We start from the raw sequence: 113,686 nt of genomic DNA, 5'->3' as shown, positions 1-113,686 counted from the left end.
AAGGCCAAGACCCCCGCCCAGGGCGGCGACGAGACCGCCTACCTCAAGGCCTTCCTGGACGCCCGCAAGGTCGTCATGAAGCAGGAGGACGCGCACTCCGACACCAGCCGCGTCGACACCGCGCAGCTGGTCTTCCTCAACGCCAAGAACTTCGACCTCAACCCCCCGCTGAAGTGGAAGGTCTACGGCGACAGCTACAGCATCAACAGCTGACGTCCGGCCGCCGGGCCGGCCGAGCCGCGGGGACCGGGTCCGCCCGGGCCCCGCGGCCGGTCGGGAATTCGGATGACGGTCGAACGGGTGCGCTGATAGCGTCCGGGACGTGGCCAAGCTGAACCAGATCATCGCCGTCGAAAAGGGCGTCAAGTCCAAGTCCTTCCAAGAGCTGACGCAGTCCCACCAGGACCTGCAGAAGCCCGCGCTGCTGGCCGGAATCTCCCGGACGTACCAGCCCAAGGACGAGGAGGGCGAGCAACTGCCCCCCGAGTCCACCCGCGTCCAGGTGAAGGCCGAGGACGTCCTGCGGGCGACCGCCGCGACCCTGACCCGGCTGTTCGACGTCACCGCGACCAAGGACTGGGCCAACACCACCGCCCGCGCCGACGTCGTGGTCGACGGGCGGACGCTGGTCGCCGACGCCCCGGTCACCTACCTGCTCTTCCTGGAGAAGCAGCTCACCGACCTGCGGACCTTCGTCCGCAAGCTGCCGGTGCTGGACGCCTCCGAGGCCTGGAACCACGACGCCTCCACGGACTCCTGGAAGACCGAGTCGGTACGCACCATCCGGACCAAGAAGGTCCCGCGCAACCACGTCAAGGCCGAGGCGACGGAGAAGCACCCGGCGCAGGTCGAGGTGTACTACGAGGACATCGCCATCGGCTACTGGACGACCGTGAAGTTCTCCGGCGCCCTCCCGGCCCGGCGGGTGAACGAACTCCTGGAGCGCGTCGAGAAGCTCCAGCAGGCGGTTCAGTTCGCCCGCGAGGAGGCCAACGGCGCCGAGGTCGCGGACCACCGGGTCGGTGATGCGGTGTTCGGCTACCTGTTCGGGTAGCCCCATGATCGCCCCCGTATGAGAGCGGGGGTGGCGCGAAGAGCGCAAGCTGACACTGATGGTGAAGCTGACATCAGGGGAACGGTGGAGGTTCGAGTCCTCCCCCCGGCACCACGCGCCGGGGTGGCCCAACTCGGCAGAGGCAACCCCTGTCAAACTCAGACTCTCGCTCAAGTCTCAGCATTCGCCGCCGAGCGCCGGATCGACCGGGTGTGTGCTGTAAGCGTCGGATGCGGGTTCGACTCCCGCCTGCGCCTCTTCCTGGCGCGGTAGCTTCAATGGCAAAGCGCGACGCTGTGAAAATGACCCACACCCTTAAACGTGCCGGTGCAGAGCAATTGGGTGGCACCTCAGGGGCCCGGGAGCTGGATACCGCTCCCGGGCCCCGTCACGTGCCCGTCACTTCCGCGTGCTCCGCAGGTCAGGCGGTGGCGGTGTAGTCGTAGAAGCCGCGACCGGACTTGCGGCCGAGCAGACCGGCGTCGACCATCCGGGAGAGCAGCGGGGGAGCGGCGTACAGCGGCTCCTTGTACTCGTCGTACATCGACTCGGCGATCAGGACGATGGTGTCCAGGCCGATCAGGTCGCACAGCCGCAGCGGGCCCATCGGGTGGGCGCAGCCGGCCTCCATGCCCTTGTCGATGTCGGAGGCGGTGGCCACGCCCGACTCGAACATCCGGACGGCGGAGAGCAGGTACGGCACCAGCAGGGCGTTGACGACGAAGCCGGCCCGGTCGCGGGCGCGGATCGGCTCCTTGCCGAGCACCTCGGTGGCGAAGGTCTCGACCCGCTCGGTGGTGGCCGCGGAGGTGGTCAGGGTGGGGATCACCTCGACCAGCTTCTGCACCGGCGCCGGGTTGAAGAAGTGCAGGCCGATCACCTGCTCCGGGCGGGAGGTGGCGGCGGCCAGCTTCACGATCGGGATCGAGGAGGTGTTGGAGGCGAGGATCGCGTCACGGCGCTCCACCACCTGGTCGAGGGTCTGGAAGATCTTGACCTTGACGTCCTCGCGCTCGGCCACCGCCTCGACCACCAGGTCGCGGTCGGCGAAGTCCGCCAGGTCCACGGTGAAGGCGAGACGGCCCAGCGCCTCGTCCCGCTCCTCGGGGGTGAGCTTGCCCCGCTTGACGGCGGTGTCCAGCGAGTTGGTCAGACGGGTGCGGCCGAACTCCAGGGCCTCCCCGGTGGCCTCCGCGACCAGCACGCTCAGCCCCGCCCGGGCGAACACCTCCGCGATGCCCGACCCCATCAGGCCGCAGCCGATCACTCCGACACGCGCGATGTCACTCACTCAGTTGCCCTTCGGTGGTGCTGGGGGTCGCCCAGCGACAGGTGGTACCGCAAGCTGTTGTCCAGCGGGGCGGGTGCACGGTAGGTGTGCACCGGTGCACCGCCCCGACGACGTTACTACTCCCTACCGGCCAGTAGGTCATCCCCTCCCTCCGGGTCGAACCGGCCGTCCCGTGCCCCCGGGGCCTTCCGCGGGCCTCCTTCCGGCTCCGTCCGCCCGCCTCCCGACATGACCCTCCGGCAAACTTCCGACCACGTTCCGGCGATCTCGTCACGACCTCCCGGCGATCTCCCGGCGACGCCCCCGCGATCCTCCGGCGTCCTCCCGGCGCTTCCTCCAGGCGTCCGCGCCCGCCCCGGTCCGGCGGCTGCGCCGGACGGGTGGGCGCGTTCGCGTCGCACGTGCGCCCCGGCTCCGCGCCGCCCCGCGCCGGACAGAATGCGGGACGGTCCGCACACAGGCGAAGGGAGTACGGGGATGCCGACGGGGTCGCTCACGGGACAGGTCGCCCTGATCACCGGCGCCGGCCGGGGAATCGGCCGGGAGCTCGCGATCGGCCTCGCAGCCGAGGGCATGGCCGTCGGGCTGGTGGGGCGGACCCACGAGACCCTCACCGAGACCCTCAAGGAGTGCGTCCGGCACGGTGCACGCGGAGTCGCCGTCACCGCCGACGTCACCAGGCCAGGTTCGGTCCGGGAGGCCGTCCGCCTGGTCGAACGCGACCTCGGCCCGGTCGACCTGCTGATCAACAACGCCGGCCAGATCGACCGCGCCGAGGTGCCGCTCTGGGAGACCGACGCCAACCAGTGGTGGCAGGTCGTCGAGGTCAACCTGCGCGGACCCTACAACCTGCTGCGCTGCGTCCTGCCCGGCATGGTCCGCCGCGGCAGCGGGCGCGTGATCAACCTCAACTCCGGCTTCGCGCTGCGCCCCGACGGCCACTACACCGCGTACGCCACCTCCAAGGGCGCGTTGCTCCAGCTCTCCGACAACCTCGCCGACTCGCTCGCCGAGCACCACGTGGTCGTCCTCGACATCAGCCCCGGCGCGGTCGCCACCGACATGACGGCCGGGATGCCGATGTTCCGGTCCACCAAGGAGTGGGGCTCCATCCCGTACATGGTCGCCGTCACCGTGGACGCCGCCCGAGGCCGCTTCGACGGGCTGCACGGGCGGTTCATCCACGCGGGGCGGGACGACCTGGAGGTTCTGGTCAACCGGGCCGGGGAGATCCGGGAGGCGGACGCGCGCACGCTCCGGCTCCGCCCGTACGGGCCGGACGACCCGATGGGCTGACCGCCCGGTCCGGGGGACGGCGGGCGGGCGCGTCCGCGGAACCCCGGCCGGCCCGGACCCGGTCCGGACCGGCCCGGCCCGGCTCAGAGTGCGGTGAGTGCCGCCAGTTCCTCCGCGGTGAGCGAGCCCGGTGCCCGCCCGGTCCGGGCGAACGCCCCGGCCAGCCGCTGGAGCGCCTCGTTGAGCGGCGCCGCCACCCCGTGCAGCCGGGCCAGCAGCACGATCTCACCGTTCAGGTGGTCGGCCTCGATCGAGCCGGTGCCGCGCGCCAGGCTCTGCCAGGACGACGAGCCGGTGCGACCCTCGCCCGCCACCGGTGCGAGCCGCAGCGTCTCCCGGGCCTCGACGAACTGCTCGGCCAGGTCGTGGTGCGGGACGCCGGCGGCGGCCAGCACGGCGGCGCCCTCGGCCGTCACCCGGTCGCGGAGGGCGCCCAGCGGACCGTCCTCGATCCGGCCGGCCACCGCGTCCAGCGCGTTGGCCAGGTTGCCGAGCAGCTTGGTGTACTTCCAGCGCATCACGTCCTCCTCCAGCGGCACGCTGAAGGAGGACCCGGCGAGGTCCGCGGCGATCGCCGCCGCCCGCCCGCCCGTCCCGGCCGGGTAGCCGCCGAGCCGCAGGATCCCGCTGACCGGCGTCCCCGCCGCGCTCACCCGGCCCGGCTCCAGGTGGGTGGACGGCATCCACACGTACACGCCGAGCACCTCACGGAAGAGCCGCAGCGCCAGCCGCTCGTTCTCCACCCCGTTCTGCGCGCAGACCAGCGGCAGCCGCTCGCCGGCGGTGCCGCCGCCGGCCACCGGGCGGGGAGCCCAGGCGGCCAGCAGCGCGGCGGTGTCCTGGGTCTTCACGGCGAGGACGAGCACGTCGTCCGGACGCAGTTCCAGCTCGGCGGGCCCGCCGACGGCCGGGATCCGCAGCGTCCGGGTGCCCTCCGGGGTGCCGAACCGGAGGCCGGTCTCCCGCAGTGCGGCCAGATGGGCGCCGCGCGCCACCAGGACCACCTCGTGCCCGCCCTCGTGCAGCCGGGCACCGATCGTGCCGCCCACCGCACCCGCCCCGATGATGATGTAGCGCATGCGGGAAGCATGGCACGCACGTGCGGGAGGCGGCCGGGCTCTTCCGCGGCACCGCCCGGCGGGCCCGCGCCCCGCAGGCCGGGTGCCCCACGGGCCGGGTGCCCTGCGGGGCGGTGCCGCGGCTACGCGAAGAGGCGGCTGGCGGTGACCGGGGTCAGGCGGGCCCCGGCGAGGCCGTCCAGGATCGCGGGGAGCGCGTCCACCGTGCACTGGTGACCCAGGTGCAGGGCCACCACCGAGCCGGCGCGCACCGAACCGAGCACCCGGCGCTGCAGCTCGGCCGCGCTCGGGTCGCTGTAGTCCCGGGGGTCCACGTCGAACGCCAGCACGTGTTCGTACCCGACGGCCTTCGCCTGCTCGCGCACCATCGCCGTGGCGTACTGGGCGGCCGACGGGCGGAACCAGCGGCCGATCGAGCCGGTCAGCCGCTGCAGCCGCTCCGCGCACTGGGCGATCTCGGCGCGCGCCCGGTCGGGGGGCATGGTGGAGATGTCCTGGTGGTTCTGGGTGTGGTTGCCCAGTTCGTGGCCGCCGTCCAGGATCCGCCGGGCCATCTGCGGCTGCTGGTCCAGCCAGCTTCCGACGGCCAGCACGGTGAGCCCGACGCCGCGCCGTTCGGCGGTCTCCAGCAGGGCGGTGGCGAGCCGCGGGTCGCCGCTGCCGTGGAAGGTCAGCGCGACATTGCGGCGGGTACGCGGCCCGTACGCCACCTCGACCGGGGTGCCGGGCGCCAGGGGCGGGAGCACCGGCGGTGCGGGCGGTGCGGACGGGGTGGTGGCGGCTCCCGGACCTGCCCCCGGACCTGCCCCCGGACCTGCCCCCGGATCGGCTGCCGGGCCCGCCGCCGGTGCTTCGGCCGCCGGGACCGTCGGCGCGGGGGTGCCCGGCGCGCCGGAGGAGCCACCGGCCGCCGACGAGGCGGGACCCTCCGCCTCCGCCCACGCCGGGTCGACGGTGCCCGCCGGGTCGATCGTGCCCGGGCGGACGGCGAGCGCCCCCGGATCGGCCCGGCGGGCGCCGCTGTCGGCGCAGGCGCCGACGAGCCCGCCGACGGCGGTCAGAGCGGCCAGCTTGGCGGTGGTGCGCAGGACGCTGCGCCGATCGACAGTCATCGGCAGCCAGCATAGAGAGGGCGGCACCCTGCGGCGACCGGTGGGAAGAGCCCGAGGGCGCGGCCGCCGACGCGCACGGGGGCCATCGTTCGAATGCTGCGGAAACCTGAACTCCCGCTGTTTCGGGGGTCCGTCGTCGGTTACGATCGCCGCGCACCGGGGCGGAGGGGGCACGGCACACCGGGCCCGCCGACCGCACCCGGTACGGGGGACGCCGCCGGCACCGGCCGGAGGTGAACGCGGTGAACGACAGGGGGCGGCAGATGACCGAGGACACGACGACGGCGAGCACGGGGATCGGAACCGACTGGGAGTGGGCGCGCGCCGACGACTGGCAGCCCCCGACCGAGCTCGACACCGGCGTCCCGCACACCGCCCGGATGTACGACTACTACCTCGGCGGCAAGGACAACTTCGAGGCCGACCGGAAGGCCGCCGAGGCCGCCATCGCCGCCTACCCGGCGCTGCCGCTGCTGGCTCGCACCAACCGTGAATTCCTCGGCCGCGCCGTCGAGTTCGCCGCCGGCCGGGGCATCCGGCAGTTCCTCGACATCGGCACCGGCATCCCGACCGTCGGCTCCACCAACGAGATCGCCCAGCGGGTCGCCCCGGACGCCCGGGTCGTCTACGTCGACAACGACCCGATCGTGGCCGCCCACGCCCGCGCCCTGCTGGCCGGCCACCCGGCGGGCCACACCTCCGTCATCGAGGGCGACCTGCGCGAGCCCGAGGCGATCCTCGACCACCCCGGCCTGCGCACCGCCATCGACCTCGGCGAGCCGGTCGCCCTGATGCTCGTCGCCGTCCTGCACTTCATCCGGGACGAGGACGGCGCCGAACGGATCGTCCGCACCCTGCGCGACGTGCTCGCCCCCGGCAGCGCGCTGATCCTCTCCCACGGCAGCCCCGACTTCGCCTCCCGGGAGAGCGCCGCCGAGGGCACCCGGATCTACCGCAGCGCGAGCGCACCCCTGGTGCTGCGCCCGCGCGCCGCCGTCGAGCCGTTCTTCGGCGACTTCGAGTTCGTCGGCCCCGGCCTGGTCCAACTTCCGCTCTGGCGGCCGGAGTCCGGCCACATCCGGACCACCGACCTGCCGGACGGCTGGCAGGACGTCTCCGCCTACGCCGGCGTCGCCTTCAAGCGCTGAGCCGTCGGCCGTCCCTGACGCGCCGTCGGATCAAGGGGGCGGCGTGCGGGTGGGCCGGGGGGCGGTGCTGTTCGGCGCCGCCACCCGCGGCCCCGGCGAGGCCGCCCACCGCGAGAAATACCCCCGGCCCCGCTGCGCGGGCGGGCCTGATCGCCGCAGGGCCGGCGCCCGGGCGGACGGAAAACCGCACGACGGCGCCGGGCGTCCGGTGTTAGCTTGCGACGTATGCGACCCCTGAACGAGACCGACATCCGCGCGTCCTTCGTCAACTGCTCCAAGGGCGAGGCCCGTCGGCTCAACCTGCCCCGAGGCATGGCCGAACTCCCCTGGGAGAACCTGGACTTCCTCGGCTGGCGGGACCAGGGCGCCCCCGACCGCGGCTACCTGGTGGCGGAGCACGGCGGCGAGCTGGTCGGTGTCACGCTGCGGGTGCCGTCGTTCCGGCGCAGCCTGACCAAGACCAACGTCTGTTCGCTCTGCGTCACGGCGCACGCGGGTTCCGGCGTCGCGCTGCTCACCGCCCGGCGTGCCGGTGCGGCGGGGCGGGAGGGGAACACGGTCGGCACGTACATCTGTGCCGACCTGGCCTGCTCGCTCTACCTGCGCGGCCTGAAGAAGTCCGCGCTGGTGACCCGGCCCGACGAGTCGCTCCCGCTGGAGGACCAGATCGCCCGCACGCTGGCGAACCTGGACACCTTCCTCACCCAGGTCCGGACGGACACCCTGGCTTCCTGACCGCCGTCCGGCCCGGTCGGCCGCGGCGGGGTCGGCGGGCCGGGTCCCCGGCCCGCCGTGCTACTGGCCGCGCAGCTGGTTCATGTCCCGGCGGTCCCGCTTGGTGGGCCGCCCGGCACCCCGGTCGCGCAGGCCGGGCACGGCCAGCAGCTCGCGCGGCGGCCTCGGAGGACTGTTGTCCACCAGGCACTCCGCCGCGACGTCGGCGCCGACCCGCTTGCGGATCAGCTTCCGCACCACGACGACCCGCTCGTAGCCCTCCTGGCGCACCCGCACCTCGTCGCCGGGCTTCAGCGACTGGGCCGGCTTGGCCCGCTCGCCGTTGACCCGGACGTGCCCGGCCTTGCAGGCGTCGGCCGCCGCCGACCGCGTCTTCGCGAGCCGCACCGACCAGATCCAGCTGTCCACCCGGACGCTTCCCTCGACATCGACCATCCTCCGAGCCTACCGAGACCGCCCGGGCGGCCCCGACCTCAGCCGGACGGACCCCGCCACCGGACCGGACCGGACCGGACCGACGGCGCTACCGGCGGTCGGGTGCCTCCTGGACGGCCCAGCCGTTGCCGTCCGGGTCGCTGAAGAAGACGAACGAGTTCCACTCCCCGCCGCGCCCGTCCACCCGGGTCCCGTCCTCGAAGTGCTGCACCGGGCTGACCTCCACGCCCCGCGCGACCAGCTCGGCGTGCGCCCGGTCGATGTCCGGCACCACCAGTTGGAGACCCTTCAGCGAGCCGGGCGGCGCCTCCGTCATCCCGGCGCCCACCACGATCGAGCAGCCGGATCCGGGGGGTGTCAGCTGGACGACCCGCACGCCGTCCCGGATCCGGGTGTCGTGGTCGACGGTGAAACCGGCCTGTTCCTCGTAGAAGACCTTGGCCCGGTCCACGTCCGGCACCGGGACCACCACCACTTCGAGCTTCCAGTCCATGGCCTCGCCCCTTCCCTCGGGCCCCTCCAGTATCGGCCGAGGCCCCGATGCGCGCCCGGCGCCCGGCCCCGGGCGGTGAACCGCGCCGACCGGCCCCGTCCGTCGGCCCCGCCCACCCGCCCCGCCCACCCGCCCCGCCCGTACGACCCCGCTACGCGTCCCCGCACCCGTGATCCCGGGCCCGCCGTCGCCGCCCACCGGGCCCGCCCGCCGGTCGGCTAGCCTGGGCCACGATGAACCACCTCTCGACGCCCGCCGCCGCGACCCCCTTCGCCACTCCCTGGGGCAGCCTCGACCTCACCCGCTACCCGGAGGACCCGCGCGAGCTGCTGCGCGCCTGGGACGCCGCCGACGAGTACCTGCTGCGGCACCTGGCCGGCGAGGCCGACTCCGCCCAGGGCGGGGCCACCGACCTCACGGGCCGGGCGGTCACCGTCCTCGGCGACCGCTGGGGCGCCCTGGCCACCGCGCTCGCGCGGTTCGCTCCCGCCCAGATCAGCGACTCGCACCTCGCCCAGCGGGCCACCCGCGCCAACCTCGCGCGGGCCGGCGCCGACCCGGCCGCCGTCCGGCTGCTCACCACCCGGGACGCCCCGCCCGCGCGGATCGACGTCCTGCTGGTGCGCGTCCCCAAGAGCCTCGCGCTGCTGGAGGACCAGTTGCACCGCCTCGCCCCGGCCGTCCACCCGGACACCGTGGTGATCGGCACCGGCATGGTCACCGAGATCCACACCTCCACCCTCCAGCTCTTCGAGCGCATCCTTGGGCCGACCCGGACCTCGCTCGCCGTCCGCAAGGCCCGGCTGATCTTCTGCACGCCGGACCGGACGCTCGACCCTGGCCCCAACCCCTGGCCGCACCGCTACGCGCTGCCCGCCGACATCGGTCCTGCCGCCGGCCGCACCGTGGTCAACCACGCCGGCACCTTCTGCGCGGACCGCCTCGACATCGGTACCCGGTTCCTGCTCGCCCACCTGCCGACCGCGGCGCCGGGTGACCGGATCGTCGACCTCGGCTGCGGGAACGGGGTCGTCGGCACCGCCGCCGCCCTGGCCGCGCCCGGCGCCGAACTGGTCTTCGTCGACGAGTCCCACCAGGCGGTGGCCTCGGCGGAGGAGACCTTCCGCGCCAACCTCGGCCCGGACGCCCCCGCCGAGTTCCTGACCGCCGACGCGATGACGGCCGAGGCGGTGGCCCCCGGGTCGGTGGACCTCGTCCTCAACAATCCGCCGTTCCACTCGCACCAGGCCACCACCGACGCGACCGCGTGGCGGATGTTCACCGGTGCCCGTCGCGCGCTGCGGCCGGGCGGTGAGCTCTGGGTGGTCGGCAACCGGCACCTCGGCTACCACGAGAAGCTCCGCCGTCTCTTCGGCAACTGTCAACTCGTCGCCGGCAACCCGAAGTTCGTCGTCCTGCGGGCCGTCCGCCGGTGAACCGCCGGGTGCCGGGCCGGCGGGGTGCGGTCGGGCCCGTCCCACGCGGGTCGTTTTCCCCTTAAGTAAGGGTAGCCTAAGCTAATCGCCGACGACGGGCGGAAGATCGCCCGCGCGGTCGGAACGCCCTGTCCTCGGGCGTGGGGGTGGGGCGTGCCCGTTGCGGCGCCCCTCGCCCCACTCCTTGCATGAATGTTCCGTACTGCGTATATTCATGCCACGACGAAGGAGGGAATGCCATGGCATTGCGAGTCGCCGTCGCCGGCGCGAGCGGATACGCGGGCGGTGAGGTGCTGCGTCTGCTGCTCGGCCACCCGGAGGTGGAGATCGGGGCGCTGACCGGCGGTTCGAACGCCGGCACCAGACTGGGCCTGCTGCAGCCGCACCTGCTGCCGCTCGCCGACCGGATCCTGGAGCCCACCACCACCGAGGTGCTGGCCGACCACGACGTGGTGTTCCTGGCGCTGCCGCACGGACAGTCCGCCGCCGTCGCCGAGGAACTCGGCGGGAACGTGCTGGTCGTCGACTGCGGGGCCGACTTCCGGCTCAGGGCCGCCGCCGACTGGGAGCAGTTCTACGGCTCCGCACACGCCGGCACCTGGCCGTACGGGCTGCCCGAGCTCCCCGGCCACCGTGCCGCGCTCAAGGGCAGCAACCGCATCGCCGTCCCCGGCTGCTACCCGACCGCCGTCTCGCTCGCCCTCTTCCCCGCGTACGCGGCCGGACTCGCCGAGCCCGAGGCCGTCGTCGTCGCCGCCTCCGGCACCTCCGGCGCCGGCAAGGCGGCCAAGACCCACCTGCTCGGCAGCGAGGTCATGGGCAACGTCAGCGCGTACGGCGTCGGCGGCGTCCACCGGCACACCCCGGAGATGTCCCAGAACCTCACCCCGCTCGCGGGCGAGCCGGTCGAGGTCTCCTTCACCCCCATGCTCGTCCCGATGCCGCGCGGCATCCTCGCCACCTGCTCCGCCAAGGCGAAGCCCGGTGTGACGGCCGAGAGCCTGCGCGCCGCCTACACCGAGGCGTTCGCCGACGAGCCGTTCGTCCGTCTGCTGCCCGAGGGGCAGTGGCCGCAGACCAGCAGCGTCTACGGCTCGAACGCCGCCCTCGTCCAGATCGCCCTGGACGAGGCCACCGGGCGGATCATCGCGATCAGCGCGATCGACAACCTGGTCAAGGGCACCGCCGGTGGCGCGGTGCAGAGCATGAACATCGCCCTGGGCCTGCCCGAGGAGCTGGGCCTTCCCGTGAACGGAGTCGCACCGTGACCGACCACCAGAACCTCGGAGTGACGGCCGCCAGGGGCTTCCGCGCCGCCGGTGTCACCGCCGGTATCAAGGCCTCCGGCACCCCGGACCTCGCCCTGGTCGTCAACGACGGGCCCTCGCTCGCCGCCGCCGGCGTCTTCACCGCCAACCGGGTCAAGGCCGCCCCCGTGCTCTGGTCCGAGCAGGTCCTCAAGGGCGGCTCGGTCTCCGCCGTCGTCCTCAACTCCGGTGGCGCCAACGCCTGCACCGGCCCGCTCGGCTTCCAGGACACCCACGCCACCGCCGAGAAGGTGGCCGAGGAGCTCACGCTCAACGCCGGTGAGGTCGCCGTCGCGTCCACCGGCCTGATCGGCGTCCGCCTCCCGATGGACCTGCTGCTCCCCGGCGTCGCCACCGCCGCCGCCGAGCTGAGCGCCACCGGCGGCGAGGCCGCCGCGATCGCCATCAAGACCACCGACACTGTCCACAAGACGGCCCAGGTCACCAGCCCCGCCGGTTGGACGGTCGGCGGCATGGCCAAGGGCGCCGGCATGCTGGCCCCCTCCCTGGCCACCATGCTCGTCGTCCTCACCACCGACGCCGACCTGGACGCCGCCGCCCTGGACGCCGCACTGCGCGGCGCCACCCGCACCACCTTCGACCGGATCGACTCCGACGGCTGCATGTCCACCAACGACACCGTGCTGCTGCTCGCCTCCGGCGCCTCCGGCACCACCCCGGATACCGCCGACTTCGACGAGGCGGTCCGCACCGTCTGCGCCGACCTCGCCCGCCAGCTCATCGGCGACGCCGAGGGCGCGAGCAAGGACATCCGGATCGACGTCACCGGCGCCGCCACCGAGGACGAGGCCGTCGAGGTGGCCCGGACCATCGGCCGCAACAACCTCCTGAAGTGCGCCATCCACGGCCAGGACCCCAACTGGGGCCGCGTCCTGGCCGCGATCGGCACCACCGCCGCCACCTTCGACCCCGACCGGCTCGACGTCGCCATCAACGGCGTCTGGGTCTGCCGCGACGGCAGCGTGGGAGAGGACCGCGATCTCGTCGACATGACCGGCCGCGAGGTGGTCGTCACCGCCGACCTCAACGCCGGCGAGGCCACCGCCACCCTGTGGACCAACGACCTCACCGCCGACTACGTGCACGAGAACAGCGCCTACTCCTCCTGAGACCTGCTACCTGAGCCGGGGACAGAAAACGTGCAGATCGCACCCAAGGGCGAACAGGCCCGCAACAACACCGCGTTGCCCAAGGCCCTGACGCTCATCGAGGCGCTGCCGTGGCTGGAGCGGTTCCACGGCAAGACCGTCGTCATCAAGTTCGGCGGCAACGCCATGGTGGACGACGAGCTCAAGGCGGCCTTCGCCCAGGACGTCGTCTTCCTCCGCTACGCCGGTCTCCACCCGGTCGTGGTGCACGGCGGCGGCCCGCAGATCAGCGCCCAGCTCGACCGGCTCGGCCTGGAGTCCTCCTTCACCAACGGACTCCGGGTCACCACCCCCGAGACCATGGACGTGGTCCGGATGGTGCTCGCCGGCCAGGTCCAGCGCGAACTGGTCGGGCTGCTCAACGGCCACGGCCCGTTCGCGGTCGGCATGACCGGCGAGGACGCCCACACCATGACGGCCGTCAAGCGGTACGCGGTCGTCGACGGCGAGCAGGTCGACATCGGCCTGGTCGGCGACATCGTCAACATCGAGGCGGGCGCGGTGAAGGCGCTCATCGCCGACGGCCGCATCCCCGTGATCTCCTCGATCGCCCGGGGCGTCGACGGCCACGTCTACAACATCAACGCCGACACCGCCGCCTCCGCCCTCGCGGTCGCGCTCGGCGCGGAGATGCTCGTCGTCCTCACCGACGTCGAGGGTCTCTACAAGGACTGGCCGAACTCCGACGACGTGATCAGCCAGCTCGGCGCGGGCGAGCTGGAGGAGCTGCTGCCCGGCCTGGCCAGCGGGATGCTCCCGAAGATGGAGGGCTGCCTGCGCGCCGTCCGCTCCGGCGTCGGCACCGCCCGCGTGCTGGACGGCCGGGTGGCGCACAGCCTGCTGCTGGAGATCTTCACCGACGAGGGCATCGGCACGATGGTCGTGCCGGACGACGAAACGACCGTGACCGGGGGACTGGCATGACTTCCAACGAGCAGCTCACCGAGCGGTGGCAGCACGCTTTCACCGACAACTACGGCACGCCCCGGATCCCGCTGGTCCGCGGCGAGGGCAGCAAGCTGTGGGACGCGGACGGCAAGGAGTACACCGACCTGCTCGGCGGCATCGCCGTCAACGTGCTCGGCACCGCCCACCCGGCGATCGTCGCGGCCGTCGGCCGGCAGATCGCCACCCTCGGCCACATCTCCAACCTCTTCATGGCCGAGCCGACCATCAGCCTCGCCGAGCGGCTGCTCGCGCTCGACGGCCGCGCGGGCCGGGTCTTCTTCTGCAACTCCGGAGCCGAGGCCAACGAGGCCGCCTTCAAGATCGGCCGCCGGACGGGCCGCACCCGTGTCGTCGCCCTGGAGGGCGGCTTCCACGGACGCACCATGGGCGCCCTCGCGCTCACCGGCCAGCCCGCCAAGCAGGAGCCGTTCCGCCCGCTGCCCGGCGACGTCACCCACGTCCCGTTCGGCGACGTCGAAGCGCTGCGGGCGGCCGTCACCACCGAGACCGCCGCCGTCTTCCTGGAGCCGATCCAGGGCGAGAACGGCGCCGTCCCGCTGCCCGACGGCTACCTCGCCGCGGCCCGGGAGATCACCCGCGCCACCGGCACCCTGCTCGTCCTGGACGAGATCCAGACCGGCATCGGCCGGACCGGCCACTGGTACGCCCACCAGGCGTTCGAGGGGGTCGAGCCGGACGTCGTCACGCTCGCCAAGGGGCTCGGCGGCGGCCTGCCGGTCGGCGCGGTGCTCGCCTTCGGCGAGGCCGCCGACCTGCTGACCCCCGGTCAGCACGGCACCACCTTCGGCGGCAACCCGGTGGTGGCGGCCGCCGCCCTCGCCGTCCTGGACACCATCGAGTCCGAGGGCCTGCTGGAGCACGTTCGCAAGATCGGCGACCGGCTGCGGCACGGCGTCGAGGCGATCGGCGACCCGCTGGTCTCGCACGTGCGCGGCGCCGGCCTGCTGCTCGGCATCGTCCTCACCGAACCGGTCGCGGGCGCGATCCAGGCCGGGCTCCAGGAGGCCGGCTTCCTCGTCAACGCCGCCGTCCCGGACGCGATCCGGCTCGCCCCGCCGCTGGTGCTCACGGAGGAGGAGGCGGACGCCTTCCTCGCCGCCCTGCCGGACGTCCTCCGGGCGGTCCGCGAGGGCGCCCCGGGCGATGCGAACCGAGCGTAGTCCGGGAGAATAATCACATGACCGTTCCCCACTCCGGCCAACCCGCCGCCGGCCCGACGCCGCAGGTCCCCCAGACCCGCACCGCGCGCCACCGGCGGATCGTGGACCTGCTCACCCGCCAGCCCGTGCGCTCGCAGAGCCAGCTCGCCAAGCTGCTCGCCGACGACGGACTGGTGGTCACCCAGGCCACCCTCTCCCGGGACCTGGACGAGCTGGGTGCGGTGAAGATCCGCAACCGGGACGGCGCGCTCATCTACGCCGTCCCGGCCGAGGGCGGCGACCGCACCCCCCGCGCACCGATGGGGGAGTCCGCCACCGAGGGCCGGATGGCCCGGCTGGCCGGCGAGCTCATGGTCTCCGCCACCGCCTCCGGCAACCTCGTCGTACTGCGCACCCCGCCGGGTGCCGCCCAGTTCCTCGCCTCGGCGATCGACCAGGCGGAGGTCTTCGAGATCATCGGCACCATCGCCGGCGACGACACCGTCCTGCTGATCAGCCGGGACCCGGCGGGCGGCCAGGCCCTCGCCGACCACCTGATGCAGCTCGCCCAGGCGAAGGCCCAGTAGCGGCATCCCCTTCTGTGGGCCCGGTTTCCCCGGGCCCGCAGTCGTATCCGCGGCCCCGTCCACGGCCCGACCGACCGGACCGACCGGCCCGCCCGCAGCACGCCCGAAGTCCCGTCCGTCACCCCGCCGGCAGTCCCGTTCGTGGAAGCTCCCGGTCGGCGTTTTGAGTTTCATACGGAGTAGTGCATACTTATGCCTATCGCCGTAAGCCTGTTCGCACTGTTGTGAAGGAGAAAGCCGTGACCGAGCGCGTCGTACTCGCCTACTCGGGCGGTCTGGACACGTCCGTCTGCATCGGCTGGATCGCCGAGGAGACGGGTGCCGAGGTCATCGCCGTCGCCGTCGACGTCGGCCAGGGCGGCGAGGACCTGGACGTCATCCGCCAGCGGGCGCTGGACTGCGGTGCCGTCGAGGCCGAGGTCGCGGACGCCCGCGACGAGTTCGCCGACGAGTACTGCCTCCCGGCCATCAAGGCCAACGCCCTCTACCAGGGCGAGTACCCCCTCGTCTCCGCCCTGTCCCGGCCGGTCATCGTCAAGCACCTGGTCGCCGCCGCGCAGAAGCACGGTGCCACCACCGTCGCCCACGGTTGCACCGGCAAGGGCAACGACCAGGTCCGCTTCGAGGTCGGCATCCAGTCGCTGGCCCCCCAGCTGAAGTGCATCGCCCCGGTCCGCGACTACGCGATGACCCGGGACAAGGCGATCGCCTTCGCCGAGGCCAAGGGCCTGCCGATCGCCACCACCAAGAAGTCCCCGTACTCGATCGACCAGAACGTCTTCGGGCGGGCCGTCGAGACCGGCTTCCTGGAGGACATCTGGAACGCCCCGATCGAGGACGTCTACGAGTACACCCAGAACCCGGCCACCCCGCGCGAGGCCGACGAGGTGGTCATCACCTTCGACGCCGGCGTCCCGGTCGCCGTGGACGGCCGCAAGGTGACCGTCCTCCAGGCCGTCGAGGAGCTCAACAAGCGGGCCGGCGCCCAGGGCATCGGCCGGCTCGACATGGTCGAGGACCGGCTCGTCGGCATCAAGTCGCGGGAGATCTACGAGGCCCCCGGCGCGATCGCCCTGATCACCGCCCACCAGGCGCTGGAGAACGTCACCGTCGAGCGCGAGCTGGCCCGCTACAAGCGGCAGGTCGAGCAGCGCTGGGCCGAGCTGGTCTACGACGGCCTCTGGTTCTCCCCGCTCAAGCGCGCCCTGGACGGCTTCGTCAACGAGGCCAACCAGCACGTCTCCGGCGAGATCCGGCTGGTGCTGCACGGCGGCCGGGCCGTCGTCAACGGCCGGAAGTCCGACCAGTCGCTGTACGACTTCAACCTCGCCACCTACGACACCGGCGACACCTTCGACCAGTCGATGTCCAAGGGCTTCATCGAGATCTTCGGGCTGTCCTCGAAGATCGCCGCCCGCCGCGACCTCGGCTGAGTCCCCGCCCCGACAACCGGCCCGACCTCCGGCCCGAACTCCGTCCGAACCCCCGGGCGGGCCCGGGCCGAACCGCCCCGACCGGGGCCCGAACCACCTCTCCCGGTCCCGGCCGCGCCCACCCCCGCGGCCGGGGCCACCCCTCCCGAACCCTCTCGCGCAAAGGAGCCCGTGCGATGTCCGCCGACCAGACCACCTCCGGTGGCGACGTCCGCCTCTGGGGCGCCCGCTTCGCCGACGGCCCGTCCGAGGCACTGGCGAGGCTCTCCGCCTCGGTGCACTTCGACTGGCGCCTCGCGCCGTACGACATCGCCGGCTCCAAGGCCCACGCCCGCGTCCTGCACAAGGCCGGCCTGCTCTCCGACGAGGAACTCGCCGGCATGCTGGACGGGCTCGCCCGGCTGCTCACCGACGTCGAGGCCGGCACCTTCACCGGCACCGTCGCCGACGAGGACGTCCACACCGCCCTGGAGCGCGGTCTGCTGGAGCGGCTCGGCCCCGACCTGGGCGGCAAGCTGCGGGCCGGGCGCTCGCGCAACGACCAGATCGCCACCCTCTTCCGGATGTACCTGCGGGACCACGCGAAGATCATCGGCGGGCTGGTCCTCGACCTCCAGCACGCCCTGGTCGGCCTGGCCGAGGCCCACCCGGACACCGCCATGCCGGGCCGCACCCACCTCCAGCACGCCCAGCCCGTCCTCTTCGCCCACCACGTCCTCGCACACGTGCAGGCCCTCGGCCGGGACGCCGAGCGGCTGCGCCAGTGGGACACCCGCACCGCCGTCTCCCCGTACGGCTCCGGCGCGCTGGCCGGCTCCTCGCTCGGCCTCGACCCGGAGGCCGTCGCCGCCGACCTCGGCTTCGAGCGGGGCTCGGTCGGCAACTCCATCGACGGCACGGCCTCGCGGGACTTCGTCGCCGAGTTCGCCTTCGTCACCGCGATGATCGGGATCAACCTCTCCCGGATCGCGGAGGAGGTGATCATCTGGAACACCAAGGAGTTCGGCTTCATCACGCTGCACGACGCCTTCTCCACCGGTTCGTCGATCATGCCGCAGAAGAAGAACCCGGACATCGCCGAGCTCGCCCGGGGCAAGTCCGGCCGGCTGATCGGCAACCTCACCGGTCTGCTCGCCACCCTCAAGGCGCTGCCGCTGGCCTACAACCGGGACCTCCAGGAGGACAAGGAGCCGGTCTTCGACTCCTGCGACACGCTGGAGGTGCTGCTGCCCGCCTTCACCGGCATGATGGCCACCCTCACCGTGCACCGGGAGCGGCTGGAGGAGCTGGCCCCGGCCGGGTTCTCGCTCGCCACCGACATCGCCGAGTGGCTGGTCAAGCAGGGTGTGCCGTTCCGGGTCGCGCACGAGGTGGCGGGTGCCTGCGTCAAGGTGTGCGAGGCCGACGGCATCGAACTCGCCGACCTGACGGACGAGCAGTTCGCCGCGATCTCCCCGCACCTGACGCCCGAGGTCCGCTCGGTGCTCAGCGTGCACGGCGCGATCGCCTCGCGCAACGGCCGGGGCGGCACCGCCCCCGACGCCGTGGCGGTCCAGCTCGCCGAGCTCAAGGCGGACCTCGCGGTCCAGCAGGAGTGGGTCAAGGGCTGACGCCCGGTCACCGAACCGGGGGAGGGGCGCGACGGTCCGACCGTCGCGCCCCTTTCGCGTGGACGCGACCGGGCGGGCGTAACCGGCCGGGCCCGTACCCGGTCATCCACGGTATGTGCACCAACCTCCCGTTCGTCCCCTCCGCCGAGGACGAGGTCCTCGCCGAGCTGCGGCGCCGCCTCGTCCGGGAGGCAGTGGCCGCCCTGCCCGGCCGCTGCCCGCAGCTGATGGCCGCCCTCGTCGAGGACCCGCCGCCTACCTACCGCGAACTCTCCGAACGCCTCGGGATGCCGCGCGGGTCCATCGGGCCCACCCGCTCCCGCTGCCTCGCCTGCCTCCGGGCCCGCCTCCACGCCGAGCGCTACGCCTGAACCGTCGCGGGGCGCGGTCCCGCCCCGCGCCCTCCGGCCCCGGTCATCCGCCACGTCGTCGCGCCACCGTCCGACTCCCCGTCCGGCCCCCGACCGGCTCCGAAACCGGGCCCTCGACCGGCCCCGTCGGGCGTGACCCTCGCCACGTCCGGGGGTCGAAAGGTTGAGGGCAGCTGACGCGCGGGTAAGGCGCTGGCGAACGTAGCTCTTGACGGTGGCGCGGTCGCTCGGATACTGACCGTGAGCACGCCATCGGCGGCACGGCCCTCACCAGGGCCGCGCGGCTGGTACGTTCGTGCGCCACCCCCGGTCCGGGAAGACCCCCGGCCGGGACATCTCCGGCAGGGCATCCGGTGCGACACCCTCACGTTCGCGCGCCGGGCACAACGATGGGGAGGCCCCCGCACATGGGCATGACCGTGATCATCTCGACCGCCGAGGCGGAGGACGCGGAGCAGATCCTCAAGCTCCAGTACCTCGGCTACCAGACCGAGGCCGAACTCTACGGCGACTGGGCCATCGAGCCCCTGACACAGTCGTTGGAGAGTCTGCGCGCCGAACTGACCGAACAGCACTTCCTCGTCGCCCGCCTCGGCGGCGAGATCGTCGGCACCGTACGCGGCCGGGTCGGCCCCGACGGCGTCGGCCGGATAGGGCGCCTGGTCGTCCACCCCCGGATGCAGCGGCACGGCCTCGGCGGCCGGCTGCTGGAGGCACTGGAACACCGCCTCTCGGAGGACGGCGCGGTGAGCTCCTACCGGCTGTTCACCGGCCACCGCAGCCTGGGCAACCTGCGTCTCTACGCCCGCCAGGGGTACCGGCAGACCACCGTGGAGCAGGTCAGCGGCCGGCTGAGCCTGGTCCACCTGGAGAAGCCCGCCGAGGTCGAGCTCGCCGCCACGGCCTGACCCTCCGCCGCACCCTCCCGATCCGGCGCCGCCATCATTCGGACCTCCGAAGGCGGCGCCGGTCGGCATTTGCGCAGGTCAGAGCCATGTGCGTCCGCATTGCGGACAGCCGGTCCGAATAGTTGGGACCACATCGACCCATCTGATTTACTGGCTCACATGACTGCGACGACGAAATGGACCCCCACCGGCACCCTGCCGGCAGGTGAGCGTGCCATGTGCCGTCGAATGTGTCACCGCTGAGGGCCACCGTTCCCTCCCCCTCGCCGCCGGCCGGGGGACCACATCTCGCGCCCCGAAGCGAGACCCGGCCGCTCCCGTCCGAGTGAGCGAGCCCAGCCTGCCGTCACCACCCCCTTCACCCCGCCTGCCCGTCCACGGGCGGGTGGCCGTCACCGTTGACACGTAAGGGCCACGCCGTCGCGCGGCCCGGCCGTGGACCGGCGACGATCAAGGGGTGGCAGGTCCGGACCCCCCTGGCGCAACGCCGTCCTCGTCGCCGACCGCAACCCGGTCCGGCGGTTGCACGCCGCCCGCCCCCGACCCACGGAAGCAGCTGTGATCACCACCACGGACCTCACCAAGGTCTACCGCTCAAGCGGCCGCGAGGTGACCGCCCTCGCCGGCGTCGACCTCCACGTCCGCCCCGGCGAGGTCTACGGCGTCGTCGGCACCAGCGGTGCCGGCAAGTCGACCCTCATCCGCTGCGTCAACATGCTGGAGCGCCCCAGCTCCGGGACCGTCACCGTGGACGGCGTCGAGCTCACCGCGCTGTCCGGCGGCGAGAACCGGGCCGGCAGGGAACTGCGCGAGGCCCGCCGCCGCATCGGCATGGTCTTCCAGCACTTCAACCTGCTCTCCTCGCGGACCGTCCAGCAGAACGTCGAGCTCCCCCTGGAGATCATGGGGCTGGACGGGGCCGAGCGCCGCCGCAAGGCCGCCGAGCTGCTCGACCTGGTCGGCCTCGGGGACAAGGCCCGCAGCTACCCCGGTCAGCTCTCCGGCGGTCAGAAGCAGCGCGTCGGCATCGCCCGCGCCCTCGCCGGCGACCCGAAGGTGCTGCTCTCCGACGAGGCCACCTCCGCACTCGACCCGGAGACCACCCGGTCGATCCTCAAGCTGCTGCGCGACCTCAACCAGCAGCTCGGCCTCACCGTCCTGCTGATCACCCACGAGATGGACGTCATCAAGTCCGTCTGCGACTCCGCCGCCCTGATGCGCGGCGGCAGGGTGGTCGAGTCCGGCGAGCTCACCGACCTGCTCGCCAAGCCCGGCTCGGAGCTCGCCCGCGAGCTCTTCCCGCTCAGCGAGTTCGGCACCGGCCACCCCGGCAGCACCGTCCTGGAGATCACCTTCCAGGGCGACAGCTCCGCCCGGCCGTTCGTCTCCCAGCTCGCCCGCACCTACCAGATCGACATCAACATCCTCGGCGCCGCCGTCGAGACCATCGCCGGCCGGATGGTCGGCCGGATGCGGGTCGAGCTGCCCGGCTCCCGCGCGGACAACGTGGTGCCGATCGGTTTCCTGCGCGAGCAGGGCCTTCAGGTGGACGTGCTGGAGACGGCGAACGGGGCGGCGGCATGACCTGGGACCAGATGCAGGAACTGATGTGGCCCGCCACCTGGGAAACCCTCCAGATGGTCGGCGTCGCCACCGCCGGCACCGTACTGCTCGGCCTTCCGCTGGGCGTGCTGCTGGTCCTCACCGACAAGGGCGGCCTGCTGCAGAACCAGCCGGTCAACAAGGTGCTCGGCGCCGCGGTGAACATCGCCCGCTCGGTGCCGTTCATCATCCTGATGATCGCGCTGATCTCCTTCACCCGCTGGTTGGTCGGCACCTCCATCGGGTGGGAGGCCGCCACCGTGCCGCTCACCATCGGCGCGATCCCCTTCTTCGCGCGGCTGGTCGAGACCTCCGTCCGCGAGGTCGACCGCGGCCTGGTCGAGGCCGTCCAGGCCATGGGCGGCTCCACCTGGACCATCGTCCGCAAGACGCTGATCCCCGAGGCGCTGCCCGCCCTCGTGGCCTCCGTCACCACCACGATCATCACGCTGATCAGCTACTCCGCCATGGCCGGCGTGGTCGGCGGCGGCGGCCTCGGCACCCTCGCCATCAACTACGGCTACTTCCGCTTCGAGACCGCCTTCATGTGGATCATCGTCGCGGAACTGGTGATCATCGTGACCGTCGTCCAGCTGATCGGCGACCGGGCCGTCCGTGCCCTCGCCAACCGCGGACGCACCGGCGGCCGGACCCGCCTGCTCGGCCCGCGCGGCCGCACCCCCGAGGCCCCGGCCACCCCCGACGAGGACGTCGTCGCCCGCTGACCTTCCGATGTCCGAACCCGGACCCGGCTCCCCGTATCACGCAGAAAGGCACTTTTCGTGCGCAACGCCCTGAAGTTCACCAGCGTCCTCGCCACCGCCGGCATCGCCCTCTCGCTCGCCGCCTGCGGCAGCAACGGCGACTCGGCGTCCTCCGACCCGAACGCCGCGCTCACCGTCGTCGCCAGCCCCACCCCGCACGGTCAGATCCTCAAGTACGTCAAGGACAACCTGGCGGAGAAGGCCGGCCTCAAGCTCACCATCAAGGAGGTCACCGACTACGTGACCCCCAACACCGCGGTGCAGGACGGCTCGGCCGACGCCAACTACTTCCAGCACGTGCCGTACCTGGAGGACTTCAACAAGAAGCACAACACCCAGATCGTCTCGGTCGAGACGGTCCACCTGGAGCCCCTGGGTGTGTACTCCAAGAAGGTCAAGACCATCGGCGACCTCAAGGACGGCGCCACCGTCGGCCTGCCGAACGACGCCACCAACGAGGGCCGCGCGCTCAAGCTGCTCGCCGACAACAACCTGATCACCCTCAAGGCCGGTGTCGGCACCGCCGCCACCCCCGCCGACGTCACCGCCAACCCGAAGAACCTCAAGTGGAAGGAGCTGGAGGCCGCCCAGCTGCCCCGCTCCATCGACGACCTCGACGCCGCCGTGATCAACGGCAACTACGCGCTGGACGCCGGCCTCAAGCCGGCCACCGACTCACTGCTCCTGGAGAAGGCCGAGGGCAACCCCTACGCCAACATCCTGGCCGTCAAGCAGGGCAAGGAGAACGACCCGCGGGTCAAGAAGCTCGCCGAGCTGCTCCACTCGGCCGAGGTCAAGAAGTACATCGACGACACCTTCAAGGGTTCCGTCATCCCGGCGTTCTGACACCGGCGCGCCGAACCGCGCTCCGACCCGTCCCGCCGGACCCGCACCGGGCCCCCGCCGCACCTCGGCGGGGGCCCGGTCGGGCAGTATGCACCAGTGACGGTCCGACAGACCCGGAACTGACGTACCGTCGTGCGGTCCGTGCACCGCGTGAGACCCGGGCACCGGCGAGGCGTACGGTGTGTCCACGACCCGGCGAGGAGAGACGGCATGGCAGCGAGCTTCCCCGAGACCGCCATCAGCACCGAACGGCTGCTGCTGCGCCCGCTTGCGGAGGACGACGCCGCCGGCCTCGCCACGATGATGGCCGACGAACTCGTCCTGGCCTGGACCGACCTCCCGCACCCCTTCACCGAGTCCTACGCCGCCGAACTGGCCCGCAGTCTCGCCCCCGCCCACCGGGCCGCCGGCCGGGGCATCGTCTTCGCCGTCACCGAGCACCTCACCCAGCGGCTGGTCGGCCTGGTCGAACTGCGCGCCACCGACTGGCGGCTGCGCTCCACCGAGATCGCCTTCGTCACCGCCGCCTGGGCGCGCGGCGAGGGCTACGCGCCGGAGGCCGTCCTCGGCGTCGCCCAGTGGCTCTTCGAGGACCGCGGCTTCCTCCGCCTGGAGATGCGCACCGCCGCCGGCAACACCGCCGCCCAGCAGGTCGCGCAGAAGATCGGCGGCATCAGCGAAGGCGTCCTGCGCAGTGCGTGGATAGTGCGGGGTGAGGCCGGCGAGGTGGTGGAGGAGAGCCGCAGCGACCTCATCCTGTGGAGCCTGCTGCCGGAGGACATGGAGACCCCTGACACCGTCCAGGCCGGGGCCTGGCCCGGCGACCGCCACTACGTCCTGCGCGACTGACCCCCCGAGGCCGCCCGGTGCCCGGCCGCCCCGCCGCCCGTACGTGACGGACATGTGTGCGGGATGTCGCCGACGGGGGGATCGCACCCGGTAGCCTCTCCACCGGCGCCGTACGCGGGCGCAGCATGTCGGCGCACGGATGGCGAGGGGGAACAGCCGCAGATGGCTGACCGGATCACGGTCATCGGGTGGGACGGCACCCCGCTGACCGAGGCCGCCGCAGCGGCCCTCGCCGCAGCGACCCTGGTGGCCGGCGCCCCGTACCAGCTCAGGACCCTCCCGGTGCCGCCCGCCGCCGAGCGCATCATCCTCGGCAGCATCCGGCCGGCCGCCCGCCGGATCGCGGAGCACCGCGGCGCGGCCGTCGTCATCGCCGAGGGGGACCCGGGCTTCTTCGGTGTGGTGCGCACCCTGCGCCGCCCCGAGTACGGCCTCGAACTGGAGGTCCTGCCCGCCGTCTCCTCCGTCGCGGCCGCCTTCGCCCGGGCCGGCATGCCCTGGGAGGACGCCCAGGTGGTCAGCGCCCACGGCGGCCGGCTGCGCCGTGCCGCCAACGTCTGCCGGGCCAACCCGAAGGTCGCCGTGCTCACGGCTCCCGGGGCCGGGCCCGCCGAACTCGCCCTCATGCTCCGTGGCGTGCACCGCACCTTCGTGGTCTGCGAGGCGCTCGGCACGCCCGACGAGGACGTCACCGTGCTCACCTCCGACCGGGTCGCCGACCACGTCTGGCGCGACCCCAGCGTGGTGCTGGTGATCGGCGGCAGCAGCGGCGGCGGCCCCGGCGGGGGACCGCAGGCCGGCACGGCCTCGGAGGCGGCCGGCTGGATCGCCGGCCGTCCGGTCGGGTATCCCGGCGTGGAGCGGGGCTGGGCGCTCCCGTCCGACGCCTACACGGGCGCCGGGCGCGCGGGGGGCGAGCCCGGCGCGTCCGAAACGCTCCCCTCGCACGTGCGCGCCCTGGTGCTGGCCCGCCTGGGGGCCCGCCCGGGCGACCTGGTCTGGTCGGTGGGGGCAGGCAGCGGCGAGCTCGCCGTGGAGGCGGCCCGGTTCGGTGCCGCCGTCGTCGCCGTCGAGTCCGACCGCGCGGCCTGCGCCCGGCTGGCCGTCAACGCCCGCCGCTACGGGGTCGAAGTGGAGATCGTGCAGGGCCGCGGCCCCGAGGTGCTGGGCGGACTCCCGGAGCCCGATGCGGCGGTGGTCGAGTCGGGCGGTGCCGACGTGGTGCGCGCCGTCCTGTCCCGCCGCCCCGAGCGGGTCGTGGCGGTGGCCCGCACCCTCGGCGAGGCGGAGGAGGTCCGCCGGGCGATCGCCGGAGCGGGCTATCGCGCGGACGGCGCACTCCTCCAGTCCGCGCCGCTGCTCGCGCCCGCCGCGGCCCCTGTCGCCGCGTCGGCTTCCGCACCCGCCGCCGCGGCGGACACCGGCTCCGGACTCCGCCTCGGTGTGGGCGATCCGGGCACCTTCCTGCTCTGGGGTGAGCAGATCGTGTGAAGGCGCGGTCGCCGCAGGGTGGTGATCCCGGCCGCGGATCTCCACCGCGGTGGCCCGACGGAAGGCGCGGTGGCAGGCGCGGCCGGTCCGACGGTGATCCAGGTCGCATCCGGACACCGATTCGAGAGGCGGCGCCGCCGGGCCGGTAGTGTGGCGTCCGGGACGGCTGCGACGTCCGACAGCCCGCCCGATCCGGTCGGTTTGTCGCCTTTTTGACGTGGTGCAGGCCGGTACGGCTCGGAGTGTGGGCAATTCGACGGGCCGCCTGCCGGACCTGGAGAATGCCGTAGGGTCCGGTGCGGTCGTGCCGGTTGCCCCGGCTTGTCGTTGTTTCAGATGACGCGCCACCCCTCGCGGGTGGTGCGCGGGCCGGGGTGCCGCAGCGCGCCGGAAGGACTTCGGCCGCAGCGCCTCGGCGCGGCGGCCATGTGTGGTTGAGGGGCGGGCCGGTGCAGGCCCGGCCCGTGCGGATGGGCGCTGCGGTCGGTGATCGCGTCGCCGAGGGCGCGGCAGCGGCCTGGAAGGAGCTTTGACATGACCGATGGCGGCCACGTCCCGAACGAGGGACTGCCGGAGCACCTGCTCGCCGGGCCCGACCCGCTCGGCGGCCCGGAGGGCGTCGCGGCTGTCGCACCCGTGCAGGGCGTCGCGACGGACGGTGCGGTCCCCGGACAGCTGATCCCGAACCCCACGGTTCCGGGTGCGGGCTTCCCGGGCGCGGTGCCCCCCGGCGCGGGTGTCCTTCCGCCGCAGGGTGTCCCCGGCCAGGCCCTGCCGCTCGGCGCGCCCGGCTTCGTCCAGGCCCCGGGCGTTCCCGTCGGCACCGGTGTCCCGGGCGCCGTCGGCGAGGGCTGGGCCGCGGACCCGGGCGCCCCGCGCCCCGCCTTCCACTTCCTCGACCAGCCCGACCAGCCGGACGGGCTCGACGACGAGGACGACGTCCTGCTCATGCCCGGCCCGCAGGGCTCGTGGGGCGAGCCGGCCGCGACCGCCGCCGACCAGCAGGTCGCGCCGGGCACCCCGGTCGAGCCGTCCTGGCCGCCGCTGGACCCGCCGCCGCTCGGCGTCGACCCGGCCGTCCCGCAGGCCCACGGCGTACCGCAGGCGCCGTTCCCGGCGCAGGCCGGTCAGGCCGTTCCCGTCCAGCAGAGCCCGGAGCAGGCCGCGGCCGCCCAGGCGCCGCGCCGTCCGCTGCACGCCGGACCGCCGATCCCGGACCCGTCCCTGATGACCGGCCAGGTCCCGGTCCGCTCGCTCGCCGACCGCGGACCCTCGCAGGGCGGCACGCCCGCGCACGGCATCCCGGTGATCCCGGCCGCCGTCCAGCCGGAGCCGCAGGCCGTCCCGGTCGCGCCGGCCCAGCCGGTGCCGCACGTGCAGCCTTTGCCGCAGGCCCAGGACGTCCGGCCGGTGCCGGACGCCGTGCCCGTGCCGCAGCCCGTGGACGGCGACGTCCAGCAGGCCCCCGCCGTCGAGGTCCCGGTGGCCCCTGAGGCCGTCGCGGCCACCGAGCCCGTCGCCCAGCCTGTCGAGGCGACCGGGACCGTCGAGCCCGCGCAGGCCGAGGCGGTGCAGGCCGAGGCCGCCCCCGTGGCCGTGCCCGCCGTGCCCGCCGTGCCCGCGGGAGAGGCTCCGGGCACCGACGCGCCGAGCTCCGAGCAGCCGTCCGCCGAGCAGCCGGTCGCCGTCGAGGCCCCGGTCGCCGTCGCGCAGCCCGTCGCCCCGGCCGGACAGCCCCGCCGGATCTCCGCCTTCCTCGCCGCCCCGACGCCGCACGGTCTGCCCCAGGTGGAGGCGGTGGACCAGCCGGCGTCGGCCGTCGCCGAGGACGCGGCGCAGCAGTCCGCGCCCATAGCGCTCGCCGGGCAGCCTGCGGCGGAGGCCACCGCCCCGGCGCCCGAGGCCGTCCCGGCAGCCGAGCCGGCCCCGGCCGAGCCGACGGCCGTCGCTGTGTCCGAGACGGTGGACGGCCCCGCCGAGAACGCGGAGGCCGCCGCCGCGACCGCCGTGGGCACCGGCGAGATGCCCTCCGGCCGGTCCGTCGCCGGCCCGGCCGCCGAGCCTGCCCCGGCGGACGCCGCTCCGGCCGACGCGGTCGCGCCCGTCGAGGCCATCGTGTCCGTCGAGGCCATCGTGTCCGTCGAGGCCGCCGCGCCCGTCGAGGCCGCGGACGGCGGTGCCGCCGACGCGGTCCAGCCGGCCGTTCCCGCCGAGCCGGTGGACGCCGCCGGACAGCCCGTCGTGCAGGCCCCGGAGGCCGGGGAGACCGCCGAGGCGGCCCAGGCCGCACCCGAGGCCCCCGTCGTCGAGACCCCTGCCACCGAGGCCCCCGTCGTCGAGACCCCTGCCACCGAGGCTCCCGTCGCCGACCTCCGGGCCGCCGGGGTTCCGGTCGCCGAGGCCCCGGTCACCGAGGTTCCGGCCGCGGCCGAGCCGGCCCCCGCCGAGGAGCCGTCGCCCACCGAAGCCCCCGCCCCGGTCGAGCCCGGGACCGTCCGGCCCGCCGAGCCCGCCACCGACGCCACCGCCCCGGCCGAGGCCACGGTGCCCGCCGAGACCACGGAGGCCGTCGAGCCCGCCGAGACCACGGAGGCCGTCGAGCCGGCCGAGGCCACGGAGCCCGCCGAAGCCGCGGAGGCCACGGTGCCCGCCGAGGTCCTCGCGGAGGCCGCCGAACCCGCCGAGCCGGCCGAACCCGCCGAGCCGCGCGGCCCGGCGGCCCCCGGCTACGACGAGGCCGGTCGCGAGGCCGTCCACCAGGTGATCCGCGAGCGCCGCGACATCCGCAACGGCTTCCGCCCGGACCCGATCCCGCACGAGGTGCTGATCCGGGTCCTGGAGGCAGCCCACACCGCGCCCAGCGTCGGCTACTCGCAGCCCTGGGACTTCGTGGTCATCCGCTCCGCCAAGACCCGTCGCAAGATGCACGGGCTGGCCGAGCGGCAGCGCGAGGCGTACGCCGACTCGCTCCCCAAGGGCCGTGCCAAGCAGTTCAAGGAAATCAAGATCGAGGCGATCCTCGAGACGCCCGTGAACATCGTGGTCACCGCCGACCGCACCCGCGGCGGCCGGCACACCCTGGGCCGGCACACCCAGCCGCAGATGGCCCCCTACTCGGCGGCCCTCGCCGTCGAGAACCTCTGGCTGGCAGCCCGCGCCGAGGGCCTCGGCGTCGGCTGGGTGAGCTTCTTCGACGAGGAGGAGCTGGTCCGCGAGCTCGGTCTGCCGGAGCACCTTGAGGTCGTCGCCTACCTGTGCGTCGGCTTCGTCGACGCCTTCCCGGACGAGCCCGAGCTCCAGCAGCAGGGCTGGGCCAAGAAGCGCCCGCTCTCCTGGGTGGTCCACGAGGAGCAGTACGGCAACCGTGCCCTGCCCGGCGAGGAGCCGCACAGCCTGCTCTCCGAGACCCTGCGCGGCATCCGCCCGCTGGACGCCAAGGCGCTCGGCGAGGCCTGGGACCGGCAGAAGCGGATGACCAAGCCGGCCGGCTCGCTCGGCATGCTGGAGATCATCTCCGCCCAGCTCTCCGGACTCTCCCGCAAGTGCCCGCCGCCGATCCCGGAGCCCGCCTGCGTCGCGGTCTTCGCCGGCGACCACGGCGTGCACGCCCAGGGGGTCAGCCCCTGGCCGCAGGAGGTGACCGCCCAGATGGTCGGCAACTTCCTGGCCGGGGGAGCGGTGGTCAACGCCTTCGCCCGCCAGATCGGCACCGAGGTCTGCGTGGTCGACGTCGGCGTGGCCGCCGAGCTGCCGGACGCGATCCAGCAGGGCCGCACCACCGGTCTGCTGCCGCGCAAGGTCAAGCCCGGCACCGACGACATGACCAAGGGCCCCGCGATGACCCGCGAGGAGGCCCTCAAGGCCATCGAGGTCGGCATCGAGACCGCCCGCGACCTCGTCGCGGCCGGCAACAAGGCCCTGGTCACCGGTGACATGGGGATCGCCAACACGACCGCCTCCGCCGCCCTGATCTCGGTCTTCACCGGCCTGGACCCGGCCGAGGTCACCGGGCGCGGCACCGGCATCGACGACGCGACGCACGCCCGCAAGATCGAGGTCATCCGTACCGCGCTGGCCCTGCACCAGCCGGACCCGGCCGACCCGATCGGGGTCCTCGCCGCCGTCGGCGGTCTGGAGCACGCGGCGATCGCCGGCTTCCTGCTCGGCGCCGCCTCGCTGCGCACCCCGGTGATCCTGGACGGTGTGATCGCCGGTTCGGCCGCGCTCGCCGCCAAGGCGATCGCCCCCGAGGTGCTGGCTGCCTGCATCGCCGGTCACCGCTCGGCCGAGCCCGGCCACCAGGCCGCGCTGACCAAGCTGGGCCTGCGTCCGCTGATCGACCTCGACCTGCGGCTCGGTGAGGGCACCGGTGCCCTGCTGGCCCTGCCGCTGGTGCAGAGTGCGGCCCGGGCGATGCACGATGTAGCCACGTTCGACTCCGCCGGGGTCACCGAGAAGGCCTGACGCCCTCCCGCACCGTTCCGCGTACCGGCCCGAGGGCGCGCCGTGACGCGGAGCGGTGCGGCGGCGTACCCCCACCACCCTCACCCGATCCAGGAGCACCGCCGATGACCGCGCCCACCCCTCACCCCAGCACCGAGGGCCGCACCCCGTACCCGGTCGGCCTGCTGCTCGCCGGCCGCCGCGTGGTGGTCGTCGGCGGCGGTCACGTCGCCCAGCGTCGGCTGCCCGCCCTGCTCGCCACCGGCGCGGACGTGCACCTGATATCCCCGGTCACCACCCCGGCGGTCCAGGCGATGGCCGACGCGGGCGAGCTGACCTGGCACGAGCGGCGCTACCGGGACGGCGATCTGGCCGACACCTGGTACGCGCTGGTCGCCACCGACGACCCGGCGGTGAACACCGCGGTCAGCGCGGAGGCCGAGCGCGAGCGGGTCTTCTGCGCCCGCAGCGACGACGCGGCCGCGGCCACGGCGTGGACGCCGGCCAGCGGGCGTGACGCGGGTGCCACGGTCGCGGTCCTCACCGGGGATCCGCGCCACTCCGCGGCCCTGCGCGACTCGATCGTGGAGGGGCTGCGGGACGGCTCCCTCGCCGCCCGCCAGTACCGTGCGCACGGTGCGGGGGTGGCGCTGGTCGGCGGCGGTCCGGGCGACCCGGACCTGATCACCGTCCGGGGCCGCCGGCTGCTCGCCGACGCCGACGTCGTGGTGGCCGACCGGCTGGCGCCGCGCGAGCTGCTCGCCGAGCTGCCGGAGCACGTCGAGGTGATCGACGCCTCGAAGATCCCGTACGGCCGGTTCATGGCCCAGGAGGCGATCAACCGGACGCTCGTCGAGCACGCCAAGGCCGGGAAGTTCGTCGTCCGCCTGAAGGGCGGCGACCCGTACGTGTTCGGGCGCGGGGGCGAGGAACTGCTCGCCTGCGCGGAGGCCGGACTGCCGGTGACGGTCGTGCCCGGCATCTCCAGCTCGATCAGCGTGCCGGCGGCGGTCGGCGTGCCGGTCACCCATCGGGGGATGACGCACGAGTTCACCGTGGTCTCCGGTCACGTCGGCCCGGACGACGAGCGCTCGCTGACCAACTGGGACGCGCTCGCCGGGATGACCGGGACGCTGGTGCTGCTGATGGCGGTCGACAAGATCGGCGCGATCGCGGCCCGGCTGATCGAGGGCGGGCGCCCGGCGGACACCCCGGTGGCCGTCGTCCAGGAGGGCACGACCGCCGCCCAGCGCCGGGTGGACGCGACCCTGGCCACCGTTGCCGCCACCGTCGAGGCCGAGCAGATCAAGCCCCCCGCGGTCATCGTCGTCGGCGACGTCGTGGACGTCCTGGCCGCCGCGTCCGGCACCGCCCGGTCCTGACCTCCGGCCCCGGGCCCACGGGCCCGGGGCCGGGCGGCGCCCCCGCCGGCCGCTACTCCAGCGGCTGCTCCGTCCAGATCACCTTCCCGGTGGCCGTGTACCGCGTGCCCCACCGGTCGGCGAACTGGGCGACCAGGAAGAGCCCGCGCCCGCCCTCGTCCGTGGTGGCCGCGTACTTCAGGTGCGGCGAGGTGCTGCTGGTGTCCGACACCTCGCAGATCAGCGACCGGTCACGGAGCAGCCGGACCCGGATCGGCCCCGTCCCGTAGCGGATCGCGTTGGTGACCAGCTCGCTCAGGATCAGCTCGGTGACGAACGCCGCCTCCTCCAGCCCCCACTCCTCCAGCCGTTCGGCCACCGCCGCCCGCACGCCGCCCACCGCCGCCGGGTCGGACGGCACCTCCCACTCCGCCACCCGGTCCGGCGACAGCACGTGGGTCCGCGCCACGAGCAGCGCGATGTCGTCCTGCGGCCGCGCCGGCAGCAGCGCCCCCAGCACGTCCGCACAGGTCTGCTCCGGCGTCCTCGGCGGCCCGGCGAGTGCGGCCCGCAGCAGCTCCAGCCCCTCGTCGATGTCCCGCTCGCGGTCCTCCACCAGCCCGTCGGTGTACAGCACCAGCCGGCTGCCCTCGGCGACCTCCAGCTCGACCGTCTCGAAGGGCAGCACCGCCAGCCCCAGCGGCGGCCCGGTCGGCAGCTCCGGGTAGACCACGTGCCCGTCCGGCCCGACGAGCGCAGGCGGCGGGTGCCCGGCACTGGCCAGCGTGCACCGCCGGGACACCGGGTCGTAGATCAGGTACAGGCAGGTGGCACCCGTCACCGCCGCCGGGCCGCCGGTCGCCGACTCCTCCTGGTCGATCCGGTTGACCAGCTCGTCCAGGTGCCCGAGCAGTTCGTCCGGCGGCAGGTCGAGGGTCGAGAAGTTGTGGATCGCCGTCCGCAGCCGGCCCATGGTCGCCGCCGCGTGCAGCCCGTGCCCCACCACGTCGCCGACCACCAGCGCCACCCGCGCGCCGGGCAGCGGGATCACGTCGAACCAGTCCCCGCCCACCCCGGCCTGCGCCGGCAGGTACCGGTGCGCCACGTCCAGCGCGTTCTGGTCCGGCAGGCTCCGCGGCAGCAGGCTGTGCTGCAGGGTCACCGCCATCGCGTGCTCCCGGGTGTAGCGGCGCGCGTTGTCGATGCAGACGGCCGCGTGCGCGACCAGCTCCTCGGCGAGCGCCAGGTCGTCCTCCTCGAAGGCGTCCGTCCGCTCCGAGCGCCAGAACCGGGCCACTCCCAGCAGCACGCCGCGGGCCTTCACCGGGACCCGTACCAGCGAGTGCACCCCGTACGCGAGCACCTGCGCCGCCCGCTCGGGGTCCTGGTCCCGCCAGGCCGACGCCTCCGCCAGCCGCGGCTCGACCGCCGGCAGCCCGCTGTGCAGGGCGCCCGCCAGCGGCGTCGACGGCACCACCTCCAGCACCGTTCCCACCGGGTAGAACGGCGAGTCGTCCCGCACCCCGGCGAACGCCGCCCGGCGCATCCGCCCCAGGTCCGGACCGGGCGGTGGTTCCTCGCCCGCCAGCACCTGTTCGGCGAGGTCGATGGTGACGTAGTCCGCGAACCGCCCCACCGTGACCTGCGCCAGTTCCTCCGCGGTCCGTTCGACGTCCAGCGTGCTGCCCACCGCCACCCCGGCGTCGTACAGCAGCCGCAGCCGTCGTTGCGCGACCTCGGCCCGCCCGGTCAGGGCCATCAGCTCGGTCGAGTCGCGCAGCGTGGCGACCGAGCCGGGCGGCCCGCCGTCCTGGTCGGTCGGCCGGACGTTCACCGCGAGCAGCCGCTCACCGGCGAGCACGACCTCGTCGGTGACCGCCCGCCCGGCGGTCAGCAGTTCCTCGGGCGCGCGGTCGAGTCCCAGTTCGGCGACCGGCCGGCCCTCGGCGTCCGCCGGCAGGTCCAGCAACCGGCGTGCCTCGTCGTTGCAGAGCAGCAGCATCCCGTCACCGCCGATGATCAGCACGCCCTCGCGCACCGCGTGCAGCACCGCCGCGTGGTGCTCGTACATCCGCGTCATCTCGGCCGGCCCGAGCCCGTGCGTCTGCCGCCGCAGCCGGCGGCTGACCAGCGCCGTGCCGCAGGTGGCCAGCCCGAGCGCGATGGCGGCCGCGCCCAGCACCACCGGCAGCTGCCGTTCGCTCGCGCTGCTCACATTGGCGATCGTGATGCCGGCGGACACCATCCCGACCACCTGGCCGTCCGGCGCGTGCACCGGCACGATCGCCTGCACCAGGGGTCCGATGGTGCCGACGACCTGCTCGACCACGACCTGTCCCTGGAGGGCGGGCTGGTAGGTCCCCACGAACTTCTGACCGATCCGGTCCGGGTTGGGGTGGGTGAAGCGGATGCCGTCGGTGTTGAGCACGACGACGAAGTCCACACCCGCGTTGACCGCCACCGACTGTGCCTTGGGCTGGAGGATCGCGGTCGGGTCGGGGGAGCGCAGCGCCTCGACCATGCCGGGCGAGTTGGCGAAGGTCTGGGCGACCGCCACCGACCGGTTGGTGGCCTCCTGCCGGGCGTCGTTGCGGGACTGGACGACCAGTGCGACGACGGCCGCGGCCACCAGCAGCAGGACCACCACGACCTGCAGCGCGAACACCTGTCCCGCCACCGACCGGCTCTTCGCCGGCCCCTGTCGGGCCGCTCGGGGTTGCTGGTGCCGACCGTGTGGGCGCCCACCGGCGGAGCCGGCGGTACCGGTGGATCGGGGCGAGGTGGTGGAACCGGATGCACCAGCGGCCGACGGAGCCCAGGATCGGCCCGGAAAACGGGCCATACGTCATATTTGCACTCCGCCCGGCAGGGGGCCAAGGGCACCACCCCCGACCCTTGGGCCGTTTGGCCTTCCCCGGCCCGGCTTGGCAAGATCGCAGGGTGTCCGAACCCAGCACCATCACCGACCCCGCCGACCCGCGCCTCGCCGACTACACCGGCCTGACCGACGTCGAACTCCGCCGCCGCCGCGAACCCGCCGAGGGCCTCTTCATCGCCGAGGGCGAGAAGGTCATCCGCCGCGCGCTGGCGGCCGGCTACCGGATGCGGTCGATGCTGCTGACCGCCAAGTGGCTGGACGTGATGGCCGACGTCATCGCGGACGCCGACGCCCCCGTCCACGTCGTCGAGCCCGCGCTGGCCGAGGCCGTCACCGGGTACCACGTCCACCGCGGGGCCCTCGCCTCGATGGAACGCCGACCGCTGCCGGACGCTGCCGAGGTGCTGGCCGGAGCCCGCCGGGTGGCCGTCCTCGAAGGCCTGGTCGACCACACCAACCTCGGCGCGATCTTCCGCAGTGCCGCGGCGCTCGGCATGGACGCCGTCCTGCTCTCGCCCGACTGCGCCGACCCGCTCTACCGGCGTGCGGTCAAGGTCTCGATGGGCGCCGTCTTCGCCGTGCCGTACGCCCGCCTGGACCCGTGGCCGGCCGCGCTGGACGCGGTCCGCGCCGCCGGGTTCAGCCTGCTGGCCCTCACCCCTGCCGAGAGCGCCGTCGACCTCGCCGGTCTGGCGCCCCACCGCCTGCCCAAGGCCGCGCTGATGCTCGGTGCGGAGGGCGACGGCCTCACCCGGGCCGCCGTCGGGGCCGCCGACCACGCGGTCCGCATCCCGATGGCGCACGGCATCGACTCGCTCAACGTCGGCGCGGCGGCGGCCGTCGCCTTCTACGCCGTCACCGCGGCCTGACGGATCCGGTGCGCACGGGGCGTCGGCCGGTCCGACGTCCGGTGCGCCGGGCCCGATCCGGGCGGGCCCTCGGCCCGGTGGCCCTCAGCCCGTCGGGGCGGTGGGCGGGGCGGGAGCCGCGGCGGGCGGAGCGGTGACGGCCGGCGTGGTGGAGCCGGAGCCCGGCCAGGACTCCTCCAGGGTGCCGTCCGCGCGCACCGTGTACCGGGTCGAGGTGGCCGAACCCGTCTGGGCGACCCGCTCCTCGCGGACCAGCGCACCGTTCTCCAGCCGCCAGGTCGCCGTGGCCTGCGGATCCGCGGCCGAGGAACGGGAGGCCAGCGCGACCGGCGCGTCCCCGTTGAAGGAGAACAGCTGGACGAGGTCGACCGGCACCGAGCCCTCGGAGCGGCGCAGCACCACCAGGGCCGCCGGAGCCCCCTTGTACCGCGCCGGGAGTACGGCGCTCAGGACGACCTGGGGTCCGGTCCCCGCGGAGCGGCCGTCGCGCAGGGTGACGGCCGCTCCGCTCGCCGGATCGGGGTAGGCGCGGTTCGGCCAGTCCACGGCGGGCCCGGCGCCCTGTGCCGGGCCCAGCGCGCCCTCGCCGGCCACCGCGCTCGCGCGCGCCGCAGCGGTGAGCGGAGAGGCGGACTGGGCGATGCCGTCGGCGGAGAGGCCGGTGCCGGCCGAGCCCGCCGGGCCCTGGGCGGGGGTCGACGGCGGGGCCGCGCCACCCTGCTGCTCGCCCGCACCCGGCGCCGCCGGGGCCGAGGCCGAGGGCCGCATCCCCTGGTTCTCCCGGTTCTCGCACCCCTGCGCCGCGGCGATGGCGAGTGCGACCCCGACCGTCACGGTGACGAAGACCACGAGGCGCTGCCGGAGCAGCCGCTGCCGGGCCGCACCCGGACGGCCGCCCGGTACGGGTGTGTGCTGCCGGTCCTGGGCCCGCCCGCGCGGCCGGGCCGGCCGCTGGTCCCGCTCCCGCGCGCCGCCGGGTGCACCGGGGCGGCCGGGCGGAGGGGTCTGCTGGCGTTCGCGCATCGGCCGGGTGGCCTGGGCCGCGTCGGGCCGGGGGAGCGGTGCGGTGGCCGCCTGCCCGCCCTGGCCGGGGGCACGTCGCGGCGGCCCGCCGGGGGGTCCGGCGGGCCGGCCCACCGCTCCGGCGCGGGCGCGCGAGGCCGCTGCCGGGTCCGCTGCCCGCCCGGGGGCCGGGACACCGCGCGGGGCGGCGGCCGGTGGTCCCGGCGGGACGCTGCCGGCCGGCCGGGCGGCGGCTCCGGGCCGCCCCTCGGTGCCGCGCGCGGTGAGCGGTCGGGTCGCCCCGGGGGCGGCTGCGGCGGCGCCACCCGGGGCCGCCCCGTTCCGCTCCGCCGCGGCGTCGCGTGCCGTACTGCCGTCGGAGGAGCCGCGGTTCCGTCCGAACGTCCCGCCGGAGGCTCCGCCCGCCGCGGTGCCGCGCGCGGCCAGTTCGCTCAGCCGCTCGTGCAGGGCGGCGGCGCCGGGCCGTTCGGCGGGCTCCTTGGCCAGGCAGGCCCGGATCAGCGGTGCCAGCTGGGGCGGTACCGCGGTGAGGTCGGGTTCCTCGTGGACGACCCGGTAGAGCATGACCTCCGAGGAGGCGCCCGAACCGAACGGGGTGTCGCCGGTGAGCGCGTACGCCAGGGTGGCCCCGAAGGCGAAGACGTCGGTCGCGGGCGTGACGGCGGCCCCCCGGACCTGCTCGGGCGCGAGGAAGCCCGGGGAGCCGACCGCCGTGCCGACGTGGGTCAGGGTGCTGGCCCCGCGGGACCAGGCGATACCGAAGTCGATGATGCGCGGGCCGCGTGGCGAGAGCAGGATGTTGGACGGCTTGAGGTCCCGGTGGACGACCCCGGCCTCGTGCACCTTGACCAGCCCGTCGGCGAGCGCGGCTCCGATCCGGGCCGCTTCGGGCCAGCTCAGCGGTCCGTCGTCGCCGACCCGCTTGTACAGCGACGGCCCGGGGACGTACGCGGTGGCCAGCCAGGGGCGGTCGGCCTCGATGTCGGAGCCCATCACGCGGGCGGTGCAGGCGCCCCGGATCTTGGAGGCGGCGGCGATCTCGCGGGCGAAGCGGGTGCGGAACTCGATGTCCTCGGCCAGTTCGGCCCGGATCAGCTTGAGTGCGACGCGCTGCCCCCGGCGGTCCGAGCCGAGATAGACCACCCCCATCCCACCGGCTCCCAGCCGCCGGTGCAGGCGGTACGGCCCGACGATGCGGGGGTCCTCACGCCTCAGCCGCATCATCGCCATCTTCGTTCCCCGTCAGACCGTGGGTGAGGCCCCGTCGGTTGGGGCGTCGTCAGTTCCTGTCTGGCACAGCTTACGGACTGCCTGCTGCGGTGTGCTGATACGCAACACCTCAAGCCACCGTCCGATAGTCCGATCTTGGACTGACCTCGGGACGCGGCTGCTGAAACGTTTCTCGGGGTCGCCCCTCAGGGTTCCCCCGGGGGTGCGACGGAGGACGTCTCCCCCTGCGGTAGTAGTCCCCAGGTCCGAGCGTCATCCTCCGGGAGGCCCGGAGAACAGTACGACGGCATGACGCCCACCGAACCCCTCGGGCCATAGCGTTGTCCTCAGCGGTGGACGGGGAGCTCGTCCCCCGAGGTAAGCCGTCCACCGCGTCCACCTTCACACAGAACTGCTCACGAATCAGGAGTCAGGGCATGGCAGCGCAGCTCACGGGAACGACCTCCCGCCGCCGTCGGCCGGCCTTCACTCAGCCCCAGGCCGCGGAGCCCACCAGGCACCCGGCCGTGGCGGTGGCCATGGCACTGCCCTGCGCGGTGCTGCTGGTCAGCCTGTTCGGGGGCTGGGAGCAGATGGCGACCCAGGCTCAGGCGGTCGCCGATCTGATCGGCCACTGACCCACCGGCCGGGACCGGTCGGCCTCCGGGCCGGCCCACAGAACGGGCACTGGATCCCCTGGGGACGGGGAGCCGGTGCCGCCGGGGAGGCCGCGACCGCGTTGACACGCGGACGGGCGAGAGCGGTGCGCAGAGCACCCCGGCAGGAGGAGATGCCGCGTACGGACGTCGGTGAGGGCGACCGTACGCGGCTCTTCTGTCTTTCGAGGCTGTCGGCCGACCCCCCGAAGCTTCCCCCGCGTCCGCACGGGACCCGCAGCCGGGCACGTGGTTCGGGCGGTCCGGAGCACGCAAAAGGCAGGGGCCGCGACTCTTCGGAGTCGCGGCCCCTGCCGTTACTGTGCGCGATACTGGGATTGAACCAGTGACCCCTACCGTGTCAAGGTAGTGCTCTCCCGCTGAGCTAATCGCGCCTGGTGCGGCGGTCCTGCAGCAGACCCCGGAGGGCCCGACGTGCGCGATACTGGGATTGAACCAGTGACCCCTACCGTGTCAAGGTAGTGCTCTCCCGCTGAGCTAATCGCGCCTGGTGCGGCGGTCCTGCAGCAGACCCCGGAGGATCCGACGTGCGCGATACTGGGATTGAACCAGTGACCCCTACCGTGTCAAGGTAGTGCTCTCCCGCTGAGCTAATCGCGCGGGGAGGTCACCCGGTGGAACCGGGAGTCCTCTTGGAGGTGGAGACGGGATTTGAACCCGTGTAGACGGCTTTGCAGGCCGTTGCCTCGCCTCTCGGCCACTCCACCAGGCAACACTCGAAGAACGATCTTACACTGTTCTCCATCGAGCGGACGACGAGATTCGAACTCGCGACCCTCACCTTGGCAAGGTGATGCTCTACCAACTGAGCCACGTCCGCCTGTCTCCCGGGATCTTCACCGTTTTTCCCGGCTGCGCTCCCTGGCGACGTGTTGAACTCTAGCGGATTCCCGGGCCAGCTAAAAATCCGTTCCCGCAGCGTGCCGCCGGGGTGCCCGCCGGGCGGCCGCGGGCCGGGCCCGCGCCGACCTCGCGGGACGGCCCCGTCGCGAGGCGAACGGCACCCTGAGTGACACCCGCAGGTCATCCGGCGCACGCCCGCGCGATGCCCGACTCTGCTCACGCCCCCCGACCTACACTTCAGGCACCGCAACCGAGCAAGCCCGTGCAGGAGACCCGTGTCCGGCCACCCCGCCCCCCACACCCCCCTCGCCCGCTTCGGCGGCCGCCTCGCGACCGGGCTGCGCGACGTCACCTCGGATCCGGCGGCCCTCGACTCCGCCGGCTACTGGGCCGTCGTCCACGACTTCGAGGGCCGGCTCACCTGTGCCCGCTTCGACGACGTCCGCCCGGCCCCCGCGCCCCCGTCCGGCGCGGGCTGGCGGGGACCGGCCGCCGACCGCTGGCGCAGCTCGCTCGACCACGCCTCCTACACCGCGGGCGTCCGCCGGATCCGGGAGCACATCGCGGCCGGCGAGGTCTACCAGGCGAACCTCTGCCGCGTGCTGTCCGCGCCGCTGCCGGACCCGGACCGCACCGACGTCGACGCCCTCACCGGCCTGCTCGCGCACGGCAACCCCGCGCCCTACGCCGGCACCGTCCGGCTGCCCGGCCACGGCGTGGAGATCGCCACCGCCTCGCCCGAGCTGTACCTGCGCCGTACCGGCCGCACCGTCTCCTCCGGCCCGATCAAGGGCACCGGCCGCACCGAGGACGACCTCCTCGACAAGGACCACGCCGAGAACGTGATGATCGTCGACCTGGTCCGCAACGACCTCGGACGGGTCTGCGCCACCGGCAGCGTCAGCGTCCCGGACCTCTGCGCCGTCGAGAAGCACCCCGGCCTGGTCCACCTGGTCTCCACCGTCGACGGGACCCTGCGCGAGGACGCCGGCTGGCCCGAACTGCTCTCCGCGACCTTCCCGCCCGGCTCGGTGACCGGGGCCCCCAAGTCCAGCGCCCTGCGCATCATCGAGGCGCTGGAGACCGCCCCGCGCGGCCCCTACTGCGGGGCCGTCGGCTGGGTCGACGCCGACCGCGGCGAGGGCGAACTCGCCGTCGGCATCCGCACCTTCTGGATCGACCGGACCGACCCGGCCGCCCCCGAGCTCCGCTTCGGCACCGGTGCCGGCATCACCTGGGGATCCGACCCCGACCGCGAGTGGGCGGAAACCGAACTGAAGGCCGCCCGCCTGGTCGCGATAGCGTCGGGCACCGACACCCCCACCGACTGAGAGCGGGAACGCCCCGGCGCGGTCTCCGGACCCCGGCCGGAACCGACCCGCCCACGCCCCACCCACGAGGAGCAGCCCTCGATGCAGCACCCCACCACCAGCTGGGTCAACGGGTCCCTCGTCGACTCCGCCGACCCCGCCCTGTCCGTCCTCGACCACGGACTCACCACCGGCGACGGAGTCTTCGAGACCCTGAAGGCCGTCGACGGCCGGGCCTTCGCGCTCACCCGCCACCTCGACCGGCTCACCCGCTCGGCCCGCGGCCTCGGCCTGCCCGATCCCGACCACGACCGGGTCCGCGAGGCCTGCGCCCGGGTCCTCGACGCCAACCCCGTGCCGCTCGGCCGGCTGCGCGTCACCTACACCGGCGGCGTCGCCCCGCTCGGCTCCGAACGCGGCGACGACGCCCCCACCCTGGTCGTCTCCCTCGGCACCGCCGCCCGCCGCCCCGACACCACCGCCGTCGCGGTCGTCCCCTGGCGCCGCAACGAGCACAGTGCCGTCGCCGGTCTGAAGACCACCTCGTACGCCGAGAACGTCGTCGCCCTCGCCGCAGCCCACCGCGCCCGCGCCTCCGAGGCGATCCTCGCCAACACCGCCGGCCGGCTCTGCGAGGGCACCGGGTCCAACGTCTTCGTCGTGCTCGACGGAACCCTGCTCACCCCGCAGCTCTCCTCCGGCTGCCTGGCCGGCATCACCCGCCGGCTCGTCATCGACTGGTGCGGCGCCCAGGAGGCCGAACTGCCGCTCGACGCGCTCCAGCGGGCCGAGGAGGTCTTCCTGACCTCCACCCTGCGCGACGTCCAGGCCGTCACCCGCGTGGACGGCCGCGAACTGGCCGGGCCCGGTCCGGTGACGACCAAGGCCATGGCGGTCTTCGCCGAGCGCAGCGCCGACGACCTGGACCCCTGAGCGCCGCCGGGGCTCCCGGCCCCGCCCACCCCGGCGGGTAGAACACCCGGGCGGCGGGAAGGGACCCCGGCATGACCACCACGCTGCGCCCAGAGGGCCCGGAGACACCCACCGCCGCCGGCGGCCGCACCAGACGCTGGCGGATCTGCGCCAACGGCCGGCCGGTCGGCGCCCTGCGCACCAGCCTCGTTCCGCGCGGCGGGCAACTCTGGGGCGAGATAGCCGAGTTGGAGGTGCATGAAGGGCGCGGGCGGGGGCGCGGAACGTTCGGCGCCCTGGCGGCCGAGGAGGTGCTGCGCGGCTGGGGCTGTACCCGGGTGGACGCCGACATCCCCGAGTCCTCGCAGCTCGCGCGCTCGCTCGCGGTCACCCTCGGCTACAGCGAGCGGATGCGGAACATGGCCAAGCGCCTCACCGCGCCGCCCGCGCTGCCGCCCGGCCTCACCGCGCACCCGATCGGGGCGGAGGAGTTCCCGGACTGGCTCGCGGACGCCAAGGAGGGCTATCTGCGCGACCTGGTCTCGTCCGGTCTCGCGGAGGAGCAGGCCCGCGCCAAGTCCGACGCCGACCACCTGAACCTGCTGCCCCTGGGGGCCGGCACCCCCGGTGTCGCGCTGCGCAGGCTGAGGGGTGCCGGGCCGGACCCGCTGGGCTCGCTCTGGCTGGCCCTGCGGGTCCGCGACCTGTCCGACGGCGCGCCGCTGGCCTGGGTGATGGTGGTCGAGGTGGCCGAGGCCCACCGGGGCCACGGCCACGGCCGGGCGCTGATGCTGCTCGCGGAACGTGAGTGCCTGGCCGCCGGGGTCCGCGACCTGGGGCTGAACGTCTTCAGCGGCAACGAGGTCGCGATCCGGCTCTACGAGTCGCTCGGCTACCGGGTGACCAACCGCGTCTACGGCAAGACGCTGATCTGACGCCGGATCCGCCGACGGGACGTCAGGAGCGCTGCGCCGCCTCGATGACGGCGACGATCCGGTCCAGCAGGCCGTCCTGGCTCCGTCCGCCGTCCAGTCGCTGCCCGGCGATCACGTAGGTCGGCGTGCCCTGCACGCCGATCGCCTTCCCCTCGGCCTGGTCGGCGTCGACGATCAGCATGTGCCGCCCGTCCACCAGCGCGGTGTCCACCTCCTCGGCGTCCACCCCGACCTCCCGCGCCACCTCCAGCAGCACCTCGGTGCCGCGCGACTCCAGCTCCTCGACGCGGGCCAGCAGCGCCTCGACGTACGGCCACCCCAAGCCCTGCGCGAACGCCTCCTCGGCGGCCTCCGCCGCGGCGTAGGCGTGCTTGTGCTTCTCCAGCGGGAAGTGGCGCAGCTCGACGGGGAGCGCGTCGCCGTACCGGGCGCGCAGCGTCCGGACGTCGTCCAGGGCGGTGCGGCAGTCCGGACACTGGAGCTCGCACCAGAACTCGAGACGGGGGAGGGAACCTTCGATCATGCCCCCAGTGTTCCACTAGTGGGCTCCGTGCCGTCCCGGTGGCGGTCGGGCCCGGCCAGACCGGAGCGACGGGAGGTCCGACGAGATGACCAGTTCGACTGACAGGCCGACCGGCCGAGCGGCGCGCGGTGCGCGGGCGGCGGCCGACGACGGGACGCGGCCGTGCTGACGGCGGCGGTGAGCTTCGCGCTGACGGCGGCCGGGGTGGCCGTCGCGGGCCTGCGCGCGTACCGCCGGCGCTTCCTCTCCGCTACCCGTTGGTTCGCGTTCGCGCTGGTGCCGGCCGGTCTCTACCTGACCGGCCTCTTCCCGGTGGCCCGGACCGTCGGCAGCGAGCTGGCGGACTGGGCGACGAAGCTGGTCTTCGACCCCCGGGTCTGGACCGGCGTCGTGCTGCTGGGCGTCTCGGCCGCGCTGCTGGCCACCACCCGTTGGGCGGGCCGTCGCGGCGCCGTCGCCGGGGGCGGGGCGCGTCCGGCGGCCGGTCCGGCTCCCGCACGCCCGGCCGTCGGCGCGAATCCCGGCGGTGTCACGGGCACCGCGCCGTTCGATCCGGCGAGGCAGACCGAGCAGCCGAGGCAGGCCGAGCCGCAGAAGCCGGCGAAGCAGCAGAAGCCGGCGAAACAGGCCAGGCGGGACGACGGGCTCGGGGACTTCTCCGACATCGAGGAGATCCTGCGCCGCCGCGGGATCTGAGCGGAAGCGGCCCGCCCGCGCCGGACCGGGACCCGGTCCGGCGGTTTCGGCCTGCCGTCGGGCCCGTCGCCCGAACCACCGCCTGCCCCGTTCGGGGCCGGGGCCGGCGGTCAGGCCGAGGGCACCGACTCGGCGGACCGCTGGCGCGCCCGGTAGGCGGCGACGTGCAGCCGGTTCCCGCAGGTCCGGCTGTCGCAGTAGCGCCGCGAGCGGTTGCGCGAGAGGTCGACGAAGACCCGTGCGCAGTCCGGTGCCTCGCAGCGGCGCAGCCGCTCGCGTTCGCCGGCGGTGAGGATGAAGGCCAGCGCCATGCCCAGCTCGGCGGCCAGGTGGTCACCGAGCGCGGCGTGCGGCGCGAAGTAGTGGATGTGCCACCCGTGGTGGTCGTGGTTGGTGAGCCGGGGTGTCGTGCCGGCGGCGGCGACCAGGGCGTTCACCAGCTCGGCGGCCTCCTCGGTGGACTCCGTCCCGAAGACCTCGCGCAGCTGCGTCCGCAGCTCGTGCACCCGGCGCAGGTCGCCGTCGGTGAGGGAGTCGACCTCGCTGATCTCCTGGCGGATCACGAAGGCGTCGAGCGCGGCCACGTCGGGCAGCAGCTCGGTGCCGCACACCTCGGGTGCGGTGTTGAGCAGCTCGACGAGGATGCTCAGCGCGCACTCGGTGTCATGGGTGATCAGCACGTGGGGGCTCCTCGCGCGGAGGGGGCCGTCGGCGCCCCGCGACTACGGTCACTCCCAGACCTTACCGGGCCGCGCCGCACACGGTGCCGGCTTCCTTCGAAGGTGCGTACGGATCTCGTCAGTGCGGGCGGAGAGGGCGGGCGGGAGGGGGCCGGGAGCGACCGGCGGCCGGCCCGCCCGGAAGACGCCTGCGCCCGGCAGTGAGGCCGGCCACCCCTGCGGGTGGCCGGCCTCACTGCCGGGCGCCTTCGGTGCTCCGGCCCGCCCCTGATGGGGGCGAATCGTTTCACCGGCCCCGAGACCGCGTCGTGCGCGGCTGAGTTTGCTGCCGTGCCCCCGAGTAGGACGGCTGCGGTGACGGCAGGAGGTACGACCCCGCCGACAGCGGGGCGTGACCGCCTCCGGTCGGGGTCAGCTTTCGGCGAGGATGTGGGACAGCTCCCGGTCGAGGTCGAAGTGACGGTGTTCGGTGCCGGGGGGTACGGCGGCGTCCGTCCGCTTGAGGAACGACTCAAGCGCCCGGGCCGGGGCCTCCAGCAGGGCTTCTCCTTCCGGAGAGCTCAGCGCGATGCAGACCACCCCTTGCCCGTGGCTGCGCGACGGCCAGACCCGGACGTCGCCGGTACCCGTGGGTCGGTGCAGCCCCTCCGCAAGGAGATCTCGGGCGAACACCCACTCCACGGTCTCGTCGGCGCCGGTGTGGAACGTGGCGTGCACGGCATAGGGGTCGGCGGTGTCGTAGCGCAGACCCGCGGGGACGGGCAGTGAGGACTCGCTGGACACGATGAGGCGCAGGTGCAGCTCGCAGCTGACCGTGGTGTTCATAAGCGCCATGGCCTTTCGCTCAGTGTGCGCTCGGGGAATCGCACGTCGGCGAACGGACCATCCCACCTCCAAGACCGATGTAAACCCCTCTGTCCCGATTCGGGCGCGAGTCGTACCCCTTACGGCGCATTGCGGAATCGCCACAGAGTGCCCCGCAGGGCATTACCGGCCCGCTTCTCGGTTAGTTTCCTGGCATGACTGTGCGAAGCGACAAGGCACGCGGTGACGCGGGCGGGAACACGGGAACGGGGGATGTGATCGTGCCGGACGACACGGGGGTGCCGACGGGGTCGGGGAACGACGACGAGGACGGCGACGGTGGGGGTACGGGGGCGGACGCGGACGGTGGCCGGCCGCTGGGCTCACGCGCGCCGCACTTCATCCGCCGCTCCCGCCCGCTGCACCTGAGCTGGCAGGTGGCCGTCTTCCTGATCGGCCTCGCGGTGGTGGTGCTCGGCGTGATCATGCTGCCGCTGCCCGGGCCCGGCTGGGTGGTCATCTTCCTGGGCATGGGCATCTGGGCGACCGAGTTCGTCTGGGCCCAGCTGGCGCTGCGCTGGACCCGGCGGAAGGTGGCCGAGGCGGCCCAGAAGGCCCTGGACCCGCGGGTCCGCCGCCGCAACATCACGCTCACGGTGATCGGCCTGACGGTGATCGCCGGGATCGGCGGCTGGTACCTGTGGAAGTACGGGCTGGTCATGCCCTGGAAGATCGACGAGGACTGAGCGGGGGTCCGTCGCGGACCGGGTGCGGACCGTGTGCGGTCCGGCCGGGGAGCGGGGGCCGGCCGGTGCGCCGTCCGGGTGAGGCGGCCGTTCCGGGGGCCGGGGCGAGCGTGTTCGGACCACCCCGTGGGATGCGGTAATGTTTTCCCTGCACCCGGGCGATTAGCTCAGCGGGAGAGCACTTCGTTCACACCGAAGGGGTCACTGGTTCGATCCCAGTATCGCCCACCGGAATGCATTGTGATATGTGAGGCCCAGTCGATTATCGGCTGGGCCTCACATGTATTTCCACAATCCGGTGAACGTCATCCGGGAATGAACTGAGGCGCAGTCATCTTCCGTGCGGAGTGCGAGTTCTGCGGATGTGTCGACCGGCACCCCGGGGAAGCGAGTTGTACCGCACCCCCCGAATGGTGCTACAGTTCTTCTCGTTGCCCGGGCGATTAGCTCAGCGGGAGAGCACTTCGTTCACACCGAAGGGGTCACTGGTTCGATCCCAGTATCGCCCACCGGACAGCATGCAGGCCCCGACCGGAGACCGGTCGGGGCCTGCGGCGTTCGCGCGCACACCGAACGCCGGGCGCCCGGACCGGCCCCGCCGCGCTACGCCGCCATCTCGCACCTGTGGTCCGGGGACAGCCGTCGCCCGCATCCGCACCGGGCCGGCCGCAGCGGCCAGGACAGGTCCACCCGCTCGTCCGCCCCCGACCGGTCGAACCACGCCTGCAACCCCCGGGCCTGTGCCGCGTGCCAGACCGCCTGCCGCAGGTGCAGCTCCGCCACCGTCAGCCCGCCCAGCGCGGCCGGATGGCGCGCACCGATCGTCCGGACCACCGCCAGCGTCGCCGCCGCGTCCGCCGCCGCGTCGTGCGCCCCGGCCAGCCGCACCCCGTAGTGCGCGCACAGGTCGGTCAGCGTCCGGCGGCCCTTGCGGTACCGGTCCACGTGCTTGTCCAGCACCCGGGGATCCAGTATCAGCAGGCCGGCCGGGCCCACCGCGTCCGTCAGCGTGACCCCGCGGTGCCGGCGCAACTCCCGGTCGAGCAGGGTCAGATCGTAGGGCGCGTTCATCACCGCGACCGGGCGGCCGGCCCGGGCCTGCGCCGCCAGTGCGGCGGCGATCTCCGCCACCACCGTCCGCGCCGGGCGGCCGAACGCCCGGACCCGTTCGTCGGTGATGCCGTGCACCGCGCGGGCACCGTCCGGTATCGGCACGCCGGGGTCGGCCAGCCAGGTGGTCGCCTGCGGGGCGGCGCCCGGGGCGAGTTGGACCACCAGGGCGGCCGACACGATGCGGTCGGTCTCGACGTCCACGCCGGTGGTCTCGGTGTCGAAGGAGGCGATCGGGCCGGTGAACCAGTGCTGCTGCATGACTGCCCCTCGGATACAGCGCGTTCCCGCCCTGGTGATACCCGCTCCTGACGTCCCCTCAACCGTTTGGCGCACCACCGGCCGGGCACCCTGCCGACAGGTGCCCTGTTCGAATCGGGACGGGCCCGGGGGGACGGGGGGAGGAACCCGGCGATGGCACTGACCCAGCCGCAGCCCGACGAGGCGGAGGCCGCCCTGCGGGGCAACCTGGCGGTGACCGCCTGCATGGAGACCCTGCAGGTCGGCTACCTGCACGCGGTCGCCGCCGCGGCCGGCTGCTCGCTCTCCCAGCCGTTCCCCGACAACGGCATCGACTGGCAGGTCAGTCACGGCTCCCGGGTCCACGAGATCGACGACGAGGTGACCGTCAAGATCCAGCTGAAGGCCACCCAGCAGATCGCCCCCGATCCGCGCGGCCCGTACTTCAGCTTCACCCTCGACAACGACCACCTGCGCAAGCTCGCCCGCCCCCGGGTCGCGGTGCCCCGCATCCTCGTCGTGATGCTGCTGCCCCGCCGGGTCGACCACTGGCTCGCGGCCCGGCCGGACGCGCTGGAGCTGCGGCACTGCTGCTACTGGGTCAACCTGGCCGGCCACCCGGTCACCGGGCAGCGCCGGACCAACGTCCGGGTACCCACCGCGAAGGTCTTCGACGACCGCGCACTGTGCGACATCATGGCCAGGGTCGGCGCGGGCGGCAGCCCGTGACGGCCCGGCCCCCGGCCGGGAGGAGCCGCACCATGACACTGCCCCACGGGCCACTGCGCCCCGGTCCCGGCGAGCCGCAGGCCCGGGCGCTGCCCGACCCGGCCGCCGTCGACCCCGCGGTGCTCGCCACCCTGCTGGCCCGGCACGGCTGGGTCCGGCGCGGCGGGCCCTCCGCCCGGTACGGCCGCTGGACGCCCCCCGACGGCACCGACCCCGGCACCAGCCTGATCGTCCCCGCCGGTGACGGCTTCGACGACGCCGTCGACCTCCTCGCCGACGCCGTCACCGCGCTCTCCCGCTCCGCCAGCCCCTCCGCCCGCGCGATCCTGCTCGCCCTGGCCGTCCCCGGCGACGAGCTCCAGTGGCGCCGTGACCTCGCCGGCCCGCCGGGCTCCGCTCCCGCGACGGTGCCCTGGGACGACACCGAACGGCTTCAGCGGGCGGCGCGCGCCATGCTCGCGGCCGGCGCCAAGGCCGGCCGCACCCGGGCCGCGTACTTCGGAGCCCGCCTCGACAGCTGGGCCGGGGACTTCCTCGACCGCGTCCTGGTGGTCTCCGGCGGCCCCGGCCTCACCGCCTACACCCCCGCCCCCGAGGGCCGGGCCGCGGTCACCACCCTGGTTCGCGCCCTGGAGGCGCTGCGCGACGCCGTCGACTACCGCCGGGTCAGCGGCGGTGCGGAGGCCTTCGAGAACGCCGTCCAGTCCGGCGTCAGCCGCGAGCTGGTCGAATCCGTCGAGGAGCTGGTGCGCGGCGCCACCGCGAGCCGGCTCACCGTCGCCTGGTCGGCCGCCGCCGGGACCCCCGGCGGTTTCGGCGACCGCCGGATCGCCCTGGAGTTCTCACCCGGCGACCTGCCCGCCCTCGCGGAGGCCGCGGAGCTGCTCGAACGCATCGAGCCCGCCGTCGCCGTCACCGTCGTCGGCGTCGTCGTCCGGCTCAAGCGCGCCGACCCGGCAGGCCCCGGCAGCGTCCGCCTGCGGGTGCTCGGCGGCGCCGAGGTCGACGAGGTCAAGGTCCGCCTGCCCGATCCCGCCTACCGGCTGGCCGCCGAGGCCCACCTGGCCGGCACCCCGGTCAAGATCAGCGGCCGGCTCGAACGGCGCGGCGGCTTCCGCCGGCTCACCCGGCCCACCGGTCTGGAGCCCTGCGGGCTGGAGGAGGCGGAGCGGGAGCGGCTGCTCAAGACCCTGGGCGACGGGTAGGGAGGATACGGAGGTGACGGCGGGGCCACCGGTCTCGGTACCATCGTCACGCGCAGCGAAGTGTTGCGCCCTATGAATCCAGCACGTCAGGAGAGACCGGTGACGGACGTCCGGGTAATCATCAGCCGCGAACCCGATCGGGAAGAGCGCGTGGTGACCACGGGTACTACGGCCGCCGAGCTCTTCGCCGACGACCGTTCGATCATCGCCGCCCGCGTCGGCGGCCAGCTCAAGGACCTCGCGTACGCCGTTCAGGACGGCGACGAGGTCGAGCCGGTCGAGATCGGCAGCAAGGACGGCCTCGACATCCTGCGCCACTCCACCGCGCACGTCATGGCCCAGGCCGTGCAGCAGCTCTTCCCGGAGGCCAAGCTCGGCATCGGCCCGCCGGTCAAGGACGGTTTCTACTACGACTTCGACGTCGAGAAGCCGTTCCACCCCGATGACCTCAAGGCCGTCGAGAAGAAGATGCAGGAGATCATCAAGCGCGGGCAGAAGTTCTCCCGCCGGGTGGTCACCGACGAGGCCGCCCGCGAGGAGCTGGCCGGCGAGCCGTACAAGCTGGAGCTGATCGGCCTCAAGGGCTCCGCCGCCACCGCCGGCGAGGGTGCCGACGTCGAGGTCGGCGCCGGCGAGCTGAGCATCTACGACAACCTGGACCCGAAGTCCGGCGAGCTGTGCTGGGGCGACCTCTGCCGCGGCCCGCACCTGCCGTCGACCCGGATGATCCCGGCGTTCAAGATCATGCGCTCGGCCGCCGCCTACTGGCGCGGCAGCGAGAAGAACCCCATGCTCCAGCGCCTCTACGGCACCGCCTGGCCGACCAAGGACGCGCTCAAGGCGCACCTGGAGTTCCTGGAGGAGGCCGCCAAGCGCGACCACCGCAAGCTCGGCAGCGAGCTCGACCTCTTCTCCATCCCCGAGGAGATCGGCTCCGGCCTCGCCGTCTTCCACCCCAAGGGCGGCATCATCCGCCGCGCCATGGAGGACTACTCGCGCCGCCGGCACGAGGAGGAGGGCTACGAGTTCGTCTACACCCCGCACGCCACCAAGGGGAAGCTCTTCGAGAAGAGCGGCCACCTCGACTGGTACGCGGACGGCATGTACCCGCCCATGCAGCTCGACGAGGGCGTGGACTACTACCTCAAGCCGATGAACTGCCCGATGCACAACCTGATCTTCGACGCGCGTGGCCGCTCGTACCGCGAACTGCCGTTGCGTCTCTTCGAGTTCGGCACGGTGTACCGGTACGAGAAGTCCGGCGTGGTGCACGGCCTGACCCGCGCCCGCGGCTTCACCCAGGACGACGCGCACATCTACTGCACCCGTGAGCAGATGGCCGACGAGCTCGACTCGACGCTCACCTTCGTGCTCAACCTGCTGCGCGACTACGGCCTGAACGACTTCTACCTGGAGCTGTCCACCAAGGACCCGGAGAAGTTCGTCGGCTCGGACGACGCGTGGGAGGAGGCCACCGCCGTCCTCGCCGCCGTGGCCGAGAAGCAGGGCCTGCCGCTGGTGCCGGACCCGGGCGGCGCGGCCTTCTACGGCCCGAAGATCTCGGTGCAGGCGAAGGACGCCATCGGTCGTACCTGGCAGATGAGCACCATCCAGCTGGACTTCAACCTGCCCGACCGCTTCGACCTGGAGTTCACCGCGGCGGACGGCTCGCGCCAGCGGCCGGTCATGATCCACCGGGCGCTGTTCGGCTCGATCGAGCGGTTCTTCGCGGTGCTGCTGGAGCACTACGCCGGTGCCATGCCGCCGTGGCTGGCCCCGGTCACGGTGACCGGCATCCCGATCACCGACGAGCACGTGCCGTACCTGCTGGAGGTCGCGGCCGAGCTGAAGAAGCGCGGCATCCGGGTCGAGGTCGACACCTCGGACGACCGGATGCAGAAGAAGATCCGCAACGCCCAGAAGAGCAAGACCCCGTTCATGCTGATCGCCGGCAACGACGACGTCGAGGCGGGTGCGGTGTCCTTCCGCTACCGCAACGGCGAGCAGAAGAACGGCGTCCCGGTGGCCGACGCGGTCGCCGAGATCGTGGACGCCGTGGAGCGCCGCATCCAGGTGTGACACCACGGTCACGCGTGAGCGCGGGGCGGGCTCCTCGGGAGTCTGCCCCGCGCTGCTTTGCAAGAACGGCCGGGCGAATATGCTGATCAGCATGACGACTGAGCCGGAACTGCAGCGGGGCGTCGGCGAGCCGGACGGCTTCCGCCGCCTGTGGACCCCCCATCGGATGGCCTACATCCAGGGCGAGAACAAGCCCACCGGCCCGGCTCCGGACGACGGTTGCCCGTTCTGCTCGATTCCGTCGCTGAGCGACGAGGACGGGCTGGTCGTCGCACGCGGCGGCTCCGTGTACGCGGTGCTCAACCTCTACCCGTACAACGGCGGTCACCTGATGGTGGTCCCGTACCGGCACGCGGCGGACTACACCGAGCTGGACGAGGCGGAGACGGCCGAGCTGGCGGTGTTCACCAAGAAGGCGATGACGGCGCTGCGCGCGGCCTCGGGCGCGCACGGCTTCAACATCGGGATGAACCAGGGGACGGCGGCAGGTGCCGGGATCGCGGCGCACCTGCACCAGCACGTGGTGCCCCGCTGGGGCGGGGACACCAACTTCATGCCGGTGGTCGGCCACACCAAGGTGCTGCCGCAACTGCTGGCGGACACCCGCAAGATGCTGGCGGAGGCCTGGCCGCAGGACTGAGCCGGGACGGACCGGGGCCCTGCCGACCGTGTGTCGGCAGGGCCCCGTCGTGCCCGGTGCGGCCGTCAGCCGGCGTCGTAGTGGTCGACCTTGAACGGGCGGCTGCCCTGGGCCTCGGCCTTGAGCCCGGCGGCGCGGCCCTTGAAGGCGCGGTCGGTGTCCAGGTCGTGCTCGGCGAGGAACTCCAGGGTGGCGGTGTGGACGGCGCCGAGCACCGGGTGGGCCGAGTTGAGCGCGTTGTCGGCCATGGTGCGGGTGCCCCACGGCAGGCCGGCCCAGATGTGCCGCAGGCCGAAGGGCTCGGGCAGGCCGAGGCCGCCGCCGAGCCAGCCGAGCAGGGCGGGCATCCGGTAGAAGGGCGCGCGGACGGCCTGCCGGACGACCTCGTCGTTGTCGATCAGCGGGAGCTTGACCGTGCGCTCCTCCCAGAACCGCACGGTCTTGGCGACCGACTTCTCCTTGGCCTTGGGCTTGTCGAAGAAGAAGCCGTTGATCGGGCCGAGGGCGTAGCCGGCGACGGTGATGTTGAGGGTGTTGGCGAGCAGCACCACGGTGACGGTGAAGGTCAGGACGAGCTTGCCGTCGTGGGTGATGAACTGGGTGGCGAGGTAGTGGCGGGGGCCGCCGCCGAAGGTCTGCTTGTCGGCGACCGCCTGGACGGCGAAGTCGCGCATGTGGTCGCCGTCCATGTCGGCGCCGCCGGGGCGGCTGATCTCGTCGGCGCTCTCGCCGACCTCGAAGACGACCCACTGCTTGACCCGGACGCCGGGCATCCCGCTGTTGGCGACCTCGCTGATGCCGAGCGACTTGAGGTGTCCGGAGATCTTCCGGACGAGGTCCCAGGGGTGGAACTGGCGGAAGTCGATCTGGCCCTCGGCGGGGCGCAGGGTGTCGATGAGCTTCCACTCGCCCCAGCGGCGGCCGACGCCGAGGATGCCCTTGGGGCCGGCGTAGTGCTGGATGTTGGTCTCCTGCTCGGAGTCCAGCCGGCCGAGCTTGGCCCGCAGGTCGGCGGCCTTCTTGTCGAGGTCGTCGCGCGGGACGGCCATCGGGACGGTCGCGGCGACGGCGTTGCCCTCGACCAGCTGCAGCCAGCGGGCGCGCAGGTCGACGGCGGTGCGTTCGACGATGCGCTTCGCGAGGTACCAGCCGATGACCGGGGCGAGCATGACCAGGCGCAGGTAGATGCCGAGGACGCCGCCGACCGGGGGCTTGATCGCGAGCAGGGCGGCGAGGGCGGCGACGAGGACGAGGACGACGGCCCCGTACACGCCGGCGTTCTTGGGGTTGTCGCGCCGGAGCCAGGCACGGAGCTGGAAGGCGCCCAGCCAGACGAGGGCGCCGGGCAGGCAGAGCACGCCGGTGACGACGGAGATGGTGGACAGCTGCCGGTCGCGGTTGCGGCGGATCTCCTCGGCGGCGAGGCAGTGCTCGACGACCTGGCGGGTCTCGACGCCGAAGGCGGGGACCAGGGGCTTGCGGTCGCCGCCGAGCGCGCGGGAGATGAGCGCCTTGCTGAAGGCCTCGCCGAAGTTGGGGGCGAAGAGGGCGAAGCGGCCCTTCTTCGCGGTGGCTCCGTCGAGCTTGCCGGCGTCGTCGGCGAGCTTGCCGTCGCGGTACGCGGCCGAGGAGAGTGCCTGCGTGCCGGCGGTCTGCGGGCCGACGTCGGTCCGGGGTATCTGCGCACCCGGGGTCATGTCGAGTGTCGTCACGGTGGCGTCCCCTCCTCCCCTTGTCCTGCGGCAGATTACCGTGCCGTGGTGCCGCTGTGTGGATGATCGTCTGAAGTGCCGTCACGATCGGGCCATGGTGGACCTGTGGGGCATGATGCCCAGGTTTCGGGAGCGCGATGCGCCGGGGCGGACCCCGGCTGCCCTGTCCGCCGGCGGCGGCGTCGGATGGTGCACGATGACGGTATGAACAACGTGGTGGTGAGGGATCCGGTGCTGGTCTTCGACGGGGACTGCGCGTTCTGCACGACCTGCAAGAACTGGGCCGAGCGGTACCTGCGGCAGACCCTGGCGTCGGGCGGCTGGGACGCGGTGCCGTTCCAGTTCGCGGACCTCGCCGGCCTGGACGGGGCGGCCGGGGGGCGCGGGGAGGTGTCCTGGGAGCGCGCGGAGCGCGAGCTGCTCTGGGTGACCCCGGCCGGCCGCGTCTACGGCGGGGCGCAGGCGGTGGCGCGGCTGCTGCTGCGCTCGGGCGGGGCGTGGGCCTACCTGGGCGGAGTCCTGGCGTCGGCGCCGGTGCGGCCGGTCGCGGCGCTGGCCTACCGGTGGGTGGCGAGGAACCGGCACCGGATGCCGGGCGGGACGCCGGCCTGTGCACTGCCGCAGCGCCCGGCCGCCGCCGCGCCCGACGGGCGGGGCGACACCGACGCCTGACGGGCCGACGGCCGGCGGACCGGGGCGGCCCGCCCCGGCGCTCGGCCCGCCGACTCGGCCTGCGCGTTTCGGTGGTCAGTCCTTCCCGGTGAAGCGGGCGGCGAGCGCGGCGGGCATCGGTTCGTGGCGCAGGTGGGCGCGGCTGAACCCGGCGGTGCCGTGGGTGAGCGAGCGCAGGTCGACGGGGTAGCGGGCGAGTTCGAGCTCGGGGACCTCGGCGCGGAGCAGGGTGACGCCGGGGCCCGCGGTCTCGGTGCCGAGGACGCGGCCGCGGCGGGCCGAGAGGTCGCCGAGGACGGCGCCGAGGTAGTCGTCGGGGAGCAGGATGCCGACCGCGGCGACGGGTTCGAGCAGCCGGATGACGGCGTGCTCGGCGGCGTCGCGCAGGGCGAGGGCGGCGGCGGTCTGGAAGGCCGAGTCGGAGGAGTCGACGGAGTGCGCCTTGCCGTCGGTGAGGGTGACCCGGATGTCGACGAGCGGGTGTCCGGTGGAGACGCCCTTGGCGAGCTGGGCGCGGACGCCCTTCTCCACGGAGGGGATGAAGTGCCGGGGGACGGCGCCGCCGACGACGTGCTCCTTGAACTCGAAGCCGGAACCGGCCGGCAGGGGTTCGACCTCCAGCTCGCAGATGGCGTACTGGCCGTGGCCGCCGGACTGCTTGACGAGGCGGCCGTGGCCGGCGGCGGCGGTGCCGAAGGTCTCGCGCAGGGCCACCCGGTGTTCCACGGTGTCGACGTGGACGTTGTGCCGGGTGCGGAGGCGGTCGAGGACGACCTCGGCGTGGGCCTCGCCGGTGCACCAGAGGACGAGCTGGTGGGTGTCGGGGTTCTGCTCCAGCCGGAGGGCCTGGTCCTCGGCGGCGAGCCGGGTGAGCGCCTGGGAGAGCTTGTCGTCGTCGGCCTTGCTGTGGGCCTCGACGGCGATCGGGAGCAGCGGTTCGGGGAGGGTCCAGCCGTCGAGCTTCACGGGGTGGCCGGGGTCGTGGGCGGTGTCGCCGGCCCGGGCGGTGGTCAGCTTGGCGGCGCAGACGAGGTCCCCGGCGACGGCGTGCGGGACGGGGCGCTGGAGTTTGCCGAAGGGGCTGGTGAGGGCGGTGACGCGCTCCTCGGTGTCCTGGTCGGCGGGGTGGTCGGGGCCGGCGAGGTGGATCCGGGTGTCGGGGCGCAGGGTGCCGGCGTAGAGCCGGAGGAGGCTGATCCGGCCGACGTAGGCGTCGCCGGTGACGCGGACGACCTGGGCGGCGAGGGGGGCGTCGGGGTCGCACTCGGGGGCGGGGCGGGTGCGTTCGGTGGGGTCCGGGAAGGACGCGGCGATCAGGTCCAGGAGTTCGGTGGCACCGAGGCCGTTCTCGCTGGTGGGGACGGCGGGGTGGAGGGCGCACGCGAGGACTTCGCGGCGCAGGCCCGCTTCGAGGGCGTCGGTGTCGAGGGGGTCGCCGGAGAGGTAGCGCTCCATGAGGGTGTCGTCCTGGCCGGAGATGGCCTCGACGAGGCTCTCGCGGGCCGGGGCGGTGTCCGGCAGCGGCTCGGTCCGTCCGTAGGTGTGGCCGGTGAGCAGGTCGACGCTGCCGTCGGGGTGCCCGTCGTGGTGGACGGGCAGGAAGAGCGGCCGGAGGGTGTCGGGTCCGAGACCGAAGGCGTCGTGGCAGGCGGCGAGGATGTCGTCGAAGCTGCTGCGGGCGACGTCGAGCTTGGCGACGGCGATGGCGCGGGGGATGCCCTCGGCGGCGCACTCGCGCCAGAGGGCGCGGGTGGGGGCGGTGACCGGGTCGGTGGCGGAGACGACGAACACGGCGGCGTCGGCCGCGTGCACGGCGGCGTGCAGCTCGGCGGCGAAGTCGGGGTGGCCGGGCGGGTCGATCAGGTTGATCTTGACGCCGTTCCAGGCGAGGGGGAGGACCGAGAGCTGGACGGAGCGCTGCTGCTGGTGCTCGACGGGCTCGTGGTCGGCGACGGTGGTGCCGTCGGCGACGCGGCCGGGGCGCCCGACGGAGCCCGCGGCGTGGGCGAGGGATTCGGCGAGGGTGGTCTTGCCCACGCCGGCGCAGCCGATGAGGACGACGTTGCGCAGGTCGCGAGGTCCGGTCACGGCGGGTGCCTGGCCGGCTCGGGCGGTGCTGCGGTCGGGCATCGGGGTCTCCTCCCGTCGCGCCGAGACTGACGGTGAAAGTCTAGGTGCGACGGTCCGCGCGCGCCGGGTCGGCGGGGTGCGGGTGCCGGGACGGCCGGTGCCGGGGGCACACGGGGGCCGGTCGGGCGGTGCGTGGGCGGGGTCGGTTCCCCGGCGTGGCTACCATGGGTGCGCCGGGTGGGCTGATCCATTCGGTCGTCTGCCGCGCACTCTGGCCGCAGGCGGGTACCAGGCAGATCGGAGCGGTCCGGAAGGCCATGCTGAACAAATACGCGCGTGCCTTCTTCACACGTGTCCTGACCCCGTTCGCCGCGTTCCTGATCCGGCTGGGTGTGAGTCCCGACACGGTGACGCTGGTCGGTACGGCCGGTTCGGTGACGGGTGCGCTGGTGTTCTTCCCGCGGGGGGAGTTCTTCTGGGGCACCGTCACGATCACGCTGTTCATCTTCTCGGACCTGGTCGACGGGAACATGGCCCGGCAGCTGGGGCGGTCCACCAAGTGGGGGGCGTTCCTGGACTCGACGCTGGACCGGGTCGCCGATGCGGCGGTCTTCGGCGGTCTGGCCATGTGGTACGCGGGCAAGGGTGACAACGACCTGCTCTGCGCGGTGGCGGTGTTCTGCCTGGCGAGCGGGCTGGTGGTGTCGTACACCAAGGCCCGGGCCGAGAGCCAGGGGCTGCCCTGTGACGTCTCGGGACTGGTGGAGCGGGCCGAGCGGCTGGTGATCAGCCTGGTGGCGGCCGGTGTGGCGGGTCTGGCCACGTTCGGGGTGCCGTACGTGGAGTGGCTGCTGCCGGTGGCGCTGTGGCTGGTGGCGGCCGGCAGCCTGGTGACGGTGGTCCAGCGGATGGTGACCGTGCGCCGTGAGGCGTTCGAGGCGGACCGCGTGGCGGCCGGGAGCTGAAGGGGCGGGCCTGCGGTGAAGGACCGACTGGTGTACGCGGCGTACGCGACGGGCTGGGGCGTGCTCAAGCACCTGCCCGAGCCGGTGGCGCGAGGGCTGTTCGACCGGCTGGCGGACTACGCGTGGCGGCGGCGCGGCCCGCGGGTGCTGCAGCTGGAGGCGAATCTGCTGCGGGTGCGCCCGGGGGCGGACGAGGCGCAGCTGCGGGAGCTGTCGCGGGCGGGGATGCGCTCGTACATGCGGTACTGGCTGGAGTCCTTCCGGCTGCCGGTGTGGAGCCGGCAGCGGGTGGCCCGGGACGTCCGGGTGGACGGCTTCGACCAGCTGCGGGAGACGCTGGAGTCGGGGCGCGGCGCGGTGATCACGCTGCCGCACATGGGCAACTGGGACCTGGCGGGCGCCTGGGTGGCGCTGGAGGGCTTCCCGTTCACGACGGTCGCGGAGCGGTTGGAGCCGGAGCGGCTGTTCGACCGGTTCGTGGCGTTCCGCGAGAGCCTGGGCATGGAGGTGCTGGCGCTGACCGGCGGCTCGGTGAACGTGGTCGGCACGCTGGCGCGGCGGCTGCGGGAGGGGAAGCTGGTCTGCCTGGTGGGGGACCGTGACCTGTCCGAGGCCGGCGTCGAGGTGTCGTTCTTCGGCGAGGCGACCAGGATGCCGGCGGGCCCGGCGGCGCTCTGCCAGCGGACCGGTGCGGCGCTGATGCCGGTGTCGCTCTGGTACGAGGGCACGATGCTCCGGGCGCAGATCCACCCGGAGATCGCGGTGCCCGCCGAGGGCGACCGCAAGGAGAAGACCCGGGTGATGACGCAGGCGATGGCGGCGGTCTGGGAGGACGCGATCCGCGAGCACCCCGAGGACTGGCACATGCTGCAACGGTTCTGGCTGGCCGACCTGCCCGTCCGTGAGACGGTGGGGGCACCGGCCCGTCCGGTGGGTCGTCCCGTCGAGGAGCCCACCGCCGAGGCCTCCGGGGCCTGACGGCCCGCCCGGAGGCCCGCCCGAAGGAGCATGAGGAGACCTGTGAAGATCGGCATCGTCTGCCCGTACGACTGGGACGTCCCCGGCGGGGTGCAGTTCCACATCCGGGACCTCGCCGAGCATCTGATCGGCCTGGGCCACGCGGTGTCGGTGCTGGCCCCGGCCGAGGACGACGAGGCGCTGCCGCCGTACGTGGTCTCGGCGGGTCGGGCGATGGCGGTGCCGTACAACGGCTCGGTGGCGCGGCTGAGCTTCGGCCTGCTGTCGGCGGCCCGGGTGCGGCGGTGGCTGCACGAGGAGCGGTTCGACATCCTGCACGTGCACGAGCCGGCGGCGCCGAGCCTGTCGATGCTGGCCGCCTGGTCGGCGTCCGGGCCGATGGTGGGCACCTTCCACACGTCGAACCCGCGGTCGCGGGCGATGATCGCGGCCTCGCCGATCCTCCAGCCCGGGCTGGAGAAGATGCGGGCCCGGATCGCGGTGAGCGAGTACGCGCGCCGGACGCTGGTGGAGCACCTGGGCGGCGACGCGGTGGTGATCCCGAACGGCGTGGACGTGGGGTTCTTCGCCGAGGCGGAGCCGGACGACCGCTGGACCGGCGGGGCGGAGCGCGGGGAGCCCGGCACGATCGGGTTCGTCGGCCGGATCAACGAGCCGCGCAAGGGCCTGCCGACCCTGCTGGCGGCGATGCCGCGGATCCTGGCCGAGCGGCCGGGGGTGCGGCTGCTGGTGGCGGGCAAGGGCGACGAGGAGGAGGCGGCCGCGGGCCTGGCGCCGGAGGTCCGGGCGCAGGTGGAGTTCCTCGGCATGGTGAGCGACCGGGAGAAGGCCCGGCTGCTGCGCAGCGTCGATCTGTACGTGGCGCCGAACACCGGCGGCGAGAGCTTCGGGATCATCCTGGTCGAGGCGATGTCGGCGGGTGCGCCGGTGCTCGCCAGCGACCTGGACGCGTTCAAGCAGGTGCTGGACGGCGGGGACGCCGGCGAGCTGTTCCCGGTGGAGGACGCGGACGCGCTGGCCCGGTCGGCGCTGCGGCTGCTGGCGGATCCGCAGCGGTTGCGGGAGCTGAGCGGGGCGGCGTCCCGGCACGTGCGGCGGTTCGACTGGTCGACGGTGGGCGCGGACATCCTGGCCGTGTACGAGACGGTGGCGTCGGGGGCCGCGGCGGTGGTCGAGGCGGACGAGCGCGGCGGCCGGTGGGGCCGGTTCGGGCTGGCCCGGGACTGAGCCCGGGGCACCGGGGCCGGTCCGGGCCCGGTGCGGGGATTGCCCGGGGGCCTGCCGCGGTTAGGGTCTGCCAGACCCGTTCCCGCGTACTGGAGGCATCCGATGCCGCAGATCTCCGTCGACTACTCGCCGAGCCTGGACGGCTCCTTCGACCGCCGGGCGCTGGGCCTGGCGATCAACCGGCTGGCGGTGGAGACGATCGCCGCGAAGCCCGAGGGGTGCAAGACGATCTTCCGCCGGAACGATCCGGAGATCGTGGTGGGGGAGAGCGAGCGCCCCGAGGCGCAGGTGTTCGTGCAGTTCGCGATCTTCCCGGGGCGCGGCCCGGAGGCGAAGACGGCGCTCACCGAGGGGGTCCTGGCGCTGCTGGCCGAGCACGTCGCGCCGGCGCCGGGGGAGCGGCTGCACCTGGCGGTGGACGTCCGGGACATGGACCGCGAGGTGTACCGCAACACGGCGATCGAGGGGTGAACCGGGAGCACCCGGTAGCGTAGCGCCCCGTGACTACCTGGATCTGGGCCGGCGTGGCCGTGGTGCTGTTCGGCATGTATCTGAGTTGGACGGCCGGCCGGCTGGACCGGCTGCACGCCCGGATCGACGCCGCCCGCGCGGCGCTGGACGCGCAGCTGGTCCGCCGGGCGTCGGTGGCGGTCGAGCTGGCCACGTCCTCGCTGCTGGACCCGGCGGCCTCGTTGCTGCTGCTGGACGCCGCGCACGCGGCCCGGCAGGCGGAGGACGAGCAGCGCGAGGTGGCGGAGAGCCAGTTGAGTCTGGCGCTGCGGGCGGTGTTCGCCGACCCGGAGCAGGTCGCCGTGCTGGTGGCCGAACCGGGCGGCGAGGAGGCGGTCAAGGACCTGACGGCGGCGGCGCGGCGGGTGCCGATGGCGCGGCGGTTCCACAACGACGCGGTGCGGGCGGCCCGGGCGGTGCGTGAGCACCGGCTGGTGAGGTACTTCCGGCTCGCGGGCAAGGCCCCGTTCCCGATGGCCTTCGAGATGGACGACGCGCCGCCGGCGGCGCTGACGCCGGAGGGCTCGCCCTCGTAGGGCGGGCCGTCGGCGGGGGGCCTCGCGCGCGCCTTGCGGGGCCGGTTCCCCCGGGGCCGGGGCCTCGGGGCGCCCTCGGGAAGGCATCCCGCAGGGGGGCTCCTAGGGGTGTCCCTTTCCGGACACCTCTTCCCGGACGGTTCTTTGCGGGGCGTGTCGGACACGTCCGGGTGTCCGCTCTTTAGCCCGTCGGAGCGGGGGGCCGGATCCGGCCTGTTTGTCGTAACCCGACGGTCGGGCTGGACCGGGTGGCGCATGGAGGCGCCGTTTCTTCCGCCTACCATAGGGCGATAGCACTGGTTCATCTTCGAGTGAGGTCTCACGTGTCCACCACCCCCACCACCGCAGACCAGCCGCAGATCGGTACCGCCCGGGTCAAGCGCGGCATGGCCGAGCAGCTCAAGGGCGGTGTGATCATGGACGTGGTCAACGCCGAGCAGGCCAAGATCGCCGAGGACGCCGGCGCTGTCGCCGTCATGGCGCTCGAGCGGGTCCCGGCGGACATCCGCAAGGACGGCGGCGTCGCGCGGATGTCGGACCCGAACATGATCGAGGAGATCATCGAGGCGGTCTCCATCCCGGTCATGGCCAAGTCCCGGATCGGCCACTTCGTCGAGGCCCAGGTCCTGCAGTCGCTCGGTGTCGACTACATCGACGAGTCCGAGGTGCTGACCCCGGCCGACGAGGTCAACCACTCCGACAAGTGGGCCTTCACGACCCCCTTCGTCTGTGGTGCCACCAACCTGGGCGAGGCGCTGCGCCGCATCGCCGAGGGCGCGGCCATGATCCGCTCCAAGGGTGAGGCCGGTACCGGCAACGTCGTCGAGGCCGTTCGCCACCTGCGCCAGATCAAGAACGAGATCGCCAGGCTCCGCGGCTTCGACAACAACGAGCTGTTCGCCGCCGCCAAGGACCTGCGCGCCCCGTACGAGCTGGTCAAGGAGGTCGCCGAGCTCGGCAAGCTGCCGGTCGTGCTGTTCTCCGCCGGTGGTGTGGCCACCCCGGCCGACGCCGCGCTGATGCGTCAGCTGGGCGCCGAGGGCGTCTTCGTCGGCTCCGGCATCTTCAAGTCGGGTGACCCGGCGAAGCGTGCCGCCGCGATCGTCAAGGCGACCACCTTCTTCGACGACCCGAAGATCATCGCCGACGCCTCCCGCAACCTGGGCGAGGCCATGGTCGGCATCAACTGCGACACCCTGCCGGAGAGCGAGCGCTACGCCAACCGCGGCTGGTAGTCCCGCCGGACGGCCCGCCGCGCGGTGTGACCATCTGCGCGGCGGGCCGCTGCGCGTCGTCCGAACGAGAGTCTGAAGAGGTAGTGAGAGTGTCCACTCCAGTGATCGGCGTCCTCGCCCTGCAGGGTGACGTCCGCGAGCACCTGGTCGCGCTGGCCGAGGCCGACGCGCTGGCCCGCCCGGTCCGCCGTGCCGAGGAGCTGGCCGGGGTCGACGCCCTGGTGATCCCCGGTGGGGAGTCCACCACGATGTCCAAGCTGGCGCTGCTGTTCGGCGTGATGGACCCGCTGCGCGAGCGCGTGGCCGCCGGCATGCCGGTGTACGGCACCTGCGCGGGCATGATCATGCTGGCCGACAAGATCCTGGACGGGCGCGAGGACCAGGAGACGGTGGGCGGCATCGACATGACCGTGCGCCGCAACGCCTTCGGGCGGCAGAACGAGTCCTTCGAGTCGGGTGTCGTCTTCCAGGGTCTGGACGACGCGCCGGTGCACGGCGTCTTCATCCGCGCCCCCTGGGTGGAGGGGGTCGGCGCCGGCGTTCAGGTGCTGGCCGAGCTGCCCGCCGCCGACGGCCCGGAGAGCCGGATCGTGGCGGTGCGCCAGGGCAACCTGCTGGCCACCTCGTTCCACCCCGAGCTCACCGGCGACCACCGGGTGCACGCCTACTTCGTGCGGATGGTCGAGGAGCACCTCGCCGCCGCGTGACCGCCCGCCGCGTGACGGTCCACCGGTGACCGTGTGCGAGGGACCGGTGGCGGCACCGGTAAGATCTCATCTGTTCATTTCCCTTTGGCGACGTAAAGGAGCTGGCGATGTCCGGCCACTCTAAGTGGGCTACCACCAAGCACAAGAAGGCCGTGATCGACGCCAAGCGCGGCAAGCTCTTCGCCAAGATGATCAAGAACATCGAGGTGGCGGCGCGCACCGGCGGTCCCGACCCGGCCGGCAACCCGACGCTCTACGACGCCATCCAGAAGGCCAAGAAGAGCTCGGTCCCGATCGACAACATCAACCGCGCCGTCAAGCGCGGCGGTGGCCTGGAGGCCGGCGGCGCCGACTACCAGACGATCATGTACGAGGGCTACGGCCCGAACGGCGTCGCGGTGCTCATCGAGTGCCTCACCGACAACCGCAACCGTGCCGCCTCCGACGTGCGCGTGGCGATGACCCGCAACGGCGGCTCGATGGCCGACCCGAACTCGGTGTCCTACCTGTTCACCCGCAAGGGCGTCGTGATCGTCCCCAAGGCGGACGGCGTGGACGAGGACAAGCTCTTCGAGGTCGTCCTCGACCAGGAGCCCGAGGAGATCAACGACCTCGGCGACTCCTTCGAGATCGTCTCCGAGGCCTCCAAGATGGTCGCCGTCCGCACCGCCCTGGTGGACGCGGGCGTCGACTACGACTCGGCCGAGGCCAACTTCCTCCCGAGCATGCAGGTCGAGGTGGACGTCGAGGGCGCCCGCAAGATCCTGAAGCTGATCGACGCCCTGGAGGACAGCGACGACGTGCAGAACGTCTTCGCCAACTTCGACATCAGCGACGAGGTCGGTGCGCAGCTCGACGCCGAGTGATCGGACCCACGTCCCGGCCCGGTGGTCCCACGACCACCGGGCCGGTGTCGTTCGAGCCGTTGTCCGACCCGGGCGGTAGCCTTCGCAGGTTGCCGCCGGTCGCGGCGGGTCGCAGTGCCCGCGGACGAGCGGCGGGTTAGCGAGAGGCGGGGCAGGAGTGCGGGTACTGGGTGTGGACCCGGGGCTGACCAGGTGCGGGGTCGGCGTGGTCGACGGCGCGCCCGGCCGGCCGCTGCGGATGATCGGGGTCGGGGTGGTGCGCACGCCGGCCGACGCCGAGATCGGGCACCGGTTGCTGCTGGTCGAGCAGGGCATCGAGAGCTGGCTCGACGAGCACCGGCCCGACCTGGTCGCCGTCGAGCGGGTCTTCGCCCAGCACAACGTGCGCACCGTGATGGGCACCGCGCAGGCCAGCGCCGTCGCCATGCTCTGCGCCACCCGGCGCGGCATACCGGTCACCCTGCACACGCCGAGCGAGGTCAAGGCCGCCGTGACCGGCTCCGGCCGGGCCGACAAGGCCCAGGTCACCGCCATGGTGCAGCGGCTGCTGCGGTTGGACGCCCCGCCCAAACCGGCCGACGCCGCCGACGCGCTGGCGCTGGCCATCTGCCACATCTGGCGCGGCGGCGCCACCGACCGGATCGCCGCCGCGCTCGCCAAGGCGGCCCCGAAGACGGCCGCTGCCGGGGCGGCGCCCGCGAAGGCGCCCGCCGCCCGCCCGTACTCCGCCCGTCCCACCCGAGGAGCCGCCCGATGATCGCCTTCGTCCAGGGACCGGTGGCCGTGATCAGCGGCTCCACCGTCGTCGTCGAGGTCGGCGGCGTGGGGATGGCCGTCCAGGTCACCCCGGCCACCGCAGCCGGACTGCGTCCCGGGGAGCCCGCACGGCTCGCCACCTCGCTGGTCGTCCGGGAGGACTCGCTCACCCTCTACGGCTTCGCCGACGACGACGAGCGCGCGGTCTTCGAGATCCTCCAGGCCGCGCCCGGTGTCGGACCCCGGCTCGCCCAGGCGATGCTCGGCGTGCACAGCCCGGACGCGCTGCGCACCGCCGTCGCCGCGGGCAACGAGAAGGCGCTGATCGCCGTCCCCGGTATCGGCAAGGCCAAGGCCGCCAAGCTGCTGCTGGAGTACAAGGACAAGCTGGGCGCCCCGCACGGCAGCGTCCCGGCGCAGAAGCCGATCGCCACCGGGCCTGCGCCGTGGGGCGAGCAGCTGCACGCGGCCCTGGTCGGCCTCGGCTACGCGCCGCGCGAGGCGGACGAGGCGGTCACCGTCGTCACCCCGGAGGCCGAGGCACAGGCCGTCCCGGACGTCGGCACCCTGCTGCGGTCCGCCCTGCGCTCGCTCAACCGGGCGCGCTGACCGGGCACGCCGACCGGGGACCCGCGGTCGCCCTACCGCCCTACCGCCCTACCGATCTGACCACCTGTCACCTTGTCGACATTGGAGCCCGCACCAAGTGAGCGCGCGAACCACCCAGAGGGGCGCCGGTGACACCGCCGGCGAGCGGAGCGGGGAGAGGGCATGAGCCCGTACGACTCCGACCCGACCGACCGGCTCGTGGCGGGAGCCGCCGACGGTGAGGACCAGGCCGTCGAGGCGGCGCTGCGGCCCCGGCAGCTCGACGAGTTCATCGGCCAGGAGCGGGTGCGCGAGCAACTGTCACTGGTGCTCCAGGCCGCCCGTCAGCGTGGCGCCGCCCCTGACCACGTGCTGCTCAGCGGTCCGCCCGGGCTGGGCAAGACCACCCTGTCGATGATCATCGCCGCCGAGCTGGGCGCACCGATCCGGATCACCTCCGGTCCGGCGATCCAGCACGCCGGTGACCTCGCGGCGATCCTCTCCTCGCTGACCGAGGGCGAGGTGCTCTTCCTCGACGAGATCCACCGGATGTCCCGGCCCGCCGAGGAGATGCTCTACATGGCGATGGAGGACTTCCGGGTCGACGTGATCGTCGGCAAGGGCCCGGGCGCCACCGCCATCCCGCTGGAGCTGCCGCCCTTCACCCTGGTCGGCGCCACCACCCGGGCCGGACTGCTGCCGCCGCCGCTGCGTGACCGGTTCGGCTTCACCGGGCACATGGAGTTCTACGCCCCGGCCGAGCTCCAGCGCGTGGTGCACCGCTCGGCCGCCCTGCTGGACGTCGAGATCGACACGGCCGGCGCCGCCGAGATCGCCGGCCGCTCCCGGGGCACCCCGCGCATCGCCAACCGGCTGCTGCGCCGGGTCCGCGACTACGCCCAGGTCCGGCACGACGGCGTCGTCACGGTGGAGATCGCCCGCCACGCGCTGGACGTCTACGAGGTCGACGCCCGCGGGCTGGACCGGCTTGACCGTGCGGTGCTGGACGCGCTGCTGCGGCTGTTCGGCGGCGGCCCGGTCGGGCTGTCGACCCTGGCCGTCGCGGTGGGGGAGGAGTCCGAGACGGTCGAGGAGGTGGCCGAACCCTTCCTGGTCCGCGAGGGTCTGCTGGCCCGGACACCGCGCGGGCGGATCGCCACCGCCGCCGCCTGGCAGCACCTCGGTCTCACCCCGCCGGTCCAGACCACCAGGGGGGCCGTACCGGCACAACCGGACCTTTTCCGGCCGGAACAGGGCTGAACGGGTGAGGTCGGAGCGTGTGTGCACCGTGCACGCCCGCGCCGGGGGCAGTCGGAGAAGTCGTGGGGGAAGTCCCGGGAAACTGTGCAGGCGGAGGGTCGCCACTTTCGGCGGCAGGATGCGATGCTTGGCGTTGTCCGATCAGTTCGGGGTCGCCTAGACTCCGCCGGACCGCCCCTCTCACCCGACGGGACGACCAATACCACACAGGCCGCCGGCCGGCGGCCCGCTAAGGACCCTGGCTGCAGTGAACCTCATCATCCTTCTCCTCCCGATCATCGCGATCGTGCTCATGTTCCGGTCGCAGAAGAAGCGCCAGCAGCAGATGCAGAAGATGCAGACCGCGCTGGAGCCAGGGGCGGGGGTGCGCACCATCGGCGGCCTGTACGCCCAGGTGAAGGCGGTCAACGACGAGACCGTCGAGCTGGAGATCGCGCCCGGCGTGGTCGCCTACTTCACCAAGAGCGCGATCGCCGCCGTGCTGGACCCCGCGGAGTACGACGCGATCATCAACGGCCGCCCGGTCGACGACGAGCTGTCCGAGGCCTCCGACGAGGACGCCGAGATCGAGCCGGCGGACGAGAAGCCGCTGTCGCTCAGCAAGGACGGCGCCGAGAAGGCCGAGGCCGAGGGCGGGGCTCCCGCGAGCAAGTAGTACGGTCGGGCACCCGCCCGGCCGCGCGGCGAATCGCCGCGAGCCCACAGGACTCAGGGCCGCAGTTCCGCCACACCCCGTCCAGCCACGCGCAGGGCGGGGTCCGGTGGGGGGAAGTGGCATGGACAGGGAGAAACGAGCAAGGTGGCAACACCCAAGTCGCGCCCGCGCGACGGCTACCCAGGGAGGGCGCTGGCCCTCATCCTGGTCGTCACCGTCGGACTGGTCGCCCTCATGTTCGGGACGGGTCACACCAAGCCCCGCCTCGGGATCGACCTCGCAGGCGGCACCAGCATCACGCTGAGCGCGAAGTCGACCGACCCCAAGGCGATCAACAAGTCCAACATGGACATCGCCACCGGGATCATCGAGCAGCGGGTCAACGGGATGGGTGTCTCCGAGGCGGAGGTCCAGACCCAGGGCGACCAGAACATCATCGTCAACATCCCCAAGGGCGGTGACAAGCAGACCGCGGCCGACCAGGTCGGATCCACCGCGAAGCTGTACTTCCGCCCGGTCCTCGCCCTCGCTCCGAGCGGCCTCCAGGCCCCGGCGCCGTCCGCGACCCCCTCGGCGAGCGGCAGCGCCGCCCCGAGCGCCACGGGTACCCCGAGCGCCGCCGCGTCGGCCTCGGCCGGAACCACGGCCGCCGCGCCCAGCGCGAGCGCCACCAAGCAGGGCCGGCCGGTCGGCGAGGCCCTCGCGGCCGACGCCACCCCGACCGCTGCCGCCACCGGCGCCGCGGCCACCGGTACCCCGTCCGCGGCCGCCACGGGCGCCGCCGCGACCGGTACCCCGAGTGCCCCCGCCACCGCCCCCGTCACGCCGGACCTCTCCGCCGCGATGACCTCGGGCACGGTGCCGCCGGAACTGGCCGCCGAGTTCGCCGCGCTCGACTGCACCAAGCCCGAGCAGCGCCAGAACCACCAGAAGTCCGAGGGTGCGCCGGCCGTCGCCTGCACCCAGAAGGACGAGAACGGCATCTTCTACAAGCTCGCTCTCGGCCCGGTCGCGGTCTTCGGCGCGGACGTCTCCAAGGCGCAGGCCAGCATCGACACCCAGCAGGGCGGCGGCTGGCAGGTCCAGCTGCAGTTCAACGGCAAGGGCACCGACGCCTTCACCGCCGTCACCGGCCAGCTGGCCACCCAGCCCGACCCGACCAACCAGTTCGCCATCGTGCTGGACGGCCAGGTCGTCTCCCACCCGTACGTGCGCAGCGCCATCCCCGGCGGCTCGGCCGTGATCTCGGGCAGCTTCACCCAGTCCGAGGCGCAGGGCCTCGCCAACCAGCTGAGCTTCGGCGCACTGCCGCTGGAGTTCGCCACCAGCGACGTCACCACCGTCTCCCCGCAGCTCGGCGGCGACCAGCTGAAGGCCGGTCTGGTCGCGGGCCTGATCGGCATGGTCCTGGTGGTCCTCTACTCGCTGGTCTACTACCGGGGTCTGGGCCTGGTCTCGATCGCCGGCCTGCTCGTCTCGGCGGCCCTGACCTACTCGATCATGAGCCTGCTCGGCGCCGGGATCGGCTTCGCGCTGAACCTGCCGGCGATCTGCGGTGCGATCGTCGCGATCGGTATCACCGCCGACTCCTTCATCGTGTACTTCGAGCGCATCCGTGACGAGGTCCGCGAGGGGGCCCCGCTGCGGCCGGCCGTCCAGCGTGCCTGGCCGCGCGCCCGGCGCACCATCCTGGTGTCGGACTTCGTCTCGTTCCTCTGTGCCGCCGTGCTCTACGTGGTCTCGGTCGGCAAGGTGCAGGGCTTCGCGTTCACGCTGGGCCTGACCACCGCGCTCGACGTCGTGGTGATCTTCCTCTTCACCAAGCCGCTGATCACGCTGCTGGCGCGCCGGAAGTTCTTCTCCGACGGCCACCCGTGGTCCGGCCTGGACCCGAAGCGGCTGGGTGCCCGCCCGCCGCTGCGCAGCACCCGTCGTCGCACCCCCTCGTCCTCCGCCGCCGTGAAGGGGGCCTGACACCGTGTCACGCTTCTCCAATCTGGGCCACAAGCTCTACCAGGGCGAGGTCAGCTTCGACTTCGTCGGGCGCCGCAAGCTCTGGTACAGCATCTCCGGGGTGATCGTCCTGGTCGCCGCGATCGGCCTGGCGATGGGCCTCCACCTCGGTATCGAGTTCAAGGGCGGCTCGGTCTACACCGTGTCCAAGCCCGGGCTCTCGGTCTCGCAGGCTCAGGAGTCGGTCGACAAGATCGTCGAGTCGCACCCGCTGGTGCAGTCGACCGAGAACGGCAAGATCCGCATCCAGGTCTCCTCCGAGGAGAAGGTCAGCTCCTCGGTCATCACCGAGAACCTGGCGAAGGAACTCGGTGTCCCGGTCCAGGAGATCGAGGCCCAGGTGATCGGCCCCAGCTGGGGTGAGCAGATCTCCAACAAGGCCCTCACCGGTCTGGTCATCTTCATGATCCTGGTGACGATCTACCTGGCGATCGCCTTCGAGTGGCGGATGGCGGTGGCCGCCCTGGTCGCCCTCATCCACGACCTCCTGATCACCATCGGCGTCTACGCCCTGGTCGGCTTCGAGGTCACCCCGGGCACCGTGATCGGCTTCCTGACCATCCTCGGGTACTCCCTCTACGACACGGTCGTCGTCTTCGACACCGTGAAGGAGAACACCAAGGACCTCACGAAGCAGAACAAGATCACCTACAGCGAGGCGGCCAACGCGGGCCTCAACCAGACCCTGGTCCGCTCGCTCAACACCACGGTGGTCGCCCTGCTCCCGGTGGCGGCGCTGCTGTTCATCGGTGGCGGCTTCCTCGGGGCCGGCACGCTGAACGACATCTCGCTCGCGCTGTTCATCGGCCTCGCGGCCGGTGCCTACTCCTCGATCTGCGTCGCCACTCCGCTGCTGGCGCAGCTGAAGGAGGAGCAGCCGGAGATGAAGGCCCTCGCCAAGCGGGTCGCCCAGCGGCGCGCCGCGGAGGCCAAGGCGGAGGCGGCCAAGGACGCCGTCGTCGAGGACGGGGAGCCCTTCTCCGACGAGGACCAGCCGGCGGGTATGGTCGGTCAGCGCGGCAGGGCGGCCGGCACCACGCGTGCCAAGGGCCGTCCGTCCACCAAGCGCTGATCCCCGCTGACCCCTAAGGACCCTTCGTGACCACCGCCGACACCGCACTGGCCGAGCTGTTGAACAGCCGGATCAGGGACGTCCCGGACTACCCGAAGCCGGGCGTGCTGTTCAAGGACATCGCGCCGCTGCTCGCCGACGCCGAGGCCTTCGCGGCGCTCACCCGGGCGCTGGCGGACCGGGCCAGGGAGCTCGGGGCGACCAAGGTGGTCGGCCTGGAGGCGCGCGGTTTCGTGCTGGCGGCCCCGGCGGCCTTCGCGGCCGGGCTCGGCTTCGTGCCGATCCGCAAGCAGGGCAAGCTCCCCGGCGAGGTGTACCGCCGCTCGTACGAGCTGGAGTACGGCTCGGCGACGCTGGAGGTGCAGTGCGACGCCTTCGCGCCCGGCGAGCGGGTGCTGGTGGTGGACGACGTGCTGGCCACCGGCGGGACGATCAGTGCCTCGCTGGACCTGGTGAAGGAGACCGGTGCCGAGCTCGTGGGCGTCGTGGTCCTGATGGAGCTGGGCTTCCTGGACGGGCGCGAGCGGTTGGCCCCGCACCTGGGCGGCGCTCCGCTGGAGACGCTGGTCACGGTCTGAGTCCTCCTCGGTCAACGCTGCGACGGGCGGCGGTCGGAATCATCCGGCCGCCGCCCGTCGGCGTTCCGGGCCGGGCAGGACCGGACAGGACCGGGCCGTTCGTGTCGGTCGTGTGTCCGGTGCGTGTCCGGGGGCGGCCGACCGAACGCCCCGGCGCCCGGCTCGGTACCATGAAGATTCATCCCCTCCCGGTTGTGCGAGTCGCGCGATCCGCGCGGAGGGGCAGGCCGAGCGCCCCGAGGAGTGTCCTTGCCCGACGAGGTTGTGCCCACGGCCGCTGCGGCCGCCCCCGAGAACCGGCCCACGCCCTCGGGGGCCACCCCGGCACGCCCGGCGTCGACCCCGTCCCGCCAGGTCGCCCCGGCGGGTCGCCCGTCCACCGCCGGTGGCATGCGCGCGCGCCTCGCCCGGCTCGGCGGCCAGCGCTCCAGCGTACTCAACCCGGTGCTGGAGCCGCTCTTCCGATCCATCCGGGCCAACGACCCGAAGGCCGACCCGGCGCTGCTGCGCGACATCGAGAAGGCGTACGCGGTCGCCGAGAAGTGGCACCGGGGGCAGAAGCGCAAGAGCGGCGACCCGTACATCACCCACCCGCTGGCCGTGGCCACCATCCTGGCCGAGCTGGGCATGGACGCCCCGACCCTGATGGCCGGGCTGCTGCACGACACCGTCGAGGACACCGACTACGGGCTGGAGACCCTGCGCAAGGACTTCGGCGACTCGGTGGCCCTGCTGGTGGACGGCGTCACCAAGCTGGACCGGGTGAAGTTCGGCGAGGCCGCGCAGGCCGAGACGGTCCGCAAGATGGTCGTCGCGATGGCCAAGGACCCCCGGGTCCTGGTGATCAAGCTGGCCGACCGCCTGCACAACATGCGCACCATGCGCTACCTCAAGCGGGAGAAGCAGGAGAAGAAGGCCCGCGAGACGCTGGAGATCTACGCCCCGCTGGCGCACCGGCTGGGCATGAACACCATCAAGTGGGAGCTGGAGGACCTCGCCTTCGCGATCCTCTACCCCAAGATGTACGACGAGATCGTCCGGCTGGTCGCCGAGCGCGCCCCCAAGCGGGACGAGTACCTGGCCACCGTCATCGACCAGGTCCAGGGCGACCTGCGCGGTGCCCGGATCACCGCCTCCGTCACCGGCCGGCCGAAGCACTACTACTCGGTCTACCAGAAGATGATCGTCCGGGGCCGGGACTTCGCCGAGATCTACGACCTGGTGGGCATCCGGGTCCTGGTCGACACCGTCCGCGACTGCTACGCGGCGCTGGGCACCATCCACGCACGGTGGAACCCGGTGCCGGGGCGGTTCAAGGACTACATCGCGATGCCCAAGTTCAACATGTACCAGTCGCTGCACACCACGGTGATCGGTCCCGGGGGCAAGCCCGTCGAGCTGCAGATCCGCACCTTCGACATGCACCGCCGGGCCGAGTACGGCATCGCGGCGCACTGGAAGTACAAGCAGCGCGCGGTGGCCGGCGCCTCCAAGGTGCGCACCGACACCCCGACCCAGACCCGCAAGGACGACAAGGCCGGCGCCGTCAACGAGATGGCCTGGCTGCGGCAGCTGCTGGACTGGCAGAAGGAGACCGCGGACCCGAGCGAGTTCCTGGAGTCGCTCCGCTTCGACCTGGCCAGCAACGAGGTCTTCGTCTTCACGCCCAAGGGCGACGTCATAGCGCTGCCGGCCGGCGCCACCCCGGTGGACTTCGCCTTCGCGGTGCACACCGAGGTCGGCTACCGGACCATAGGGGCCCGGGTGAACGGGCGGCTGGTGCCGCTGGAGTCGACCCTGGAGAACGGCGACGCCGTCGAGGTCTTCACCTCCAAGGCGGAGAACGCCGGCCCCTCGCGGGACTGGCTCGGCTTCGTCAAGTCGCCGCGGGCCCGCAACAAGATCCGCGCCTGGTTCTCCAAGGAGCGCCGCGAGGAGGCGATCGAGCAGGGCAAGGACGCCATCGCCCGGGCGATGCGCAAGCAGGGCCTGCCGATCCAGCGGATCCTGACCGGCGACTCGCTGGTCACCCTGGCCCACGAGATGCGCTACCCGGACATCTCCTCGCTCTACGCGGCGATCGGCGAGGGCCACGTCGCGGCGCAGAACATCGTCCAGAAGCTGGTGCAGGCGCTGGGCGGCGAGGAGGGCGCGACCGAGGACCTCGCCGAGACGGCGACGCCGACCCACGACAACCGCCGGGCGGCGCGCCGCCGGGCCAAGGGCGACCCCGGCGTGATCGTCAAGGGCGTCGAGGACGTCTGGGTCAAGCTGTCGCGCTGCTGTACCCCGGTACCGGGCGACACCATCGTCGGTTTCGTCACCCGCGGCAACGGTGTCTCGGTGCACCGCGCCGACTGCGTCAACGTGGAGGCGCTCAGCCAGCAGCCCGAGCGGATGATCGACGTCGAGTGGGCGGCCACCCAGTCCTCGGTCTTCCTGGTGGCCATCCAGGTCGAGGCGCTGGACCGCTCCCGGCTGCTCTCGGACGTCACGAGGGTCCTCTCGGACCAGCACGTCAACATCCTGTCGGCGGCGGTGCAGACCTCCCGCGACCGGGTGGCGATGAGCCGGTTCACCTTCGAGATGGGCGACCCGAAGCACCTGGGCCACGTGCTCAAGGCGGTCCGCGGCGTCGAGGGCGTCTACGACGTCTACCGGGTCACCTCGGCCCGCAAGTAGCGGTACGCGCGGCGGCAGCCGCCGCACGGTCGGCGGCGACGGAAAGGCCCCCGGGAACTGGCGAGTTCCCGGGGGCCTTCCTCGTGTCCGGCGGCCTCGGATCAGCCGCTGAACTCCTCCTGGCTCTTGTGCGCCTGCTCCAGCAGGGTCCGGACGCCCGACAGCTCGGACTCCAGCTTGGCGGTCCGGCCGGCGTTGCCGGCCGCGCGGGCCTTGTCCAGGTCGGCCTGGATCTTGTCCGCCTTGGCCTGGAAGAGGCCGACCATACCGGCGGCACGGGCCTTGGCCTCCGGGTTGGAGCGCTTCCACTCGGAGTCCTCGACCTCGCGGATCGCCCGCTCGACCGTGTTCAGCCGGCCGTCCAGCTTCGGCCGGGCGTCGCGCGGCACGTGACCGATCGCCTCCCAGCGCTCGTTGATCTCGCGCAGGGCCGCCTTGGCGGCCTTGAGGTCGGTGATCGGCAGGATCGCCTCGGCCTCGGAGGCCAGGGCCTCCTTGAGCTTCTGGTTGGCGACCTGCTCGGCGTCACGCTCGCTGAACACCGCCGAGCGCGCCTGGAAGAAGACGTCCTGGGCGCCGCGGAACCGCGCCCACAGCTCGTCCTCGACGTCGCGCTGGGCGCGGCCGGCGGCCTTCCAGCGCGCCATCAGGTCGCGGTAGCGGGCCGCGGTGTCGCCCCACTCGGTGGAGGAGGAGAGCGACTCGGCCTCGACGGCCAGCGCCTCCTTGGTGGCCCGGGCCTGGTCACGCTCGGCGTCCAGGGACGCGAAGTGCGACTTGCGGTGCTTGGAGAACACCGAGCGGGCGTGCGAGAAGCGGTGCCACAGCTCGTCGTCGCTCTTGCGGTCCAGCCGGGGCAGGCCCTTCCAGGTGTCGACCAGGGCGCGCAGACGGTCGCCGGCCTCCCGCCACTGGGTGGACTCGGCGAGCTGCTCGGCCTCGGCGACCAGCGCCTCCTTGGCGGTGCGGGTCTCGTCCTGGGCCTTGGCCCGGGCGGCCTTGCGCTCCTCGCGGCGGCTCTCGATCTCGCCCGTGAGCGTGTCCAGCCGCTTGGCCAGCGCCGCCAGGTCACCGACCGCGTGCGCCTCGGTGACCTGCTCGCGCAGGTGCTCCAGCGCGGCCTGGGCGTCCTTGGCGGCCAGGTCGGTGGTGCGCACCCGCTTCTCCAGCAGGCCGATCTCCACCTCGATGCCCTGGTACTTGCGCTCGAAGTAGGCGAGCGCCTCCTCGGGCGAGCCGGCCTGCCAGGAACCCACGACGCGTTCGCCGTCGGCCGTCCTGACGTAGACCGTGCCCTGCTCGTCGACACGGCCCCACGGGTCGCTGCTCATAGCGCGTCCTCCACATGACGTCGCGTCCGCGCCGGGGCGGTCCGCATCCGTCGTCCACAGTTGATGTGCGGCGGACCGATGAGTCCGCCGTCCCCGTCCGCCGAGTACTGCTGCCGAGGGTGACGGCCGGCGGGTCTGGGCACCCTATACAAAGCCAACATAGGCGACCAGTCCCGGTGCTGTCCGCATCCGGGCCGGGCGATTTCGGGCCGGGACCGCGCCGGCGCGCCCCTCGCGGGCGGCGCCGGGCGGTCCCGGGACCGGTCAACCCTTCGCGGTCGTCACCGTGTTGAAGGTGACGTCGGCCATCGGGTGGCCGTCCCCGCCGCCCTCCAGGGTGCCCGCGGCGGCGATCTTCTGGACCACGTCCAGACCGCCGGTGATCTTGCCGAACGGCGTGTAGTTCGGGCCGAGCTGCGTGTCCTTGTAGACGAGGAAGAACTGGCTGCCGTTGGTCCCCGGGCCGGAGTTGGCCATGGCCACGGTGCCCGCCGGGTAGGTGGCGCCGGTCAGGTTCTCGTCGGCGAACTTGTAGCCCGGGCTGCCGGTGCCGCCGGGCGTGGTGGCGCTGGCGGTCGGGTCGCCGCACTGCAGCACGAAGATGCCGCTCGTGGTCAGGCGGTGGCACTTGGTGTGGTCGAAGAACTGCTCGCCGGAGAGGAAGACGAAGGAGTTCACCGTGTGCGGGGCCTTGGCCGCGTCCAGGGTGAGCGTCACCTTGCCGCAGTTGGTGTCCAGCGTCGTGGTGTAGGTGGCCGCGGTGTCGATGCTCATGGCCGGTTCGGCCTGCCACTGCTTGCCGTTCGGCGCGCCCGGCGCCGGGTCCGCGCACCCCTCGACCGGCTTGCGGGTCGGGACGGTGGGCTCGGTCGGGGTCGAGGTGGGAGCGGCCTGGGCGGAGGCCGAGTCCTTCTTGTCGTCCGAGTCGAAGGCGCCGGTCGCGATGAGCGTGCCGCCGCCGGCCAGCACGACCACGGCGAGCGAGGCGCCCAGAATCGTGTTGCGGCGCTTGCGCGCGGCCCTCTCGGCGACCCGGCGCTCCATCTGGCGCTCGTACTTGTCGCGGGCGAGCTGCCGCCGCCGCTGTTCGCTGCTGACCACCGGCTCAGTCTCCTACGGATGTGCGGTCTCGGACGTGGGGGCTTCGTGTGCGGATGTCGATGCGGATCATCGCATCCATCGGCGGCCAAGTGTAGGGACCGCGACCGTAAGAACGGGGTGAACCTGTCAGGTCGAGGTGAACCTGTCACGCGGATCTGGTTCGCAACCGGGCCCGCCCCGCCGGTAGGCTGCCCCTACATCACAGTTCGTAGCCGCATCCCGTAGCCGCCGCTGCGACCGACGCCCGAAGACCCACACCCGAAGGACGCGCGCGTGTTCATCGCCGGATTCCCCGCTGGAGCCTGGGGCACCAACTGCTACCTGGTCGCTCCGGCGCCGGGCGAGGAGTGCGTCATCGTCGACCCCGGCCACCAGGCCGCGCAGGGTGTCGAGGAGCTGATCCGCGAGCACCGCCTGAAGCCGGTCGCGGTCCTGCTCACCCACGGCCACATCGACCACGTCGCCTCGGTGGTCCCGGTCTGCGGCGCCAAGGGCGTCCCGGCCTGGATCCACCCCGAGGACCGCTACATGATGAGCGACCCGGAGAAGGCGCTCGGCCGCTCGTTCGGCACCCAGCTGATGGGCGAACTCACCGTCGGCGAGCCCGACGACGTGCGCGAGCTGACCGACGGCAGCGTGCTGGAGCTGGCCGGCCTCGCCCTCACCGTCGACCACGCCCCCGGGCATACCGGGGGGTCGGTGACGTTCCGGACACCCGGCGCCGAGGACCTCCCTCCGGTGCTCTTCTCGGGTGACCTGCTCTTCGCCGGCTCCATAGGGCGAACCGACCTCCCGGGCGGGGACGGCGAGGCGATCATGCGCTCGCTGGCCCGGGTGTGCCTGCCCCTCGACGACGCCACCGTGGTCCTCTCCGGCCACGGCGGACAGACCACCATCGGCCGTGAGCGCGCCACCAACCCCTACCTCCGACAGGCAGCGGGGGCGTCCGGCGCCCCGGCCTTCCCGCGACGAGGAATGTGACGGAAGAGAAGTTGAGCACCTTCACCGCCCCCAAGGGCACCTACGACCTGCTGCCCCCCAGCTCCGCGACCTTCCTGGCGATCCGCGAGGCGATCGCCGCGCCCGCCCGCCGGGCCGGCTACGGCTACGTCGAGACCCCGGTCTTCGAGGACGTGAAGCTCTTCTCCCGCGGCGTCGGCGAGTCCACCGACATCGTCTCCAAGGAGATGTACAGCCTCACCACCAAGGGCGGCGACGAGCTCGCGCTGCGCCCCGAGGGCACGGCCTCGGTGCTCCGCGCCGCGCTCCAGGCGAACCTGCACAAGCAGGGCAACCTCCCGGTCAAGCTCTGGTACTCCGGCTCGTACTACCGCTACGAGCGCGCGCAGAAGGGCCGCTACCGCCAGTTCTCGCAGGTCGGCGCCGAGGCGATCGGCGCGGAGGACCCGGCGCTGGACGCTGAGTTGATCATCCTGGCCGACGACGCCTTCCGGTCGCTGGGCCTGAGCGACTACACGCTGCTGCTGAACAGCCTCGGCGACAAGCAGTGCCGCCCGGTCTACCGCACCGCGCTGATCGCGTTCCTGGACGGCCTGGACCTCGACGAGGACACCCGCCGCCGCGCCGGGATCAACCCGCTGCGCGTCCTGGACGACAAGCGCGAGTCGGTGCAGGCCCAGCTCGTCGGTGCCCCGATGCTGCGCGACTTCCTCTGCGAGGACTGCAAGGCGTACGACGAGAAGGTGCGCGAGCTGCTCACCGCCAACGGCGTGGCCTTCACCGACGACCCCAAGCTGGTCCGCGGCCTGGACTACTACACCCGCACCACCTTCGAGTTCGTGCACAACGGCCTCGGCGCCCAGTCCGCGATCGGCGGTGGCGGCCGGTACGACGGCCTCTCCGAGATGATCGGCGGCCCCGCGCTGCCGTCCGTCGGCTGGGCCCTGGGCGTGGACCGCACCTTCCTCGCACTGGAGGCCGAGGGCGTCGCCCTCGACCTGCCCGCCGCGACCTCCGTCTACGCCGTCGCGCTCGGCGAGGAGGCCAAGAACGTCCTCTTCGCCAAGGTGGTCGAGCTGCGCCGGGCCGGCGTCGCCACCGACCTCGCCTTCGGCGTCAAGAGCATCAAGAACGCCATGAAGTCCGCCGACCGGTCCGGCGCCCGCTTCGCGCTCGTCGCCGGGGACCGGGACCTCGCCGAAGGCGTCGTCCAGCTCAAGGACCTGACCACCGGCGAGCAGAACCCCGTCGCCCTCGACGCACTCGTCACCACCCTGAAGGAGAAGCAGCTGTGATCCGCACGCACGACGCGGGCACGCTCCGCCCGGAGCACGCAGGCACCACCGTCACCCTGGCCGGCTGGGTCGCCCGCCGCCGCGACCACGGCGGCGTGGCCTTCATCGATCTGCGCGACGCCTCCGGCACCGTGCAGATCGTGGTCCGCGACCTCGACTCGGTGCACGGCCTGCGCGCCGAGTACTGCGTCAAGGTGGTCGGCGACGTCCGCGTGCGGCCCGAGGGCAACGAGAACCCGGACATCCCGACCGGCGCCGTCGAGGTCGTGGTCAGCGGGATCGAGGTCCTCTCCGAGGCCGCGCCGCTGCCCTTCCCGGTCGCCGAGTACGAGCCCGGCACGGTCAACGAGGAGGTCCGCCTCCGGTACCGCTACCTCGACCTGCGCCGCGAGGGCCCGGCCAAGGGCCTGCGCCTGCGCTCCAAGGTCAACAACATCATCCGCCGGGTGATGGAGGACAACGACTACCTCGACATCGAGACGCCGTACCTCACCCGCTCCACCCCCGAGGGCGCCCGCGACTTCCTCGTCCCGGTCCGCCTCCAGCCCGGCCACTGGTACGCGCTGCCGCAGTCGCCCCAGCTGTTCAAGCAGCTGCTGATGGTGGCCGGCATGGAGCGCTACTACCAGATCGCCCGCTGCTTCCGCGACGAGGACTTCCGCGCGGACCGTCAGCCGGAGTTCACCCAGCTGGACATCGAGGCCTCGTTCGTCGACCAGGAGGACATCCTGGCCCTCGGCGAGAAGATCATCGGCTCGATCTGGCGCGAGGTGCACGGCTACGAGGTCCCGAACCCGCTGCCGCGGATGACCTACGCCGACGCCATGGGCCGCTTCGGCTCGGACAAGCCGGACGTCCGCTTCGGCCAGGAACTCACCGACCTCACCGAGTACTTCCAGGGCACCTCGTTCCGGGTCTTCCAGGCCCCGTACGTCGGCGCCGTGGTCATGCCGGGCGGCGCCTCGCAGCCGCGCAAGCAGCTCGACGCGTGGCAGGACTGGGCCAAGGCGCGCGGCGCCAAGGGCCTCGCCTACGTGCTCATCGACGCCGAGACCGGCGAGCTGCGCGGCCCGGTCGCCAAGAACCTGTCCGAGGAGCACCTGGCCGGCCTGGCCGCCGCCGCGGGCGCCAAGAACGGCGACGCGATCTTCTTCGCGGCCGGCAAGCAGCGCCCCTCGCAGGAGCTGCTCGGCGCCGCCCGTCTGGAGATCGGCCGCCGCTGCGAGCTGATCGACGAGTCCCAGTGGGCCTTCCTCTGGGTCGTCGACTTCCCGATGTTCGAGCCCATCGAGGACGACAAGGGCGAGTTCCAGGGCTGGCACGCGGTGCACCACCCGTTCACCGCCCCGACCGCGGAGTCGCTGGCCACCTTCGACACCGACCCGGGCTCGGCGCTCTCCAACGCCTACGACCTGGTGCTCAACGGTTCGGAGCTGGGCGGCGGTTCGATCCGTATCCACCAGCGGGACGTCCAGAAGCGGGCGTTCGACGCGATCGGCCTCTCCGAGGAGGAGACCGCCTCGCAGTTCGGCTTCCTGCTGGACGCCTTCAACTACGGCCCGCCGCCGCACGGCGGCGTCGCCTTCGGCCTGGACCGGATCGTCACCCTGCTCGGTGGGTACGACACGATCCGGGACGTCATCGCGTTCCCGAAGACGTCCACCGGCGGCGACCCGCTGACCGGTGCGCCCACCCCGATCACCCCGGCGCAGCGTCGCGAGGCCGGCGTCGACGCCCAGCCGAAGGTCCGTGAGGACGCCAAGTCCGAGGCCCCGCCGAAGGCCTGACGCCGCATCCGCCGACATCGGCTAACCTTTCACGGCCCCGGACGGCATCACCGTCGTCCGGGGCCGGTCCACAACGGTGTGTGACAGAGAGAGGGTTCCCCCATGAAGGTCAGTACCAGAGTCGAGTGTCCCGAGGACGCACCCGCCACCAGACGCGTCCACATGGCCGCGTTCCCCGGCCCGGACGAGGCCGACCTGGTGGACGCGCTGCGCCGCGATCCCGCCTGGCTGCCCGGCCTGTCCGTGGTCGCGGTCGACGGCTCCGGGCTCGTGGTCGGGCACGCGCTGCTCACCCGGCTGCGGGTCGGCGAGGGCGAGGGCCTCGCGCTCGCGCCGGTCGCGGTCGCCCCGGAGTGGCAGCGCAAGGGAGTCGGCGAGCTGGTGGTCAAGGCGGCGCTGACCGCCGCCGAGGAGGCCGGCGAGACCCTGGTCGTCGTCCTCGGCGACCCGGAGTACTACGCACGGTTCGGCTTCCTCCCGGCCCAGCGGCACGAGGTCACCGGCCCCTTCGAGGTGCCGGACGCGTACTTCCAGGTGCTCGCCCTGTCCGGGTACGACGGGTCTCCGCGGGGCCTGTGCCGGTACCCGGAGCCCTTCGTGGCCGTCTAGCCTCCCGGCCGCCCAGGGCCTGACGCCTGGGTCCCGATGCCTGCGGGCCGCTGCCGACGGTCCGACGCCCGGGGCCCGGCGCCGACGGTGCTAGGGCCTGGCGCCGAAGCCGACCGTCGCCCGGCAGCTGCGGACGAACGCGGCCATGGCGGGCGTCAGCCTCCGGTCCTTCGGCCAGTACAGCCCGATCTGGCTCGGGCTCAGTCCCCGCACCGGCCGGTACGCGACATCCTCACGCGGTGCCAGCCGGCTCATCGTTCCCGGGGCGAAACCGACGCCCTGGCCGCACACCACCGCGGCCAGCCACTCGTCGGTGTTGTGCGCCACCGCGCCGATCCGCACAGGTCGCCCGCCCCGCTCCCGGACCGCCAGCCAGTAGTCCCGCCAGTGCCCGGACTCGTGCGGAATCGCCACGAAGGGCTCGTCGAGCAGCTCCTCGAAGTCGATGACCGCACGGTCGGCCAGCCGGTGCCCGGCGGGCAGCGCCGCACAGCGCGGCTCCTCGCCCAGCACGGCGACGTTGTACCGCTCGGACAGCGACGGCGGGGCGTGCCAGAGCGTCAGGTCGATCTCGCCGGTCGCCAGGCCCGAGGTGGGGTCGAACCAGTTGTTCTGCCGCAGCTCCACCTGCCAGCCCGGCATCCGCCGGGTGAAGTCGGCGACCGTGCGCTGGGTCATCAGGTTGATAATGCCGCCCTCGAACCCCACCCGCAGCGTCGAGCCCTGCTCCGCCGAGGCCGCCCGGGTCGCGCGCAGCGCCTCGTCCCACCCGGACATGATCGCGCCGGTGTGCGCGGCCAGCGCCCGGCCCGCCCGGGTGGGCGCCATGCCGCGCCTCGACCGTTCGAACAGCTCCACCCCGAGCAGGGCCTCCAGCTGGCGGATCTGCTTGGTCAGCGTCGGCTGGGAGACGAACAGCCGGGCCGCGGCTGCGGTCAGCTGTCCCTCCTCGCAGACCGCGGCGAAGCTGCGCAGCAGCCGGGTGTCCACATCCATGCCCCAAGGTTATGGAACCGGAAATTGGACCCGTCCGGCAGGTCTGGGTCAAGGTTGACCGTCCGGCCTCCGGGCCGGCCCACGGGGGAGCCCGGCAGCGGCGGTTCAGGGGGCCGCCGCTGCCGCGCCGGGCACCCGGACCTGCGGGAGCCGCGTTCACCGCCTACCGTGAGGGGTCATCAGCACCCCGCCGAACGGAGGCACCCAGGTGGCAGCGAAGGCCCAGCGCGAGCAGACCGGTCAGGGCGGGAGGGCCGACAGCGGCGGGCGGCCGGACGCTCAGGCGGCCGGGCGGCTGGAGCGGAAGCCCTACGAGCGGGAGCTGCTCCGGCTCCAGGAGGAGCTGGTGAAGCTCCAGGAGTGGGTGCGGGCCGAGGGCGCCCGGCTGGTCGTGGTCTTCGAGGGGCGGGACGCGGCCGGCAAGGGCGGCGCGATCAAGCGCGTGACGGAGTATCTGAACCCCCGCATCGCCCGGGTCGTCGCCCTGCCCACACCCACCGAGCGCCAGCGCACCCAGTGGTACTTCCAGCGGTACGTCGAGCACCTGCCGGCCGCCGGGGAGATCGTGCTGTTCGACCGCAGCTGGTACAACCGGGCCGGGGTGGAGAAGGTGATGGGCTTCTGCACCGACGAGGAGTACTGGCAGTTCCTGCACCAGTGCCCGATCTTCGAGCGGATGCTCGCCGAGTCCGGCCTGCTGCTGCGCAAGTACTGGTTCTCGGTCAGCGACACCGAGCAGGAGCGGCGCTTCCGGGACCGGCTGGCGGACCCGATGAAGCGGTGGAAGCTCTCGCCGATGGATGTCGAGTCGGTCGCCCACTGGGAGGACTACTCGCGGGCCAAGGACGAGATGTTCCTCCACACCGACACCCCGGAGTCGCCCTGGCACGTGGTGGAGAGCGACGACAAGCGGCGGGCCCGGATCAACATGATCGCCCACCTGCTCTCCACCGTCCCCTACCGGGAGGTCAGCCCCCGGGAGATCGTCCTGCCGCCCCGGCCCGCCTCGCGCGGCTACCAGCGGCCCCCGCGCGACCTGCAGAAGTACGTCCCGGACCACGCGGCGGGCCTCGGCCGGTCGTAGGGCTCGCCCGGCCGGGGACCGCCGTGCCCGCCGTGCCCGCCGTGCCCGGCCGGGGACCGCTCCGGGAACGGGGAGGGGCCGGGAGGGGGCCGTACTGCTCCGAACGGCTCCGCGGCGTTGCCGGACTCCCGCCCTCGGCGTGCGATGGACGTGCTCGGGACGGCGCGGGCGGCCGGCACGGCGCCCGCCGGAGGTCAGGAGACCCGCCCATGTTCGTTCGCACGGTCTACGCCACCGGCGACCCGGCCGCACTGGACCGGGCCCTCGACGGCCTCCGCGCCGAGGCCGTCGGGCTGCTCGCCCCGGAGCCCGGCTACCGCGGCTTCGGACTGTTCGCCGACCGGGAGCTCGGCATCCTCACCATGGGCTCCTGGTGGGAGAGCGCCCGGGCGGAACGCGAGAGCGACGAGCGGCTGCGCGGACGGCGGGCCGAACTGCTGGCGCCGTTCGCCGGGACGGTGACCACGGACCTCTGGCAGGCGGTGGTCGCCGCCCGGCCCGTGCAGGCCGGTCCGGGGGCCTGGTTCCGGCTGGCCCGGTTCGACTTCGACCGGGTGCAGGGCGACCGGATCGCCGCCGCCTTCCGCGAGCGGGCGCTGCCCGCGATGCAGCGGATCGACGGGTTCCTCGGCGGCTCCATGCTGTTCGCCGTCGAGGACGAGCGTGGTTCGGTGGGCGGGCTCTTCGCGGACCGGGCCGCGCTGGTGGCCTCCCGCGGCGCGGTCGCGGAGGCCCGGGCCCGGGCGGTGGCCGGCGGCGGGGTGAGGCTGCGCTCGCTGGAGGAGTTCGAGGTGATCCTGCTCGACCTGCCGAAGCAGTCGTCGCCGTAGTGGTACGCCGTGGTCGTGGTCGTACGCCGTCGTCGTGGCCGGGGTGCCCGCGGGCGGCGGGCGGGCCGGGCTGTCGGCGGGCTCGCATAGGCTTCCGGTGTGGACGAACCGGACCTCTTCACCGCCGCCGCCGAGGAACGCCAGGCCAAGGAGCCCGGCCGGGCCCCGCTCGCCGTGCGGATGCGCCCGCGCACCCTCGACGAGGTGGCCGGCCAGCGGCAGCTGCTGAAGCCCGGCTCGCCGCTGCGCCGCCTGGTCTCCGGCTCGCGCGGCCCGGCCGCGACCAGCTCGGTGATCCTCTGGGGCCCGCCCGGCACCGGCAAGACCACGCTGGCGCACGTGATCAGCCAGGCCGTCGAGGGCCGCTTCGTCGAGCTGTCCGCGATCACCGCCGGGGTGAAGGAGGTCCGCGCGGTCATCGACGGCGCCCGCCGCGCCGTCGGCATGACCGGCCGGGAGACGGTGCTCTTCCTGGACGAGATCCACCGCTTCTCCAAGGCCCAGCAGGACTCGCTGCTGCCCGCCGTGGAGAACCGCTGGGTCACCCTGATCGCCGCGACCACCGAGAACCCGTACTTCTCGGTGATCTCCCCGCTGCTCTCCCGCTCGCTGCTGCTCACCCTGGAGTCGCTGACCGACGACGACGTCCGGGCCCTGCTGCACCGCGCGGTGGCCGACGAGCGCGGGCTGGCGGGCGCGGTGGAGCTGACCGCCGAGGCGGAGGACCACCTGGTCCGGCTGGCCGGCGGGGACGCCCGGAAGGCGCTCACGACGCTGGAGGCCGCGGCCGGGGCGGCGCTGGAGAAGGAGGAGGCCGCGATCACGCTGGCCACCACCGAGACCGCCGTCAACCAGGCCGCCGTCCGGTACGACCGGGACGGCGACCAGCACTACGACGTGGCCAGCGCGCTGATCAAGTCGATCCGGGGCAGCGACGTGGACGCCACGCTGCACTACCTGGCCCGGATGATCGAGGCGGGGGAGGACCCGCGGTTCATCGCCCGCCGGCTGATGATCTCGGCGAGCGAGGACGTCGGCCTCGCCGACCCGACGGCGCTCCAGACGGCGGTGGCGGCGGCCCAGGCGGTGGCCCTGATCGGGTTCCCGGAGGCGCGGATCATCCTCTCCCAGGCGGCGATCGCGCTGGCGCTGGCGCCCAAGTCCAACGCCGCCTACCTGGCGATCGACGCGGCGCTGGCGGACGTCCGGCAGGGGATGGCCGGGTCCGTCCCGCCGCACCTGCGGGACGCGCACTACGGCGGCGCCGGCAAGCTGGGGCACGGCCAGGGGTACCAGTACCCGCACGACCTGCCGGAGGGCATCGCGACGCAGCAGTACGCGCCGGACGCGGTGCACGGCAAGGAGTACTACCGGCCGACCCGGCGCGGCGGCGAGGCCCGGTACGCGGACGTCGTGGAGTGGACCAGGGGGCGGCTCAGGGGAGAGTGATCCCCGGGTATACTCGTGCGAAGTGCCATGTCCCGGGACGGCGGCAGGGGAGACCCTGACCGACCGGCCGCACCAGCGGGACACCGGCCACGGCCCTCCTCGGAGGGCCCAGGAGCGTCGCGCACCGTTTCGGTGTCGCGTGCAGCCCACCAGAGCACCGTGGTGGGCCACTCGTGTGCAAGTACTTCCGTGCCCGGCTCCGGAGAGCGGCTGATCGCACTGCCTTCAGGGCGGTGGGGTTGTCTCCGGGTCGCGACGAGCGACCTCCGTCAACACCTGGTGAAGCCGTAGTCGGAAGCAAGGAAGGTTTGGTTCATGGCGAACCAGAAGCGTCCCAAGGTCAAGATCGCGCGTGCGCTCGGCGTGCCGCTGACCCCGAAGTCCGTCAAGTACTTCGAGGCCCGCCCGTACCCGCCCGGCCAGCACGGCCGTGGCCGCAAGCAGAACTCGGACTACAAGGTCCGTCTGCTGGAGAAGCAGCGTCTGCGCGCCCAGTACGACCTGAGCGAGAAGCAGATGGCGCGCGCGTTCGACCGCGCGAAGAAGGCCGAGGGCAAGACCGGTGAGGCGCTCGTCGCCGAGCTGGAGACCCGTCTGGACTCGCTGGTGCTGCGTTCGGGCATCGCCCGCACCATCTACCAGGCCCGCCAGATGGTCGTCCACGGCCACATCGAGGTCAACGGCGGCAAGGTCAACAAGCCGTCGTACCAGATGAAGCCGGGCTTCGTGGTCACCGTCCGCGAGCGCAGCAAGGAGAAGGTCCCGTTCCAGGTCGCCCGTGAGGGTGGCTACGCGGGTGAGGGCCAGACCCCGAAGTACCTCGAGGTCAACCTGAAGGCCCTGGCCTTCCGCCTGGACCGTGCGCCGCAGCGCAAGGAGGTCCCGGTGATCTGTGACGAGCAGCTGGTGGTCGAGTACTACTCGCGCTGACCCGCGAGCGGTACGCCTGTCGTACCCAGCGAGCCCCCGTCGCCTTCGTGGCGACGGGGGCTCGCCCCTTTTCCGGTGCCCCGGGACGGGCGTCACCCGGACCGGTTCAGTACTCCTCGCCGGTCATCGCGGCGACGAGCCGCAGGTGCGGGCGGGCCTCCTCGGCGCGGTTCTGGCGCTCCAGGGTGCGCCCGAGCATCAGCCGGGCGTAGTCCTCGGCGGGGTTCGCGTCGAGCACCCGGCGCAGCTCGGCCTCGGCCCGGGACAGCTGGGCGGAGTGGAAGTAGCTGCGGGCCAGGAGCAGCCGGACCGAGAGGTTGGCCGGCTCCTCGGCCAGCACGTCCTCCAGCATCCGGGCGGCGTCCGTGTACGCCTTGGAGTCGAAGTAGAACGTCGCCATGCGGTAGTCGTCGGCGGTGTGGGTGGCCACGGGGTGCTCCTTCCGTACGGGCCGGGTGTCTCTGGCCGCTCCAGCAATGGACAGGATTCAACTATTCCCGCCCGGATCCTCGCCCGCGGCCGGCGGCGGCGCCCTGCCCGGCCCGGCGGCGGTGCGGTCGCCGGCCCCCGCCGTCCCGGCCGCCGCGGGCTCAGCGCCAGACCGGTGACGGCCGCGGCGTCGGCGGCATCGGTCCGGGACCCGGCCCCGGGCTCGGCCCCGGGCCCTCCGGACGCCCGCCGCCGAGGGCCCGGCGCACGGCCGCGTCCAGGTCCAGCCGGGCGCCGCTGGCGAAGAAGTCGGTGAACTCCTGCTCGGTCAGCCCCGCGCCGGCCCGCTCCTCGCAGGCCCTGTGCGGACCGTTGAAGGTCCGCGAGCCGAAGAAGGGCTTGCCCACCGTCTGCCAGATCCGGTGCGCCGCGCCCTGCAGCACCCGGGCCTCCCGCAGGTCGCCGGGCTCGCCCGGGCCGCCCGGCTCCGTCTCCAGCAGCGCCAGCAGGTCGATCGCCAGCACGATCCCCAGCAGGTCGTTGAACAGGTGGTTGAGCCGGACGCTCTCGCGGGCCAGGGCCCGGGCCGGCCGCACCTCGCCGTTCAGCCAGTGCGAGTACGCGAGGGCGTAGAGCGCGTACGCGTACGCCCACTGCTCGCCGTGGTCCTCGCACAGCTCGCGGACCTGCCCCAGCCAGAGCTCGCCGCTCTCGCGGTCGCCCTGGAAGAGGTAGGCGATGCCCAGCTCGAACATCGCCATCAGCACGTTGCTGTTCAGCTCGCCGATGGTCCGGTAGTGCCAGAGCGCCTCCTCGAACAGCTCGGCCGCGCGGACCGGATCGTCGCCGATCAGCGCCGCGCAGCCCTGCCGGTGCACGGCGTAGGCGAGCGCCCGGTCGTCCCCGGTGGCCAGCGCCTGCCGGCGGCACTGCTCCAGCGCGGGGCGGGCGGCGACCAGGTCCCCCTGGAGGGTGGCCGTGTAGCCGGTGACCCAGAGCGCCTTGGCCCGGGCCTCGGTCGGTTCCGGGTCCAGCGCCAGCGCCCGGTCCAGCCAGTGCCGCCCCTCGCCGAGGTGGCCGCAGCCGACCCAGTAGAACCAGAGGGTGCCGGCCAGCAGCAGCGCGAGCTGCTCCTCCCCGGGCTCGGCCAGGCAGAACTCCAGCGCGGCCCGCAGGTTGGCGTGCGCCAGCTCGGTGCGTTCGGCGGTCTCCGCCTGTCGGGGGCCGAACCACTCGACCTCGCCCCAGGTGGCCACGCCCAGGTACCAGTCACGGTGCCGGCGCAGCAGCCGCTGCTCCTCGCCGGCCGCGCGCAGCCACTGCAGCCCGTACTCGCGGACGGTGTCCAGGAGCCGGAACCGGACACCGAAGGCGCAGTCCTCGCGGAGCACCACGGACTTGGCGACCAGCTCGGTCAGCAGGTCGAGCAGCTCGTCCGGATCGACGCCGCCGCCGGCGCAGACGTACTCGGCGGCGTCCAGGTCGAAACCGCCGGCGAAGACGGAGAGGCGGGCCCAGAGTAAACGTTCCTGCACCGTGCAGAGCTCGTGACTCCAGCCGATCGTCGTGCGTAAGGTCTGATGGCGCGCGAGCGCCGTCCGGTCGCCCCCGGTCAGCAGCCGGAACCGGTCGTCCAGCCGGGCGCCGATCTGCGCCACCGACAGCGTCCGCAGCCGTCCGGCGGCCAGCTCCACCGCCAGCGGGATGCCGTCCAGCCGCCGGCAGAGCTGGGCGATCGTCTCCGCGCTCTCGGCCGTGACCTCGAAGGACGGCACCACCGCCCGGGCCCGGTCCTCGAACAACCGCACCGCGTCCGGCAGCGCCCCCGGGAGTACCGGGCCGACCGGCAGCGGCGCCAGGGTCAGCAGGTGCTCGCCGGCCGTCCGCAGCGCCACCCGGCTCGTGGTCAGCACACGCAGGCCGGGCAGCGCCCGCAGCAGCGCCCGGACGAGCTCCGCACAGGCCTCCGCCAGGTGCTCGCAGCCGTCCAGCACCAGCAGCAGCCGGCGGCCGACCAGCTGCTCGGTCAGAACCTCCAGCGGTGACCGTGCGGTGCCGTCCGTCAGCCGCAGCGCCTCCAGGACGGCGTGCCCGAGCAACTGCCGGTCCTGGACGGGCGCGACCTCGACCAGCCAGGTGCCGTCCGGGAACGCCCCGCCCGCCCGGGCCGCCGCGCGGAGCGCCAGCCGGCTCTTGCCGACCCCGCCCGGGCCGGTCACCGTCACCAGCCGCTGCCCGGCCAGCAGCCGGGCGAGTTCGGTCAGCTCCGGCTGCCGGCCGACGAAGCTGGTGACCTCCGCCGGCAGCCGCCCCGGTGCGGCCGCCCCGGGCCGCGGTGTGGATTCCCCGTCCAAGCGCTGCTCCCCGTGTGTCCCGGCCCGGGCCTGCGGTCCGGGCGTCCGTCGGGCCGCGTGGATGGCGGCCTGCCTGGCAGAACGAGGTGACCGGCGGGTAGGTTACGCGCGCGGATCGCACACCCGACCGGATCGCCGGGCGGTCCCGTCCGGGCAACCCGGTCCGGAAACCGGGCGTGGTCGCGATAGGGTTCCCCTGGAGAACCGCAAGGCGAGGGAGCGCGTCGAAGTGTCCGTGGGAGAGCTGGCCGGTCTGCTCGTCGCCGTGTTCTGGGCGGTCCTGGTCACCCTGCTCGCGGTCGTCCTGGTCCGGCTCTCGCGGGTGCTCAAGGAGGCCACCGTCCTGGTCTCCGCCGTCACCGAACAGGCCGTGCCGCTGCTGACCGACGCCGGAGCGGCCGTGCGCAGCGCCAACGAGCAGCTGGAGCGGGTGGACGAGATCACCGCCAACGTGCAGGACGCCGCCGCCAACGCCAACGCGCTCTCCTCCACCGTCGCGGCCACCCTGGGCGGGCCGCTGGTCAAGGTCGCCGCCTTCAGCTACGGCGTGCGCAAGGCCGTCGCCAAGCAGCAGGGCGGACCGGTCCTGCCCACCCAGCCGTCCGAGCGCGAGGAGCTGGCCCGGCTGATCCGGGCCGAGGTGCGCGCCGCGACCGTCCCCAAGAGCGGCCTGCTCGCGCGGGTCCGGCGTGCGGTGAGGAGCTGACGGCATGGTGCGACGCATCTTCTGGATGGCGGTCGGCGCCGGTGCCACCGTCTGGGCCATGAACAAGGCCAACGAGGCGGTCCACCGGCTCACCCCGGACAGCCTCTCCGGCACCGCCGCGCGCGGCGCGCTGAACCTGGGCGACGCGGCCAAGCGGTTCGCGCTGGACGTGAAGGCCGGGATGGCCGAGCGCGAGGAACAGCTGCGCGAGGACCTCGGACTGGACGGCACCGCCGTCGTGGAGCCCCGTCACCGCCGCGTCCTGCGCGGCGAGCCCCAGTACCGAGCTATCTCGGCGGCGCCCGGCAGCCCGGCCGCCGCCCTGCCTCCGTCCAGCAGCGCCCGCGCACCGTCCGACGGTGCCCGCACCACCCCCCAAGCCATCGAAAAGACGCCCCGACGTGCGCTTCCGCCGCGGGGCGGTACTGACCGGAAGGACCACTAATGGAGTCGGCAGAGATCCGCCGCCGCTGGCTGCGCTTCTTCGAGGAGCGCGGCCACACCGTCGTTCCGTCGGCGTCCCTGGTCGCCGACGACCCCACCCTGCTGCTGGTCAACGCCGGCATGGTGCCGTTCAAGCCGTACTTCCTGGGCGAGGTCAAGCCGCAGTTCTCGCGCGCGACCAGCGTGCAGAAGTGCGTCCGCACCCTGGACATCGAGGAGGTCGGGAAGACCACCCGGCACGGCTCCTTCTTCCAGATGTGCGGCAACTTCTCCTTCGGCGACTACTTCAAGGAAGGCGCCATCAAGTTCGCGTGGGAGCTGCTCACCGGCTCCGTCGCGGACGGCGGCTACGGCCTGGAGAAGGAGAAGCTCTGGATCACCGTCTACCAGGACGACGACGAGGCCGAGCAGATCTGGCGTGACGTCATCGGCGTCCCGTCCGAGCGCATCCAGCGGCTCGGCATGAAGGACAACTTCTGGTCGATGGGCGTCCCCGGCCCGTGCGGCCCGTGTTCGGAGATCAACTACGACCGCGGCCCCGCGTACGGCGAGGAGGGCGGCCCGGCCGTCAACGGCGAGCGCTACCTGGAGATCTGGAACCTGGTCTTCATGCAGTACGAGCGCGGCCACGGCGACGGCAAGGACGGTTTCGAGATCCTCGGCGACCTGCCGAGCAAGAACATCGACACCGGCCTCGGCCTGGAGCGCCTCGCCGCCATCCTCCAGGGCGTCGACAACCTCTTCGAGATCGACACCAGCCGGATGATCCTGGACCGGGCGGCCGAGCTGACCGGCCACACCTACGGGGCGGACCGCCGCTCGGACGTCTCGCTGCGCGTGGTCACCGACCACATCCGCACCGCCCTGATGCTGATCGGCGACGGCGTCACCCCCGGCAACGAGGGCCGCGGCTACGTGCTGCGCCGCATCCTGCGCCGCGCCATCCGCAACATGCGGCTGCTGGGCGCCACCGGTGTGGTCGCCAAGGACCTCACCGACGTCGCCATCAAGGCGATGGCCCCGCAGTACCCGGAGCTGGAGGCCGACCGCAAGCGCATCGAGACGGTCGTCGTCGGCGAGGAGGCGGCCTTCCTGCAGACCCTGAAGGCCGGCACCAGCCTGCTGGACGCCGCGGTCACCGAGACCAAGCAGGCCGGCGGCGCGGTGCTCTCCGGCGACCAGGCCTTCAAGCTGCACGACACCTACGGGTTCCCGATCGACCTCACCCTGGAGATGGCCGAGGAGCAGGGCCTCCAGGTCGACGAGAGCGGCTTCCGCCGCCTGATGCAGGAGCAGCGGGACCGCGCCAAGGCGGACGCCAGGGCCAAGAAGATGGGCCACGCCGACGTCGCCGCCTACCGCGAGGTCGCCGACAGCTCCGGTGCCAGCATCTTCACCGGCTACACGCGCACCGAGGGCGAGGCCACCGTGGTCGGCCTGCTGGTGGACGGCGTGCCGTCGCCGGCCGCGTCCGAGGGCGACGAGGTCGAGATCATCCTCGACCGCACCCCGTTCTACGCCGAGGGCGGCGGCCAGCTCGCCGACCACGGCCGGATCCGGCTGGACTCCGGCGCGGTCGTCGAGATCCGTGACGTGCAGCAGCCCGTCCCGGGCGTGGTCGTGCACTCCGGCGGCGTGCTGTTCGGCGAGGTCGTGCTCGGCTCCGCCGCGTACGCCACGATCGACGTCGAGCGCCGCCGGGCCATCGCCCGCGCCCACTCGGCCACCCACCTGACCCACCAGGCGCTGCGCGACGCGCTCGGCCCGACGGCCGCCCAGGCCGGTTCGGAGAACGCGCCGGGCCGCTTCCGCTTCGACTTCGGCTCGCCCGCCGCCGTGCCCGGCAGCGTGCTGGTCGACGTCGAGCAGAAGATCAACGACGTGCTGACCCGCGAGCTGGAGGTCACCGCCGAGGTCATGACGATGGACCAGGCCCGCAAGGCCGGCGCCATCGCGATGTTCGGCGAGAAGTACGGCGACGAGGTCCGGGTCGTCACCATCGGCGACTTCTCCAAGGAGCTGTGCGGCGGCACGCACGTCGGCAACACCGCCCAGCTGGGCCTGGTGAAGCTGCTCGGCGAGTCCTCGATCGGCTCCGGCGTGCGCCGCGTCGAGGCGCTGGTCGGCGCCGACGCGTACCGCTTCCTGGCCCGTGAGCACACGGTGGTCGCCCAGCTCACCGAGCTGGTCAAGGGCCGCCCGGAGGAGCTGCCGGAGAAGATCTCCGGCATGCTCGCCAAGCTCAAGGACGCCGAGAAGGAGATCGACCGCTTCCGCGCCGAGAAGGTGCTCGCGGCTGCCGCGGGCCTCGCCGACTCGGCCGAGGACGTGCGCGGCATCGCCGTGGTGGCCGCCAGGATCGGCGACGGCACCGGCGCGGACGAGCTGCGCAAGCTGGTCCTGGACGTGCGCGGCCGGCTGGGCTCGCGCCCGGCCGTGGTCGCCGCGTTCACCGTGGCGAACGGCCGCCCGCTGACCGTGATCGCCACCAACGAGGACGCCCGCGGGCGCGGCATCAAGGCCGGCGAGCTGGTCCGCACCGCGGCCAAGACCCTCGGCGGCGGCGGTGGCGGCAAGGACGACGTCGCCCAGGGCGGCGGCACCGACCCGGCCGCGGTCGACGCGGCCATCGCCGCCGTGCGCGGCCTGGTCGCGGAGCGCGCCTCCTGATGGACGAGCAGGTCGAGGAGCGGCCCTTCCGGCGCGGGCGGCGGATCGCCGTCGACGTCGGGGACGCCCGGATCGGGGTCGCGTCCTGCGACCCCGACGGGGTGCTCGCCACGCCGGTCGAGACCGTCCCGGCCGGGGCGAAGTCGCAGGCCAGGATCGCCGCGATCGTCGAGGAGTACGAAGCGGTCGAGGTGATCGTCGGACTGCCGCGCTCGCTCAGCGGCAAGGAGGGTCCGGCGGCGGAGAAGGTCCGGGGCTACGCGGCCCGGCTGGCCGACCGGCTCTGGCCGGTACCGGTCCGGCTGGTCGACGAGCGGATGTCCACCGTCACCGCGACCCACGGGCTGCGCGCCTCCGGGGTCAAGGCGAAGAAGGGCCGCTCGGTGGTCGACCAGGCCGCCGCCGTGGTGATCCTGCAGACCGCCCTTGAGTCCGAACGGGTGAGCGGACGCCCGCCCGGTGAGAGCGTCGAGGCGGACGGCTGACCGCCCTGGTCTAACGTCCCGGTGAGGGGCCCGTGCGGACGCGTCCGCACGGGCCCCTCTGCCGTTGCCGTCGTGCGCTTTCCGCGCGGGCCCGCCGAGGGGGCGCAGTGACCGACCTGGACTTCACGCCCGGACTCACCCCCGGCCACCTCGGTGCGCCGGTGCTCGAACCGGAGGGCCGCCCGCCGGGCGCGCCCCGCCCGAGACCTGACGCGCCGGATCCGCACCGCCGACGCAACGGGCTGGCCTGCCTGCTGACCGCGCTCTCGCTGATCGCGGTGTTCGGCGGGGCCGGGCTGGCCGGGTTCAGCTGGATCCAGGGGCAGCGCAAGCCGTCGGTCGCCGCGGACTACGCGGGCGCGGGATCCGGCTCCGTCCAGGTCTCGGTGCCGGAGGGCGCCGGGCTGAGCCAGATCGCCTCGGCGCTGGTGCGCAACGGCGTCGTCGCCAGCTCGATCGCCTTCACCCGGGCGGCCAAGGGCAGCGCCGCCGCCGCCGGGCGCATCCAGCCCGGCACCTACACGCTCCGGCAGAAGATGTCGGCGGCTGCCGCGCTCGCCGTGCTGGTCGACCCGGCCAACGCCAACGGCCTGACCATCCCCGAGGGGTGGCGCGGCAGCCAGATCTACGCGGCGATCGACCGGAAGCTCCAGCTGCCCGAGGGCAGCACCGAGAAGGCCGCGCAGGAGCAGGCCGCCGAACTGGGCCTGCCGGAGTTCACCAACGGCAGCCCCGAGGGGTACCTCTTCCCCGCGACGTACAGCGTCACCGAGGGCACCGACGCGGTCGACCTGCTCCAGCAGATGGTCGAGCGGGCCGGCAAGGAGTTCGCCCGGGACGACGCGGAGGTCGTCGCGCAGAACCTCGGCCAGAGCCTGTACGGGCTGGTGACCATCGCCAGCATGATCCAGGGCGAGGCCGACAACGCCGAGGACATGGGCAAGGTCTCCCGGGTCATCTACAACCGGCTGGCGAAGAACATGCCGCTCCAGCTGGACTCGACGATCAACTACGCGCTCGGGCGGTCGACGCTGAACACCAGCGTCACGGACACCCGGCTCGACTCGCCGTACAACACCTACCGGCACGCCGGGCTGCCGCCGACGCCGATCTCCAACCCGGGGCGGCAGGCGATCATGGCGGCGGTCGACCCGACGGCGGGGGACTGGCTCTACTTCGTCACCGTGAAGCCCGGGGACACCCGGTTCACCGACAGCTTCGAGGTGCAGCAGAAGAACGTGGCGGAGTTCAACGCCACCCGGGTGTCGGCGAGCCCGACGGCCACGGCGTCCGAGTCCTCCTCGGCGTCGGCCGGTGCGTCGGCGCCGTCCGGGGAGGCCGGGCACTGACGGTGTCGTCCCTGCCCGGCGAGGGTGAGGTGACGGTTCGGGGGTGGTGCGGCGCCGGTCCGGTGAAGGTCCGCCGGACCGGCGCGGCGGTCGTTCCCCCGAGGTCCACCGGCCGCGTACGGAGGGCCCCTTCGACGGCCGACGGCTCGGCCGGGAGACGGTCTGCGGTACGGTAGCGTCTCCGTCCAGGTGTTGCGCTAGCACGCCGGTTCGAGAATCAGCCGGGACACCGTCCCGGACGGCCGGGCCGATCCTCCGGTCGTCTCCGTCGGTATAAGGGGATCAATGACCGATCTGGGTCGGGGCTACGGCCCCCAGGGCTCCGAGCCGTGGAATCCGGACGATCCCGGGTACGGCGGTCAGCAGCCGGTCCCCGGCCAGCAGGACGGGCAGTGGCAGCAGCACTCCCAGCAGGCGCAGTACGGCGGCGGTGAACAGGGGTACCCGCAGCAGCAGATGCAGCCCGGCACGGGCCAGCAGGGCATGGGGCAGCAGGGTTACCCCCCGCAGGGTCAGCAGCAGGGGCACCAGCAACAGGGCTACCCGCAGCAGAATCAGCAGCAGGGCTACTCGCAGCAGGGTCAGCAGCAGGGCTACCCGCCGCAGGGGCAGGGCCAGCAGCAGTTCGCCGGCGGCCAGCAGGGTTACCCGCAGCAGCAGATGCCGCAGGGCACGCCGCAACAGGGGTACCCGCAGCAGCAGATGCAGTCCGGTGCGGGTCAGCAGGGCTACTCGCAGCAGGGCTACCCGCCGCAGGGGCAGGGCCAGCAGCAGTTCGCCGGCGGCCAGCAGGGTTACCCGCAGCAGCAGATGCCGCAGGGCACGCCGCAGCAGCCCGTACCCCAGCAGGCCGGGGCCCCGCAGGCCGGACCGCGGCAGCAGAAGGCGCCCGCCGCCGCGCAGCCCTCGGGTCCGGGCCCGGACGGCATCGACTGGGAGGCCGAGGCCGCCGCGCTGGAGGCCGGCGCCGACGGGCCGGAGACCGGCCCCGAGCACGCCGAGGACGAGTGGGACGGCCACGAGGAGGAGTACTCCGAGGACGCCGGCGAAGCGCTCGACGAGCAGGACGGGTTCCTCGGCGACCAGGACCAGTCCCGCGAGGCCAAGAAGAAGCGCAAGGAGAAGGGCAAGAAGTCGGGGCGCCGCAACGGCGGAGCCTGCCTGGTGGTCGCCCTGGTGCTGGTCGGTGCCGTGGGCGGCGCCGGCTGGTGGGGCTACGGCTTCTACCAGGACCACTTCGGCCCGCCGCCGGACTTCGTCGGCCAGGGTTCCGGCTCGACGACGGTCGAGATCAAGCAGGGCGCCGTGGGGGCCCAGATGGGCGCCGCGCTGAAGGCGGCCGGCGTGGTCAAGAGCGTCGACGCCTTCAGCAAGGCGTGCGAGAAGAACCCCAAGTGCACCACCATCCAGTACGGCACCTACACCCTCCCCCGCGAGATGTCGGCCGAGGCCGCGGTCGCGGCCCTCGTGGACGCGAACGGCGGCGAGAAGCTGATCGTCCAGGAGGGGCTGACGTCCACCGCCACCTTCGTGAAGATCGACGACAAGCTGAAGCTGGCCAAGGGCACCACGGCAGAGGTCGCCAAGGCCCAGGTCGGCAGCCTCGGCCTGCCCGCGTACGCCAACGGCAACATCGAGGGCTTCCTCTGGCCGGCCCGCTACTCGATCTCCGAGGGCATGAAGCCCGAGGACCTGCTCAAGCAGATGGTCAAGAACGCCGTCGAGCGCTATGCGAGCCTGGACGCGGAAGCCCCCAAGATCGGCCTCAAGAACGGCTACGAGGTGGTCATCGAGGCGAGCATCCTCCAGGCCGAGGGCAACAACCCGCAGGACTTCGCCAAGATGGCCCGGACCATCCAGAACCGGCTGGCCGACAAGGGCAAGATCGACGGCAAGCTCGGCATGGACACCACGCTGCAGTACGCGCTGGGCCGCAAGGTGCTCGACAAGAAGGACATCAACGACGCGTCCAACAAGTACAACACCTACTACAATCCGGGCCTGCCGCCCGGGCCGATCTCCAACCCGGGCGACGCCGCGCTCAAGGCGACGCTGAACCCGGCGGACGGCAAGTGGCTGTACTTCATCGCGATGTCGCCGGAGCTGACCCTGTTCGCGGACACGGACACCGAGCACGCGACCAACGTCGAGCAGTACTGCAAGGCGAACGGCCAGAAGTTCGACAAGGTGGCCGTCCACTGCACGACGAAGTGACAGCTGCTCAGGGAGACACCAGCGTGACCAGCAAGCACCGGGCCGCCGTCCTCGGCTCGCCGATCGCCCACTCGCTCTCGCCGGACTTGCACCGGGCGGCCTTCGCGGCGCTCGGGCTGGACGGCTGGCGCTACGACCGCTTCGAGGTCGACGAGGAGGGCCTGCCCGCCTTCCTCGACGGGCTGGACGAGACCCAGTGGGCGGGCTTCTCGCTCACGATGCCGCTCAAGCGCGCGGTCATCCCGCTGCTCGACGGGATCAGCGACGCCGCCCGCGCGGTCGAGGCGGTGAACACCGTGGTGTTCACCGCCGACGGGCGGCGGACCGGTGACAACACCGACATCCCCGGGCTGGTCAACGCACTGCGCGAGCGCGGCGTCACCGACGTCCCCTCGGCGGCCGTGCTCGGCGCCGGAGCCACCGCCTCCTCCGCGCTGGCGGCGCTGGCCCTGATCGGCACCCGCGAGGTGACCGTCTACGTGCGCAGCCCCGAGCGGGCCCGGGAGATGGCGGAGCTGGGGGAGCGGCTCGGCGTCGTCGTCCGGACCGCCGACTGGGCGCGCGGCGCGGAGGCGCTGGCCGAACCGCTGACCGTCTCCACCACGCCGGCCGGGGCCACCGACGGCTTCGCCGATGCGCTGCCGGCCGAGCCGGGCGCGCTGTTCGACGTGCTCTACCACCCATGGCCGACGAAGCTGGCGGCGGTCTGCGCGGAGCGCGGGGCGACCGTGCTGGGCGGGCTGGACCTGCTGGTGCACCAGGCGGTGCTGCAGGACGAGCTCTTCACCGGGCGGGTGCCCGGCCCGCTGGCGGCGGTCCGCGCGGCGGGCGAGGCGGCACTCGCCGGGCGCTGAGCCCGACCTCCCCCCGGTGGTCCCGTCCGCCGTTCGGCCGGTCGCTGTCCGTCACCCGGACCGTGCGTCCGGGTGGTCCCGCGGCATGAAAGGATTCGGGGGAGAAGGCATGCACGCCCGGGCGGGTCGCGGCTGCGCGGCCGGTCCGCTGATGAAGGAGCTCCGTTGGGTACGTTGCGCTGGCTGACGGCGGGGGAGTCGCACGGCCCCGCACTCGTCGCGACGCTGGAGGGCCTGCCCGCCGGTGTACCGGTCACCACGGCCGTGGTGGCCGACGCGCTGGCGCGTCGCCGGCTCGGCTACGGCCGCGGCGCACGGATGAAGTTCGAGCAGGACGAGGTGACCTTCCTCGGCGGCGTCCGGCACGGCGAGACCATGGGCAGCCCGGTGGCGATCATGGTCGGCAACACCGAGTGGCCGAAGTGGGAGCAGGTCATGTCGGCCGACCCGGTCGACCCCGAGGTGCTGGCCGGTCTCGGCCGCAACGAGGCGCTCACCCGCCCCCGCCCCGGCCACGCCGACCTGGCCGGCATGCAGAAGTACTCGCTCGACGAGGCCCGCCCGATCCTGGAGCGCGCCAGCGCCCGTGAGACGGCCGCCCGGGTCGCGCTCGGCGCCGTCGCCCGCGCGTTCCTCAAGGAGACCTGCGGCATCGAGATCGTCAGCCACGTGGTCGAGCTGGCGGCCGCCAAGGCCCCGGCCGGTGTGCTGCCGCTGCCGTCCGACGAGGCGAGGCTGGACGCGGACCCGGTCCGCTGCCTGGACCCCGACGCCTCCGAGGCGATGGTCGCCGAGATCGACCAGGCCCACAAGGACGGCGACACCCTCGGCGGTGTGGTCGAGGTCCTCGCCTACGGCGTGCCGGTCGGCCTCGGCTCCCACGTGCACTGGGACCGCCGGCTGGACGCCCGTCTGGCCGCCGCGCTGATGGGCATCCAGGCGATCAAGGGCGTCGAGGTCGGCGACGGCTTCGACCTGGCCCGGGTGCCCGGCTCCCAGGCGCACGACGAGATCGTCCCGACCCCCGAGGGCGCCCGGCGCACCTCCGGGCGTTCCGGTGGCACCGAGGGCGGCCTCTCCACCGGCGAGCTGCTGCGGGTGCGCGCCGCGATGAAGCCGATCGCGACCGTTCCGCGCGCGCTGCGCACCATCGACGTGCGGACCGGCGAGCCGGCCAAGGCACACCACCAGCGTTCCGACGTCTGTGCCGTGCCGGCCGCCGGCATCGTCGCGGAGGCGATGGTCGCCCTGGTGCTGGCCGACGCGGTGAGCGAGAAGTTCGGCGGTGACCACGTGTCGGAGACCCGCCGCAACGTGCGGAGCTACCTCGACCACCTGGTCGTCCGATGACCGCACCCGTCGTGGTGCTGGTCGGGCCGCCCGGCAGTGGCAAGTCCACCGTCGGGCAGACCGTCGCCGAGCGGCTCGGCGTCGGGTTCCGGGACACCGACGCGGACGTCGAGGCACAGGCGGGCAAGCCCATCCCCGACATCTTCATCGACGAGGGCGAGCCGCACTTCCGCGCGCTGGAGGCGGCGGCCGTGCGGGCCGCCGCCGCGACCCACGGCGGCGTGCTCGCACTCGGCGGCGGCGCGGTGATGGCGGACGCCACCCGCGACCTGCTGCGCGGGCTGCCGGTGGTCTTCCTGGAGGTCCCGCTGGCCGACGCGGTCAAGCGGGTCGGCCTCGACGCCCCCCGCCCGCTGCTGGCCGTCAACCCGCGGGCCCGCTGGCGCGAGCTGATGGAGGCCCGTCGTCCCCTCTACCTGGAGGTGGCCACCGCCGTCGTCGACACCGCCGGCCGCACCCCCGGGCAGGTCGCGGACGCCGTACTGGAAGCACTGGAGCTGAAGACCCCCCATGACTGACATCGTCACGATCCACGTCGGCGGCAGTGCCGGCCACGACCCGTACGACGTGCTGATCGGGCACCAGTTGCTCGGCGAGCTGGCGCCGTTGATCGGCGGCCGGGCCCGGCGGGTGGCGATCATCCACCCGGAGGCGCTGGAGGCCACCGCCGAGGCGGTCCGGGAGGACCTGCTCGGTGAGGGCTACGAGGCGATCGCCCTCCAGGTGCCCAACGCCGAGGAGGCCAAGAGCGCCGAGGTCGCCGCCTACTGTTGGTCGGTGCTCGGCCAGACCGGCTTCACCCGCAGCGACGTCGTCGTCGGCCTCGGCGGCGGTGCCACCACCGACCTGGCCGGCTTCGTCGCCGCCACCTGGCTGCGCGGGGTCCGCTGGATCTCGATGCCCACCACGCTGCTCGGCATGGTCGACGCGGCGGTCGGCGGCAAGACCGGCATCAACATCGCCGAGGGCAAGAACATGGTCGGCTCCTTCCACCCGCCGGTGGGCGTGCTGGCCGACCTCGGCACCCTGGAGACGGTTCCGAAGCACGACTACGTGTCCGGCCTCGCCGAGGTCGTCAAGTGCGGCTTCATCGCCGACCCGGCCATCCTCGACCTGATCGAGGCCGACCCGGAGGGCGCCAGGACGCCCGCCGGGCCGCACACCGTCGAGCTGATCCGGCGCGCCATCCAGGTCAAGGCCGACGTGGTCTCCGGCGACCTCAAGGAGTCCGGCCGGCGGGAGATCCTCAACTACGGGCACACCCTCGGTCACGCCATCGAGCGCAACGAGCGGTACAAGTGGCGGCACGGCGCCGCGATCTCGATCGGCATGGTGTTCGCCGCCGAACTGGGCCGGCTGGCCGGGCGGCTGGACGACGAGACCGCCGACCGGCACCGCAGCGTGCTGGCCTCGGTCGGTCTGCCGCTCAGCTACCGCGCGGACGCCTGGCCGAAGCTGCTGGACGCGATGAAGATCGACAAGAAGTCCCGCGGCGACCTGATCCGGTTCATCGTGCTGGACGGCCTCGGCAAGACCTCCGTGCTGGAGGGCCCCGACCCGTCCCTGCTGGTCGCGGCCTACGCGGAGGTCTCCTCGTGACCAGGGTCATGGTGCTCAACGGCCCCAACCTCGGGCGGCTCGGCAGCCGGGAGCCGGACGTCTACGGCTCCACCTCGTACACCGGGCTGGTCGAGCGCTGCACCGCGCTCGGCACGGAGCTGGGCTTCGAGGTCGAGGTGCACGAGACCAACTCCGAACAGCAGATGGTCGAGTGGCTGCACGAGGCGGCCGACGGCCGGGTCCCGGTGGTGATCAACCCCGGCGCGTTCACCCACTACTCGTACGCGATGCGGGACGCCGCCGCGCAGCGGACCGCGCCGCTGATCGAGGTGCACATCTCCAACCCGTACGCCCGGGAGACCTTCCGGCACACCTCGGTGATCGCCGCGGTGGCGTCCGGCACGATCGCCGGATTCGGGCTCGGCTCGTACGAGCTGGCCCTGCGTGCGCTCGCCGAGCAGCTCACCACGGGCTGACGGGCGGACGGCGCGCGTGTCGGCGGCCCGGCGGCGGACTGTGTCAGCTGCCGGGCCGCCGTGTAGTGTCCCCGCTGAAAAGAAGTCGGGAGGTGACCGTGACGCAGTACGCCGGGGATGGCGGGCTCCCCCCACGTCCCGTCGCTCCGCCGGTCCCGCCGGGTCCCGGTAGCGCCGCCGGGCCGGTCGCGTCCGCGTCCTCGCAGGACTCCCTGTCGGGGCCGCCGACCGTACCCGTGCCGGTGGTCCGGCCCGGGCCGCCCACGGGCCCGCCGGCCGGTCCGCCCCCGGTGCCGCCCGCACCGGGCCCGGCCTCCGTGCCCGCCCCGGGACCCCCAGGTCCGCCGCCCGTGCGGCTGGCCCCCGCCCCGGCCCCGGTACCGGCCGGCGCCACCGGGCACTTCCTGCTGCCCTCCGGCTCGCCCGTCCAGCTCCCGGCGCACCCGCCGCAGCCGCACGCGCCCTCCGGCCCGATCGCGGTCCTGCTGATCGGCCCTGCCGGGGCGGGCAAGACCACCGTCGCGCGGCACTGGGCCGAGCGGCGCCCCAGCCCGACCGCGCACATCAGCCTCGACGACGTCCGCGAGTGGGTGCAGTCCGGCTTCGCCAACCCGCAATCCGGCTGGAACAACGCCTCCGAGGCGCAGTACCGGCTGGCCCGCCGGACGTGCGGCTTCGCCTGCCGCAACTACCTCGCCAACGGCATCTCCTGCATCATCGACGACGCGGTCTTCCCCGACCGCCCGGCGATCGGCCTCGGCGGCTGGAAGCGGCACATCGGGCCCGGCATGATCCCGGTGGTGCTGCTGCCCAGCCTGGACTCGGTGCTCAGCCGCAACGCCCGGCGGGGCGGCAACCGGCGGCTCGGGGACGAGGAGGTGGCACGGATCCACGGCCGGATGGCCGGCTGGTACAACTCCGGGCTGCCGATCATCGACAACTCCCACCTGGACGTCGCGGCGACCGCCGCCGAGCTGGACCGGGTGATCCTGGCCCGGCTGCTGGGCATCCCGGTGCGCTGAGCGGCCCGTCCGGCCGGTCCCGGCCGGTCCCGCCCTCCGGTTCGTGCGGCCCTCCGACCGTGCGGCCCTCCGTCGTCGCGGCCGGCCTGTCGGTGCCGACTGCGATGATGGACGGGTCCTGATCGAACCACCGGGGGGAGCCGAGCCCGTGCCGGAAGGCCATATCATCCACCGTCTCGCCGCCGAGAACCACCGGGCCTTCGGCGGCCGTCCGGTCCGCGCCAGCAGTCCGCAGGGCCGGTTCACCGACAGCGCCGCGCTGATCGACGGCCAGGAGCTGGTCGCGGCGGAGGCCACCGGGAAGCACCTGTTCCTCGGCTTCGCGGACGACGCGTGGGTGCACGTCCACCTCGGGCTGTACGGCGGCTTGACCTTCGGCGACGGGCCCGCTCCGGTGCCGGTGGGCCTGGTCCGGCTGCGCCTGGAGAACGACGACCACTTCGCCGACCTCCGCGGCCCCAACACCTGCGCGCTGATCACCGGTGCGGAGAAGGCGGCCGTCGCCGCCCGGCTCGGCCCCGACCCCCTGCGGGGCGATGCCGATCCGGAGCTCGCCTGGCGGCGGATATCCGGCAGCCGGACGACGGTCGCGGCGCTGCTGATGGACCAGAAGGTGCTGGCGGGGGTCGGCAACGTCTACCGCGCCGAGGTGCTGTTCCGGCACGGCATCGACCCGCACCGGGCCGGCCGCGACCTTCGCCGCGCCGAGTGGGACGCGATCTGGACGGACCTGGTCGCGTTGATGCGCGAGGGTGTCGGCGCGGGCCGGATCGACACCGTCCGGCCGGAGCACACCCCGGAGGCGATGGGCCGCCCGCCGCGCGTGGACGACCACGGCGGCGAGGTCTACGTGTACCGGCGGGCCGCGATGCCGTGTCTGGTCTGCGGCACCGACGTCCGGACCGAGGAGCACGCGGCGCGGAACCTCTTCTGGTGCCCGTCCTGCCAGCGGGCGTAGCCGTTCCGGGCAGCTGACGAGGGCTCCGGGGCGGCGCCGCCCGGCAGCCGACCGGGGTGCCGACCCGGGGTTGCCCCCTGCCCGGCCGGTCGGTCAGCCGGCCGCGGCGGCGCTCCCGGGCTCCACCTCGTCGGCCGGGTGGTCGGGGAACTCGACGTGCTCGTCACCGGCGCACTCGTCGAGCAGGGGGCGCATGGCCTCGTCCACAAGCCGGTAGCGCACCACACGTCCGTCCTTCTCCCCGGCCACCACGGCGGCGGTGCGCAGCAGGCGCAGTGCCTGCGAGACGGCCGGGTCGCGCATGCCGGTGGCGACCGCCAGGTCGCTGACGGCCAGGGGACCGGCCCGGTGCAGGGCGAGCAGCAGGGAGAGCCGCCCGGGGTCGGCGAGCAGGGAGAACCGCTCGGCCCAGGCGCGGACGTGGCCGGTGTCGCCGATCGCCGCGATCGCCTCGCAGACCCGGTGTCCGTCGATGGTGCGATGGCCCGCGCGGTCGGCCGGTACGAGATGCATGCCCGCATTCTTGCAGCCGGCGACCTGTGATCCTTGACACCTGCGCAGGTGCGCAGCCTTGCACGGGTGTTCGGGGACCTCTACGTTGATCCCCGCCGTGGTGCTCGGGAAGACCGGTGGAGGATCCCAGGGGTCCCAGTCCGGAGCGGCCCTCGCCACTGTGATCGGGGGAGTCGTCCGTGCCCACGACGCCACTGGGTGCCTCGCGCACCTGGGAAGGCGGGTACGGAAGCCCGTAAGCCAGGAGACCGGCCACGGCATCTCACGAAGTATTTCCACGAGGTGCTGGAGCGTGATCCCACGATGACCCTGCCCGAGACCGCCGCCGATCCCGCAGTGTCCGCCGCCCTGCCGACCTTCCGCTGGAGACGGGCGGACACCCTCCGCACGGCCGGCCTGATGGGCGTGATCCTGGCCATGCACGTGGTGGCCTTCGGCACCCTGATCTTCCTGGTCGCGCCGGAGAAGTACGAGGTCGGAACCCAGGTCTTCGGGGTGGGCCTGGGCATCACCGCCTACACCCTCGGTATGCGGCACGCCTTCGACGCCGACCACATCGCGGTGATCGACAACACCACCCGCAAGCTCATGGCGGACGGCAAGCGGCCGGTCTCGGTGGGCTTCTGGTTCGCCCTCGGGCACTCCTCGATGGTCGTGCTGATGGCGGCCCTGGTCGCGGGCGGCGCCCAGCTCGCCGGCACGCTGATGGACGACGAGTCCACCACCCACCAGTGGCTGGGCGTGGTCGGCACCTCGGCCTCCGGCGTCTTCCTCTACCTGATCGGCGCGCTCAACCTGGCCGCGCTGTTCGGCATCCTCAAGGTGTTCCGCTCGATGCGCGCCGGGCGGTACGACGAGGCCGAGCTGGAGGAGCACCTGAACGCGCGGGGCTTCCTGGCCCGGGTGCTCAACCGGGCGACCCGTTCGATCACCCGGCCGGGGCAGATGTTCCCGGTCGGCATGGTGCTGGGCCTGGGCTTCGACACCGCGACCGAGGTGTCGCTGATGGTGATGGCCGGCTCCGGCGCCGCCTCCGGCCTGCCCTGGTACGCGATCATCTGCCTGCCGCTGCTGTTCGCGGCCGGGATGAGCCTGTTCGACACGCTGGACGGCACGTTCATGAACTTCGCCTACCAGTGGGCGTTCTCCAACCCGGTGCGGAAGGTGTACTACAACCTGACCATCACCGGGCTGTCGATCGCGGTGGCGTTCATCATCGGGACGATCGAGCTGGTCGGGGTGCTGCACGAGAAGCTCGACCTCACCGACCCGGTGAGCGGCTGGGTCGCGGAGATCTCGCTGGACAACGTCGGCTACGCGATCGTCGCGCTGTTCGTGGTGGTCTGGGCCGCGGCCATCGCGTACTGGCGGCTGGCTGGTGTCGAGCGGAAGTGGAGCCCGCAGGCGGTCCGGCCGGTGCCGGCCGCCGGACCGGTCGTCGAGCAGGCCGGCGACGGCTCGTAGCCGACGCGGGACCGGGCGGCGCCCGCCGGACCCCTCCACGGGTCCGGCGGGCGCCGTCCGCGTGCCCGGGTGGGGGCGTTCGGCGGGCGGATCGGGGTGCGGGTTCGTACGCTCGACCCATGTCTGATGCGTACGCGGGCCGGCGGGAGCGGTTGCGGGAGCACTGCAGTGCGACCGGGGCCGACGCGGCGCTGATCACCAGGGCGGCGAACGTGCGGTACCTGACCGGGTGCCCGCCGTGCGGCGCGACGCTGCTGCTCACCCGGGATCAGGTGCTGCTGACACTGCCGGACGACCTGCCGCCGGACGACACGGGGGAGCACCTGATCGCCCCGGACGTCACCCAGGTCCCGGTCGCGGCGGGCGCCGACACCGCGCTGGCCGCCGCCGCCTCCGTGGCGGGGCTGCGGGTGGGACGGCTGGCGGTCGAGGAGCACGACCTGACCGTCACCCGGCACCGGGCGGTGGCGGGTCTGGCCGAGGGGACGCGGCTCGGCGACCTGGGCCAGGCGGTGGAGCGGCTGCGGGTGGTGAAGGACGAGCACGAGATCGCCGACCTGCGGATCGCGGCCGAGATCGCCGACCAGGCGCTCGGCGAGCTGCTGGAGTCGATCCTGGTCGGCCGGACCGAGCGGCACCTGGCGATGGAGCTCGAACGCCGGATGATCGACCACGGCGCGGACCGGGCGGCCTTCCCGGTCTCGGTCGGCACCGGCAGCCACTCGGGCCAGCAGGCGCACCAGCCCACCGACCGGAGGGTGGAGGAGGGCGACTTCCTGACCGTGGTGCTCGGCGCGCGGTACCGCGGGTACGGGGTGTCGACGGCCCGGACCTTCGTGATCGGAGCGGCCCCCGCGCCCTGGCAGGTGGAGCTGCACCGGCTGGTGTTCCGCGCCCAGCGGGCGGGCCGGGAGGCGCTCGGACCGGGCGTCGAGCAGTGTGTGCCCGACCGGGCCGTGCGGGAGATCCTCAAGGCGGCGGGGCACACCGAGACCTCTCCGCGCCCGGTCGGTCACGGCATCGGTCTGGAGATCCGGGAGGCGCCGCGCCTCGGTCCCTCGGACATGGGTAAACTGGACAGCCGCGTGCCGGTCACCGTCGGTCCAGGAGTCCACCTCCCGGGCCGGGGAGGCGTCCGGATCGAGGACACGCTCGTGGTGCGCCCCCTTGAGGAGGGCGGGCCCGAGCTGCTCACCATCACCACCAAGGAGCTCCTCGCCCTGTGACCCAGGACGCAACCCTTGGTTCCTTGACAGCTATATCCAGGAGTAAGTGCGCCCGTGGCTTCCACGAACGATCTCAAGAACGGCATGGTCCTCAAGCTGGAGGGCGGCAAGCTCTGGTCCGTCGTCGAGTTCCAGCACGTCAAGCCCGGCAAGGGCCCGGCCTTCGTGCGCACCAAGCTCAAGGAGGTCCTGACGGGCAAGGTCGTCGACAAGACCTTCAACGCCGGTACCAAGGTCGAGACCGCCAACGTCGACAAGCGCGGCATGCAGTTCTCGTACAAGGACGGCGAGAACTTCGTGTTCATGGACACGGACACCTACGACCAGATCCCGGTCGAGCCGGCCGTCGTCGGCGACGCCTCCAAGTACCTGCTGGAGGGCTTCGAGGCCCTGGTCGCCATGTACGAGGGCGCCCCCCTGTACATCGAGCTGCCGGCCTCGGTCGAGCTGCTCATCTCGCACACCGAGCCGGGCGTGCAGGGCGACCGCTCCACCGGTGGCTCCAAGCCGGCCACGCTGGAGACCGGCGCCGAGATCGCCGTCCCGCTCTTCATCGTCACCGGCGAGAAGATCAAGGTCGACACCCGCGACGGCAGCTACCTCGGCCGGGTGAAGTAAGTCCGTGTCGTCCGCACGTACCAAGGCCCGCACGCGAGCCTTCCAGATCCTGTTCGAGGCCGACCACCGTGGGGTCGACCCGCTGACGGTCCTCGCCGACTGGGTGGCCCGGGCCCGGGAGCCCAAGCCGGACGAGGGCACCCCGCAGGTGGGCGAGTACACGATGGAGCTGGTCGAGGGCTACGTCCAGTACGCCCGCCGCATCGACGAGCTGATCTCGCAGTACTCGGTCGGCTGGACGCTCGACCGGATGCCGATCGTGGACCGCAACGTCCTGCGGCTCGGCGCGTACGAGCTGATCTGGGAGGACGGCGTCCCTGACGCGGTCGTCCTGGACGAGGCGGTCGAGATCGCCAAGGAGTTCTCCACGGACGACTCCCCGGCCTTCGTCAACGGCCTGCTCGCCCGCTTCATGGAGCTGAAGCCCGGCATCCGCCGGTAGCGGCTCCCCACGTCACCGACGGCCGTCGGACCGGGAACGGTCCGACGGCCGTCGTGCGTTCTCCCGGGGTGGCGTATGTTGGTGCCCTACTCGCCAGTAACCCGGTGCGCCGGCGGCCCACGCCCGTCGGCGACCCCGCAGCGAAGGGCAGGCCACCCCCCATGACCACGGCGATCCGCAGCGAGTTCGACCAGGGCATCGCCCTGACCCCGCATCCGGACGAGTCCGGCCGGTACGACGGCGAACTCGGCGCCGGCTGGCAGATCGGCGGCGGCGTCAACGGCGGACTGCTTCTCGCGGTGGCCGGCCACGCGCTCGCGCTGGAGCACGGCTCCCGCCCGGAGAGCGCCGACCACGCCGACCCGGTCTCGATCAGCGGCTACTACCTCTCCGCCTCCACGCCCGGCCCGGCCACCGTCCGGACCGAGGTGATCCGCACCGGCCGCTCGCTCTCCACCGGCACCGCCTCGCTCAGCCAGGACGGCGTCGAGCGGCTGCGGGTGATCGCCACCCACGGCGACCTCGCCGCGGTCGAGGGCGAGGTGCGCACCAGCGCCCGGCCGCCCCAGCTGCCGCCGCCGGACCAGTGCGTCGGCGTCGAGCACGCGCCCAAGGAACTCATCGCGCAGGCCGCCCTGTTGGAGCGGTTCGACATGCGGCTCGACCCGTCCACCATCGGCTGGGCGCTCGGTCAGCCGTCGGGGGAGGGGCGGATCCAGGGATGGTTCCGGCTCGCCGACGGGCGCGAGCCCGACCCGCTGCTCCTCCTGCTGGTCGCCGACGCGCTGCCGCCGGTCACCTTCGACCTCGGCATGCCGGGCTGGGCGCCGACCGTCGAACTGACCGTGCACCTGCGGGCCAAGCCCGTTCCGGGGTGGCTGCGGGTCGTGCACGCCACCCGGAACCTGGCCGGCGGGTACTTCGAGGAGGACGCCGAGGTCTGGGACGAGGCCGGCCGACTGGTCGCGCAGTCCCGCCAGTTGGCCCGGGTGCCGCGCCAGGCGTGAGGCTGCACGGGACGGGCGTGCGGTCGTGTCGGAGCGCCCGGCGTGCGGAGTAGGCAGGCCGGCGCGAGGCCGGTCGAGTGCGCCGGTTCTCCTGAGCTCGGCGTGATCGGGCCAGTACGAGGCGTGACCGAGCGACGGCGCGTGAGCCGGATGCGCGGGGCGTGACGGCCCGTCCGCACAACCGTGCGTGACTCCAAACACCCGATTCACCCTCGGTTACAGTCCTGTGACACGCCGTACGTGTGCGCCACGCGGGGTGGGGGAGGACAACGGTCGGCGGCGACCCCCGCCGCCGACCCGACCGCCGCCCGCCCGCCCGAGGAGTCCCGATGAGCCGCAACGGCCGCGCCCGCCGCACCCCCGACTGCACCGCCGCCGGGCCCCGGCCGCGGGCGCGCTCCCGGTACGAGCGGGCCGAGCGGGCGGACCGGGCGGAGCGGACCGAGGGGCACGAGCGGATCGAGGGGCGCGACCGGCACCGGGCCGACAACGGCGGCCAGGCCTTCGTCATCGGCGTGCTGGCCAGCGCGGCCGACTTCGAGCGGGCCCGCGCCTGGCAGCTCTCCGACGCCCCGGACCACGAGCAGTACCTGCACGAGACCGCCGAACTGCTCGCCGAGGCCCGGCGCCGCTTCGACACCGTCCGGGCCCGGATGTTCCACCCGCAGGACTTCGCCGACTTCTGTCTGCTGCACGGGCTCGACCCGGCCGAGCCGGCCGCCCGCGACCGGTACCTCGTCAACCCGCCGCTGCAGACCCAGCTCCTGGCCTACCAGGGTGAGGAGCTGGTCGGCGACTACGTCCCCCGGCTGGTCCGGGCCCGGGAGAACGGGCTGACGCTGCGCCATGCCGACCTCCTGCTCGACGGCGGGCTGTACGGGGAGCGCGACGGGGCGGTGCAGGCGGCCTACGAGCGCGGCGCCGAGGTGTTCCGCCGGATGCTGCTCGGCGCCGGCAGCGGGGTCTACGAGCTGCGCCTCGCGGTGGACGCGCCCGGCGGACGGCTCACCGCGGCGGCCCGGGTCCTCCAGTGGGAGGACGGTGTGGTGCGGATCAACGACGAGGACCTGGAGCTGCTCTGCGCGGTGCTCTGCACGGGGCTGGCCCGCGAGCTGCCGGCCCTGGCGGTGCTGCACGGCGCGCAGGGCTCTGCGGCGTCCTGCGGGGAGTACCGGCCGACGGCCTGGGCCTGGGCGAGCGAGGGCCGGGTGTGGGCGCCGGCAGGCGGCCCGGTCCGGCTGGACGGGGTGGCCGCGGAGCCGGGCTACCGGCTGGAGACGGTCTGCTGAGCGGTCTGCCGAGCGACCGCCGGGGCGGCGGGGCGGAAGCCGGGGCGGCGTCGCCGAGGACGCGCCGCGGCGCGGCTCCCGGGAGGGGAGCCGCGCCGTGACGTTTCTGCTGGGTACTGACCCGGCCGCTGCTTCGGGTACTTCCGGTCTCCCGCGGCGGCGGGAGACGGTGCGGCGAGCCTCAGCCCGCCTCCTCCTCGCGCACCGCGCGGCGCGCGTCGGGGTTGAGCACACCCCAGGAGATCAGCTGCTCGGTGAGGATCGACGGCGACTGGTCGTAGATCACGGCGAGGGTGCGCAGATCGTCCTGGCGGATCGACAGCACCTTGCCGTTGTAGTCGCCGCGCTGGCTCTGGATGGTCGCCGCGTAACGCTGCAGCGGACCGGCCTTTTCGGACGGGACCTGGGTCAGTCTCTCCAGGTCGAGGACCAGGCGCGGCGGCGGCTCCGCCGCACCGCCGGGCGTCCCGCCGGGCAGCAGCTCCTGCACCGGGACCCCGTAGAACTCCGCCAGTTCGGCCAGCCGCTGCACGGTGACCGCACGGTCGCCGCGCTCGTACGAGCCGACGACGACTGCCTTCCAGCGCCCCTGGGACTTCTCCTCGACACCGTGCAGGGAGAGCCCCTGCTGAGTGCGGATGGCTCGGAGCTTGCCTCCGAGCTGCTTCGCGTAGTCGCTGGACATTGATCTCCCCGGACGAGATTGCTTCGCGTTCAGTGGTGGGTCACGGGCGATTGCCGGCGTCGCTACCGGTAGGTTCGACGCCCATCTCGTAACTCACTGTGAGGTTACGTAGAGTGAGGTAGTTGCGTCAAGCCGAATGGGGCAGTCGTGCGAATGGCCCGCATCAGCCGTGCGTCCGGCGCGTGAACCCGGAGAAGCGGAATGATGGCCGTCGGTTAGCCGGCGGCCGCGCTGATACGATGAACCGAGGCCACGCCACGTCGGCGGGGCCCTTCCAGACATCCTTTAAGACCCGTCCCGTGAGGCGGGGAAGGAGGTCCGCTTCGGCATGACCGCACACCACGAGACCACTCCGCGACCGCCGCACCAGGTGCTGGACGGCACGGACATCGCCCGGGTCGTCACCCGGATAGCGCACGAGATCGTCGAACGCGCCAAGGGCGCCGAGGACGTCGTGCTGCTCGGCATCCACACCAGGGGCGTCCACCTCGCCAAGCGCCTGCACACCCGGCTGGCGCAGATCACCGGACGCGACATCCCGCTCGGCACCCTGGACATCACCATGTACCGGGACGACCTGCGGCTGAAGCCCGCCCGCGCCCTGGAGCACACCGAGATCCCGCCCGGCGGCATCGACGGCAGACTCGTCATCCTCGTCGACGACGTGCTCTTCTCCGGCCGCACCATCCGGGCCGCGCTCGACGCGCTCAACGACATCGGCCGGCCGCGCGCCGTCCAGCTCGCCGTCCTGGTCGACCGCGGCCACCGCGAGCTGCCGATCCGCGCCGACTACGTGGGCAAGAACCTGCCCACCTCGCTGCGCGAGGCCGTCCAGGTGCGGCTCGCCGACCGCGACGGCGTGGACGCCGTCCTGGTCGGGGACCGCGACTTCGCGGCCCGCTCCTCGCAGGCCCTGGCCGCCCAGCCGTCCGCACCGCACCTCCCGGAGTAGCCCGCGTGAAGCGCCATCTCGTCTCCGCCGCCGATCTCACCCGCGACGACGCGCTGCTCATTCTGGACACCGCCGAGGAGCTGGCCCAGCTCTCCGGTCGGGCCGTCAAGAAGCTGCCCACGCTCCGCGGCCGGACGGTCGTCAACCTCTTCTTCGAGGACTCGACCCGGACCAAGACCTCCTTCGAGGCCGCCGAGAAGCGGCTCTCCGCCGACGTCATCAACTTCTCCGCCAAGGGCTCGTCCGTCTCCAAGGGCGAGAGCCTCAAGGACACCGCGCTCACCCTGCAGGCCATGGGCGCCGACGCGGTCGTCATCCGGCACCACGCCTCCGGCGCGCCGGCCCGCCTCGCCCAGTCCGACTGGCTGCACGGCAGCGTGATCAACGCCGGTGACGGCACCCACGAGCACCCCACCCAGGCGCTGCTCGACGCGTTCACCATGCGCCGCCACCTCAACCCGGGCCACGGCCACGACCTCGCGGGCCGCCGGGTGACCATCGTCGGCGACATCCTGCACAGCCGGGTCGCCCGCTCCAACGTGCACCTGCTGACCACGCTCGGCGCCCACGTCACCTTCGTCGCCCCGCCGACGCTGCTGCCGATCGGCATCGAGAACTGGCCCTGCGAGGTCAGCTACGACCTGGAGAGCGTGCTCCCCAAGTCGGACGCCGTGATGATGCTCCGGGTGCAGCGCGAGCGGATGAACGCCGCCTTCTTCCCGACCGAGCGCGAGTACAGCCGCCGCTACGGCCTCAACGGGGCCCGGATGGCCCAGCTGCCCGGGCACGCCATCGTCATGCACCCCGGCCCGATGGTCCGCGGCATGGAGATCACCGCCGAGGTCGCCGACTCGCCGCGCTGCACCGTCGTCGAGCAGGTCGCCAACGGCGTCTCCATCCGGATGGCCGTGCTCTACCTGCTGCTCGGCGGAGCCACCCTCAACGACGCCCCCCGCACCGACTCCGTGGAGACTGCTCAGTGACCACCTACCTGATCCGCAACGCCCAGATCCTCGGCGGTGCCCCGCAGGACCTCCACCTCGCCGACGGCATCGTCCAGGCGATCGGCACCGGCCTCGACGCCGAGGTCGACATCGAGATCGACGCCGGCGGGCTGATCGTCCTGCCCGGCCTGGTCGATCTGCACACCCACCTGCGGGAGCCCGGACGCGAGGACGCCGAGACCGTCCTCACCGGCACCCAGGCCGCCGCCAAGGGCGGCTTCACCGCCGTCCACGCCATGGCCAACACCTTCCCGGTGGCCGACACCGCCGGCGTGGTCGAGCAGGTCTGGCGGCTCGGCCAGGAGTCCGGCTACTGCGACGTGCAGCCGGTCGGCGCCGTCACCGTCGGTCTGGAGGGCAAGAAGCTCGCCGAGCTCGGCGCGATGCACGACTCCGCGGCCGGTGTCCGGGTCTTCTCCGACGACGGCAAGTGCGTCGACGACGCCGTGATCATGCGCCGCGCCCTGGAGTACGTGAAGGCCTTCGACGGCGTCGTCGCCCAGCACGCCCAGGAGCCGCGCCTGACCGAGGGCGCCCAGATGAACGAGGGCCAGGTCTCCGGCGAGCTCGGCCTGGGCGGCTGGCCCGCCGTCGCCGAGGAGGCGATCATCGCCCGCGACGTGCTGCTCGCCGCGCACGTCGGCTCCCGGCTGCACGTCTGCCACGTCTCCACCGCCGGCTCGGTCGAGATCGTCCGCTGGGCGAAGGCCAAGGGCTGGGACGTCACCGCCGAGGTGACCCCGCATCACCTGCTGCTCACCGACGAGCTGGTCCGCTCCTACGACCCGGTGTACAAGGTCAACCCGCCGCTGCGCACCGCCGAGGACGTCCAGGCGCTGCGCAAGGCGCTCGCCGACGGCACCATCGACGCCGTCGCCACCGACCACGCGCCGCACCCGTCCGAGGACAAGGACTGCGAGTGGGCCGTGGCCGCGATGGGCATGGTCGGCCTGGAGACCGCGCTGTCGGTCGTCCAGCAGACCATGGTCGAGACCGGCCTGCTGAACTGGGAGGGCGTCGCCGACCGGATGTCGCACCGCCCGGCCCGGATCGGCCGTCTGGCCGGGCACGGCCGGCCGATCTCGGTGGGTGAGCCCGCCAACCTGGTGCTCTTCGATCCCGCGTACCGTGGTGCCGTGAATCCCGACAGCTTCGCCACCCGCTCCCGGAACACGCCCTACCGGGGCCTCGACCTGCCCGGACGGGTGCACGCCACCTTCCTGCGCGGCACCGCGACCGTGCTGGCCGGCGAGCTGGTCGAGCAGGGCGGGCTCGCGTGACCTCCGCCCTGCTGGCCCAGGAACAGGCCAGGGTCACCAACTGGCCCGGCTACATCGGCTGGGCGATCGGTCTGCTCCTGGTGATCAGCCTCGTCTACTGGCTGATGCGCCAGGGCTGGAACTGGCGCCGCACGCTGCAGTCCGGCATCCCGCCGCTGCCCGCCGTGCCGGAGCGCGCCGGCCGGACCATCCTGGAGACCAGCGGCCGGTACCACGGCAGCACCACCGCCGGGAACTGGCTCGACCGGGTTGTCGCGCACGGCCTGGGCACCCGCAGCCGCGCCGACCTGACCCTCGGCGCGAACGGCCTGCTGGTGCAGCGCCCCGGCGACGTCGACTTCTGGATCCCCGCCGACCACCTGACCGGTGCCCGTACGGACTCCGGGATAGCCGGCAAGGTCGTCCCGTCCGGACTCCTCGTCGTCTCCTGGACGCACGAGGGCACCGAGCTGGACTCCGGGTTCCGGTTCGACCACCCCGACGAGCACGCCGCCTGGGTCGAGGCGATCGCTCGATTTGCCACACGTACGACCACGAAGACGGAAGAGGCCGCGCAATGACCGCACCTGCCCCCACCACGCAGCGCCAACGGCGGGAGCGTATTCCCGCCGTGCTCGTCCTGGAGGACGGCCGGACCTTCCGCGGCGAGGCCTACGGTGCGACCGGCGAGACCTTCGGCGAGGCGGTCTTCAACACCGGCATGTCCGGCTACCAGGAGACCCTCACCGACCCGTCGTACCACCGCCAGGTGGTCGTGATGACCGCCCCGCAGATCGGCAACACCGGCTGGAACGACGAGGACGACGAGTCCAAGCAGATCTGGGTCGCCGGGTACGTCGTCCGCGACCCCGCCCGCGTCGCGTCCAACTGGCGCTCGCTCCGCCCGCTCGACGAGGAGCTCGTCCGACAGGGCGTCGTCGGCATCAGCGGCATCGACACCCGGGCGCTCACCCGCCACCTGCGCGAGCGCGGCGCCATGCGCTGCGGGATCTTCTCCGGCGAGGCGCTGGCCGACCAGGCCGAGCTGCTCGGCCGGGTGCAGTCCTCGGCCGAGATGAAGGGCGCCGACCTGTGCGCCGAGGTCGCCACGACCGAGTCGTACGTGGTCCCGGCGATCGGTGAGAAGCGCTTCACCGTCGCCGCGCTGGACCTCGGCATCAAGGCGATGACCCCGCAGCGGATGGCCGAGCGCGGCATCGAGGTGCACGTGCTGCCGGCGAACTCGACCGTCGAGGACGTCTACGCCGTCAACCCCGACGGCGTCTTCTTCTCCAACGGCCCGGGCGACCCGGCCACCGCCGACCACCAGGTCGCCGTGGCGCAGGCGGTGCTGGAGCGCAGGACCCCGTTCTTCGGGATCTGCTTCGGCAACCAGATCCTCGGCCGCGCGCTGGGCTTCGGCACGTACAAGCTCAAGTACGGCCACCGCGGCATCAACCAGCCGGTGCAGGACCGCACCACCGGCAAGGTCGAGGTCACGGCGCACAACCACGGCTTCGCCGTGAACGCACCGCTGGACAAGGTGAGCGACACCCCCTTCGGGCGCGTCGAGGTCTCCCACGTCTGCCTCAACGACGACGTGGTCGAGGGCCTCCAGGCCCTGGACGTCCCCGCCTTCAGCGTGCAGTACCACCCTGAAGCGGCAGCGGGTCCGCACGACGCCGCCTACCTGTTCGACCGCTTCGTGAAGCTCATGGAGGGCCAGCGTGCCTAAGCGCAGTGACATCAAGTCCGTTCTGGTGATCGGTTCCGGCCCGATCGTGATCGGTCAGGCGGCGGAGTTCGACTACTCGGGTACGCAGGCGTGCCGGGTGTTGCGGGCCGAGGGTCTGCGGGTGGTGCTGG

The 113,686-nt window shown here is 73.2% G+C and carries 103 protein-coding genes, 7 tRNA genes, 1 pseudogene and 1 riboswitch (1 of these 112 cut by a window edge); of the genes and pseudogenes, 86 read left to right on the top strand and 25 right to left on the bottom strand.

Annotated elements, in window-relative coordinates; genetic code table 11:
• The 3 genes and pseudogenes from PUR61_RS28515 to PUR61_RS28505 all read left to right on the top strand — a co-directional run.
• A protein-coding gene (locus PUR61_RS28515; RefSeq protein ID WP_329882315.1) for a chitosanase crosses the window boundary here: on the top strand, positions 1-213 show its 3' portion. The gene continues 627 nt to the left of window position 1, outside the view; only the last 213 of its 840 coding nucleotides appear in the window; its start codon lies off the left edge, out of view; its stop codon occupies positions 211-213.
• 109 nt (positions 214-322) lie between these two features.
• Positions 323-1,054, top strand: a complete 732-nt coding sequence (locus PUR61_RS28510) for a DUF7873 family protein (RefSeq protein ID WP_329882314.1) — start codon at positions 323-325, stop codon at positions 1,052-1,054.
• A gap of 24 nt (positions 1,055-1,078) precedes the next feature.
• A pseudogene (locus tag PUR61_RS28505) lies at positions 1,079-1,168 on the top strand.
• 307 nt (positions 1,169-1,475) lie between these two features.
• Here the strand turns inward: PUR61_RS28505 and PUR61_RS28500 are convergent.
• Positions 1,476-2,345, bottom strand: coding sequence for a 3-hydroxybutyryl-CoA dehydrogenase (locus PUR61_RS28500; RefSeq protein ID WP_329882313.1), 870 nt, complete (start codon positions 2,343-2,345; stop codon positions 1,476-1,478).
• Between the two features lie 477 nt (positions 2,346-2,822).
• On the opposite strand from PUR61_RS28500, the gene PUR61_RS28495 reads away from it, so the two are divergent.
• Positions 2,823-3,641 (top strand): SDR family NAD(P)-dependent oxidoreductase, encoded by an 819-nt coding sequence (locus tag PUR61_RS28495; RefSeq protein WP_329882312.1) that lies wholly within the window; start codon positions 2,823-2,825, stop codon positions 3,639-3,641.
• Between the two features lie 83 nt (positions 3,642-3,724).
• Here PUR61_RS28495 and PUR61_RS28490 read toward each other — a convergent pair whose 3' ends face one another.
• On the bottom strand, positions 3,725-4,720 hold the full coding sequence (locus tag PUR61_RS28490; protein WP_329882311.1) for a ketopantoate reductase family protein: 996 nt from the start codon (positions 4,718-4,720) through the stop codon (positions 3,725-3,727).
• 122 nt (positions 4,721-4,842) lie between these two features.
• Positions 4,843-5,832, bottom strand: coding sequence for a polysaccharide deacetylase family protein (locus PUR61_RS28485; protein WP_329882310.1), 990 nt, complete (start codon positions 5,830-5,832; stop codon positions 4,843-4,845).
• Between the two features lie 263 nt (positions 5,833-6,095).
• Between PUR61_RS28485 and PUR61_RS28480 the strand changes: the two genes are divergently transcribed.
• Positions 6,096-6,980, top strand: coding sequence for an SAM-dependent methyltransferase (locus PUR61_RS28480; protein WP_329882309.1), 885 nt, complete (start codon positions 6,096-6,098; stop codon positions 6,978-6,980).
• A gap of 225 nt (positions 6,981-7,205) precedes the next feature.
• Positions 7,206-7,715 (top strand): FBP domain-containing protein, encoded by a 510-nt coding sequence (locus tag PUR61_RS28475; RefSeq protein ID WP_329882308.1) that lies wholly within the window; start codon positions 7,206-7,208, stop codon positions 7,713-7,715.
• Between the two features lie 60 nt (positions 7,716-7,775).
• Here PUR61_RS28475 and PUR61_RS28470 read toward each other — a convergent pair whose 3' ends face one another.
• Complete coding sequence (locus tag PUR61_RS28470; protein ID WP_329882307.1) at positions 7,776-8,150, bottom strand: RNA-binding S4 domain-containing protein; 375 nt, start codon at positions 8,148-8,150, stop codon at positions 7,776-7,778.
• 88 nt (positions 8,151-8,238) lie between these two features.
• Positions 8,239-8,643: a VOC family protein gene (locus PUR61_RS28465; RefSeq protein ID WP_329882306.1), complete on the bottom strand. Its 405-nt coding sequence runs from the start codon at positions 8,641-8,643 to the stop codon at positions 8,239-8,241.
• 233 nt (positions 8,644-8,876) lie between these two features.
• On the opposite strand from PUR61_RS28465, the gene PUR61_RS28460 reads away from it, so the two are divergent.
• The 17 genes from PUR61_RS28460 (at position 8,877) to cobA (ending at position 30,949) form a co-directional block, all read left to right on the top strand.
• Positions 8,877-10,079, top strand: a complete 1,203-nt coding sequence (locus PUR61_RS28460; RefSeq protein WP_329882304.1) for a methyltransferase — start codon at positions 8,877-8,879, stop codon at positions 10,077-10,079.
• A 239-nt stretch (positions 10,080-10,318) separates the two neighbouring features.
• Positions 10,319-11,347: an N-acetyl-gamma-glutamyl-phosphate reductase gene (gene argC / locus PUR61_RS28455; protein WP_329882303.1), complete on the top strand. Its 1,029-nt coding sequence runs from the start codon at positions 10,319-10,321 to the stop codon at positions 11,345-11,347.
• Positions 11,344-12,516, top strand: coding sequence for a bifunctional glutamate N-acetyltransferase/amino-acid acetyltransferase ArgJ (gene argJ, locus PUR61_RS28450; RefSeq protein WP_329882302.1), 1,173 nt, complete (start codon positions 11,344-11,346; stop codon positions 12,514-12,516). The genes argC and argJ overlap by 4 nt, the downstream gene beginning before the upstream one ends.
• 30 nt (positions 12,517-12,546) lie before the next feature.
• Positions 12,547-13,479, top strand: coding sequence for an acetylglutamate kinase (gene argB, locus PUR61_RS28445; protein ID WP_329882301.1), 933 nt, complete (start codon positions 12,547-12,549; stop codon positions 13,477-13,479).
• On the top strand, positions 13,476-14,684 hold the full coding sequence (locus tag PUR61_RS28440) for an acetylornithine transaminase (RefSeq protein WP_329882300.1): 1,209 nt from the start codon (positions 13,476-13,478) through the stop codon (positions 14,682-14,684). Before argB ends, PUR61_RS28440 begins: the two co-directional genes overlap by 4 nt.
• Before the next feature lie 17 nt (positions 14,685-14,701).
• Positions 14,702-15,250 (top strand): arginine repressor, encoded by a 549-nt coding sequence (locus PUR61_RS28435; protein ID WP_030395991.1) that lies wholly within the window; start codon positions 14,702-14,704, stop codon positions 15,248-15,250.
• A gap of 239 nt (positions 15,251-15,489) precedes the next feature.
• Positions 15,490-16,683 carry an argininosuccinate synthase gene (locus PUR61_RS28430; RefSeq protein ID WP_329882299.1) on the top strand — a complete coding sequence of 398 codons (1,194 nt, stop codon included), beginning with the start codon at positions 15,490-15,492 and terminating at the stop codon, positions 16,681-16,683.
• Positions 16,684-16,859: 176 nt separating this feature from the next.
• Complete coding sequence (argH, locus tag PUR61_RS28425) at positions 16,860-18,293, top strand: argininosuccinate lyase (protein WP_329882298.1); 1,434 nt, start codon at positions 16,860-16,862, stop codon at positions 18,291-18,293.
• Between the two features lie 113 nt (positions 18,294-18,406).
• Complete coding sequence (locus PUR61_RS28420; RefSeq protein ID WP_329882297.1) at positions 18,407-18,664, top strand: RNA polymerase sigma factor; 258 nt, start codon at positions 18,407-18,409, stop codon at positions 18,662-18,664.
• A 407-nt stretch (positions 18,665-19,071) separates the two neighbouring features.
• Positions 19,072-19,572 (top strand): GNAT family N-acetyltransferase, encoded by a 501-nt coding sequence (locus tag PUR61_RS28415; protein ID WP_329882295.1) that lies wholly within the window; start codon positions 19,072-19,074, stop codon positions 19,570-19,572.
• 558 nt (positions 19,573-20,130) lie between these two features.
• Positions 20,131-21,156, top strand: a complete 1,026-nt coding sequence (locus tag PUR61_RS28410; protein WP_329882294.1) for a methionine ABC transporter ATP-binding protein — start codon at positions 20,131-20,133, stop codon at positions 21,154-21,156.
• On the top strand, positions 21,153-21,899 hold the full coding sequence (locus PUR61_RS28405; protein ID WP_329882293.1) for a methionine ABC transporter permease: 747 nt from the start codon (positions 21,153-21,155) through the stop codon (positions 21,897-21,899). Before PUR61_RS28410 ends, PUR61_RS28405 begins: the two co-directional genes overlap by 4 nt.
• A 57-nt stretch (positions 21,900-21,956) precedes the next feature.
• Entirely contained in the window at positions 21,957-22,784 is an 828-nt protein-coding gene (locus PUR61_RS28400; protein ID WP_329882292.1) for a MetQ/NlpA family ABC transporter substrate-binding protein, read from the top strand.
• 210 nt (positions 22,785-22,994) lie between these two features.
• Entirely contained in the window at positions 22,995-23,633 is a 639-nt protein-coding gene (locus PUR61_RS28395) for a GNAT family N-acetyltransferase (RefSeq protein WP_329882291.1), read from the top strand.
• A gap of 162 nt (positions 23,634-23,795) precedes the next feature.
• Positions 23,796-25,124 (top strand): precorrin-6y C5,15-methyltransferase (decarboxylating) subunit CbiE, encoded by a 1,329-nt coding sequence (gene cbiE / locus PUR61_RS28390; protein WP_329882290.1) that lies wholly within the window; start codon positions 23,796-23,798, stop codon positions 25,122-25,124.
• A gap of 534 nt (positions 25,125-25,658) precedes the next feature.
• A complete protein-coding gene (cobT, locus tag PUR61_RS28385; protein WP_329882289.1) occupies positions 25,659-29,588 on the top strand; it encodes a nicotinate-nucleotide--dimethylbenzimidazole phosphoribosyltransferase in 3,930 nt (1,309 codons plus the stop codon).
• A 104-nt stretch (positions 29,589-29,692) separates the two neighbouring features.
• Entirely contained in the window at positions 29,693-30,949 is a 1,257-nt protein-coding gene (gene cobA / locus PUR61_RS28380) for a uroporphyrinogen-III C-methyltransferase (RefSeq protein ID WP_329882288.1), read from the top strand.
• Positions 30,950-31,001: 52 nt separating this feature from the next.
• Here cobA and PUR61_RS28375 read toward each other — a convergent pair whose 3' ends face one another.
• Positions 31,002-33,770, bottom strand: coding sequence for a SpoIIE family protein phosphatase (locus PUR61_RS28375; RefSeq protein ID WP_329882287.1), 2,769 nt, complete (start codon positions 33,768-33,770; stop codon positions 31,002-31,004).
• A gap of 98 nt (positions 33,771-33,868) precedes the next feature.
• Between PUR61_RS28375 and PUR61_RS28370 the strand changes: the two genes are divergently transcribed.
• Complete coding sequence (locus tag PUR61_RS28370) at positions 33,869-34,675, top strand: TrmH family RNA methyltransferase (protein WP_329882286.1); 807 nt, start codon at positions 33,869-33,871, stop codon at positions 34,673-34,675.
• 84 nt (positions 34,676-34,759) lie between these two features.
• Here PUR61_RS28370 and PUR61_RS28365 read toward each other — a convergent pair whose 3' ends face one another.
• A complete protein-coding gene (locus tag PUR61_RS28365; RefSeq protein WP_329882285.1) occupies positions 34,760-36,928 on the bottom strand; it encodes a serine/threonine-protein kinase in 2,169 nt (722 codons plus the stop codon).
• 416 nt (positions 36,929-37,344) lie between these two features.
• Here PUR61_RS28365 and PUR61_RS28360 point away from each other — a divergent pair, with 416 nt between their 5' ends.
• Positions 37,345-37,545, top strand: coding sequence for a hypothetical protein (locus PUR61_RS28360; protein WP_329882283.1), 201 nt, complete (start codon positions 37,345-37,347; stop codon positions 37,543-37,545).
• 341 nt (positions 37,546-37,886) lie between these two features.
• Here the strand turns inward: PUR61_RS28360 and PUR61_RS28355 are convergent.
• The 5 genes from PUR61_RS28355 to PUR61_RS28335 form a co-directional block, all read right to left on the bottom strand.
• Positions 37,887-37,958, bottom strand: a tRNA-Val gene (locus PUR61_RS28355).
• A 41-nt stretch (positions 37,959-37,999) separates the two neighbouring features.
• Positions 38,000-38,071: transfer RNA gene (locus PUR61_RS28350), tRNA-Val, on the bottom strand.
• A gap of 41 nt (positions 38,072-38,112) precedes the next feature.
• Positions 38,113-38,184 (bottom strand) — tRNA-Val (locus PUR61_RS28345).
• A gap of 33 nt (positions 38,185-38,217) precedes the next feature.
• A tRNA-Cys gene (locus tag PUR61_RS28340) sits at positions 38,218-38,291 on the bottom strand.
• A 40-nt stretch (positions 38,292-38,331) separates the two neighbouring features.
• Positions 38,332-38,404, bottom strand: a tRNA-Gly gene (locus PUR61_RS28335).
• A gap of 298 nt (positions 38,405-38,702) precedes the next feature.
• Between PUR61_RS28335 and PUR61_RS28330 the strand changes: the two genes are divergently transcribed.
• The 3 genes from PUR61_RS28330 (at position 38,703) to PUR61_RS28320 (ending at position 41,584) form a co-directional block, all read left to right on the top strand.
• Positions 38,703-39,758: a chorismate-binding protein gene (locus PUR61_RS28330; RefSeq protein ID WP_329882282.1), complete on the top strand. Its 1,056-nt coding sequence runs from the start codon at positions 38,703-38,705 to the stop codon at positions 39,756-39,758.
• 81 nt (positions 39,759-39,839) lie between these two features.
• Positions 39,840-40,670, top strand: a complete 831-nt coding sequence (locus PUR61_RS28325) for an aminotransferase class IV (RefSeq protein WP_329882281.1) — start codon at positions 39,840-39,842, stop codon at positions 40,668-40,670.
• Between the two features lie 71 nt (positions 40,671-40,741).
• Entirely contained in the window at positions 40,742-41,584 is an 843-nt protein-coding gene (locus tag PUR61_RS28320) for a GNAT family N-acetyltransferase (RefSeq protein ID WP_329882280.1), read from the top strand.
• A 22-nt stretch (positions 41,585-41,606) separates the two neighbouring features.
• Here the strand turns inward: PUR61_RS28320 and PUR61_RS28315 are convergent, their stop codons facing one another.
• Complete coding sequence (locus tag PUR61_RS28315; protein ID WP_329882279.1) at positions 41,607-42,107, bottom strand: DsbA family protein; 501 nt, start codon at positions 42,105-42,107, stop codon at positions 41,607-41,609.
• Positions 42,108-42,269: 162 nt separating this feature from the next.
• Here PUR61_RS28315 and PUR61_RS28310 point away from each other — a divergent pair, with 162 nt between their 5' ends.
• Positions 42,270-42,803 carry a hypothetical protein gene (locus tag PUR61_RS28310; RefSeq protein WP_329882278.1) on the top strand — a complete coding sequence of 178 codons (534 nt, stop codon included), beginning with the start codon at positions 42,270-42,272 and terminating at the stop codon, positions 42,801-42,803.
• Positions 42,804-42,913: 110 nt separating this feature from the next.
• On the opposite strand, the gene PUR61_RS28305 is transcribed toward PUR61_RS28310, so the two are convergent.
• Both PUR61_RS28305 and PUR61_RS28300 read right to left on the bottom strand, forming a co-directional pair.
• A complete protein-coding gene (locus PUR61_RS28305) occupies positions 42,914-43,483 on the bottom strand; it encodes a CGNR zinc finger domain-containing protein (protein ID WP_329882277.1) in 570 nt (189 codons plus the stop codon).
• 411 nt (positions 43,484-43,894) lie between these two features.
• On the bottom strand, positions 43,895-44,308 hold the full coding sequence (locus tag PUR61_RS28300) for an SsgA family sporulation/cell division regulator (protein ID WP_030056266.1): 414 nt from the start codon (positions 44,306-44,308) through the stop codon (positions 43,895-43,897).
• A 194-nt stretch (positions 44,309-44,502) separates the two neighbouring features.
• On the opposite strand from PUR61_RS28300, the gene PUR61_RS28295 reads away from it, so the two are divergent.
• The 3 genes from PUR61_RS28295 (at position 44,503) to PUR61_RS28285 (ending at position 45,542) form a co-directional block, all read left to right on the top strand.
• Complete coding sequence (locus tag PUR61_RS28295; RefSeq protein WP_329882276.1) at positions 44,503-45,033, top strand: TIGR02611 family protein; 531 nt, start codon at positions 44,503-44,505, stop codon at positions 45,031-45,033.
• Between the two features lie 156 nt (positions 45,034-45,189).
• Positions 45,190-45,261 (top strand) — tRNA-Val (locus tag PUR61_RS28290).
• Positions 45,262-45,470: 209 nt separating this feature from the next.
• Positions 45,471-45,542: transfer RNA gene (locus PUR61_RS28285), tRNA-Val, on the top strand.
• Positions 45,543-45,636: 94 nt separating this feature from the next.
• Here PUR61_RS28285 and PUR61_RS28280 read toward each other — a convergent pair.
• Positions 45,637-46,404, bottom strand: coding sequence for an exonuclease domain-containing protein (locus PUR61_RS28280; protein WP_329882275.1), 768 nt, complete (start codon positions 46,402-46,404; stop codon positions 45,637-45,639).
• A gap of 153 nt (positions 46,405-46,557) precedes the next feature.
• Here PUR61_RS28280 and PUR61_RS28275 point away from each other — a divergent pair, with 153 nt between their 5' ends.
• The 4 genes from PUR61_RS28275 (at position 46,558) to PUR61_RS28260 (ending at position 51,036) form a co-directional block, all read left to right on the top strand.
• On the top strand, positions 46,558-47,112 hold the full coding sequence (locus PUR61_RS28275) for a DUF4365 domain-containing protein (protein WP_329882274.1): 555 nt from the start codon (positions 46,558-46,560) through the stop codon (positions 47,110-47,112).
• Positions 47,113-47,144: 32 nt separating this feature from the next.
• Complete coding sequence (locus tag PUR61_RS28270) at positions 47,145-48,317, top strand: hypothetical protein (protein WP_329882273.1); 1,173 nt, start codon at positions 47,145-47,147, stop codon at positions 48,315-48,317.
• Positions 48,318-48,416: 99 nt separating this feature from the next.
• Complete coding sequence (thrS, locus tag PUR61_RS28265; RefSeq protein WP_329882272.1) at positions 48,417-50,396, top strand: threonine--tRNA ligase; 1,980 nt, start codon at positions 48,417-48,419, stop codon at positions 50,394-50,396.
• A gap of 79 nt (positions 50,397-50,475) precedes the next feature.
• On the top strand, positions 50,476-51,036 hold the full coding sequence (locus PUR61_RS28260) for an HIT family protein (RefSeq protein ID WP_329882271.1): 561 nt from the start codon (positions 50,476-50,478) through the stop codon (positions 51,034-51,036).
• 65 nt (positions 51,037-51,101) lie between these two features.
• Here the strand turns inward: PUR61_RS28260 and PUR61_RS28255 are convergent, their stop codons facing one another.
• Positions 51,102-52,748 carry a hypothetical protein gene (locus PUR61_RS28255; protein ID WP_329882270.1) on the bottom strand — a complete coding sequence of 549 codons (1,647 nt, stop codon included), beginning with the start codon at positions 52,746-52,748 and terminating at the stop codon, positions 51,102-51,104.
• Between the two features lie 204 nt (positions 52,749-52,952).
• Here PUR61_RS28255 and PUR61_RS28250 point away from each other — a divergent pair, with 204 nt between their 5' ends.
• Positions 52,953-53,420, top strand: a complete 468-nt coding sequence (locus tag PUR61_RS28250) for a thiol-disulfide oxidoreductase DCC family protein (RefSeq protein ID WP_329882269.1) — start codon at positions 52,953-52,955, stop codon at positions 53,418-53,420.
• Positions 53,421-53,495: 75 nt separating this feature from the next.
• Here PUR61_RS28250 and PUR61_RS28245 read toward each other — a convergent pair whose 3' ends face one another.
• Positions 53,496-55,550: an elongation factor G-like protein EF-G2 gene (locus PUR61_RS28245; RefSeq protein ID WP_329882268.1), complete on the bottom strand. Its 2,055-nt coding sequence runs from the start codon at positions 55,548-55,550 to the stop codon at positions 53,496-53,498.
• A gap of 257 nt (positions 55,551-55,807) precedes the next feature.
• On the opposite strand from PUR61_RS28245, the gene pgsA reads away from it, so the two are divergent.
• The 16 genes from pgsA (at position 55,808) to PUR61_RS28165 (ending at position 72,118) form a co-directional block, all read left to right on the top strand.
• Entirely contained in the window at positions 55,808-56,455 is a 648-nt protein-coding gene (gene pgsA, locus PUR61_RS28240; RefSeq protein WP_327683718.1) for a phosphatidylinositol phosphate synthase, read from the top strand.
• 15 nt (positions 56,456-56,470) lie between these two features.
• The gene (locus PUR61_RS28235; protein ID WP_329882266.1) at positions 56,471-57,433 is read left to right on the top strand and encodes a phosphatidylinositol mannoside acyltransferase; all 963 of its coding nucleotides are present in this window, start codon (positions 56,471-56,473) and stop codon (positions 57,431-57,433) included.
• 42 nt (positions 57,434-57,475) lie between these two features.
• Positions 57,476-58,660: a glycosyltransferase family 4 protein gene (locus PUR61_RS28230; protein WP_329882381.1), complete on the top strand. Its 1,185-nt coding sequence runs from the start codon at positions 57,476-57,478 to the stop codon at positions 58,658-58,660.
• 102 nt (positions 58,661-58,762) lie between these two features.
• Positions 58,763-59,131 carry a 5-carboxymethyl-2-hydroxymuconate Delta-isomerase gene (locus PUR61_RS28225; RefSeq protein ID WP_329882265.1) on the top strand — a complete coding sequence of 123 codons (369 nt, stop codon included), beginning with the start codon at positions 58,763-58,765 and terminating at the stop codon, positions 59,129-59,131.
• A 29-nt stretch (positions 59,132-59,160) separates the two neighbouring features.
• The gene (locus PUR61_RS28220; RefSeq protein WP_329882264.1) at positions 59,161-59,706 is read left to right on the top strand and encodes a hypothetical protein; all 546 of its coding nucleotides are present in this window, start codon (positions 59,161-59,163) and stop codon (positions 59,704-59,706) included.
• Between the two features lie 323 nt (positions 59,707-60,029).
• Positions 60,030-60,941 carry a pyridoxal 5'-phosphate synthase lyase subunit PdxS gene (gene pdxS / locus PUR61_RS28215; RefSeq protein WP_329882263.1) on the top strand — a complete coding sequence of 304 codons (912 nt, stop codon included), beginning with the start codon at positions 60,030-60,032 and terminating at the stop codon, positions 60,939-60,941.
• 89 nt (positions 60,942-61,030) lie between these two features.
• On the top strand, positions 61,031-61,648 hold the full coding sequence (pdxT, locus tag PUR61_RS28210) for a pyridoxal 5'-phosphate synthase glutaminase subunit PdxT (RefSeq protein WP_329882262.1): 618 nt from the start codon (positions 61,031-61,033) through the stop codon (positions 61,646-61,648).
• A gap of 107 nt (positions 61,649-61,755) precedes the next feature.
• Entirely contained in the window at positions 61,756-62,514 is a 759-nt protein-coding gene (locus PUR61_RS28205) for a YebC/PmpR family DNA-binding transcriptional regulator (RefSeq protein ID WP_329882261.1), read from the top strand.
• Between the two features lie 157 nt (positions 62,515-62,671).
• Positions 62,672-63,271, top strand: coding sequence for a crossover junction endodeoxyribonuclease RuvC (ruvC, locus tag PUR61_RS28200; protein WP_329882260.1), 600 nt, complete (start codon positions 62,672-62,674; stop codon positions 63,269-63,271).
• Complete coding sequence (gene ruvA, locus PUR61_RS28195; RefSeq protein WP_329882259.1) at positions 63,268-63,879, top strand: Holliday junction branch migration protein RuvA; 612 nt, start codon at positions 63,268-63,270, stop codon at positions 63,877-63,879. Before ruvC ends, ruvA begins: the two co-directional genes overlap by 4 nt.
• A 162-nt stretch (positions 63,880-64,041) precedes the next feature.
• Positions 64,042-65,118 carry a Holliday junction branch migration DNA helicase RuvB gene (gene ruvB / locus PUR61_RS28190; RefSeq protein WP_329882258.1) on the top strand — a complete coding sequence of 359 codons (1,077 nt, stop codon included), beginning with the start codon at positions 64,042-64,044 and terminating at the stop codon, positions 65,116-65,118.
• Between the two features lie 247 nt (positions 65,119-65,365).
• A complete protein-coding gene (gene yajC, locus PUR61_RS28185; RefSeq protein WP_329882256.1) occupies positions 65,366-65,773 on the top strand; it encodes a preprotein translocase subunit YajC in 408 nt (135 codons plus the stop codon).
• 144 nt (positions 65,774-65,917) lie between these two features.
• Positions 65,918-67,747: a protein translocase subunit SecD gene (gene secD / locus PUR61_RS28180; RefSeq protein WP_380355381.1), complete on the top strand. Its 1,830-nt coding sequence runs from the start codon at positions 65,918-65,920 to the stop codon at positions 67,745-67,747.
• Positions 67,748-67,751: 4 nt separating this feature from the next.
• Positions 67,752-68,858, top strand: coding sequence for a protein translocase subunit SecF (secF, locus tag PUR61_RS28175; protein WP_329882255.1), 1,107 nt, complete (start codon positions 67,752-67,754; stop codon positions 68,856-68,858).
• A 26-nt stretch (positions 68,859-68,884) separates the two neighbouring features.
• Positions 68,885-69,436 (top strand): adenine phosphoribosyltransferase, encoded by a 552-nt coding sequence (locus tag PUR61_RS28170; protein ID WP_329882254.1) that lies wholly within the window; start codon positions 68,885-68,887, stop codon positions 69,434-69,436.
• 243 nt (positions 69,437-69,679) lie between these two features.
• Positions 69,680-72,118 (top strand): RelA/SpoT family protein, encoded by a 2,439-nt coding sequence (locus PUR61_RS28165; protein WP_443035248.1) that lies wholly within the window; start codon positions 69,680-69,682, stop codon positions 72,116-72,118.
• Between the two features lie 101 nt (positions 72,119-72,219).
• On the opposite strand, the gene PUR61_RS28160 is transcribed toward PUR61_RS28165, so the two are convergent.
• Both PUR61_RS28160 and PUR61_RS28155 read right to left on the bottom strand, forming a co-directional pair.
• Positions 72,220-73,449, bottom strand: coding sequence for a DUF349 domain-containing protein (locus PUR61_RS28160; protein WP_329882253.1), 1,230 nt, complete (start codon positions 73,447-73,449; stop codon positions 72,220-72,222).
• A 264-nt stretch (positions 73,450-73,713) separates the two neighbouring features.
• Positions 73,714-74,550 (bottom strand): peptidylprolyl isomerase, encoded by an 837-nt coding sequence (locus PUR61_RS28155; protein ID WP_329882252.1) that lies wholly within the window; start codon positions 74,548-74,550, stop codon positions 73,714-73,716.
• 273 nt (positions 74,551-74,823) lie between these two features.
• Between PUR61_RS28155 and PUR61_RS28150 the strand changes: the two genes are divergently transcribed.
• The 4 genes from PUR61_RS28150 to PUR61_RS28135 all read left to right on the top strand — a co-directional run bounded on the left by PUR61_RS28150 (position 74,824) and on the right by PUR61_RS28135 (position 79,201).
• Positions 74,824-75,531: an MBL fold metallo-hydrolase gene (locus tag PUR61_RS28150; protein WP_329882251.1), complete on the top strand. Its 708-nt coding sequence runs from the start codon at positions 74,824-74,826 to the stop codon at positions 75,529-75,531.
• Between the two features lie 11 nt (positions 75,532-75,542).
• A complete protein-coding gene (hisS, locus tag PUR61_RS28145; protein ID WP_329882249.1) occupies positions 75,543-76,805 on the top strand; it encodes a histidine--tRNA ligase in 1,263 nt (420 codons plus the stop codon).
• Positions 76,802-78,592: an aspartate--tRNA ligase gene (aspS, locus tag PUR61_RS28140; protein ID WP_329882247.1), complete on the top strand. Its 1,791-nt coding sequence runs from the start codon at positions 76,802-76,804 to the stop codon at positions 78,590-78,592. The genes hisS and aspS overlap by 4 nt, the downstream gene beginning before the upstream one ends.
• Before the next feature lie 102 nt (positions 78,593-78,694).
• Positions 78,695-79,201: a GNAT family N-acetyltransferase gene (locus PUR61_RS28135; RefSeq protein WP_329882246.1), complete on the top strand. Its 507-nt coding sequence runs from the start codon at positions 78,695-78,697 to the stop codon at positions 79,199-79,201.
• Positions 79,202-79,291: 90 nt separating this feature from the next.
• Here PUR61_RS28135 and PUR61_RS28130 read toward each other — a convergent pair whose 3' ends face one another.
• Positions 79,292-80,197: a LysR family transcriptional regulator gene (locus PUR61_RS28130; RefSeq protein ID WP_329882245.1), complete on the bottom strand. Its 906-nt coding sequence runs from the start codon at positions 80,195-80,197 to the stop codon at positions 79,292-79,294.
• Between the two features lie 295 nt (positions 80,198-80,492).
• Here PUR61_RS28130 and ppk2 point away from each other — a divergent pair, with 295 nt between their 5' ends.
• The 4 genes from ppk2 to rpsD all read left to right on the top strand — a co-directional run bounded on the left by ppk2 (position 80,493) and on the right by rpsD (position 84,490).
• Complete coding sequence (gene ppk2, locus PUR61_RS28125) at positions 80,493-81,281, top strand: polyphosphate kinase 2 (RefSeq protein WP_329882375.1); 789 nt, start codon at positions 80,493-80,495, stop codon at positions 81,279-81,281.
• Positions 81,282-81,490: 209 nt separating this feature from the next.
• The gene (locus PUR61_RS28120; protein WP_329882244.1) at positions 81,491-82,111 is read left to right on the top strand and encodes a hypothetical protein; all 621 of its coding nucleotides are present in this window, start codon (positions 81,491-81,493) and stop codon (positions 82,109-82,111) included.
• Between the two features lie 99 nt (positions 82,112-82,210).
• A complete protein-coding gene (locus tag PUR61_RS28115) occupies positions 82,211-83,560 on the top strand; it encodes a replication-associated recombination protein A (RefSeq protein WP_329882243.1) in 1,350 nt (449 codons plus the stop codon).
• Between the two features lie 315 nt (positions 83,561-83,875).
• Entirely contained in the window at positions 83,876-84,490 is a 615-nt protein-coding gene (gene rpsD / locus PUR61_RS28110; RefSeq protein WP_063346792.1) for a 30S ribosomal protein S4, read from the top strand.
• Between the two features lie 106 nt (positions 84,491-84,596).
• Here the strand turns inward: rpsD and PUR61_RS28105 are convergent, their stop codons facing one another.
• The gene (locus PUR61_RS28105; protein WP_329882373.1) at positions 84,597-84,890 is read right to left on the bottom strand and encodes a tetratricopeptide repeat protein; all 294 of its coding nucleotides are present in this window, start codon (positions 84,888-84,890) and stop codon (positions 84,597-84,599) included.
• Between the two features lie 190 nt (positions 84,891-85,080).
• A complete protein-coding gene (locus PUR61_RS28100) occupies positions 85,081-87,273 on the bottom strand; it encodes an ATP-binding protein (RefSeq protein ID WP_329882242.1) in 2,193 nt (730 codons plus the stop codon).
• Positions 87,274-87,502: 229 nt separating this feature from the next.
• On the opposite strand from PUR61_RS28100, the gene PUR61_RS28095 reads away from it, so the two are divergent.
• The 13 genes from PUR61_RS28095 (at position 87,503) to PUR61_RS28035 (ending at position 101,361) form a co-directional block, all read left to right on the top strand.
• A complete protein-coding gene (locus PUR61_RS28095; protein WP_329882241.1) occupies positions 87,503-87,979 on the top strand; it encodes a DUF948 domain-containing protein in 477 nt (158 codons plus the stop codon).
• A 4-nt stretch (positions 87,980-87,983) separates the two neighbouring features.
• The gene (locus tag PUR61_RS28090) at positions 87,984-88,424 is read left to right on the top strand and encodes a DUF6167 family protein (RefSeq protein WP_329882240.1); all 441 of its coding nucleotides are present in this window, start codon (positions 87,984-87,986) and stop codon (positions 88,422-88,424) included.
• Positions 88,424-91,093, top strand: a complete 2,670-nt coding sequence (alaS, locus tag PUR61_RS28085; protein ID WP_329882239.1) for an alanine--tRNA ligase — start codon at positions 88,424-88,426, stop codon at positions 91,091-91,093. Before PUR61_RS28090 ends, alaS begins: the two co-directional genes overlap by 1 nt.
• Entirely contained in the window at positions 91,093-91,578 is a 486-nt protein-coding gene (gene ruvX / locus PUR61_RS28080; protein ID WP_329882237.1) for a Holliday junction resolvase RuvX, read from the top strand. Before alaS ends, ruvX begins: the two co-directional genes overlap by 1 nt.
• A gap of 107 nt (positions 91,579-91,685) precedes the next feature.
• On the top strand, positions 91,686-92,927 hold the full coding sequence (gene mltG, locus PUR61_RS28075; protein WP_329882236.1) for an endolytic transglycosylase MltG: 1,242 nt from the start codon (positions 91,686-91,688) through the stop codon (positions 92,925-92,927).
• A gap of 285 nt (positions 92,928-93,212) precedes the next feature.
• On the top strand, positions 93,213-95,141 hold the full coding sequence (gene mltG / locus PUR61_RS28070) for an endolytic transglycosylase MltG (RefSeq protein WP_329882235.1): 1,929 nt from the start codon (positions 93,213-93,215) through the stop codon (positions 95,139-95,141).
• Positions 95,142-95,164: 23 nt separating this feature from the next.
• Positions 95,165-95,995, top strand: coding sequence for a shikimate dehydrogenase (locus PUR61_RS28065; protein ID WP_329882234.1), 831 nt, complete (start codon positions 95,165-95,167; stop codon positions 95,993-95,995).
• Positions 95,996-96,160: 165 nt separating this feature from the next.
• Positions 96,161-97,345, top strand: coding sequence for a chorismate synthase (gene aroC, locus PUR61_RS28060; protein WP_329882233.1), 1,185 nt, complete (start codon positions 96,161-96,163; stop codon positions 97,343-97,345).
• Positions 97,342-97,863 carry a shikimate kinase gene (locus PUR61_RS28055; protein ID WP_329882232.1) on the top strand — a complete coding sequence of 174 codons (522 nt, stop codon included), beginning with the start codon at positions 97,342-97,344 and terminating at the stop codon, positions 97,861-97,863. The genes aroC and PUR61_RS28055 overlap by 4 nt, the downstream gene beginning before the upstream one ends.
• Positions 97,856-98,944 (top strand): 3-dehydroquinate synthase, encoded by a 1,089-nt coding sequence (gene aroB, locus PUR61_RS28050; RefSeq protein ID WP_329882231.1) that lies wholly within the window; start codon positions 97,856-97,858, stop codon positions 98,942-98,944. Before PUR61_RS28055 ends, aroB begins: the two co-directional genes overlap by 8 nt.
• A gap of 8 nt (positions 98,945-98,952) precedes the next feature.
• Entirely contained in the window at positions 98,953-99,381 is a 429-nt protein-coding gene (gene aroQ, locus PUR61_RS28045) for a type II 3-dehydroquinate dehydratase (RefSeq protein WP_329882371.1), read from the top strand.
• A 98-nt stretch (positions 99,382-99,479) separates the two neighbouring features.
• Positions 99,480-100,403 carry an AAA family ATPase gene (locus PUR61_RS28040; RefSeq protein WP_443035250.1) on the top strand — a complete coding sequence of 308 codons (924 nt, stop codon included), beginning with the start codon at positions 99,480-99,482 and terminating at the stop codon, positions 100,401-100,403.
• 148 nt (positions 100,404-100,551) lie between these two features.
• Entirely contained in the window at positions 100,552-101,361 is an 810-nt protein-coding gene (locus PUR61_RS28035) for an Fpg/Nei family DNA glycosylase (RefSeq protein ID WP_329882230.1), read from the top strand.
• A gap of 93 nt (positions 101,362-101,454) precedes the next feature.
• On the opposite strand, the gene PUR61_RS28030 is transcribed toward PUR61_RS28035, so the two are convergent.
• Positions 101,455-101,874: an ArsR/SmtB family transcription factor gene (locus PUR61_RS28030; RefSeq protein WP_329882229.1), complete on the bottom strand. Its 420-nt coding sequence runs from the start codon at positions 101,872-101,874 to the stop codon at positions 101,455-101,457.
• Positions 101,875-101,955: 81 nt separating this feature from the next.
• A riboswitch (cobalamin riboswitch) is annotated at positions 101,956-102,145 on the top strand.
• 32 nt (positions 102,146-102,177) lie between these two features.
• Between PUR61_RS28030 and PUR61_RS28025 the strand changes: the two genes are divergently transcribed.
• The 6 genes from PUR61_RS28025 (at position 102,178) to PUR61_RS28000 (ending at position 107,920) form a co-directional block, all read left to right on the top strand.
• Positions 102,178-103,338 (top strand): HoxN/HupN/NixA family nickel/cobalt transporter, encoded by a 1,161-nt coding sequence (locus tag PUR61_RS28025; protein ID WP_329882228.1) that lies wholly within the window; start codon positions 102,178-102,180, stop codon positions 103,336-103,338.
• Between the two features lie 119 nt (positions 103,339-103,457).
• Entirely contained in the window at positions 103,458-104,564 is a 1,107-nt protein-coding gene (locus PUR61_RS28020) for a M24 family metallopeptidase (protein ID WP_329882226.1), read from the top strand.
• Positions 104,565-104,618: 54 nt separating this feature from the next.
• On the top strand, positions 104,619-105,182 hold the full coding sequence (gene efp, locus PUR61_RS28015; protein WP_329882225.1) for an elongation factor P: 564 nt from the start codon (positions 104,619-104,621) through the stop codon (positions 105,180-105,182).
• Between the two features lie 4 nt (positions 105,183-105,186).
• Positions 105,187-105,624 (top strand): transcription antitermination factor NusB, encoded by a 438-nt coding sequence (nusB, locus tag PUR61_RS28010; RefSeq protein WP_329882223.1) that lies wholly within the window; start codon positions 105,187-105,189, stop codon positions 105,622-105,624.
• A gap of 161 nt (positions 105,625-105,785) precedes the next feature.
• Complete coding sequence (locus PUR61_RS28005; protein ID WP_329882221.1) at positions 105,786-106,631, top strand: thioesterase family protein; 846 nt, start codon at positions 105,786-105,788, stop codon at positions 106,629-106,631.
• 329 nt (positions 106,632-106,960) lie between these two features.
• Entirely contained in the window at positions 106,961-107,920 is a 960-nt protein-coding gene (locus tag PUR61_RS28000) for a hypothetical protein (protein WP_329882220.1), read from the top strand.
• A gap of 181 nt (positions 107,921-108,101) precedes the next feature.
• Here PUR61_RS28000 and bldD read toward each other — a convergent pair whose 3' ends face one another.
• Entirely contained in the window at positions 108,102-108,605 is a 504-nt protein-coding gene (bldD, locus tag PUR61_RS27995) for a transcriptional regulator BldD (protein WP_045692870.1), read from the bottom strand.
• Between the two features lie 328 nt (positions 108,606-108,933).
• On the opposite strand from bldD, the gene pyrR reads away from it, so the two are divergent.
• The 6 genes from pyrR to PUR61_RS45535 all read left to right on the top strand — a co-directional run.
• On the top strand, positions 108,934-109,557 hold the full coding sequence (gene pyrR / locus PUR61_RS27990; RefSeq protein WP_329882219.1) for a bifunctional pyr operon transcriptional regulator/uracil phosphoribosyltransferase PyrR: 624 nt from the start codon (positions 108,934-108,936) through the stop codon (positions 109,555-109,557).
• A 5-nt stretch (positions 109,558-109,562) separates the two neighbouring features.
• Entirely contained in the window at positions 109,563-110,540 is a 978-nt protein-coding gene (locus PUR61_RS27985) for an aspartate carbamoyltransferase catalytic subunit (RefSeq protein ID WP_329882218.1), read from the top strand.
• Entirely contained in the window at positions 110,537-111,841 is a 1,305-nt protein-coding gene (locus PUR61_RS27980; protein WP_329882217.1) for a dihydroorotase, read from the top strand. The genes PUR61_RS27985 and PUR61_RS27980 overlap by 4 nt, the downstream gene beginning before the upstream one ends.
• A complete protein-coding gene (locus tag PUR61_RS27975) occupies positions 111,838-112,401 on the top strand; it encodes a PH-like domain-containing protein (protein WP_329882216.1) in 564 nt (187 codons plus the stop codon). The genes PUR61_RS27980 and PUR61_RS27975 overlap by 4 nt, the downstream gene beginning before the upstream one ends.
• On the top strand, positions 112,398-113,555 hold the full coding sequence (gene carA / locus PUR61_RS27970; protein ID WP_329882215.1) for a glutamine-hydrolyzing carbamoyl-phosphate synthase small subunit: 1,158 nt from the start codon (positions 112,398-112,400) through the stop codon (positions 113,553-113,555). Before PUR61_RS27975 ends, carA begins: the two co-directional genes overlap by 4 nt.
• The coding region (locus PUR61_RS45535) for a carbamoyl phosphate synthase preATP-grasp domain-containing protein (protein ID WP_443035146.1) at positions 113,548-113,686 on the top strand (139 nt) is incomplete at its 3' end. The genes carA and PUR61_RS45535, both read left to right, overlap by 8 nt.

Origin of the sequence: Streptomyces sp. BE20, assembly GCF_036322525.1 — a bacterium.
Classification (GTDB): Bacteria; Actinomycetota; Actinomycetes; order Streptomycetales; family Streptomycetaceae; genus Kitasatospora.
The sequence above is the reverse complement of the archived record's forward strand: the minus strand, read 5'-3'. Positions and strand labels throughout refer to the sequence as shown.

What these genes read in the sequence shown, in the direction of transcription:
- PUR61_RS28415 (WP_329882295.1), top strand. Translation starts at nt 19,072, where the DNA reads ATGGGCATGACCGTGATCATCTCGACCGCCGAGGCGGAGGACGCGGAG.
- cobA (WP_329882288.1), top strand. Translation starts at nt 29,693, where the DNA reads ATGACCGCGCCCACCCCTCACCCCAGCACCGAGGGCCGCACCCCGTAC.
- PUR61_RS28295 (WP_329882276.1), top strand. Translation starts at nt 44,503, where the DNA reads ATGACTGTGCGAAGCGACAAGGCACGCGGTGACGCGGGCGGGAACACG.
- PUR61_RS28225 (WP_329882265.1), top strand. Translation starts at nt 58,763, where the DNA reads ATGCCGCAGATCTCCGTCGACTACTCGCCGAGCCTGGACGGCTCCTTC.
- PUR61_RS28130 (WP_329882245.1), bottom strand. Translation starts at nt 80,197, where the DNA reads ATGGATGTGGACACCCGGCTGCTGCGCAGCTTCGCCGCGGTCTGCGAG.
- PUR61_RS28365 (WP_329882285.1), bottom strand. Translation starts at nt 36,928, where the DNA reads ATGGCGATGATGCGGCTGAGGCGTGAGGACCCCCGCATCGTCGGGCCG.
- PUR61_RS28245 (WP_329882268.1), bottom strand. Translation starts at nt 55,550, where the DNA reads ATGCCCGACCGCAGCACCGCCCGAGCCGGCCAGGCACCCGCCGTGACC.
- pyrR (WP_329882219.1), top strand. Translation starts at nt 108,934, where the DNA reads ATGACCGCACACCACGAGACCACTCCGCGACCGCCGCACCAGGTGCTG.
- aroQ (WP_329882371.1), top strand. Translation starts at nt 98,953, where the DNA reads ATGGTGCTCAACGGCCCCAACCTCGGGCGGCTCGGCAGCCGGGAGCCG.
- PUR61_RS28440 (WP_329882300.1), top strand. Translation starts at nt 13,476, where the DNA reads ATGACTTCCAACGAGCAGCTCACCGAGCGGTGGCAGCACGCTTTCACC.
- PUR61_RS28120 (WP_329882244.1), top strand. Translation starts at nt 81,491, where the DNA reads ATGTTCGTTCGCACGGTCTACGCCACCGGCGACCCGGCCGCACTGGAC.
- PUR61_RS28105 (WP_329882373.1), bottom strand. Translation starts at nt 84,890, where the DNA reads ATGGCGACGTTCTACTTCGACTCCAAGGCGTACACGGACGCCGCCCGG.
- PUR61_RS28480 (WP_329882309.1), top strand. Translation starts at nt 6,096, where the DNA reads ATGACCGAGGACACGACGACGGCGAGCACGGGGATCGGAACCGACTGG.
- PUR61_RS28315 (WP_329882279.1), bottom strand. Translation starts at nt 42,107, where the DNA reads ATGATCGAAGGTTCCCTCCCCCGTCTCGAGTTCTGGTGCGAGCTCCAG.
- alaS (WP_329882239.1), top strand. Translation starts at nt 88,424, where the DNA reads ATGGAGTCGGCAGAGATCCGCCGCCGCTGGCTGCGCTTCTTCGAGGAG.
- PUR61_RS28135 (WP_329882246.1), top strand. Translation starts at nt 78,695, where the DNA reads ATGAAGGTCAGTACCAGAGTCGAGTGTCCCGAGGACGCACCCGCCACC.
- PUR61_RS28280 (WP_329882275.1), bottom strand. Translation starts at nt 46,404, where the DNA reads ATGCAGCAGCACTGGTTCACCGGCCCGATCGCCTCCTTCGACACCGAG.
- PUR61_RS28300 (WP_030056266.1), bottom strand. Translation starts at nt 44,308, where the DNA reads ATGAACACCACGGTCAGCTGCGAGCTGCACCTGCGCCTCATCGTGTCC.
- mltG (WP_329882235.1), top strand. Translation starts at nt 93,213, where the DNA reads ATGACCGATCTGGGTCGGGGCTACGGCCCCCAGGGCTCCGAGCCGTGG.
- PUR61_RS28205 (WP_329882261.1), top strand. Translation starts at nt 61,756, where the DNA reads ATGTCCGGCCACTCTAAGTGGGCTACCACCAAGCACAAGAAGGCCGTG.
- ruvB (WP_329882258.1), top strand. Translation starts at nt 64,042, where the DNA reads ATGAGCCCGTACGACTCCGACCCGACCGACCGGCTCGTGGCGGGAGCC.
- PUR61_RS28270 (WP_329882273.1), top strand. Translation starts at nt 47,145, where the DNA reads ATGACACTGCCCCACGGGCCACTGCGCCCCGGTCCCGGCGAGCCGCAG.
- ruvX (WP_329882237.1), top strand. Translation starts at nt 91,093, where the DNA reads ATGGACGAGCAGGTCGAGGAGCGGCCCTTCCGGCGCGGGCGGCGGATC.
- PUR61_RS28360 (WP_329882283.1), top strand. Translation starts at nt 37,345, where the DNA reads ATGGCAGCGCAGCTCACGGGAACGACCTCCCGCCGCCGTCGGCCGGCC.
- PUR61_RS28005 (WP_329882221.1), top strand. Translation starts at nt 105,786, where the DNA reads ATGACCACGGCGATCCGCAGCGAGTTCGACCAGGGCATCGCCCTGACC.
- PUR61_RS28490 (WP_329882311.1), bottom strand. Translation starts at nt 4,720, where the DNA reads ATGCGCTACATCATCATCGGGGCGGGTGCGGTGGGCGGCACGATCGGT.
- PUR61_RS28470 (WP_329882307.1), bottom strand. Translation starts at nt 8,150, where the DNA reads ATGGTCGATGTCGAGGGAAGCGTCCGGGTGGACAGCTGGATCTGGTCG.
- PUR61_RS28420 (WP_329882297.1), top strand. Translation starts at nt 18,407, where the DNA reads ATGTGCACCAACCTCCCGTTCGTCCCCTCCGCCGAGGACGAGGTCCTC.
- PUR61_RS28055 (WP_329882232.1), top strand. Translation starts at nt 97,342, where the DNA reads ATGACCGCACCCGTCGTGGTGCTGGTCGGGCCGCCCGGCAGTGGCAAG.
- PUR61_RS28460 (WP_329882304.1), top strand. Translation starts at nt 8,877, where the DNA reads ATGAACCACCTCTCGACGCCCGCCGCCGCGACCCCCTTCGCCACTCCC.
- PUR61_RS28025 (WP_329882228.1), top strand. Translation starts at nt 102,178, where the DNA reads ATGACCCTGCCCGAGACCGCCGCCGATCCCGCAGTGTCCGCCGCCCTG.
- PUR61_RS28405 (WP_329882293.1), top strand. Translation starts at nt 21,153, where the DNA reads ATGACCTGGGACCAGATGCAGGAACTGATGTGGCCCGCCACCTGGGAA.
- PUR61_RS28465 (WP_329882306.1), bottom strand. Translation starts at nt 8,643, where the DNA reads ATGGACTGGAAGCTCGAAGTGGTGGTGGTCCCGGTGCCGGACGTGGAC.
- PUR61_RS28495 (WP_329882312.1), top strand. Translation starts at nt 2,823, where the DNA reads ATGCCGACGGGGTCGCTCACGGGACAGGTCGCCCTGATCACCGGCGCC.
- PUR61_RS28160 (WP_329882253.1), bottom strand. Translation starts at nt 73,449, where the DNA reads ATGAGCAGCGACCCGTGGGGCCGTGTCGACGAGCAGGGCACGGTCTAC.
- PUR61_RS28435 (WP_030395991.1), top strand. Translation starts at nt 14,702, where the DNA reads ATGACCGTTCCCCACTCCGGCCAACCCGCCGCCGGCCCGACGCCGCAG.
- pgsA (WP_327683718.1), top strand. Translation starts at nt 55,808, where the DNA reads ATGCTGAACAAATACGCGCGTGCCTTCTTCACACGTGTCCTGACCCCG.
- bldD (WP_045692870.1), bottom strand. Translation starts at nt 108,605, where the DNA reads ATGTCCAGCGACTACGCGAAGCAGCTCGGAGGCAAGCTCCGAGCCATC.
- cbiE (WP_329882290.1), top strand. Translation starts at nt 23,796, where the DNA reads ATGGCTGACCGGATCACGGTCATCGGGTGGGACGGCACCCCGCTGACC.
- PUR61_RS28030 (WP_329882229.1), bottom strand. Translation starts at nt 101,874, where the DNA reads ATGCATCTCGTACCGGCCGACCGCGCGGGCCATCGCACCATCGACGGA.
- rpsD (WP_063346792.1), top strand. Translation starts at nt 83,876, where the DNA reads ATGGCGAACCAGAAGCGTCCCAAGGTCAAGATCGCGCGTGCGCTCGGC.
- PUR61_RS28000 (WP_329882220.1), top strand. Translation starts at nt 106,961, where the DNA reads ATGAGCCGCAACGGCCGCGCCCGCCGCACCCCCGACTGCACCGCCGCC.
- PUR61_RS28090 (WP_329882240.1), top strand. Translation starts at nt 87,984, where the DNA reads ATGGTGCGACGCATCTTCTGGATGGCGGTCGGCGCCGGTGCCACCGTC.
- cobT (WP_329882289.1), top strand. Translation starts at nt 25,659, where the DNA reads ATGACCGATGGCGGCCACGTCCCGAACGAGGGACTGCCGGAGCACCTG.
- PUR61_RS28260 (WP_329882271.1), top strand. Translation starts at nt 50,476, where the DNA reads ATGCTGATCAGCATGACGACTGAGCCGGAACTGCAGCGGGGCGTCGGC.
- PUR61_RS28275 (WP_329882274.1), top strand. Translation starts at nt 46,558, where the DNA reads ATGGCACTGACCCAGCCGCAGCCCGACGAGGCGGAGGCCGCCCTGCGG.
- PUR61_RS28395 (WP_329882291.1), top strand. Translation starts at nt 22,995, where the DNA reads ATGGCAGCGAGCTTCCCCGAGACCGCCATCAGCACCGAACGGCTGCTG.
- PUR61_RS28320 (WP_329882280.1), top strand. Translation starts at nt 40,742, where the DNA reads ATGACCACCACGCTGCGCCCAGAGGGCCCGGAGACACCCACCGCCGCC.
- carA (WP_329882215.1), top strand. Translation starts at nt 112,398, where the DNA reads ATGACCGCACCTGCCCCCACCACGCAGCGCCAACGGCGGGAGCGTATT.
- PUR61_RS28250 (WP_329882269.1), top strand. Translation starts at nt 52,953, where the DNA reads ATGAACAACGTGGTGGTGAGGGATCCGGTGCTGGTCTTCGACGGGGAC.
- aroB (WP_329882231.1), top strand. Translation starts at nt 97,856, where the DNA reads ATGACTGACATCGTCACGATCCACGTCGGCGGCAGTGCCGGCCACGAC.
- PUR61_RS28375 (WP_329882287.1), bottom strand. Translation starts at nt 33,770, where the DNA reads ATGGCCCGTTTTCCGGGCCGATCCTGGGCTCCGTCGGCCGCTGGTGCA.
- PUR61_RS28485 (WP_329882310.1), bottom strand. Translation starts at nt 5,832, where the DNA reads ATGACTGTCGATCGGCGCAGCGTCCTGCGCACCACCGCCAAGCTGGCC.
- ruvA (WP_329882259.1), top strand. Translation starts at nt 63,268, where the DNA reads ATGATCGCCTTCGTCCAGGGACCGGTGGCCGTGATCAGCGGCTCCACC.
- argC (WP_329882303.1), top strand. Translation starts at nt 10,319, where the DNA reads ATGGCATTGCGAGTCGCCGTCGCCGGCGCGAGCGGATACGCGGGCGGT.
- PUR61_RS28020 (WP_329882226.1), top strand. Translation starts at nt 103,458, where the DNA reads ATGTCTGATGCGTACGCGGGCCGGCGGGAGCGGTTGCGGGAGCACTGC.
- PUR61_RS28475 (WP_329882308.1), top strand. Translation starts at nt 7,206, where the DNA reads ATGCGACCCCTGAACGAGACCGACATCCGCGCGTCCTTCGTCAACTGC.
- argH (WP_329882298.1), top strand. Translation starts at nt 16,860, where the DNA reads ATGTCCGCCGACCAGACCACCTCCGGTGGCGACGTCCGCCTCTGGGGC.
- PUR61_RS28325 (WP_329882281.1), top strand. Translation starts at nt 39,840, where the DNA reads ATGCAGCACCCCACCACCAGCTGGGTCAACGGGTCCCTCGTCGACTCC.